114 protein-coding genes and 1 riboswitch (1 of these 115 running past the window's edge) are annotated in these 111,224 nt (G+C 49.4%); of the genes, 106 read left to right on the forward strand and 8 right to left on the reverse strand.

The genetic code is table 11. From position 1 onward, the window contains the following. From HMPREF9334_RS01785 to tadA, 10 genes are all read left to right on the forward strand, one after another. Nucleotides 1–75, forward strand: partial view of a putative manganese-dependent inorganic diphosphatase gene (locus HMPREF9334_RS01785; protein WP_006691797.1) — the 3' end only. Its footprint begins 1,572 nt before the window's first position; 75 of the gene's 1,647 nt are visible here — the last part of the coding sequence; its start codon lies off the left edge, out of view; its stop codon occupies nt 73–75. 79 nt (nt 76–154) lie between these two features. Continuing rightward, nucleotides 155–2,395: a DNA helicase PcrA gene (pcrA, locus tag HMPREF9334_RS01790; protein ID WP_006691798.1), complete on the forward strand. Its 2,241-nt coding sequence runs from the start codon at nt 155–157 to the stop codon at nt 2,393–2,395. A 7-nt stretch (nt 2,396–2,402) separates the two neighbouring features. Beyond that, complete coding sequence (gene ligA / locus HMPREF9334_RS01795) at nt 2,403–4,424, forward strand: NAD-dependent DNA ligase LigA (protein ID WP_006691799.1); 2,022 nt, start codon at nt 2,403–2,405, stop codon at nt 4,422–4,424. Nucleotides 4,425–4,451: 27 nt separating this feature from the next. Beyond that, nucleotides 4,452–5,597, forward strand: coding sequence for an exonuclease SbcCD subunit D (locus HMPREF9334_RS01800; protein ID WP_006691800.1), 1,146 nt, complete (start codon nt 4,452–4,454; stop codon nt 5,595–5,597). Then, entirely contained in the window at nt 5,594–8,674 is a 3,081-nt protein-coding gene (locus HMPREF9334_RS01805; RefSeq protein WP_006691801.1) for an AAA family ATPase, read from the forward strand. Before HMPREF9334_RS01800 ends, HMPREF9334_RS01805 begins: the two co-directional genes overlap by 4 nt. Then, nucleotides 8,671–12,219, forward strand: a complete 3,549-nt coding sequence (locus HMPREF9334_RS01810) for a PD-(D/E)XK nuclease family protein (protein ID WP_006691802.1) — start codon at nt 8,671–8,673, stop codon at nt 12,217–12,219. Before HMPREF9334_RS01805 ends, HMPREF9334_RS01810 begins: the two co-directional genes overlap by 4 nt. Beyond that, nucleotides 12,212–15,988 carry a helicase-exonuclease AddAB subunit AddA gene (gene addA, locus HMPREF9334_RS01815; protein WP_006691803.1) on the forward strand — a complete coding sequence of 1,259 codons (3,777 nt, stop codon included), beginning with the start codon at nt 12,212–12,214 and terminating at the stop codon, nt 15,986–15,988. The genes HMPREF9334_RS01810 and addA overlap by 8 nt, the downstream gene beginning before the upstream one ends. Before the next feature lie 101 nt (nt 15,989–16,089). Beyond that, a complete protein-coding gene (locus HMPREF9334_RS01820; protein ID WP_006691804.1) occupies nt 16,090–16,437 on the forward strand; it encodes a histidine triad nucleotide-binding protein in 348 nt (115 codons plus the stop codon). A gap of 147 nt (nt 16,438–16,584) precedes the next feature. Further along, entirely contained in the window at nt 16,585–16,863 is a 279-nt protein-coding gene (locus tag HMPREF9334_RS01825; protein WP_006691805.1) for a hypothetical protein, read from the forward strand. After that, nucleotides 16,853–17,326 carry a tRNA adenosine(34) deaminase TadA gene (gene tadA / locus HMPREF9334_RS01830; RefSeq protein ID WP_006691806.1) on the forward strand — a complete coding sequence of 158 codons (474 nt, stop codon included), beginning with the start codon at nt 16,853–16,855 and terminating at the stop codon, nt 17,324–17,326. Before HMPREF9334_RS01825 ends, tadA begins: the two co-directional genes overlap by 11 nt. Nucleotides 17,327–17,404: 78 nt before the next feature. Here tadA and HMPREF9334_RS01835 read toward each other — a convergent pair whose 3' ends face one another. Continuing rightward, nucleotides 17,405–18,313: a metal ABC transporter substrate-binding protein gene (locus tag HMPREF9334_RS01835; protein WP_006691807.1), complete on the reverse strand. Its 909-nt coding sequence runs from the start codon at nt 18,311–18,313 to the stop codon at nt 17,405–17,407. A gap of 285 nt (nt 18,314–18,598) precedes the next feature. Here HMPREF9334_RS01835 and rpsU point away from each other — a divergent pair, with 285 nt between their 5' ends. The 5 genes from rpsU (at nt 18,599) to guaA (ending at nt 22,598) form a co-directional block, all read left to right on the forward strand. Then, on the forward strand, nt 18,599–18,781 hold the full coding sequence (rpsU, locus tag HMPREF9334_RS01840) for a 30S ribosomal protein S21 (RefSeq protein WP_005841552.1): 183 nt from the start codon (nt 18,599–18,601) through the stop codon (nt 18,779–18,781). Nucleotides 18,782–18,856: 75 nt separating this feature from the next. Then, a complete protein-coding gene (locus HMPREF9334_RS01845; protein ID WP_006691808.1) occupies nt 18,857–19,300 on the forward strand; it encodes a GatB/YqeY domain-containing protein in 444 nt (147 codons plus the stop codon). Between the two features lie 100 nt (nt 19,301–19,400). Next, nucleotides 19,401–20,534 carry a recombinase RecA gene (gene recA / locus HMPREF9334_RS01850; protein WP_006691809.1) on the forward strand — a complete coding sequence of 378 codons (1,134 nt, stop codon included), beginning with the start codon at nt 19,401–19,403 and terminating at the stop codon, nt 20,532–20,534. After that, entirely contained in the window at nt 20,531–21,022 is a 492-nt protein-coding gene (locus HMPREF9334_RS01855) for a regulatory protein RecX (RefSeq protein ID WP_006691810.1), read from the forward strand. The genes recA and HMPREF9334_RS01855 overlap by 4 nt, the downstream gene beginning before the upstream one ends. A gap of 16 nt (nt 21,023–21,038) precedes the next feature. Beyond that, nucleotides 21,039–22,598, forward strand: coding sequence for a glutamine-hydrolyzing GMP synthase (guaA, locus tag HMPREF9334_RS01860; protein WP_006691811.1), 1,560 nt, complete (start codon nt 21,039–21,041; stop codon nt 22,596–22,598). A gap of 28 nt (nt 22,599–22,626) precedes the next feature. Here the strand turns inward: guaA and HMPREF9334_RS01865 are convergent, their stop codons facing one another. Then, complete coding sequence (locus tag HMPREF9334_RS01865; protein ID WP_245535201.1) at nt 22,627–23,814, reverse strand: site-specific integrase; 1,188 nt, start codon at nt 23,812–23,814, stop codon at nt 22,627–22,629. Between the two features lie 216 nt (nt 23,815–24,030). After that, nucleotides 24,031–24,384, reverse strand: coding sequence for a helix-turn-helix domain-containing protein (locus HMPREF9334_RS11490; RefSeq protein ID WP_039957115.1), 354 nt, complete (start codon nt 24,382–24,384; stop codon nt 24,031–24,033). 161 nt (nt 24,385–24,545) lie between these two features. Here HMPREF9334_RS11490 and HMPREF9334_RS01875 point away from each other — a divergent pair, with 161 nt between their 5' ends. The 5 genes from HMPREF9334_RS01875 (at nt 24,546) to HMPREF9334_RS12855 (ending at nt 26,269) form a co-directional block, all read left to right on the forward strand. Beyond that, nucleotides 24,546–24,773 carry a helix-turn-helix domain-containing protein gene (locus HMPREF9334_RS01875; RefSeq protein ID WP_006691814.1) on the forward strand — a complete coding sequence of 76 codons (228 nt, stop codon included), beginning with the start codon at nt 24,546–24,548 and terminating at the stop codon, nt 24,771–24,773. 13 nt (nt 24,774–24,786) lie between these two features. Next, the gene (locus tag HMPREF9334_RS01880; RefSeq protein WP_006691815.1) at nt 24,787–24,975 is read left to right on the forward strand and encodes a hypothetical protein; all 189 of its coding nucleotides are present in this window, start codon (nt 24,787–24,789) and stop codon (nt 24,973–24,975) included. Nucleotides 24,976–24,995: 20 nt separating this feature from the next. Then, nucleotides 24,996–25,325, forward strand: a complete 330-nt coding sequence (locus tag HMPREF9334_RS01885) for a hypothetical protein (protein WP_039957116.1) — start codon at nt 24,996–24,998, stop codon at nt 25,323–25,325. Between the two features lie 180 nt (nt 25,326–25,505). After that, nucleotides 25,506–26,078: a hypothetical protein gene (locus HMPREF9334_RS01890; protein ID WP_006691816.1), complete on the forward strand. Its 573-nt coding sequence runs from the start codon at nt 25,506–25,508 to the stop codon at nt 26,076–26,078. Next, a complete protein-coding gene (locus tag HMPREF9334_RS12855; protein WP_071985962.1) occupies nt 26,075–26,269 on the forward strand; it encodes a helix-turn-helix domain-containing protein in 195 nt (64 codons plus the stop codon). Before HMPREF9334_RS01890 ends, HMPREF9334_RS12855 begins: the two co-directional genes overlap by 4 nt. Here the strand turns inward: HMPREF9334_RS12855 and HMPREF9334_RS01895 are convergent. Further along, nucleotides 26,266–26,574, reverse strand: coding sequence for a helix-turn-helix domain-containing protein (locus HMPREF9334_RS01895; protein WP_039957117.1), 309 nt, complete (start codon nt 26,572–26,574; stop codon nt 26,266–26,268). The two genes, HMPREF9334_RS12855 and HMPREF9334_RS01895, sit on opposite strands and share 4 nt — an antisense overlap. A 107-nt stretch (nt 26,575–26,681) precedes the next feature. On the opposite strand from HMPREF9334_RS01895, the gene HMPREF9334_RS01900 reads away from it, so the two are divergent. The 22 genes from HMPREF9334_RS01900 (at nt 26,682) to HMPREF9334_RS02000 (ending at nt 40,310) form a co-directional block, all read left to right on the forward strand. Then, nucleotides 26,682–27,302, forward strand: a complete 621-nt coding sequence (locus HMPREF9334_RS01900; RefSeq protein ID WP_039957119.1) for a hypothetical protein — start codon at nt 26,682–26,684, stop codon at nt 27,300–27,302. A gap of 27 nt (nt 27,303–27,329) precedes the next feature. Beyond that, on the forward strand, nt 27,330–27,659 hold the full coding sequence (locus tag HMPREF9334_RS01905) for a DUF4406 domain-containing protein (protein WP_006691818.1): 330 nt from the start codon (nt 27,330–27,332) through the stop codon (nt 27,657–27,659). A 79-nt stretch (nt 27,660–27,738) separates the two neighbouring features. Beyond that, entirely contained in the window at nt 27,739–27,984 is a 246-nt protein-coding gene (locus HMPREF9334_RS01910; RefSeq protein WP_245535202.1) for a hypothetical protein, read from the forward strand. Between the two features lie 137 nt (nt 27,985–28,121). Continuing rightward, a complete protein-coding gene (locus HMPREF9334_RS01915; protein ID WP_245535211.1) occupies nt 28,122–28,856 on the forward strand; it encodes a phosphoadenosine phosphosulfate reductase family protein in 735 nt (244 codons plus the stop codon). A gap of 441 nt (nt 28,857–29,297) precedes the next feature. Further along, a complete protein-coding gene (locus tag HMPREF9334_RS11500; protein WP_083822794.1) occupies nt 29,298–29,468 on the forward strand; it encodes a DUF4406 domain-containing protein in 171 nt (56 codons plus the stop codon). A 42-nt stretch (nt 29,469–29,510) separates the two neighbouring features. Beyond that, entirely contained in the window at nt 29,511–29,762 is a 252-nt protein-coding gene (locus HMPREF9334_RS01925; RefSeq protein WP_006691821.1) for a hypothetical protein, read from the forward strand. Continuing rightward, nucleotides 29,746–30,021, forward strand: coding sequence for a hypothetical protein (locus tag HMPREF9334_RS01930; RefSeq protein WP_039957121.1), 276 nt, complete (start codon nt 29,746–29,748; stop codon nt 30,019–30,021). The genes HMPREF9334_RS01925 and HMPREF9334_RS01930 overlap by 17 nt, the downstream gene beginning before the upstream one ends. A 96-nt stretch (nt 30,022–30,117) precedes the next feature. Continuing rightward, the gene (locus HMPREF9334_RS01935; RefSeq protein ID WP_006691822.1) at nt 30,118–30,573 is read left to right on the forward strand and encodes a M23 family metallopeptidase; all 456 of its coding nucleotides are present in this window, start codon (nt 30,118–30,120) and stop codon (nt 30,571–30,573) included. A gap of 15 nt (nt 30,574–30,588) precedes the next feature. Further along, complete coding sequence (locus HMPREF9334_RS01940; RefSeq protein ID WP_006691823.1) at nt 30,589–31,713, forward strand: hypothetical protein; 1,125 nt, start codon at nt 30,589–30,591, stop codon at nt 31,711–31,713. 18 nt (nt 31,714–31,731) lie between these two features. Beyond that, a complete protein-coding gene (locus HMPREF9334_RS01945; protein WP_006691824.1) occupies nt 31,732–32,127 on the forward strand; it encodes a hypothetical protein in 396 nt (131 codons plus the stop codon). Between the two features lie 34 nt (nt 32,128–32,161). Continuing rightward, on the forward strand, nt 32,162–32,851 hold the full coding sequence (locus HMPREF9334_RS01950) for a hypothetical protein (RefSeq protein ID WP_169311776.1): 690 nt from the start codon (nt 32,162–32,164) through the stop codon (nt 32,849–32,851). 101 nt (nt 32,852–32,952) lie between these two features. Beyond that, the gene (locus tag HMPREF9334_RS01955) at nt 32,953–33,471 is read left to right on the forward strand and encodes a S26 family signal peptidase (RefSeq protein ID WP_006691826.1); all 519 of its coding nucleotides are present in this window, start codon (nt 32,953–32,955) and stop codon (nt 33,469–33,471) included. A 13-nt stretch (nt 33,472–33,484) separates the two neighbouring features. After that, nucleotides 33,485–34,000 (forward strand): hypothetical protein, encoded by a 516-nt coding sequence (locus tag HMPREF9334_RS01960; RefSeq protein ID WP_039957124.1) that lies wholly within the window; start codon nt 33,485–33,487, stop codon nt 33,998–34,000. Between the two features lie 16 nt (nt 34,001–34,016). Further along, nucleotides 34,017–34,325, forward strand: coding sequence for an STAS domain-containing protein (locus tag HMPREF9334_RS01965; RefSeq protein ID WP_006691827.1), 309 nt, complete (start codon nt 34,017–34,019; stop codon nt 34,323–34,325). Further along, nucleotides 34,326–34,802, forward strand: a complete 477-nt coding sequence (locus tag HMPREF9334_RS01970; protein WP_039957126.1) for a hypothetical protein — start codon at nt 34,326–34,328, stop codon at nt 34,800–34,802. 151 nt (nt 34,803–34,953) lie between these two features. Continuing rightward, complete coding sequence (locus HMPREF9334_RS01975; protein ID WP_006691829.1) at nt 34,954–35,286, forward strand: hypothetical protein; 333 nt, start codon at nt 34,954–34,956, stop codon at nt 35,284–35,286. A gap of 13 nt (nt 35,287–35,299) precedes the next feature. After that, the gene (locus tag HMPREF9334_RS12095) at nt 35,300–35,833 is read left to right on the forward strand and encodes a hypothetical protein (RefSeq protein ID WP_156792897.1); all 534 of its coding nucleotides are present in this window, start codon (nt 35,300–35,302) and stop codon (nt 35,831–35,833) included. Between the two features lie 57 nt (nt 35,834–35,890). After that, a complete protein-coding gene (locus HMPREF9334_RS01980) occupies nt 35,891–36,496 on the forward strand; it encodes a hypothetical protein (protein ID WP_039957128.1) in 606 nt (201 codons plus the stop codon). Nucleotides 36,497–36,538: 42 nt separating this feature from the next. Next, nucleotides 36,539–37,300 carry a conjugal transfer protein TrbF gene (gene trbF / locus HMPREF9334_RS01985; RefSeq protein WP_039957130.1) on the forward strand — a complete coding sequence of 254 codons (762 nt, stop codon included), beginning with the start codon at nt 36,539–36,541 and terminating at the stop codon, nt 37,298–37,300. A 19-nt stretch (nt 37,301–37,319) separates the two neighbouring features. Next, nucleotides 37,320–38,450 carry a TrbG/VirB9 family P-type conjugative transfer protein gene (locus HMPREF9334_RS11335; RefSeq protein ID WP_050803390.1) on the forward strand — a complete coding sequence of 377 codons (1,131 nt, stop codon included), beginning with the start codon at nt 37,320–37,322 and terminating at the stop codon, nt 38,448–38,450. A 22-nt stretch (nt 38,451–38,472) separates the two neighbouring features. Then, the gene (locus HMPREF9334_RS01995) at nt 38,473–39,813 is read left to right on the forward strand and encodes a TraB/TrbI/VirB10 family type IV secretion system protein (protein ID WP_039957132.1); all 1,341 of its coding nucleotides are present in this window, start codon (nt 38,473–38,475) and stop codon (nt 39,811–39,813) included. Nucleotides 39,814–39,821: 8 nt separating this feature from the next. Further along, complete coding sequence (locus HMPREF9334_RS02000; protein ID WP_006691833.1) at nt 39,822–40,310, forward strand: hypothetical protein; 489 nt, start codon at nt 39,822–39,824, stop codon at nt 40,308–40,310. 59 nt (nt 40,311–40,369) lie between these two features. Here HMPREF9334_RS02000 and HMPREF9334_RS02005 read toward each other — a convergent pair whose 3' ends face one another. Then, the gene (locus HMPREF9334_RS02005; RefSeq protein WP_039957134.1) at nt 40,370–40,633 is read right to left on the reverse strand and encodes a hypothetical protein; all 264 of its coding nucleotides are present in this window, start codon (nt 40,631–40,633) and stop codon (nt 40,370–40,372) included. Nucleotides 40,634–40,905: 272 nt separating this feature from the next. On the opposite strand from HMPREF9334_RS02005, the gene HMPREF9334_RS02010 reads away from it, so the two are divergent. The 16 genes from HMPREF9334_RS02010 (at nt 40,906) to HMPREF9334_RS02100 (ending at nt 64,082) form a co-directional block, all read left to right on the forward strand. Further along, complete coding sequence (locus HMPREF9334_RS02010) at nt 40,906–43,797, forward strand: type IV secretory system conjugative DNA transfer family protein (protein ID WP_006691834.1); 2,892 nt, start codon at nt 40,906–40,908, stop codon at nt 43,795–43,797. Beyond that, on the forward strand, nt 43,794–44,753 hold the full coding sequence (trbB, locus tag HMPREF9334_RS02015) for a P-type conjugative transfer ATPase TrbB (protein ID WP_006691835.1): 960 nt from the start codon (nt 43,794–43,796) through the stop codon (nt 44,751–44,753). Before HMPREF9334_RS02010 ends, trbB begins: the two co-directional genes overlap by 4 nt. A gap of 103 nt (nt 44,754–44,856) precedes the next feature. Next, a complete protein-coding gene (locus HMPREF9334_RS02020) occupies nt 44,857–45,216 on the forward strand; it encodes a TrbC/VirB2 family protein (protein ID WP_006691836.1) in 360 nt (119 codons plus the stop codon). Between the two features lie 16 nt (nt 45,217–45,232). Further along, complete coding sequence (locus tag HMPREF9334_RS02025) at nt 45,233–45,505, forward strand: VirB3 family type IV secretion system protein (RefSeq protein ID WP_006691837.1); 273 nt, start codon at nt 45,233–45,235, stop codon at nt 45,503–45,505. A gap of 162 nt (nt 45,506–45,667) precedes the next feature. Then, entirely contained in the window at nt 45,668–46,768 is a 1,101-nt protein-coding gene (locus HMPREF9334_RS12100; RefSeq protein ID WP_006691838.1) for a hypothetical protein, read from the forward strand. Then, nucleotides 46,769–49,219, forward strand: coding sequence for a TraG/VirB4 family ATPase (locus HMPREF9334_RS02040; protein WP_006691839.1), 2,451 nt, complete (start codon nt 46,769–46,771; stop codon nt 49,217–49,219). It abuts the gene before it with no gap. A 57-nt stretch (nt 49,220–49,276) separates the two neighbouring features. Continuing rightward, on the forward strand, nt 49,277–49,444 hold the full coding sequence (locus HMPREF9334_RS12250; protein WP_169311777.1) for a hypothetical protein: 168 nt from the start codon (nt 49,277–49,279) through the stop codon (nt 49,442–49,444). After that, nucleotides 49,441–51,150, forward strand: a complete 1,710-nt coding sequence (locus HMPREF9334_RS02050) for a hypothetical protein (RefSeq protein ID WP_006691840.1) — start codon at nt 49,441–49,443, stop codon at nt 51,148–51,150. The genes HMPREF9334_RS12250 and HMPREF9334_RS02050 overlap by 4 nt, the downstream gene beginning before the upstream one ends. A 398-nt stretch (nt 51,151–51,548) precedes the next feature. Continuing rightward, the gene (locus tag HMPREF9334_RS11340; RefSeq protein ID WP_006691841.1) at nt 51,549–58,769 is read left to right on the forward strand and encodes an N-6 DNA methylase; all 7,221 of its coding nucleotides are present in this window, start codon (nt 51,549–51,551) and stop codon (nt 58,767–58,769) included. Nucleotides 58,770–58,784: 15 nt separating this feature from the next. Beyond that, nucleotides 58,785–58,964, forward strand: a complete 180-nt coding sequence (locus HMPREF9334_RS02070; protein ID WP_006691842.1) for a hypothetical protein — start codon at nt 58,785–58,787, stop codon at nt 58,962–58,964. A 43-nt stretch (nt 58,965–59,007) separates the two neighbouring features. After that, nucleotides 59,008–59,967, forward strand: a complete 960-nt coding sequence (locus tag HMPREF9334_RS02075) for a DUF3990 domain-containing protein (protein WP_006691843.1) — start codon at nt 59,008–59,010, stop codon at nt 59,965–59,967. Then, on the forward strand, nt 59,900–60,403 hold the full coding sequence (locus tag HMPREF9334_RS02080) for a hypothetical protein (protein WP_006691844.1): 504 nt from the start codon (nt 59,900–59,902) through the stop codon (nt 60,401–60,403). Before HMPREF9334_RS02075 ends, HMPREF9334_RS02080 begins: the two co-directional genes overlap by 68 nt. Nucleotides 60,404–60,510: 107 nt before the next feature. Then, nucleotides 60,511–61,050 (forward strand): lytic transglycosylase domain-containing protein, encoded by a 540-nt coding sequence (locus HMPREF9334_RS02085; protein WP_006691845.1) that lies wholly within the window; start codon nt 60,511–60,513, stop codon nt 61,048–61,050. Between the two features lie 16 nt (nt 61,051–61,066). Beyond that, on the forward strand, nt 61,067–61,465 hold the full coding sequence (locus HMPREF9334_RS02090) for a hypothetical protein (protein WP_006691846.1): 399 nt from the start codon (nt 61,067–61,069) through the stop codon (nt 61,463–61,465). A gap of 95 nt (nt 61,466–61,560) precedes the next feature. Then, nucleotides 61,561–62,355 carry a hypothetical protein gene (locus HMPREF9334_RS02095; protein WP_006691847.1) on the forward strand — a complete coding sequence of 265 codons (795 nt, stop codon included), beginning with the start codon at nt 61,561–61,563 and terminating at the stop codon, nt 62,353–62,355. 14 nt (nt 62,356–62,369) lie between these two features. Then, entirely contained in the window at nt 62,370–64,082 is a 1,713-nt protein-coding gene (locus HMPREF9334_RS02100) for a type IV secretion system protein (protein WP_245535204.1), read from the forward strand. A gap of 42 nt (nt 64,083–64,124) precedes the next feature. Here the strand turns inward: HMPREF9334_RS02100 and HMPREF9334_RS02105 are convergent, their stop codons facing one another. Both HMPREF9334_RS02105 and HMPREF9334_RS02110 read right to left on the reverse strand, forming a co-directional pair. Then, nucleotides 64,125–64,517, reverse strand: coding sequence for a hypothetical protein (locus HMPREF9334_RS02105; RefSeq protein WP_039957142.1), 393 nt, complete (start codon nt 64,515–64,517; stop codon nt 64,125–64,127). 37 nt (nt 64,518–64,554) lie between these two features. Beyond that, nucleotides 64,555–64,920 (reverse strand): type II toxin-antitoxin system HicB family antitoxin, encoded by a 366-nt coding sequence (locus tag HMPREF9334_RS02110; RefSeq protein WP_006691849.1) that lies wholly within the window; start codon nt 64,918–64,920, stop codon nt 64,555–64,557. 145 nt (nt 64,921–65,065) lie between these two features. On the opposite strand from HMPREF9334_RS02110, the gene HMPREF9334_RS02115 reads away from it, so the two are divergent. The 11 genes from HMPREF9334_RS02115 (at nt 65,066) to HMPREF9334_RS02165 (ending at nt 76,346) form a co-directional block, all read left to right on the forward strand. Further along, on the forward strand, nt 65,066–67,015 hold the full coding sequence (locus HMPREF9334_RS02115; RefSeq protein ID WP_039957235.1) for a peptidoglycan DD-metalloendopeptidase family protein: 1,950 nt from the start codon (nt 65,066–65,068) through the stop codon (nt 67,013–67,015). Nucleotides 67,016–67,031: 16 nt separating this feature from the next. Next, complete coding sequence (locus HMPREF9334_RS02120) at nt 67,032–67,916, forward strand: hypothetical protein (protein WP_006691851.1); 885 nt, start codon at nt 67,032–67,034, stop codon at nt 67,914–67,916. Nucleotides 67,917–67,994: 78 nt separating this feature from the next. Beyond that, nucleotides 67,995–69,905, forward strand: coding sequence for a hypothetical protein (locus HMPREF9334_RS12365; RefSeq protein ID WP_006691852.1), 1,911 nt, complete (start codon nt 67,995–67,997; stop codon nt 69,903–69,905). A gap of 184 nt (nt 69,906–70,089) precedes the next feature. Continuing rightward, complete coding sequence (locus tag HMPREF9334_RS02130; protein ID WP_006691853.1) at nt 70,090–70,809, forward strand: hypothetical protein; 720 nt, start codon at nt 70,090–70,092, stop codon at nt 70,807–70,809. A 112-nt stretch (nt 70,810–70,921) separates the two neighbouring features. After that, nucleotides 70,922–72,004: a hypothetical protein gene (locus HMPREF9334_RS02135; protein ID WP_039957144.1), complete on the forward strand. Its 1,083-nt coding sequence runs from the start codon at nt 70,922–70,924 to the stop codon at nt 72,002–72,004. 212 nt (nt 72,005–72,216) lie between these two features. Beyond that, nucleotides 72,217–73,371 (forward strand): ParM/StbA family protein, encoded by a 1,155-nt coding sequence (locus HMPREF9334_RS02140; protein WP_006691854.1) that lies wholly within the window; start codon nt 72,217–72,219, stop codon nt 73,369–73,371. 5 nt (nt 73,372–73,376) lie between these two features. Continuing rightward, nucleotides 73,377–73,751 (forward strand): hypothetical protein, encoded by a 375-nt coding sequence (locus tag HMPREF9334_RS02145; protein WP_006691855.1) that lies wholly within the window; start codon nt 73,377–73,379, stop codon nt 73,749–73,751. Between the two features lie 117 nt (nt 73,752–73,868). Next, the gene (locus HMPREF9334_RS02150; protein ID WP_006691856.1) at nt 73,869–74,096 is read left to right on the forward strand and encodes a hypothetical protein; all 228 of its coding nucleotides are present in this window, start codon (nt 73,869–73,871) and stop codon (nt 74,094–74,096) included. Continuing rightward, a complete protein-coding gene (locus HMPREF9334_RS02155) occupies nt 74,089–75,009 on the forward strand; it encodes a HipA domain-containing protein (RefSeq protein ID WP_006691857.1) in 921 nt (306 codons plus the stop codon). Before HMPREF9334_RS02150 ends, HMPREF9334_RS02155 begins: the two co-directional genes overlap by 8 nt. A gap of 216 nt (nt 75,010–75,225) precedes the next feature. Continuing rightward, complete coding sequence (locus tag HMPREF9334_RS02160) at nt 75,226–75,831, forward strand: recombinase family protein (protein ID WP_006691858.1); 606 nt, start codon at nt 75,226–75,228, stop codon at nt 75,829–75,831. Continuing rightward, the gene (locus HMPREF9334_RS02165) at nt 75,831–76,346 is read left to right on the forward strand and encodes a hypothetical protein (protein WP_006691859.1); all 516 of its coding nucleotides are present in this window, start codon (nt 75,831–75,833) and stop codon (nt 76,344–76,346) included. Before HMPREF9334_RS02160 ends, HMPREF9334_RS02165 begins: the two co-directional genes overlap by 1 nt. 65 nt (nt 76,347–76,411) lie before the next feature. Here HMPREF9334_RS02165 and HMPREF9334_RS02170 read toward each other — a convergent pair whose 3' ends face one another. Beyond that, nucleotides 76,412–79,651: a MobA/MobL family protein gene (locus HMPREF9334_RS02170; RefSeq protein WP_169311778.1), complete on the reverse strand. Its 3,240-nt coding sequence runs from the start codon at nt 79,649–79,651 to the stop codon at nt 76,412–76,414. 49 nt (nt 79,652–79,700) lie between these two features. On the opposite strand from HMPREF9334_RS02170, the gene HMPREF9334_RS02175 reads away from it, so the two are divergent. The 37 genes from HMPREF9334_RS02175 to HMPREF9334_RS02345 all read left to right on the forward strand — a co-directional run bounded on the left by HMPREF9334_RS02175 (nt 79,701) and on the right by HMPREF9334_RS02345 (nt 111,185). Further along, nucleotides 79,701–80,024, forward strand: coding sequence for a hypothetical protein (locus HMPREF9334_RS02175; protein ID WP_006691861.1), 324 nt, complete (start codon nt 79,701–79,703; stop codon nt 80,022–80,024). Nucleotides 80,025–80,031: 7 nt separating this feature from the next. Continuing rightward, a complete protein-coding gene (locus tag HMPREF9334_RS02180; protein WP_006691862.1) occupies nt 80,032–80,418 on the forward strand; it encodes a hypothetical protein in 387 nt (128 codons plus the stop codon). A 33-nt stretch (nt 80,419–80,451) separates the two neighbouring features. Beyond that, complete coding sequence (locus tag HMPREF9334_RS02185; RefSeq protein ID WP_006691863.1) at nt 80,452–81,369, forward strand: pentapeptide repeat-containing protein; 918 nt, start codon at nt 80,452–80,454, stop codon at nt 81,367–81,369. 14 nt (nt 81,370–81,383) lie between these two features. Next, nucleotides 81,384–81,734 (forward strand): hypothetical protein, encoded by a 351-nt coding sequence (locus HMPREF9334_RS02190; protein ID WP_006691864.1) that lies wholly within the window; start codon nt 81,384–81,386, stop codon nt 81,732–81,734. A 67-nt stretch (nt 81,735–81,801) separates the two neighbouring features. Then, nucleotides 81,802–84,084: a DNA topoisomerase 3 gene (locus tag HMPREF9334_RS02195; RefSeq protein ID WP_006691865.1), complete on the forward strand. Its 2,283-nt coding sequence runs from the start codon at nt 81,802–81,804 to the stop codon at nt 84,082–84,084. A 45-nt stretch (nt 84,085–84,129) separates the two neighbouring features. After that, on the forward strand, nt 84,130–84,213 hold the full coding sequence (locus HMPREF9334_RS12860) for a DUF7129 domain-containing putative zinc-binding protein (RefSeq protein ID WP_425358153.1): 84 nt from the start codon (nt 84,130–84,132) through the stop codon (nt 84,211–84,213). Between the two features lie 184 nt (nt 84,214–84,397). After that, nucleotides 84,398–84,853, forward strand: coding sequence for a single-stranded DNA-binding protein (locus HMPREF9334_RS02200; protein ID WP_006691866.1), 456 nt, complete (start codon nt 84,398–84,400; stop codon nt 84,851–84,853). Between the two features lie 215 nt (nt 84,854–85,068). Beyond that, nucleotides 85,069–85,782: an HAD family hydrolase gene (locus tag HMPREF9334_RS02205; RefSeq protein ID WP_006691867.1), complete on the forward strand. Its 714-nt coding sequence runs from the start codon at nt 85,069–85,071 to the stop codon at nt 85,780–85,782. 235 nt (nt 85,783–86,017) lie between these two features. After that, on the forward strand, nt 86,018–86,329 hold the full coding sequence (rplU, locus tag HMPREF9334_RS02210) for a 50S ribosomal protein L21 (RefSeq protein WP_006691868.1): 312 nt from the start codon (nt 86,018–86,020) through the stop codon (nt 86,327–86,329). Nucleotides 86,330–86,332: 3 nt separating this feature from the next. Beyond that, nucleotides 86,333–86,653 carry a ribosomal-processing cysteine protease Prp gene (locus HMPREF9334_RS02215; RefSeq protein ID WP_006691869.1) on the forward strand — a complete coding sequence of 107 codons (321 nt, stop codon included), beginning with the start codon at nt 86,333–86,335 and terminating at the stop codon, nt 86,651–86,653. After that, complete coding sequence (rpmA, locus tag HMPREF9334_RS02220) at nt 86,650–86,952, forward strand: 50S ribosomal protein L27 (protein WP_006691870.1); 303 nt, start codon at nt 86,650–86,652, stop codon at nt 86,950–86,952. Before HMPREF9334_RS02215 ends, rpmA begins: the two co-directional genes overlap by 4 nt. Nucleotides 86,953–87,063: 111 nt before the next feature. Continuing rightward, on the forward strand, nt 87,064–88,347 hold the full coding sequence (gene obgE, locus HMPREF9334_RS02225) for a GTPase ObgE (protein WP_006691871.1): 1,284 nt from the start codon (nt 87,064–87,066) through the stop codon (nt 88,345–88,347). A 17-nt stretch (nt 88,348–88,364) separates the two neighbouring features. Beyond that, on the forward strand, nt 88,365–88,664 hold the full coding sequence (locus tag HMPREF9334_RS02230; RefSeq protein ID WP_006691872.1) for a YhbY family RNA-binding protein: 300 nt from the start codon (nt 88,365–88,367) through the stop codon (nt 88,662–88,664). Then, nucleotides 88,661–89,785, forward strand: coding sequence for a glutamate 5-kinase (gene proB / locus HMPREF9334_RS02235; protein ID WP_006691873.1), 1,125 nt, complete (start codon nt 88,661–88,663; stop codon nt 89,783–89,785). Before HMPREF9334_RS02230 ends, proB begins: the two co-directional genes overlap by 4 nt. 9 nt (nt 89,786–89,794) lie before the next feature. Continuing rightward, a complete protein-coding gene (locus HMPREF9334_RS02240) occupies nt 89,795–91,048 on the forward strand; it encodes a glutamate-5-semialdehyde dehydrogenase (RefSeq protein ID WP_006691874.1) in 1,254 nt (417 codons plus the stop codon). A gap of 190 nt (nt 91,049–91,238) precedes the next feature. Further along, complete coding sequence (gene nadD / locus HMPREF9334_RS02245) at nt 91,239–91,859, forward strand: nicotinate-nucleotide adenylyltransferase (protein WP_006691876.1); 621 nt, start codon at nt 91,239–91,241, stop codon at nt 91,857–91,859. Next, nucleotides 91,843–92,418, forward strand: a complete 576-nt coding sequence (gene yqeK, locus HMPREF9334_RS02250; protein ID WP_006691877.1) for a bis(5'-nucleosyl)-tetraphosphatase (symmetrical) YqeK — start codon at nt 91,843–91,845, stop codon at nt 92,416–92,418. The genes nadD and yqeK overlap by 17 nt, the downstream gene beginning before the upstream one ends. 34 nt (nt 92,419–92,452) lie before the next feature. After that, complete coding sequence (locus HMPREF9334_RS02255) at nt 92,453–93,502, forward strand: LCP family protein (protein WP_006691878.1); 1,050 nt, start codon at nt 92,453–92,455, stop codon at nt 93,500–93,502. A 14-nt stretch (nt 93,503–93,516) separates the two neighbouring features. Further along, on the forward strand, nt 93,517–93,861 hold the full coding sequence (rsfS, locus tag HMPREF9334_RS02260) for a ribosome silencing factor (protein ID WP_006691879.1): 345 nt from the start codon (nt 93,517–93,519) through the stop codon (nt 93,859–93,861). A 5-nt stretch (nt 93,862–93,866) separates the two neighbouring features. Beyond that, complete coding sequence (locus HMPREF9334_RS02265) at nt 93,867–94,775, forward strand: CvfB family protein (RefSeq protein WP_006691880.1); 909 nt, start codon at nt 93,867–93,869, stop codon at nt 94,773–94,775. 89 nt (nt 94,776–94,864) lie between these two features. Further along, entirely contained in the window at nt 94,865–95,815 is a 951-nt protein-coding gene (locus tag HMPREF9334_RS02270) for a chemotaxis protein (protein ID WP_006691881.1), read from the forward strand. A 104-nt stretch (nt 95,816–95,919) separates the two neighbouring features. Beyond that, nucleotides 95,920–96,408 carry a 5-(carboxyamino)imidazole ribonucleotide mutase gene (purE, locus tag HMPREF9334_RS02275; RefSeq protein ID WP_006691882.1) on the forward strand — a complete coding sequence of 163 codons (489 nt, stop codon included), beginning with the start codon at nt 95,920–95,922 and terminating at the stop codon, nt 96,406–96,408. A gap of 91 nt (nt 96,409–96,499) precedes the next feature. Next, nucleotides 96,500–97,213: a phosphoribosylaminoimidazolesuccinocarboxamide synthase gene (gene purC / locus HMPREF9334_RS02280; RefSeq protein WP_006691883.1), complete on the forward strand. Its 714-nt coding sequence runs from the start codon at nt 96,500–96,502 to the stop codon at nt 97,211–97,213. A gap of 5 nt (nt 97,214–97,218) precedes the next feature. Continuing rightward, entirely contained in the window at nt 97,219–98,670 is a 1,452-nt protein-coding gene (gene purF, locus HMPREF9334_RS02285) for an amidophosphoribosyltransferase (protein WP_006691884.1), read from the forward strand. A gap of 6 nt (nt 98,671–98,676) precedes the next feature. Continuing rightward, the gene (purM, locus tag HMPREF9334_RS02290) at nt 98,677–99,726 is read left to right on the forward strand and encodes a phosphoribosylformylglycinamidine cyclo-ligase (RefSeq protein WP_006691885.1); all 1,050 of its coding nucleotides are present in this window, start codon (nt 98,677–98,679) and stop codon (nt 99,724–99,726) included. Further along, a complete protein-coding gene (gene purN, locus HMPREF9334_RS02295) occupies nt 99,719–100,351 on the forward strand; it encodes a phosphoribosylglycinamide formyltransferase (RefSeq protein WP_006691886.1) in 633 nt (210 codons plus the stop codon). The genes purM and purN overlap by 8 nt, the downstream gene beginning before the upstream one ends. After that, the gene (locus HMPREF9334_RS02300; RefSeq protein WP_006691887.1) at nt 100,348–100,941 is read left to right on the forward strand and encodes an IMP cyclohydrolase; all 594 of its coding nucleotides are present in this window, start codon (nt 100,348–100,350) and stop codon (nt 100,939–100,941) included. Before purN ends, HMPREF9334_RS02300 begins: the two co-directional genes overlap by 4 nt. 10 nt (nt 100,942–100,951) lie before the next feature. Beyond that, nucleotides 100,952–102,214, forward strand: a complete 1,263-nt coding sequence (gene purD / locus HMPREF9334_RS02305) for a phosphoribosylamine--glycine ligase (RefSeq protein WP_006691888.1) — start codon at nt 100,952–100,954, stop codon at nt 102,212–102,214. A 28-nt stretch (nt 102,215–102,242) separates the two neighbouring features. Then, nucleotides 102,243–102,368, forward strand: coding sequence for a secretion protein HlyD (locus tag HMPREF9334_RS12435; protein WP_237142746.1), 126 nt, complete (start codon nt 102,243–102,245; stop codon nt 102,366–102,368). A 171-nt stretch (nt 102,369–102,539) separates the two neighbouring features. Further along, the gene (locus tag HMPREF9334_RS02310) at nt 102,540–103,877 is read left to right on the forward strand and encodes an MATE family efflux transporter (protein WP_039957150.1); all 1,338 of its coding nucleotides are present in this window, start codon (nt 102,540–102,542) and stop codon (nt 103,875–103,877) included. A gap of 124 nt (nt 103,878–104,001) precedes the next feature. After that, nucleotides 104,002–104,226: riboswitch (cobalamin riboswitch) on the forward strand. A 149-nt stretch (nt 104,227–104,375) separates the two neighbouring features. Beyond that, entirely contained in the window at nt 104,376–105,320 is a 945-nt protein-coding gene (nikB, locus tag HMPREF9334_RS02315) for a nickel ABC transporter permease (RefSeq protein WP_172837389.1), read from the forward strand. After that, the gene (nikC, locus tag HMPREF9334_RS02320; protein ID WP_006691891.1) at nt 105,317–106,129 is read left to right on the forward strand and encodes a nickel transporter permease; all 813 of its coding nucleotides are present in this window, start codon (nt 105,317–105,319) and stop codon (nt 106,127–106,129) included. The genes nikB and nikC overlap by 4 nt, the downstream gene beginning before the upstream one ends. Before the next feature lie 11 nt (nt 106,130–106,140). Next, on the forward strand, nt 106,141–107,703 hold the full coding sequence (locus tag HMPREF9334_RS02325) for an ABC transporter substrate-binding protein (RefSeq protein ID WP_006691892.1): 1,563 nt from the start codon (nt 106,141–106,143) through the stop codon (nt 107,701–107,703). Nucleotides 107,704–107,721: 18 nt separating this feature from the next. Continuing rightward, nucleotides 107,722–108,519 (forward strand): ABC transporter ATP-binding protein, encoded by a 798-nt coding sequence (locus HMPREF9334_RS02330; protein ID WP_006691893.1) that lies wholly within the window; start codon nt 107,722–107,724, stop codon nt 108,517–108,519. Continuing rightward, nucleotides 108,500–109,330: an ABC transporter ATP-binding protein gene (locus HMPREF9334_RS02335; RefSeq protein ID WP_006691894.1), complete on the forward strand. Its 831-nt coding sequence runs from the start codon at nt 108,500–108,502 to the stop codon at nt 109,328–109,330. Before HMPREF9334_RS02330 ends, HMPREF9334_RS02335 begins: the two co-directional genes overlap by 20 nt. Nucleotides 109,331–109,567: 237 nt before the next feature. Then, the gene (locus HMPREF9334_RS02340) at nt 109,568–110,194 is read left to right on the forward strand and encodes a DUF47 domain-containing protein (RefSeq protein WP_006691895.1); all 627 of its coding nucleotides are present in this window, start codon (nt 109,568–109,570) and stop codon (nt 110,192–110,194) included. Beyond that, nucleotides 110,187–111,185 carry an inorganic phosphate transporter gene (locus HMPREF9334_RS02345; protein WP_006691896.1) on the forward strand — a complete coding sequence of 333 codons (999 nt, stop codon included), beginning with the start codon at nt 110,187–110,189 and terminating at the stop codon, nt 111,183–111,185. The genes HMPREF9334_RS02340 and HMPREF9334_RS02345 overlap by 8 nt, the downstream gene beginning before the upstream one ends. The last annotated feature ends 39 nt before the right edge of the window (nt 111,186–111,224 follow it).

A 111,224-nucleotide genomic window follows, 5' to 3' on the forward strand; every position in this document is an offset into this window, starting at 1 on the left:
CTGCCCGGCGTCATGTCGCGCAAGAAGCAGATCATCCCGCCGCTCTCGGAGGCGGTCAAGCGCATCAAGACGTAAGGTGCATCCGATATAATAACGGCAGGGGCGGAGTTTGCCATAGCGGCGGCCCCGCCTTTCTTCATTGGAAGGAGTTTTCATGGATTTGTTTCAGGGGCTGAACGAGCCGCAGCAGAGAGCCGTAGCCTGTCTTGAGGGACCTCTCCTCATTGTGGCAGGCGCAGGCTCCGGCAAGACACGCGTGCTGACCTTCCGCATTGCAAACCTCTTGGAGCACGGTGTTCCGCCGTACCGCATTCTTGCCATTACATTTACGAATAAAGCCGCACGCGAAATGCGTGACCGTGTCGACACGTTGATAGGTGAATCTGCGCATGGTGTATGGCTGAGCACATTCCACTCCTTCTGTGCCCGATTCCTCCGCATGGAGATCGAACACCTCGGCACCTATGCGAAAAACTTCGTCATCTATGATGCTTCCGATAGCAAAAGTCTGATCCGCGAGTGCCTCAAGGAGCTGAATATTGACGAGAAACACACGGCTCCGGGGGCTGTGCAGTCGCATATCTCGGACGCAAAAAACCGTTTGCTCGATGTCAAGGCATTCACGGCACAGGCGACAGATTTCTTTGGCGAGCAGGTGGCGAAGATCTATGAGCTCTACCAGTCAAAACTGCGTGCAAACAATGCACTCGATTTCGATGACCTTTTGATGCTGACGGTGGAACTGCTCTCGAACAACGCGGAGATCCGCGAAAAGTACCAGAAGAAATTTCAGTACATCCTCGTGGACGAATATCAGGACACAAACGGTGCACAGTACGCGATCACGAAGCTGCTTGCCGCAGGACATCGCAATATCTGCGTCGTCGGTGACGCGGATCAGTCCATCTACGGCTGGCGCGGTGCGGATATGCGAAATATCCTGAACTTTGAGCGTGACTATCCCGAGGCGACCGTGATCCTGCTCGAACAAAACTACCGCTCAACAAAGAATATCCTTGCTGCGGCAAATGCCGTCATTGAAAACAATCTGACACGCAAGAAAAAAGATCTCTGGACAGATAATCCCACGGGCGATCCAATCACAGTCTATGAAGGCGGTACGGAGAAGAACGAAGCCGCGTTCATCGTGCGTGAGGTGGAGCGTCTGCACACCATGTTCAATACGAAGTATGGCGATATCGCCGTGCTCTATCGGACAAATGCGCAGTCCCGCAACATTGAGGAAGCCTTTTATGCAACGGGCATTCCATATGCTATGGTAGGCTCCGTACGGTTCTATGACCGCCGTGAGATCAAGGATATCATTGCGTATCTGCGCGTGATCTACAATCCGCGCGACACGCTGAGTCTCCTGCGTATCATCAATGTGCCTAAACGCGGGCTCGGACAGACCACGCTCGGACGTATGATGGAGAAAGCGGCAGAATATCGCCTTTCCCTCTTTGAGCTCATTACAGATATGCAGCTGCTCGACACGATTCCAAAGTTGTCGGCAAAGGTGAAATTTGAACTTGAGGATTTTTCCGCGCTTGTATTTACATACATGGGACAGCTGGGAACGCGACCACTGCACGAGATTGTCGAGGATATCATTGAGGAGTCCGGCTATGCCGCAGCTCTTGAGGACGATCCGAAGGAGGACAATCGCGACCGCCTTGAGAATCTGCGCGAGTTTATCAGCGTGGCAAAGAACTTCGAGGACGGTGCAGAGGAAGGGCAGAACGGACTGGAGGACTTCCTCGCCCAGATTTCACTCATCTCCGATGTGGATGAGACAGAGCAGTCTGAGGGAAATGTGACCCTCATGACCTTCCATGCGGCAAAGGGATTGGAGTTCCCGACCGTATTCATGGCGGGCATGGAGGAAGGGCTGTTTCCACATTCGCGTACGCTGCTCGACGATACGGAGATCGAGGAGGAGCGGCGCACCTGCTATGTCGGTATCACGCGTGCCGAACGACGGCTTTATCTGACCTATGCACGTCAGCGGACGATCTACGGACGAACGGAGATGTCGCGTCCATCACGCTTCCTTGCCGAGATCCCGGAGGAGCTACTTGAACGCAAGACAGCAGATGTCTATGCAGAAGCAGGTGTGCGGGGACGTGCCGATGTCTGGGGGCGTGGTTCCTCGGGGGGACGCCGCTCCTATCTGCCGCCGCCGCCACAGCATACGGCAGAGGATGGGAGTGTCATCCGCCCCGATACCGCAGCCAAGTTCACGGCGGGGGATGCCGTGCGCCACAGCAAGTGGGGAGACGGACGCATCGTTGCCATCAGCGGTGAGGGAGAGGATGCAGAGCTCACGATTGCATTCCCGGGGGAAGGAATCAAGAAGTTTGTGCAGAAATATGCACCAATTTTGAAGCTATGAGGGAAACATGAGCGATATCAAGGAAATCAAGAGCGAGCTCACGGAGCTGCGGAAGAAGATCCGCAAGTATTCCAAGCAGTACTATGATGAAAATGCGTCCGACATTTCGGATTATGAGTTCGATCTGCTCATGCAGCGGCTCAAGGCGATCGAGGCAGAGTACCCCGAGCTCATCACAAAGAATTCACCGACGCAGAAGGTGGGTGGAACTGCACAGCGTGAGGTGGGGGTACTCGTTCCGCATGATGTTCCGATGCTTTCGCTCCAAGATGTGTTCAACGAGACGGAGATTCGCGCATTCGTTACAGGTGTGCTTACACAGTTTCCATCGGCAGAGTTTGTCGTGGAAGAAAAAATCGACGGTTTGTCTCTCGCCCTACGGTATGAGAACGGCATCCTTGCGCGCGCGATTACACGCGGCGACGGAGTCGTGCAGGGGGAGGATGTCACGCTGAACGCACGCGCTATTGACGACGTTGTAGAGACTCTGCATGATTCTATTCCATATTTTGAAGTGCGCGGAGAGGTCTATATGGAACGCGCGGCATTCGCAGAGGTCAACGAACGGCAGGAACTGCTTGGTCTGAAAATGTTTGCAAATCCACGCAACTGTGCCGCAGGAACACTGCGTCAGCTGGATGCACGCGTAACAAAGGAGCGAAAGCTCTCGATGTTCGTATTCAACTTGCAGCGTGCAGAGGGGCATACCTTTGTCTCACATACCGATGCCTATGATTTTATGCGTGCACAGGCCATCAAGATCATTGCGAACTATAAGGTCTGCCATACAGCGGATGAAGTCTGGAACGCAATCACCTCAATTGGTGCACGGCGCGGGGAACTACCCTACGACATTGACGGTGCCGTCGTTAAGGTCAACGACTTTGCGCAGCGTGCAGAACTCGGTGCAACGGCAAAGGCGCCGCGCTGGGCGATTGCCTACAAATATCCGCCCGAGGAAAAGGAGACGATTCTCCGCGATATTGAGCTGTCCGTCGGACGGACAGGGCGCATTACGCCGACGGCAGTGTTCGATCCCGTGCAGCTCTGCGGTACACGCGTCGAGCGAGCGACCCTGCACAATCAGGACTATATTGACAGTCTGGATGTACGTCTCGGCGACACGATTCTCGTCTACAAATCGGGGGAGATCATCCCACGCGTCAAAGCAGTGGTGACAGACAAACGTCCGCAGGATGCGCAACCCTATGTGATTTCTGATGTATGCCCTGTCTGTGGCTCTCATGCCGTACGCGAGGCGGATACGGCAGATATGAAGTGTCAGAATCCCGCCTGCCCCGCGCAGGTGGAGAACCACATCCTGAACTTTGTCGGCCGTAACGCAATGGATATCAAGGGATTTGGAGAATCAGCGATCATTGCACTGACACGCGCAGGTTATCTGCATGATGTTGCAGATATATACGCACTGCATTTACATCGGGATGAACTCATCTCATCAGGGCTGATTGGACGGGAAAAGAGTGTCGATAACCGCCTTGCTGCCATTGAGGCAAGCAAGGCAAATACACCGGATCGCCTCCTCACGGGGCTGGGGATCTCGGGCATCGGGCGCGCGGCAGCACTCTCACTCATGCAGGCATTCCCGTCCATTGATGTCTTGCAGGATGCAGCATGCTCAGATCCCGAAAAAATCCGAGCCGTTCCCGACATGGGAGAAATCAGCGTGCTGAAACTCACGGAGTTCTTCACCTCAGAAACGGGGCAGGCATTGCTCGACAAATTCCGTGCTGCGGGCGTGAACTTTGCGAGTACCCCGATGGAACGCGCAGGTGCGGCACTGGACGGCAAATCTTTTGTCATTACGGGTACGCTTCCGACGCTTTCCCGCGAGGAGTGTGCCGCTCTGATTACGTCGCATGGCGGTACGGTAAAAGGTTCTGTATCGAAGAAAACCGACTATCTCGTCGCAGGCGAAGCAGCAGGGAGCAAGCTGCAAAAGGCGGAAGATCTCGGCATTCCGATCTTGGATGAAGATGAACTTAGGTCTATGATTGCGGAAAAGTAAAGGATAATCATGAGATGAGGGGATGTCATGCGGTTCATCCATACGGCAGACTGGCATTTGGGAAAACTCTTCGGACAGCGGCATATGACAGAGGATCAGGCGTATGTATTGGAGGAGCTGCTTGCACTGTGCAAGGATGTGCGCCCCGATGCCCTCGTTATTGCAGGTGATGTCTATGACCGCGCCATTCCACCTCCTGAGGCAGTCGAACTCTTCAACGAAATATTGACACGGCTCGCTGCACAGGGAATCCGCGTGCTCTTTATTGCCGGAAATCATGACAGTGCTGTGCGCCTCGGCTTTGGCGCACAGCTTCTTCGTGCGTCCGGCATCTATCCGGCGGGTATTGTGCGCGCCGAGGAGCCGCCTGTCATCCTCTCAGATGAACATGGGGAGGTCTATTTCTCGCTCATCCCCTATGGAGATCCCCCGCATGTACGCGAGGCATTTGCGCTCGATGAAAACGTATCCTTCGATGGTGCGCTTGCCGTACAAATTGCGGCGGCACGTGCACAGATTCCATCATCGGCTCGCAGTGTGGCAATTGCACACGCCTTTGTCATCGGCGGTCAGACCTCGGAGTCCGAGCACGCGCTCTCCGTCGGCGGCAGCGATCAGGTCAGCGCGGAGCACTTCACTGCATATTCCTATACGGCACTCGGACATCTCCACGCACCCCAGCGGGCGGGTGCGGAGAACGTACGCTACTCCGGCTCATTGCTGAAATACTCCTTTGATGAAGCGCACCAGAAAAAGGGCATCGAGCTCGTCGAACTCGATGCCGTGGGGGCAGCATCTCACACATTCTACCCGCTGACACCGCGCCATGATGTACGCATTGTACGCGGCATGATGGATGAGATCATGGCGGATACATTCGATCCGCTTCCGCATGATGACTATATCTGTGTGGAACTGCTCGATACGGATGCCGTGCTCGCCGCACATGAGAAACTGCGGCGAGTCTATCCGAATCTCTTTACCATCACACGCCCGAACATCAACGTCAACCGACTTTCCTCCACCGAGCGCAGCTATGAACGCGGGAAATCCGACCTGCATCTCTTTTCCGATTTCTTTGCGGAAGTGACCGCCGTGCAGATGACAGAGACAGAACGGGACGAACTCATTCGTATCATTGATTCGATGGAGCAGGGGGAGCGTGCAGAATGAGACCTCTGAAACTTCGCTTACAGGCATTCGGCTCCTATGTCGAGGAGCAGGTACTGGACTTCGAGACGGCACTGGCAAACGCGCCATTTGTTCTCATTCATGGTGCAACGGGGACGGGAAAAACAACCATATTGGATGCGATTGTATTTGCACTGTATGGCGAATCCAGCGGCAACATTCGCGAGGGTACAACACTGCGTTCCTCCACCGCCCCCCCGGAGCGGGTCACGGAAGTAGAGTATGTATTTGCGCTCGGTCGCCGTCGCTTTCGTGTGCTGCGCTCCCCTGCATACGAGCGTATGTCGCGCGGCAAAATGACACGGCGTGCGGCAACAGGACAGCTCTATCGGCTTCCCGATGAGGGAGAAGATGGGGAGGAGACGCTGCTCGATTCAAATGTGACCGAGGTGTCGAAGCGCATCGGCCAGCTCATCGGCTTTGATGCAGATCAATTTCGTCAGGTCGTTCTGCTGCCGCAGGGACAGTTTCAGCGTTTTTTGCTTGCCGAGGTCAAGGATCGCAGTGCCATCATGCAGCGCATTTTTCGCACGGAGCGGTATCAGCGTCTTGAAGAGGCTCTGCTGCAGGAATCCATACGTCTGGAAAATGCGGCAAAAGAGGAACGCGCTCAAATTGACCAGATGCTGCATACAGAAAATCTGAACACAAGCGATGAACTGCGTGCGCGTATTTCCGAGCTGAAAGAAACAATCGACCGCCATGCCGAAGAGCTCAAGAATTTTGAGACGCGTCAAAAGGAAGCGCGTCATGCGCGTGAGCTCGGTGCGTCGGCAGAACAAAAATTACAGGAGCTTGCAGCTGCACAGAAACACCTCGCAGAAAAACAGGCGCAGGAAGAGGATGTGCGGGATTTTCGCATGCGTTTGGAGCGTGCACAACGCGCCCATCCTGTCCTCTATGCGGAACGCGAAGCAATACAGGCAGAGGAGCTGAAAAAGCGTCGGACGGATGAGTTCAATGCGGCAGATGCCCGTTTTATCGCTGCAAAAACAGCATATCAAACAGCGCAGAAAGCACGGAAAGCGGCAGAGGAACGAGAGCCAGAACGCACGAAGAAGGTACAGCGGATGCAGCAGCTTGCGGAATACGCAGAGCGTGCAGCACAGCTCCAAGGATGTCGGAAAATCGTAGAGGAACTTCGCGCCTCCAATGCACGCGCCGAAGAGACGGCAAAAAGCAACGCGCACACAATCGAGAATCTGCGTACGGAGCAAGCCGAGAATGCGGAGCGCATCGCTGCACTTGAAAAAATTTTGGCGACACGCGAAGCCTTTCAGCACGAGCAAGATCTCCTGAAACGCTGTCAGAATACCACTGCTCGCATTGCAGAATGGAATGCGCAAATAGCGGAACTGGGAAAAGGGGAAGAAGCGGCACGGCAGACATGGCAGACTGCCGCCGAGACATTGACCGCCGCAAAGACGAAGCTGCGGCAGATGCAGACGCTCTATAACCTCGGCAGTGCCGCACGTCTCGCCGAGATGCTTGCGGATGGCACACCCTGTCCCGTCTGCGGCTCACTTTCACACCCAACCCCCGCCATCCACACGGAAGATATCCCATCCGAGCAGGTCTTGGAGGAGTGCACAAAATCCGTCGATATTGCAGAGAAGTCCGTGCAGGAATCCGCCCGCAAACTGGAAGATGCCAAAGCGGCTCATGCGAACGCATTGCAGAGCTGTACCCGTGAACAGGAGCTTCTGCGCGAGTATCTTCCCTCCGATACATTGGAAGAGCTTTCACAGCGCGTTGCACGACGCGATGCGGAATTGAACAACGCCGCACAGGAGCATCAGGAACGTGCGGCGCAGTGTGCCGCGCAGAAGACACGCCTTGAAAAATTGCTGACGGATCAAGAAAGGCAGGAAGGGGAGGCACAGGAAAAACGTGACCTCCTGCGCGTGCGCGAGGGAGAGCAGGCTGTGTTGGAGGCACAGCTGCCTGAGGAATACCGTGACCGCGCGCTCCTTGATGCACACATTTCTCGTCTGCAAGAGGAAGTGGAGCGGGAGAAAAAGGCTTATGCGGATGCGCTTCAAAGAGCAAATGAAACATCCGCAGAATATGCACGCACGGAAAATGGAAAGAATACCGCTCAGCGCACTGCAGAAGAAGCATCGCAGAACGCGCAGACGGCACAGACAGCATATGCAGATGCACGTAGATCTGCCGGATTCTCCTCGGAGGAGGAATACCATGCGGCGGTCGAAGGGAAATGGGCGGAAGACGAATTTCTGAAAAAAGTGCATACGCAGCTGAATAAATATGCCGTTGATCGAAAAGCCGCAGAGGACGTATTTCAAAAGGCAAAAGATGCCGCTGACGGCTGCGTCGCGCCCGATATGGAAGCACTGAAGGCCGCAGAGGCGTCCGCCGATCAGGCGGTGCAGGAGGCTGCGCAGGAGCAGGGCAAGCGTACGGAGCGTTGGAATGCGCTGAACCGTATGATGCAGAGCATCGTTGCGCTCGAACAATCCGGCGCAGCGCGTGCACAGCGTTACCGCATCATCGGCAAACTCGCCTCTGTTGCGGCGGCAAAAGCACCCTATCAGGTGCATTTTCAGACCTACGTACTGCGCTCAATCCTGAGCGATGTCATCGAGGCGGCAAATGCACGTCTCATCGTAATGAGCCGTGGACGCTATCGCCTCATCCACGGGGAGGGCGGACACAAAAACAAATGGTGGGGGCTCGAAATTGACGTATTCGATGAGTACACGGGGCTGCCGCGCGTCTCACGCACGCTGTCCGGCGGCGAGACCTTCCTCGCGTCCCTTGCACTGGCACTCGGACTGTCGGATGTGGTGCAGCACTATGCGGGCGGGATGCACCTTGACATGATCTTCATCGACGAGGGGTTTGGTTCGCTCGACAGCGAGACCCTCGACATTGCGATCCGTGCGCTGCTTGAGGTACAGCAGGAGGGCGGGCGTCTTGTCGGCATCATCTCCCATGTGGAGGAACTGCGCGCGCGCATTCCCGTCCATCTGGAGGTGTTGCGTACGGCAAACGGCAGCAGAGCTCGCTTCACACAGGGCGGCTTGGAGGCATTATGACGGCAAAACTCGAGTTCATCATCGGACGCGCAGGAACTGGCAAGACACACACCTGCCTTGTCGCGATGAGACAGGCACTGGAGCGTGAGCCGCTCGGCAGACAGCGCATCCTCCTCGTTCCGGAGCATATGACCTATGCCGCAGAGCACGCACTGGCAAAGACGCTGACGCACAGTGCGGGATTTTTACAGGCCTATGTATTCGGCTTCCGCCGTCTCGCACGGCAGGTACTCCTTGAGACCGGTGGTGCGCACCTGCCGCGCATCAGCGACATCGGCAGACGCATCCTCCTAAAAGACATCCTGCTCAAGCACGAAAAGGAACTATCGGTCTTTGCACGCTCCGTCGGCAAGCGCGGATTTACCGAGACATTGGGACATACCATCGCCGAACTCAAGCGTTACCGCCTGAGTACCGATGTCCTCCGTGCTGCCGCCGATGATGATGCACATACGCAGGGGCGGCTTTCTCAAAAACTCAGGGAGCTCGCCCTCATCATGGATGATCTCTCGGCACGCATGGAGGGACGGCTGACCGATCAGACCGATCGCATGGAGCGCCTTGCCGCCCAGTTGAAGGACGCACCGTTTTTGCGTGGGGCTGAGATCTGGGTGGACGGTTTCGATTTTTTCAATCCGCAGGAAATGGCAGTTTTCGTGGAACTCTTTCACACTGCGGATACGGTTCATATCAGTCTGACAATGGACGGGCAGCGCGAGGGGAGCCGCGTGCGGGTCAATCTCCCCGAGAACACAAGGGATACGGGGCTGTTCGCGCGTTCTTATCAGACCATGCAGGCACTGACGAATCTTCTCGTCGAGATGGACCCGACGGCGGCACCGGAAATACATCTTACGGAGGAGCAGCAGCGTGCACAAAAACCATCGCTTGCAGCGATTGAACGACATCTGTTCGGACACGCACGTCTTGCTCCCATCGCGGACAATGCACTCAAGCTCGTCGAAGCCGCAAACCCGCGCCTCGAGGCGGAGGCGGTCGCGTCAGATATACTGCGCTTGGCACGTGAGGAGGGATATCGCTATCGTGAGATTGCCGTTCTCGTACGCGATATGGATACCTATGCGGATCTCCTGCTGCCGGCATTTGCCGACTGCGGCATCCCATGCCATCTGGATGCAAAGCGTCCGAGCACCCATCATCCTCTCGCAGAGCTTCTGCGCGCCGCCGCACAGACGGCATGGCGCGGCTGGGGGTACGATACCGTATTCCGTGCCCTGCGCACTGGATTTTTTCCTGTTGTGGCAGAGCCAACAGATGATGGTGGCTTTTCCTGCGGCGATTGGCAGGAAGCGGTCGACCGACTGGAAAACTACTGTCTGGCGTTCGGCATCCGCAGCGAAAATCAGTGGACGGCAACGGAGGACTGGGATTTTGTCCGCCGTACGATCTCGGAGGATGCGCAGGAGACTGAGCAAAATGCCATGCGCATTGCCGAGGAGATTGCCCTCGATGACATTCGTCGGCGCATTGCGGCACCGCTCTCACTGCTGACACAGAATCTTCGTCGGGAGGGGGGCTCTGCGCATGAGCGTGCCCATGCACTCTACAAATTCCTCACCAAACTGGAAGCACCACAGACGCTGGAGATGTGGAGAGCGGAAGCAGATGCCGAAGGGCGTCTTGCGGATGCGGCGGCACACCGACAGATCTGGGCTTCCTGCATGACACTCCTGGAGCAGCTGGTCGAGGTCAGCGGCGACGAGAACCTCTCTGCTCGTGACTTTGAGGAGCTGCTGGAGGACGGTCTGGATGCACTCGAAATTGCTCTGATCCCGCCGGGGCTGGATCATGTCACGATTGCCGCCTTCGATGAGAACAGTCTCGCGGGCATTCGTGCCGCCTATATTGTCGGTGCAAATGCAGGGACGATGCCGCGTGTGGGGGCACAGCAGGGCGTGCTGTCGGATGCAGATCGCCTTTCCATCCGCGAGTCGCTCGCACATACGAATCATACGATCTTCGGCGGCGGCCATGAGCAGAGCTTTCTGGAATGCTATCAGCTCTATCGTGGTTTTACCGAGGCACGGGAGTATCTGTGGGTTTCGTATGCGCTCTCCTCTGCCGATGGAGCGGCACTTGCACCGTCGCCCCTAATCGCTCGTCTGCGTACGATTTGTCCGACGGTGCTCTCCATCCCGCTTGCCATGGTGGAGCGTACGGATGATCTTGTGCTCTCCGCGCCCCATCCCGTACTCTCATCGCTGGCAGGGGCTCTGCTCGGACAGAAGGAGCGCGGGAAAATGCTCCCCCTCTGGGGCGATGTCTACAACTGGATGCGCAGCAATGCCGTGATGCATCCGCTGCTTCGTCTAATGGTGCACGGTCTGGTTTCATCGCAGCGTGAGGAGGAGCAGCTGTCTTTGGCGACGGCAAAGCAGCTGTTTGCGCGTGACGGGCGGATCAGCGGCAGCACAACACGTCTTGAGACCTTTCGTCAATGTCCGTTCCGCCACTTTGCAATGTACGGTCTCTGTCTCAAGGAACGCGATGTCTATGAGTTTCAAAGCAATGACTTTGGCACGCTCCTGCATGAGATCCTGCATGAATACGGTGAATGGGTGCGTACGAAACACGCGAACGACTGGTGCGCGGCAGAGCCGGACAGCGCGGCAAAGATCGATGAGCTGATGCACGAGGTCATTCCGCGCATCCGCAGCTCCGTCCTGATGAGCCGCGCCAGCTACCGCCATCGGATCGAACGCATTCGACGCACCGCGCAGCAGGTCATCCGTCACCTGACATCGTGGGCAAAGGCATCGTCATTTCATCCGCTTGGATTTGAGATCAGTTTTGGACGTGGCATGGATGATGTCCGCTTGGAGGAGTTTCAGCTTGCGGGCGGGGCAACACTCTCCCTGCGCGGGCAGATTGATCGCTTTGATGTGACGAAGACGCGTGACTACTACCTCGTCCTCGACTACAAGACGGGAGGAACATCCCTGCTCCTGCCCGAGATTCGCCACGGGCTGAAGATGCAGCTGCTGCTCTATCTCTTTGTCATACGCAGTCTCCTCCATGATACAGACAGTTTTCCGGCGGGGATGCTCTATGCGCCTGTCGTGAATCCCATCATCAAGAGCGATGTGCGTCTGGATGACAGCGACCTTCACAAGATGGTTGCAAAGGACATGGTACTCACGGGGATGCTGATCGACGATCCGGAGATCACACAGAGCATTGACGCGATGGGGGAGCATCTCTGCATCACCTTCAACAAGGATAAGAGCATCTCCAAGGCATCGGCAAGGCACATTCGTTCACGCGAGGAGTTTGAACAGCTGCTTGCCTATCTGCCACAGTTGATCCGCACGACTGCCGAGGAGATCCTACGGGGCAATATACAGGTTGCGCCCTATCGTTTTCGGGATCGCAATGCCTGTACCTTCTGTACCTATCGCTCCATCTGCTCGTTCGATCCGGAGCTTGGGCAGGGGGATCGTTATCGCGATATTGCAGACAATGCACAGGCAGCAATGGAGGAGATTGCACAGATGGTGTGCGGGGAGGTGAAGTCCGATGGCTGAACGGATGCAGTTTACCGCCGATCAAAAAAAGGCGATTGAGACGCGTGGACAGAACATCCTCGTCGCAGCGGCGGCAGGGTCGGGAAAGACACGCGTGCTGGTTGAGCGCATCATCTCGCAGGTACGTGCGGGAACGCTGTCGCTGGATTGCATCCTCGTCCTCACCTTTACCAAGGCTGCTGCATCGGAGATGCGTGAGCGCATTGAGGCAGCACTCAACGCCGAAATTGATGTCATTGTCGAGAACGGCGGGGCACTCGAAGAGGTCGCTGCGCTCGAACGGCAGCGCGTCCTCCTCACGGGGGCGGACATCTCAACATTCCACTCCTTTTGTCAGCGTCTGATCCAGTCGCACATCGATGCGACGGAGATCCCGCCGACCTTTCGCATTGCAAGCGAGCAGGAGATTCGGCTGCTGAAAAACGACGTGTTTGAACAGATGATTGAGAGCGAATACGAGAACGCGGCAGTGGGCGACCCCGAGGGCTTTCTTCCCTTTTCCGATGCCTATGGAGGCGTGAAGGGGGACGACGAGAAACTGCAGGGAGAAATCCTCGCACTGCACGCCTTTTCGCTCAGTCAGCCCTCGCCCGTGACATGGCTTGCGGCACAGGGGAACGAGCGCACCGATACGCCGTATTGGGGGCGTGACGGGTTTCAGACCCTTGCGGATGAGCTCGAATACACTCTTTCAGAGGTCTGCACGAACTATGCGGCAGCAATCGAGCTTCTCAAGAGCGGCGGCAACGACCTACGCACGGCAGCAGCCAAATGTCTTGAAGCACTTGCGCATAACAAGGGAATCTATGAGGATTTGCACGCAGAGCTCAATGGATTTGTGAATGCCAAACAGGACAGCGCATGGGAAGCATTTCTGGCGCAAGCGGCTGCGGCGAAAAAGGCGAAGAAAAATATACCGCGCAAAGCGGTCGAGGACTGTGATCCCGATGTCGGAGCAAAACTCAAGAAGCTGACGGAAAAGATCCATGCCCCGTGGGATGGCTGCATTGCGCGTCTGCCCGCGACAGCACAGGAGCTATGCGATACCGAGAATGCTGCAAATGCCGCCATCCGTCAGTACGTTCGCCTGACAACCGCATTTCACAATACGTTTCAGCAAAAAAAAATCGAGCGCGGCATCCTGGATTTCAGCGACCTTGAACATACGGCACTCGAACTGCTCTGTCGCGATCCGAAGCAGCTGCAGGAGGATCCTACCATTGCCGCACCGACGGAGATTGCCGATGAGCTGCGCGCCCATTACGACGCAATCATGGTGGACGAATACCAAGATACAAACGGACTGCAGGAGGGGATTCTGCGGCAGATTGCACGCGAAAACAACCGCTTCATTGTCGGTGACGTGAAGCAGAGCATCTATCGGTTTCGCCTTGCCGATCCGTCGCTCTTTCAGCATACCTACGAGGTATACCGTGGCGACAGCGCAGAGGGCGAACTCGTGACGATGTCCGAGAACTTCCGCAGCCGCGCCGAGGTGCTTGAGCCCATCAACGAGATCTTCTCACAGATCATGAGCAAAGAAGCGGTCGACATTTCCTATGATGTTCATGCGTGTCTCAATCCGGGACGCGTATTTGCAGAGCCGACAAAGGGAACGTCACTTGCAGGGCCGCTTGAGATCAACCTCCTACGTGCAGACTATTCCGCTGACGCGGAGGAGCAGGGGGAGGAAGAGCGAAAAGCATTTGAAATTGAGGCGCATTTTATTGCACGCCGTATTCAGCAACTCAAATCCGAGGGGTACGTTCTGCACAACGGGGATGCCGTCCAAAACAAGGATATTGTCATTCTCCTGCGTGGCGCGAAGGAGCGTGCTGGGATTCTGCTCGATGCGCTGCGAAAAGAAAACATCCCCGCATATGCGGACGATACTGCCGGCTATTTTGAGGCGAGCGAGATTCGCATGATGCTCTCCCTGCTTGCCGTATTGGACAACGCCCGTCAGGATACGCCGCTTGCCGCCGTACTCGTATCCCCCATGATTGGCATGACAATGGAGGACATGGCGGCACTGCGCATACATACACCACTTGGCGGTATCTATGACATCCTAACAGGTGCAGCAGGGGAAGGACTTTCAGACAGTCTCATAGAAAAGGCGGCAAATGCACTGGAGCGCATCCGACGTTGGCGGCGCTGTGCCCTGGTGCAGAGCGTTCCCGAACTACTCCGCCTGCTCTATCGTGAGACGGGCTACTATGACTACGTCGGTGGACTCCCCGGCGGCATCCTACGACAGGCAAATCTGCGTATGCTCATCGACCGCGCTGCCGATTTCGAGCGGACAAACGAGCGCGGACTATTTCGCTTTCTGCGTTACATCGATGCACTGAAGCGGCGCAGCACAGATCTCTCTGTTGCGCGTACCCTCGGTGAAAGCGAGGATGTCGTGCGCATCATGACGATCCACCGCAGCAAGGGGCTGGAGTTTCCCATCGTCTTTCTTGCGAACATCTCAGGTGCATTCAATACGCAGGATACAAGGGGCGATTTGCTCTACCATGCACACGAGGGCATCGGTCTGCGTGTCTATGAGAACAGCATGACCGGACGGCAGAAATACGATACCATGTCGCGAAGGAAAATCAAAGCCGTCATTCAACGCGAGACGATGGCAGAGGAGATGCGCATTCTCTACGTCGCCATGACACGCGCACAGGAAAAACTCATCCTGACGGGCACGCTGAACATCACGCGTACGGGCAAGGACGCATTGGAGCAGCTCCGCGAGAACTGTCTCAAATATGCACAGACGGAAGACACTGTATTTCCAAAGGAGGCTATTCTTGGCGCGAAATGCTATCTCGACTGGATTGCACTTGCCCTGATGCGCCATCCCGACGGAGCTGTCCTCTTCGACGATGTGGACGAGATTGCTCTCCGCCCGCCAACCAATGAAAAGGCACGTTTTGATCTACGTCTCCCGCATGAGGATGTGCAAGTTCCGCAGGATCTGTCAGAGGAAAGGGAAGACAACGTCCTTTCTGCCGTCCGTGCCGATGAACCCCTCCCGGCGGGCAAGGATGCCGACCGTGTCGCGGCGGTTCTGGGCTGGGTCTATGATTTGCGCGGAACAGCGCAGATCCACGCAAAGACCAGTGTCACAGAGCTTAAGCGGCAGCAGGCAGCTGAGGAGGAGTCGATCGCTCCATTCCTGCCGGCTGTTGCTGATTCAGTAGATACACCCCAAGAATGGGAGGTTCCGCGATTCCTGCGCTCATCGGAACAAGAGCATCTGACACCGATGGAGCGCGGCACGGCAATGCACACCGTCATGCAGCAGCTCGACCTGTCGGATATCCCAAACATCTCCGCCATTGAGCGTCAGCTCGACCAACTCGTCGAAAAGGGGATTCTCACGGAGGCGGAGCGCGGCATCATCGATGTCGGGAACATATGGACATTCGTCTCTTCAAAACTGGGGCGGCGGATGCGTGCGGCAAAGGCAGTCTATCGTGAACTCCCCTTTGGACGTCTCCTTCCGGCACATACCTACTACAAAGAGGCAACGGATGAGGACGATCAGATTTTTTTGCAGGGCATCATCGACGTTCTCTTTGAGGAGGAAAACGGTGACTACATCCTGCTCGACTACAAGACCGACCGTAAAATCTCCGCCGCAGCAGCACGAGCCCGCTATCAGTTCCAGATCGACCTCTACTGCGACGCTGTAGAAACCATCCTTGGCAAGGAGGTCAAAGAGCGTTACTTATTCCTGCTTGATACAGGCAGAGAGGTGAGGCTGTAATAGAACATGTGCGGTAGAGAACGTGTCAGCGCAGGAGGAAAAGCAAGCAGGAATATATCTCTTCTTCACGAATTAGTAAGTCTTGAAAGGAAGTGAATCAAATGGCAGATTGTATTTTTTGCAAGATTGCTCATGGGGAGATTCCCTCGACAAAGGTCTATGAGGACGACACCGTGCTCGCATTTCGTGATCTCGATCCGCAGGCTCCGGAGCACGTTCTCATCATCCCAAAGAAGCATCTTTCGAGTGTACTGGACTTTGGCGCAGAGGATCGGGAGCTGGCAGCACATATTCTGACCGATGTTGTTCCTGCACTTGCGCGTACGTTGGGTATTGACGCGGGCGGTTTTCGTCTCGTGACAAACACAGGAGCGGATGGCGGACAGACGGTCGGACATCTGCATTTTCATCTGCTTGGCGGACGTTCGCTCACATGGCCACCGGGCTGACAAAAGCATCATATTCCAATTAGGGTAGTGTTATGTCACGTTATATTGTGATAAATACTGCCTTTTTTGTTTAAGTTCCCTCACAAGCAAACGATATAATTTATATAAGATAGAATAGTTTGTCAATATAGATAGGAGGTGTCAGCGATGGTAGAACGTGTTGAGCGGGTCATGCGAATCAAGCGCCTCAGGTTCAACAACGACGAGTTGTTCGAGCGGAGAAAAGGCTTTGAAGAGCAGGAGCAGGGAGAGTCGTTTGCTTCTATTTTTGAAGATGAAATAGAGAAGAAGAAAAAACGTCAATCGGACAATGATTCCTCAAACAGCGCGTATCAGCTTGATGTCGGTCGTCCTACGCAGTCCCTTTTTTATCAGGGAAAAGCTGATATTTCAGTGGTGAAGGGAAAGCTGCCCCATGCCGGATGATGTGCATGGAATGCGGCTGGCTCTTGCGGAGGCAGAACGTGCCTATGCACTTGGTGAGGTTCCCATCGGTGCTGTCATATTGGATGAGACGGGAACCGTCATTGCCAGTGGATATAATCTGCGTGAAACACAGCATGATGCAACGGCACATGCCGAGCTGCTCGCCATCCAACGTGCCTGTCAGCATCTCGGCCGCTGGCGTCTCACGGGCATGACAATCTATGTAACCATCGAGCCATGTCCGATGTGTGCCGGTGCCATCGTCATGAGCCGCATCAGCCGCGTGGTCTATGGAAGTACGGATACAAAGGCGGGAGCCTGCGAGTCACTCTTTAACATCACGGAATGCCCTGCACTGAACCATCAGCCCGAAATGCGTTCCGGCGTCTTGGCAGAGGAGTGCTCAGAGATCATCAAGCGTTTTTTTCGCGCACGGCGAAAAAGCAAAGGTGCGCCATCATAGACAAACCGTTCCTCACTTGCTTGCACGATAAAAGCCGTCCACAGCGTTTTGCCGTGGACGGCTTTTACATGGGAAAAGTTACTTGAGTGCTTCCTGCAAGGTCTTCATATTATTTTTCATTGTGTCGATATAGGCATTCTTCGCCGCAGGGGTTGCCTCACCAGTCACAACAGGATCGAGTGTATAGATCTTCGCTCCCGTCTCGCGAGCGATGGTCTCAGCAGCAGCAGGGGAGTACTGGGGCTCCGTAAAGAGAACCTTTGTGGGGAGGGCGTTGACCTGTTCGATGGTCTCCTGCAGCTCCGTCGGAGTCGGCTCTGTGCCGGGCTCACGCTCCACAACACCGATGATGTTCAGATTGAATTCCTTTGCAAAGTAGGGGAACGCCTCGTGAAACGTGACAATGTCCTTGTGCGGAACATTGTCGAGAGCCGCGTGCATTTCACTCTTGAGCGAGGTGAGCTTTTCGATGTATGCGACGGCGTTCTTCTCGTATGCCGCAGCATGCGCGGGATCAGCTTCCTTGAGCTGGTCGGCAATGTTCCGTACCTGCGTAATCGCATCCGTAACACTCAGCCAGACGTGGGGATTGTCCCCCTCCTCGTCATCATGAATGAGTTCGATGCCGCGCGAGGCATCGATGACCTTCAGCTTCTTCTGCTGCTCGGTCACCTTGTCCATGAAGTCCTCCATACCGGCTCCATTGATGACAAAGGCATCCGCCTTTTCGAGCGTCTTCATATCCTCCGTCATGAGCTGATAGTCATGCAGGCAGCCCGTCTGCGGCTTCGTCATATTATATACTTCGACGCCGTCCACACCGTCTGTAATGTTGATTGTCGCAACATACATGGGATAGAACGAGGTAACAATGCGGAACGGCTCTGCCGTTTTCTTTTCTGCGGGCTTGTCCGCGCCGCCGCAGCCGACAAGGGCAACGGAAAGGACAAGGAGCAGGAGAGATAGAATCTTCGTTGTACTACGCATGGGTAACAGATCTCCTTAAAGCAGTTGAACATTATGTGAATTTGGTGAAATTTCACGAGTAGAATAATACCGCACGTTGAGAGGTAATGTCAATATAAAATATAAAAATTTTTTATTGTTGCATACTATGTATAAATAGATGTTCAAACGAACAGTTGATGATATCCTCAGCTGTTTTGTGAAAATTTCATAACACGATTGACACGGATTATCCCTATGGGGTATAATGTCCTTGCATCATTTATTGGTGCAACATTACTCCGCGCGTGGAGGGAGGGGAAATGCATGGCAAATGAAATCAAGGTCGGCAAAAATGAGTCGATCGATAGTGCTCTCCGCCGCTTTAAGCGTATGTCACAGAAGGCCGGCACTCTTGCCGAAGTTCGTAAGCGTGAACATTACGAGAAACCGAGCGTTCGCCGCAAAAAGAAGTCTGAGGCAGCGCGTAAACGCAAATACAGGGGCTGATTGCAAAGAGACATCCGTGGACGCTGTGCCACGGATGTTTTTCTATTTTATGTTTTTACGAAAGGATGGACAACAATGTCATTGATGGAAAAACTGACTGCAGATATGAAGGAAGCCATGAAGCAGGGCGAGAAGGAGCGTCTTTCGGTTATCCGTCTCGTGCGCGGTGCCGTGCGTCAGGCTGAGATCGACGGGAAGAAGACGCTGAGTGACGACGAGATCATCGGTGTGATCACAAAGGAAGTAAAGATGCGCCGTGACTCCATTGAGGAGTTTGAACGCGGCGGGCGCAGTGATCTGGTTGAGAAGACACAGGCAGAAATTGCGATCCTGATGCCGTATCTCCCCGCGCAGCTCAGTCCCGATGAAGTGCGGCAGCTTGTCGAAACTGCCGTTGCCGAGGTCGGCGCAACGACCGCAAAGGATATGGGCAAGGTCATGGGGGTTCTCATGCCGCGTGTAAAGGGGCGTGCCGACGGAAAACTTGTGAATGAAATTGTCCGCGCTCTCTTGAAATAAATGTTCTGATATCGTAAACTCCCCGTACATTCCTTTTGACAAAGGCGCGGGGATTTTCGTATAATTGGAACGAGAATAACATATTAAAGGAGCGGATGATATGGCGGAGAAGGACAAGAAGGACAGCAAACGCGACAAGCCCATGACGCGCGATGAGGCACTGGAAAACGCGCTCAAGCAGATCGAGAAAAATCATGGCAAGGGCGCGATCATGCGTCTTGGCGAAGCCAAGGCAAATATGAATATTGAGGTGATATCGACCGGCATCCTGCCGCTCGATATTGCCCTTGGCGTTGGAGGCATCCCGCGCGGCAGAATTATTGAGGTTTACGGCCCCGAATCCTCCGGTAAGACAACCGTCACCCTCCACATGATTGCAGAGGCACAAAAGGCAGGAGGACTTGCCGCATTTATCGATGCAGAGCACGCGCTCGATCCGGAGTATGCGCGCAAACTGGGTGTCAACACCGAGGATCTCCTCATTTCCCAGCCGGATACGGGCGAGCAGGCACTTGAGATCGTGGATGCGCTTGTACACAGCGGTGCCATCGACATCATCGTGGTAGACTCCGTCGCGGCACTCGTTCCAAAGTCTGAGATTGAGGGCGACATGGGATCGTCCGTCGTCGGTCTCCAGGCACGTCTGATGAGCCAGGCGATGCGCAAACTCACGGGCATCATCAGTAAGACCCGTACCGTTGCCGTCTTCATCAACCAGCTGCGCGAAAAGATCGGCGTCACCTACGGCAATCCGGAAACGACAACAGGCGGCCGCGCACTGAAATTCTACGCCTCCGTGCGTATTGACGTGCGCCGTGCAGACTCCATCAAGCAAGGAACGGAGTCCCTCGGCAACCGTACGCGTGCGAAGATTGTCAAGAACAAGGTCGCACCGCCCTTTAAGACGGCAGAGTTTGACATCATCTATGGCGAGGGTGTCTCGCGTCTTGGCAGCATCATCGACATGGCGGTCGATCTGGATCTCATAAACAAAAGCGGCGCATGGTACTCCTATGAGGGAACACGTCTCGGGCAGGGTAAGGAAAACGCAAAGGCGACCTTGGAGGAAAAACCGGAACTCATTGCTGAGATTGAAGAAAAGATCCGTACCAAACTCCTCGTCGAAGGTGTAACCCCGAAAAAGAAGGGCGGATCAAAAAAATCCTCCGCCGATACAGATCAAGAAACATCGGATCTTCCGGAGGAAGAAGCGATGTCGGAGACGGATGAATGAGCGATGCTCACGATACGGGAGTGAAGCGTTCTCGAAAGTCCGCAGATAAAACGGCTCTGATGACGGCAGTTGACTATCTTGCACGGCAGGCACACAGCGAACAGAAGCTACGTGAAAAACTCACGCGCAAGGGCTTTCCCGAAGAGGAGATCGAGGCCGCCATCACCCGTCTCATCGAGCGTCACTATCTTGACGATACGGATCTCTGCACTCAACAGTTCATGTATCTCTACAACGAAAGTCGGTATTCCGTTCGTCAGATCTGTGCGAAGCTCATGCAGCGCGGCTTCGATCACAACCTTGTATGGAGTGTTGTCCCCGAGGATACCTACGAACGGGAAACAGCAGCTGCCGAGCGCGTGCTTGCAATGAAGTTCAAGCCAACAGACAACTATCAAAAGATGATGGCAAATCTCTATCAGAAGGGGTTTTCCGTCGATGTATCACACGCAGCCGTGCGAAATTTTACGGAAGATGCAGAAGATTAGAGAGAAAGGGACATCTATGATGAACAGACCCGAGACCTCGGAAATGATTTTGGTGCTGGACTTCGGTGGACAGTACAACCAGCTCATTGCGCGCCGTGTGCGGGAGAATCACGTTTACTGTGAAGTACATCCACATACATTGTCCATAGATCGCATTCGAGAACTTGCACCGCGCGGCATTATTCTGACAGGCGGTCCGAACAGCGTCTATGGAGCGGAAGCCATAACGGCACCAAAAGAACTCTTTGCACTTGGGATTCCCATACTCGGCATCTGCTACGGTGCCCAGCTGATGGCACATCTCTGCGGCGGGCGCGTTGAAACGGCTCCCACGAGCGAATACGGGCGGACAGAAGTCGACATCACGGACAAAGCGTCCCGTCTGTTTGACGGGATTCCATCCAAAAACATTTGCTGGATGAGCCACACGGACTATATCAGCGAGCTCCCTGCAGGCTTCCATACAACGGCAAGCACCCCCGTCTGTCCGATTGCTGCGATGGAGAATCCGAGTCAAGGGCTTTATGCTGTGCAGTTCCATCCCGAGGTCATGCACACAGAACACGGCACGGAGATTCTGCGTAATTTCGTCTATCACGTCTGCAAATGTACGGGCACCTGGCGCATGGATTCCTTCGTTCAGAAGACCATCGAGGAACTGCGCGCAAAGATCGGCACAGGACGTGCGCTCTGTGCGCTCTCGGGCGGTGTAGACTCCTCCGTTGCAGCAGTTCTGCTCTCCAAGGCAATCGGCAGCCAGCTCACCTGCGTCTTTGTCGATCACGGTCTCCTGCGAAAGAACGAGGGGGATGAGGTCGAAGCCGTTTTCGGAACATCCGGCACCTACGATGTCAACTTCATCCGCATCAATGCGCGTGACCGCTTCTATGCAAAGCTCAAGGGAGTAACCGAGCCTGAGGCAAAGCGCAAAATCATCGGTGAGGAATTTATCCGCGTATTCGAGGAAGCGGCGCATGAGATCGGTGCAGTGGACTTCCTCGTGCAGGGAACAATCTACCCCGATGTCATTGAGAGCGGACTTGGCAAATCCGCGGTCATCAAATCACATCATAACGTCGGCGGACTTCCCGATCACGTCGACTTCAAGGAGATTGTCGAACCGCTCCGTTTGCTCTTTAAGGATGAGGTGCGTGCAGCCGGGCGTGAGCTCGGAATCCCGGATCATCTTGTCGACCGACAACCGTTCCCGGGACCCGGTCTTGGCATCCGCATCATTGGCGAGGTGACAGCAGAGAAGGTTCAGATCGTGCAGGACGCGGATGCCATCTACCGCGAGGAGATTGTAAAGGCAGGTATTCAAAAGAAGCTTGGACAGTATTTTGCCGCGCTTACCAATATGCGCTCCGTCGGCGTCATGGGCGATGGACGCACCTATGACTATGCTGTTGTGCTGCGTGCCGTCGAGACCAGCGACTTCATGACGGCAGAGGCGGCGCAGCTTCCGTGGGAAATCCTGTCAAAGGTGACCACGCGCATTGTCAACGAGGTACACGGCGTCAACCGTGTCCTCTATGACTGCACAGGAAAACCTCCTGCAACCATCGAACTCGAATAAATAAAAATAGCGCAGAGATCCTTATATATCAAGGTTCTCTGCGCTTATTTATTTTCTGTGACCCCCGATTGACCCCTTTTGTTGCAGGATCACTTTCGATGGTGTCAATGATCATATCGCGCTCCTGCGGATACAGGTGAGCGTAGGTTTGTAGTGTAGTCTCGATTTTTTCATGACCGAGGCGTTGTGAAATCGCTATGATCGGTATTCCTCGGTGAATGAGATAGGAGGCATGAGAGTGTCTAAGATCATGAAGGCGAATTTTCTCTATGCCAACCTGTGCAGCTACACGCCTCATTTCATAAGATAATCCATGTTTACCGGTTTCAAATAATCGTGCGTTTGGATTGATTGAATGCTGCGCTTGGATAAACTGCTGGACTTCATCGACAAGAAATGCAGGGATGCTGACATCTCGGCGGCTCTTTGGTGTCTTAGGCGGGCCGATTATAGTCTTGTTATCTAGCCGTGCGTAGCTTTTGGTTATGTGTATCAAATTTTTGTCAAAATCAAAGTCCTCCAGGGTCAGTGCCAAAAACTCTCCAACACGCATCCCTGTCCAGAAAAGGATTAAAAAAGAAATTCTGTATAGTGGAGTAGTGGTGTGATTGATAAATTTTTGAAAATCATCAACCGTCCAGAATCTCATTGCATCGGCATGACTCTTTCCGATCATCCCTGCTCGTTTTGCTGGGTTAGTTGGTAGACCATAATAATTTACGGCAAAGTTGAAGATGGCTGCAACTTGATTGTTGATAGTACGGAGGTATGTCTCTTGATAATCGCCTTTGACAAGTTCGTTTTGCCACTGCCGTATTTTTGCAGGAGTAATCTGGTCGCAAGGCAAATTTGCGAAGAACGGCAACACCTTTGAGGTGAACATATATTCTTTGCTTCGATATGTTGTAGGTCTTATACGTGGTTTTATGTCCTCCATGTATAGATCATATAACGCTTTGAAGGACATAGAATGTGAACCTTGTTTCTGCCGATGAAAATCCTGCTCAAAAAGCTGAGCGTCTTTTTTCTTTGCGAAACCTCGGCGTGTGGTCTCTTTTTTTTCACCTGTCCAGTCGGTATATTTGATCTTTACGTACCATGTTCCGCGCTTTGTGTCTTTATGAACGGACAAGCGATCATCCCTTTCCGGTTTGAATTCTATAACATACTTTCCACAGCCACGGCTCTCATCAAGTTTGATCTGGCATGAACACACAGAAAAAAGCCCTGGGTCATCACTCCCGAGGCTTTTTCATCGGTATAACGGTGTCTATCTATACGTTCTTGTAGATTATACCGCCTATAGATATATCTTTCATGCCACAGAGAGAGGGTTTCTTTGGATGTGATGCATCGGAATTCCCAGTAATATCCAAAACATCATTTTTTGAAGAGCCTTATGTAAATCCGGAGAGCACGAGACAAAAAGGCACTACTTTTTTTTCGCCACAGCCTCCACAGCTGTCTTTTTTTTATGCTTTAGGTAGTTGATATACTGGCGTATTTCGTTTGCCATTTCTGGAGTAATATCCTCTATATCTCGCAAGACTTCTTCCTGATGGGAAGAAGTCTTTTCTTGTGTGATAGGTGAAGGGTCGTTCGTTCGGCCCAGCAAATAGTCTAGGCTAACATTAAAGAAATCTGCTATTCGGATCAGCATTGTAGTATCTGGATCCCGTTTCTCATTTTCATAAAAATTATATGATTGCCGACTTATGTTCAGTATTTTTGCTAAATCTGTTTGGCTTAGGTTATGTTGCTCACGCAATAGTTTCATTCTGTTCATCTGCAACCCCCTGTTACATTATGTCAACTATTTGTAGCAACTTCAATATGTGCAACATAATATAGCGATCTAAAATAATTAGCTACATTCTGTTGACAATAAGAAAAATATAACGTATTATTTCCTTGTCAACATAATGTAGCAGTTTGGGTGGTGAAAAAATGAAGTGGTTGACAGAAATGCGTATCAAAGGAAATCTATCTCAAATAGAAGTAGCGAAGAAATGTGCTATTAGCCGTCAATATTACAATTTTATCGAAAATGGATTGCGTCGCCCATCTCCTGAAGTGGCCAAGCGCATTGCTGATGTTCTTGGCTTTGGGAGTGAGTGGTATAGGCTGCTTGAGGCTGAGGAATCGGCAAATAAAAAGCCCGCAAGTGCGGGCTGAGAGGATGGTTCGTATGGAAAACAAGAAACCTACGAGTAATTTTATACGTCCAGATGAAGTTGCAGAGATTTGCGCGGTCTCCATGTCCAAAGCGTATAAAATCATTGCTGAACTCAATGCGGAGTTGCGCAAACGCGGGAAATTCACGATTCGCGGAAAAACAAATCGTCGTTTTTTCGAGGAACAATATCTTGAAGTTTGATGAGCGAGGAGGGGATTTCCGTGCTCCGATGGGAAACTCATGATGTCAAGTTTGCTGGAGATCGTCGTACATGCCTTGCACGGCTTGATTACGGGCAAAAATGGATTGTCAGCGACGTGAATATGACGACACGGACATTTCGAGATTTTATACGTAGACTTGCAAAATATGCTAGTGCACAGAGTATCGAGGTTAAATATATGTATGATGGAGAACAACAGACTGAGCGGGACACTGTGTTGTTACGCCTCGAGAATTACCGAGAACAGAGAAACGGCTATGACTTCCAGCGTGTATTGAAAGCCTATGGCATCAACATCAACAGTTTTTGGAACACTGCTCATTCGTAATGTTTTCAAAGAAATATCCGTACCGATGGGACGGTACGGATATGTGAAGCAGAATCTGCGCTATGCTGATATAAGACTATCCACAGTCAATCCTCATTGTGCAAACTCTCTGTTGATTATATCAAATATCAAAAGAGGGGACAAGGGGGCATTATACAAGGGCTTAGAGGGAGGAATATGATGTCAGGCGAAATTGAGAAAAATCCAACGGAGTATATCCACGAACTCGAGGAGAAAATTCGGCAACTAGAATCCCGAGAGCCCAAGCTCGAGCGTATTGTCGAGATTACGCCGGCAGACTATGAGAGTTTGAAGCGTGAGAATCGAAAGATGGAGCAGCAGATACGAAAGTACCGACAGATTTTATCCGTCGGTGGGGTATCGGAACTGTCTCTGCTGATTGATCAGTACATTGAGACGAGCAAGAAACAGCTGAAAAAGATTTCAGGTGAGATCAACATCTCCAATTTTGACAAGATCCATATCCAACAAATTATCCAGCTTACGGATTATATAAATGCCGTGCAGCAGGAGTTTAATGCATTCATTTCGATGCATACAGAGGGGAAATGGGTAGTACATCCGATTTATCGAAAACTCGAGTCAGACATTCGTCAAATTAACGAGATGCTGTCATGTAAAACAAACTTCTATAGGATTGAGGAGTCTCGATTGGAAGAATTTCATCAGACACTGCTCCAGATGATTGAGGTCATTGGCAGCTACTTTGAGGCCGCCAATGAAGAGCAATGACGTTTGGTGAAAAGCTTCGGAACTTGCGAGAGGAACGAGGCTTTTCTCAAACGGATCTTGCGGGAATCACCGGTTTTACACGGCGGTCTGTCTATAACTGGGAAAGAGACAAGAAGCACCCCAAAAATATTGCAACACTTGAGGTATTAAGTCGTGCGCTGGGAGTAGATCTCACATATTGGTGGAACTAGGCATTATCCGTCAAGTATGTAGTGATTAGACGGCGAGTTTCTTCATGTTGGTGCTTTAGCTCTTGACGAAGATCATTGAGTGCTTGTTGTATGGGTATGTCCTTATGTTCTATTCCAAAAAACTCATCTGCTGATATGCCGAATAATGACACCACCTTATAGAGTTCTTCAGCTGGCAATTTTGTGACACCTTGCTCGTAGTTTTGATAGGTTCGTGTTGTTATTCCGAGCTTCTCCGCAATTTCTACTTGCGATAACCCCTGCTGCTTTCGGACGAGCCGCAAACGGTCTGATATTTTTATCATCAACATTCTCCTTTTCGGTCACACGAAAGAACTTGTATCTATTTTACCAATTTTTGTGTGTAAAGGATAGGGAAATATGGTCAAATTACATAAAGGAGTGTACAAAAGTGAACGAGTTCATATCTTGCAGTATTAAAGATCGGAAACCATATCAAAAAATCAAATCAAAAATGTCTGTTCTGTTTCATAAATGGATTGATTTTCTTAATCACTACAACATTTTCTTTGTGCTCCTGTTTGGCCTCTTAGTGCTTATCGTGATCTCTTTTATGCTCTGTTTTATTACATCTTCTCAGATTTTGAGTAGAAATGCAGTTATTGCAAATTTGGGGTGGGTTCGTTCCAACGTAGGAAAGACATTTGTCGGATATGTGCCAGTCACATATGAAAGAGACATACATGTGAAAACTGGCGAATCTCCAAAAGAAATTATCACGACAGGATGTAGTGTTGCAGAGGGCGTAAATCATGCAGAGCGCATATACATACGGGGGATTTATCCGGATAAAGATGAGGCACTTGCCTTTTTGGATAAGCACTCAAAAGGCAGTCGTGTAACAGTATTTTTGGAGGAAGGGGAACTTATCTATCGTGTTCGCGAAGACATGCTCGAGGTTGGATCCTTTCGTGTAAGTGATTCTTACGTTCCCTGGTATGACGCAGAGCCTGTAGAAATACTCGATCATGAGGCGTTTCAGCCCGGACAAGTGGAATCAGGTTCATATTAGAACAACAGATGACAAGGTGGTAATACGATGAAGATCGCTGATAATGTTTTTGGAGGAAAAATTGTTTTTATATCTGGTGCGATCACCGGTGTAGAAGGGTATCGAAAGATATTCGCGGCTGCAGAACAATGGCTGCTTGAGCAGGATTGCACGGTACTCAATCCTGCTGTGCTGCCGCCGAGCGGTCTGGAATGGGAGGCGTACCTGCGCATCACAAAGGCGATGGTACGCGAAGCGGATGCCATCTATGTGCTCCAAAACTGGGAGCACAGCCAAGGCGTTCGAGAGGAGATTGCTCTCGCAGAGAGCCTTGGCAAAGAGATTATCTACGAGCCACGAAAGGCGGTGATCGTATGACACCTATTGATCCGATGGCGATTTTCTGACTTCTTTTCATGATCGTAGCAGGCCATAAATCGAGAAAGCGGTGAACGTTGTGGGAAATGCTCGTGTGCTTTATCCGTATTATCGTATTGGCTTTGGGGCAAGAGACACTGCCATAAAGCAATTCCTCGAAAGTCCTTTTTGGCGTGGTCTTTGTTCTGAAGATGAAGATCTGGCAGAAGAGCATTACACTGAGGAGGCGGCAGAAGAGTTTTTTGTCACCTATCAAGTCTTATTTGACCATGATGGAAAGAACATTCTTTCTCCTCAATGGCTTGTAGATGCAATGAAGGAGTAGCTGCTATTTTGCGCATTGAATCAGGACGTATGAAAATGGTAAATGAAATTTAGGAGTGGGTGAGTGTGCTCAAAGAAAACACTCTTTACGGCGTGGTAGATAAGGTTAAAGTTGCAATTAAGAGATTGCAGCTACATGTGCCTCCCGAGGGGTACTATGTAGCCTTTTCTGGAGGGAAAGATAGCTGCGTCGTATATGACCTCTGTAAGAGAGCAGGGGTCAAATATGATGCTCACTATAATGTGACAGGCGTAGATCCTCCTGAGTTGGTGAAATTCATTCGTCTCTGTTATCCGGAGGCGTGGGAAGGTCGCAATATGCCCATCAGGACAATGTGGCAGCTCATTCCCGAAAAGCGGATGCCGCCCACGCGTATGGTGCGCTATTGCTGTCAGGTTCTCAAGGAGGGCGGCGGCAAAGGTAGATTTGTCGTTACGGGTGTGAGGCACGCCGAATCTACGCGACGTGCCAATCGGAAAATAGTGGAGACGTGCAATCAGCACCGCAATAAACAATATCTGCATCCGATCATTGACTGGTCGGATGCGGATGTATGGGAGTATATACGCTCCCGCAATCTGCCGTATTGCAGCCTCTACGATGAGGGGTACAAACGCCTCGGCTGCATTATGTGCCCGTATCAGGGCAAGGCGGGGATGCTACGCGACGCAGAGCGTTGGTCTGCATATGCGAGAGCATACGAGGAAGCATTTCAACGTATGCTTGATAAGAGACGTGCAGATGGTTTTCCTACACAATGGGAGACTGGTGCGGATGTTATGAAGTGGTGGATCGAACAGGATCATCGTTTGAAAGAAAATGATAAGCAGCTTAGTTTGTTCGGCATGCGGATGGATGAAAACTCTGTGTAAGGAGAAGGGGGGGATATTTGCCGGAAATATGTACTGTTGAAGAGCGCGAAAGTGCATGATTATTAGATTTTGGGGGATATCATGAGCAACATACAAGCATCTAATATGCAGGTGACGGAAGAACGTATCAGACAATATCCCAGAAATGTGCTTGAACACGGTGCTGGAATAGTTGGCACATCTGTCATGCAGGATCCAAACTTACATGTGATTGCAAAGACAATTTACTCTTATCTCTGCGCATATGGCGATACGGATTGTCTCCCCAGAGATCAGATTTGCTATGACCTTAACATCAACAAGAATACCTACGCGAAGTATATGAGGCAGCTAGTGGATTGTGGATATATTACCCGAATTCAAACACGGGACGAGAATAACTATTTTTACCGAAACATCTACGAGATCAATTCTGAGGTGTAGAGTTTCTTGTAGAGTGGTCTGGAATGTGATGCGTATCTTCGCATCACAACGACGATGGTACGCGAAGCGGATGTTGTCTATGTGCTCCAAAACTGGGAGCACAGCAAAGGCGTTCACGAGGAGCTTGCTCCCGCGGCGCGTCTTGGCAAGGAGATCATCTACGAACCACGAAAGGCGGTCATCGTATAAGAAAATTCATGGTTGCAGAAAAGACTAAGAGGAGAGCAAACAATGATGGCTACCTATAACGTGTCATTTGAATACAGTCTTATGGGGAGCGTCTATATCGAGGCAGAGAGCGAAGAAGAGGCAAAAGAAGTGTTCCTGAATAAATATGATGGAAGATGCGAGAAATTGCCGGAAGATTCGAGGGCATCTTTTGAGGATATGGAACTGGAAGTTACGGGTATCGAATTAGAGGATGAAGATGATATAGAGATAATTGAAGTCATGAGAGCAGGGCGTTATGACGATCACCATTGATCCTAGAGCGTTGACTGCAACGGTTTTCATCCTTCTAACATTTTATTTTTTTGTTAGAAGAGATGGCTTACGGCTAATGATTATGACCGTTATGATGTTTTTCGTTAGTTATTTTAATCTGGCGAGAGATCTTCCGAGGGAAGCTGTAATTTCTGCGATGGACGTTTTTCTTGTTTTTCTTGCTGGAGCAGCTGTTGTTGTTCTGTATTCTGTGTATTGTTTCACAAGGAAGGGCAAAGAGGAAAAGCGCATGAAGTGAGGGGAGCATATCGATGGAATCCATTGATTTCCGTGTCATCATAGCGATGCTTGGCGTAATGGGATGGGGACTTGTTTTTCACTATAAGGGGCAGTCATGAACAGAAAACTTTTCTCTGTGGGAGCAGTGCTATTCCTGCTGCTTTTCCCGTTCTGCGTTCATGCAGCCGATCTTCCTGTCACGTCTGCGTTCGGATGGCGTTACCATCCGATCTCAGGAGAGTGGTCTTTTCATGCGGGTGTAGATCTCGGATATGCAGCAGGAACGCCTATTCCTGCGCTCTTTGACGGTGTTGTGATCCAAGCCGGCGACTATGCGGACGGTTATGGTAATCAAGTGCTTCTCTATCATCCGTTATTTGATGGATATACACGCTATGCTCATATGTCCGAGGTTGATGTCAGAGTCGATGAGTATGTGGGACAGGGCACGATTATCGGTCTTGTTGGTGCAACGGGACGCGTGACCGGACCGCATCTGCACCTCGAGTACATTATTCGAGGGGTAGACGGGAATTATATGTATGCTGATCCACTTGTTTTGTGGCAATAGGAAAGGTGAAGAACGATGGCAGCGACAAGCCTTCTGATTTCGGAATCCCCGCTTACCGTTCAGCCGAATCTCGCCGTTCTCATTGGTCTGAATGAGGCGATATTTCTTCAACAACTGCAATACTGGATCAGCCGTGAAGCTGGAATCTGCGACGAGTATGGTCGCCGCTGGATTTATAATACGGTCAAGCAGTGGAATGTTCAATTTCCGTTCTGGTCAGAAAGTACCATTAAACGCACCATCAAGTCTCTTGAAGATCAAGAAGTGATGATTTCGACGGTGATCGGAAATTCGTATAACAAGACGAAGGCCTATACCATTAACTATGAGCTGATCGAAGAACTTAGTAAGAAAATCGTACATAGGCAATTTCAGGCGAGCATAGAAAGTGTTGATCGGCGTATCTCTGCACCTCCACCGATGCGCGAGAAGATGGAATATACCGAAGAAGCCTCTGCTCCAGATCTCATGAAGCAAGAATATGAGGTCACTGATATATCGGAAGATGGCACAGAAGGTCAAAAAATCAAAACTGATGAACCACGCATAAGTGTCAAAATGACACTACATGAGGAGCAAGGTGAACCGTATCGTAGTGTCAAAATGACACCACAAGACAGACCCCAAGAAAACCCAATAACGGCGCGGGATTGCGTGCCTCCCTCGCGCGCGCACGTAACAGAGACTACAACAACAGAGAACACGCATAGAATACATGAAACAACAACAGGCGATGTCCGAAGTCTTTGTGCTGCACTCGGTATATCCAGTCCATCATTGGAGCGGTTTATTCGTCGCTATGGCGAGGAAAAAGTATATGAGAAGGCCCGATTTTTGGAGATTGCCATGCAGACGAAGACCGTCCGGAATCCAACGGGCTGGCTTCATTCTGCCCTCAAGGAAAACTATACATTTTCGCCTAGATCACCACAGGGGGAAGCCCCCTCCGAACAAACAATGCCCGCCCTGTCTTATGTTCCCCCTGCGCCCAGTTCTGTGCTTACAGAGCAGAACAGAACTGTGAAACGTAACCTGCGTGAGGTTTTGGCTCATCAAATTGCCGTTGAGGGGGAGGGCTCTGCGTTTGCCCAGGAGTACCTGCGCAGATACGGAAATGCAGAGGGACGATCCAGTCCTTGAGAGAACGGGGGATGTGGCATGGGAAACATATCTATACCGACGCTCGGAGAGGAAATGGAGCTTTCATTTCGTCGAGAGCTTGCAGTCGTGGTCGGATTGAACGAAGCGATATTTCTCCATCGGCTTGATCAGTTGCTTGCTACAGTGTTGTGTATTCATGAGGATGGGCACAAGTGGGTATGCAAGACAGTCGAAGATTGGCAGCGTGAGGAATTTCCATTTTGGTCAGAAAGCACGATTAAAAGGATCATCGGCTCCCTGATACAGAAAGATTTCGTAATTGCCATCAAAGCCGAAGGAAAAAGTTCGTTCGATCACACAAAGGCATACACCATCGACTATGAACGGCTGGATAAATTTTACCGCAGTCTGGCGTATCGGTTCATAGCACCAAAGCCTTATATCATGAACTAATGGAGGGCATATGCTGTATTACAATAAACCTATTATGGGGATGTACTTGGCAGAGACGATGCTCAACGAACATTACAGAGCTCATAAGAAACGAAAAGAGCTTGCGGAATTAAAACATTTTGCCCGTGAGGCATCTGTCAAAGATTCCAGGTTATGGGGGAAAATACTGTTTCGCATCATGAAGCAGGAAACAAATTATGTCTTGGTTGATATGGTCATTCGCGCTCTCCCGCAAGATTGGCAAATGTTTGTTGATCTCAAATACCGGCGTAAAGAACGAGTTATTAAACAGACGGAGATGCTTCATGTCTCCTCGTCACAGCTTGGTATATGGAATTCTGCAATTAAGCTCAATGTTCTCAATGCTTTGCAGTATCACTTGACGGTCAATGATGTTTTTCTCCGAACAAAAGTCATAAATATGCTGGAAGTTCTGGCGACGGTCATTGCGGCAAAAGAAGAGTTGGATCCTGATTTTGAGATCGTCGATGAGTTTTGGTTCCACTCGCTTGTGCAATATTATGACCAGTACAGCAAGTTGCTTGAGAAGATTGATGACTGTATATCACATCAGGACTGTCGTATGAATATTGCTGTTGCGGCAATGGTGGAGAACCCCTATGAATCCAATATTGTCTTAGCAGATAAATGTGGTATTCACTCGGCTAGTTTTGGTCGTTATGTGCGAACCTTCCAAGAGGAAGTGAAACGCTATATCTTCTGAAAATGTTTTTGGCTCTGCCCAAATGGACAGAGCCTTGTTTGTTCAAAAGACAGGAAAAACCAAGATTTCCCCTGATATACAATGACATCGGAGGAGATCACATGAGTAAAAAAAAGAGGTTCTTTTTCTGGACGGCACTATGGTTCTATGTACTGCTTGTGGTCAATCCGTTCCATCTGCAAATTCCCACATTGATCTATATGAATACAACGGCCAGTCTCCCTGTCGGAATTTATTTTGCGATTCCAGGATTTGGTGTGCGTGATGGGGACATTGTTGCCTATGAACAGGATGAGAAAGTCATGGAGGTCATTCGACGAAACGGTTGGATACCGAATGGAGGTCATCCCGCATTTATCAAATATGCGGCAATCGAGGGCGGGCACTACGAGGTTGATCCAGAAAGTCTCTTGTTCAGGGTCAATGGGAAGCTGATCGGCAATGCCATGACCAGTGATGGAAAGGGACATACAATGATTCCTCGCTGTGGTTCTTTTGAAATCACGCATGGATTCTTCTTGCCATATACATCTGCTTCCAGAAGTTATGATGGAAGATATACTGGAATCGTTTCAACACAACGAATATATAGCCGTGTCATACCATTATTGACAAAATAAACGAGGATATACAATGCAGTATCGTCAATTTGAGTGTATTGGTCTCGACGAATATGCTGACATACAAAAAGAAATCTACGGCATCCTATATCGGTCTTCCTTTTATTATGACTATGCATTCATGCAAGCGATTGAAGAGGCTGTTGTCAATGCGGCACAGTATTCTGCAGATCCTCACAATGCTCATATTTTGATTGCGATGCGTGTTATGACACATAATATTGCCGTGACTATTTCCTCGCCAACACCGCCGTTCGACGCAATTGCATTTCAACAGAGGCTTAAAAATCTGACAAAAGACCCCATAGTGAAAGAAATGGACTGGGGTGAATACATTTGGCGGAGCGATACCGGCGCAGGGATCTGGTATATGCTCACAGGCTGTGAATACCTCTGTATGGATGCTCGGGGACAATCGGTCACATTGTTCGCTCGGCGCTCCATGCCGACGGTCGGTATAACAGAAACCCGTATTGGCTTGCTTGTTCCGAGATTCCTGATAAAGCAAAATGGTGTTGTTTTTTCATAAAAGAACAGGAACAATTATGAAACTTACCCTGATTGACGGTAATGCTGTTACAATTCGCGTCATTGGACGGTATGATTTTCGTCATGTATCAATGATTGCAGATGAGCTTGATGATATGCTCCATACAAATCGTATAAGAAAGGTCACAGTTGACCTCTCACATACTACTTCCGTCTCGGCAGCCGGGGTTCGTCAGCTTGTTGGCATTCAAAAATGTGTTGGTCAAAAATTCTTCCGCATCATTTCTCCTAACACATTGGTTTCATATGCCTTTATTGCGGCAGCTTTGGGGAATGTGTTTGGTCTATCCAAAGGAGATGATTGAGTGATGAATGAAAAGTTGCAGGAATTGAAAACAACCTCAGCTTATCTACTGGTTTTTCTTTTCCTCGAATTATCTGCAGTAATTTATATCTCCACTATTCATCTTTCACCGACGCAGATGTCCGACTACGAACAGGCGAAGCAGGATCTTGTGCAGATGAATCGAGAGGAAGCAAGTATTCAGCTTGCAGAAAAAGAAGACCCTCACGTTCGTCAAGGATTGAATGCGTTGCTCGTGGCAAAGCCGGAAGGGTGTGATTTTCTGGAGCTTTCTGTCGGTGATCTGAATGATGAGAATGGGGAAAGTCACCTATATGCGTATATTACGGTCATGACGGAGAATGATAGAGTACTTCAAGCGTTTCGAGAAAATATCAACAACAATCCTGCGCTTGGAGATGCCTCGATTGACAGTGTATATCAGGATTCCAGTGGGCATAGAATTGTGAGGCTTTCAGTGGGGAGGGCGCAGCCGTGATTCTGAAATTACCAGAAAAGAAAAAGAAAACATACGCTCAGCTCTCTTTTTGTTGTTGCTCATCAGTGGTTTGTGCGTAACAGCCGCACTTTTTCTTAGCCTAGGAAAACTCAGTGCCCTACATCGACAAGCGGATGAGATCCGCGAAACGATGACCGAATGGCAGGAAAAGGCGAAGTTCATCAACGGGAAAGCATATCGACCGGTGCTTGCAGAACAAATAGATGCTGTATCATCGGATATTTTTCATGCTGTCGAAGCGCACCATCTGGAACTGATCGCTTATCAATCGCTGCATCACAGCCAAGAGGAAACAGAATTTCAAACATTTTCATTATCGGTCAAAGGTTCATATGCAAACAGTATTGCTTTTTTAGAGGACTTTCGCGCGAAGGATGCGCTCATTACGATCATGTCTACGACGATGTATCCGCTGGAAGAAAACATACAGACGGACTTGCGCTATCGGGTTTACATAAAATAGGGGAGCGGTATATATGTTGCTGACTCGGACAAGAAAAAAAGTTCTGGGCACAGTGTTGACAACCGGACTGTATGCATGGGTGATGGGAACGGCATACGTTACAGATCAGAACATCCAGGATAGTTTTATACGCTCATCAATGGTTACGGATGTCGAAGGATCTCGTGAAGGTGCTATATTTGATGCCCCGGTTATTACAGTAAATCCATTCGTGCAAATCTTTGTACGCAAAGATGAGAAGAGTATATCACCAGAACGCGTGCTGCCAAGTATTCCCAGCATCAACTATCCGAGACCCAATATACCTGTCATCACGGCTCGTCCGGTAGCACTTCCACAAGAGACCCTGCAGCAGTCAGTTGGAAATCCATCAGTCACGCATGAAGGAACACACGATAGGAGATATTCCGATCCGATTGCCTTCATCCAGTCAGGGAACGAAAGTACAGTGCCATCCGATGGAATCACTTACTACGGCGGTGAGGGCAGCCATTTGTCCTCAGATCCTAAAAGTGTAAAAGACGAACCAATGAGAGTTGATAAATGACAGGATTTTCAGCGACTTTTTTTAGATAAAATAAATTTTGGGTTGGAGGTGTTCTGTGTGATCTGGAAACATCTAGCCGGGGTATTTGCGCTGGATGTCCTGCTGATTTACTTCATGAAGCCGGAAAGTCCTTTGTATACGCTATTGCTCTCGATTCTCTTATGGCGTATCTCATGCGAGGACTTATCCGGTATCAAGACAGATATAAGGCTTCTTTTCCTGTTGTTTCTCGTTGGAGCATTTTCCCATGAAAAAGCGATCCTGACATATCTTGTCCTATGTGTTGTGGGATCGACCTTATTCTGCGCTTTTCAGTATTTCCGTTCTCCAGAACAGAATAAATTCGTGAAGTCGTATATTCCATACGATCTTGCCGGGCTTTCCATTATACTCCTGTACTATCTGCTTGTGCTTCCCATGCCGGATGTACTCTATCGGGCAGCGTTCCTTCCACTGGCAGATCAAACGACATGGATCTTTGGCGTGGAAGCCATATCTGTCGGTATTGGGGCATTGCTGCTAGGCAGCCACTTCCAAGGAGACTACATGCGAAAAGGGATTTTCTATGGCGTGTTGTTCGGCCTTTGCAACCCTCTTGTTTCCCTCAGTTCTATGCTGATCGGTCATTGCCTTCGCTATGGGAAAGACCGCTTTGAGCATTAGCATAAAAATCTTATTGATAAAGGATGTTAGGGAGGTATTTTTTTGAAGATTGAACAAATGTTTCATCGCCCCGAGCATTTCACACCACCGACAAATTCGCAAAGCCCGGCAGAAAAAGCCGGCCGGAAGTGGGATGCTCGTGAGGGTGAGATCATTGAGCAGAATTACAATCTGCGTCGCCTCTTACTGGGGCTTGTCGTCGTCATCGTCGCACTGGCTGGAGCCTTGTGCTACAAAGCGGTTACGGAGAATACTCTCGTCTATGTAGTGGAAACAGACATTAAGACGGGAGAGGTTCGCAACGTCGGAACAGCGAACTCCATGGCGAACTATACGCCAAACGATGAGGTATACAGCTATTTTATTCGTCAGTTTGTGCAGGATATTCGCAGTGTTCCGCTAGATGAGGTCGTTTATAACAAGCAGCTGAATACAGCGTACAGCTTCCTGACAAAAGACGGTGCAAACATCCTCACATCGCGTATGGAGGCGGAAAACCGTGTAGAGAAGTTGCATCGGGCGACCGTACAAGTCACAATCAACAGCGTTATCCCCATGGAGGGCGGTAAAAGCTATCAGGTGCGTTGGTCAGAGGTGGAATATCGTGCCGGTGCCAGCAAGCGTGAAGTTACGCCATATACAGGGATCTTCACAGTTGAGATCATCAAGACAGACGACAAGGAGAAACTTGCCGTCAACCCTCTGGGAATCTATATCAAGGATCTTCGTTGGGAGCGGGACACCGAAACGAAGACCTCTAAGGATCCGAATACACAGCAAACGGCTCAGACGGTCACGCAGTAAAAGAAGAGGAGAATAAAGGATGAAAATGAACAAAGGAAATCTCAAATTGCTTGTCTGCTGCTCACTCGTGTGTTCCGGCATCTTCGCTTCTGGCACGGTCGGAGCAGCATCGCTTTCCGAATTTCGAGCGCGGTATGCGCCCGTAGAGCAGCAGACATCCGATCCGGAGATCAGTAACGCTGCAGAAACTGCAATGCAACATAATGAGCAGCTTCAGGTAGAATTGGATACCCTCACGGAGCAGCTCAAGACGCTGAAAGAGCAGAAAAATGTTGGCAGCGAGGATATGATCCGCGCGATTTCTGTACGACTGGAAAATCTTGAAAAAGAACTGCGGGCACAGTCAGACTTACAAATGGAGTTGATGCAGCTGTTGGAGCACAGGTACAAAGCGTCCTACAGTGACTATGACGATACTTCATCACGGCGGCCGCTCGTCAATCCTGTGCCATATGGCAATACTGTTTCCTATACGCAGGACGCATCCAATGCACAGGGAAACAGTACAATGACCTTTTCTTATGCGCCCGATCAGCTCTATAAAATCTACTGTCGGACGGGGTACCTTACAGACATCGAACTGAAAAAAGGGGAACAGATCTCTTTTATCGGCGGCGGTGATACGAGTTCATGGGCAGTCAATAAAACAATGGTGGCCGATGTACCGCATATATACGTCAAACCAGTCGTACAATCCAGCACAACAAATATGATCATCACGACAAACAAGAGGAGCTATCAGCTCATCCTCACTGTGAGTGATTGGTACAATCCAATGGTACGCTGGAGTTACGGCCTCGAGGATCTTCAGACCACGATCCTGCAAAATGCGAAAGATGAGCAGACCATCACAGCCAATATGAGCGTGACCGGCGTTGATAAATTGAACTTTTCCTACAAGGTATCCGTGAAAGGCAATGACAGCTATAAGCCTGAGATGGTCTTCGATGATGGAGAGAAGACTTTTGTACGAATGAATAAGGGGGTAAAGCGTCTCCCTGCATTATTTATTCGAGAACCAGGGAAAAAAGATCTCAGCTTGGTGAACTTCAAGACAAAGGACAACTGTTATGTCATTGATCGGATTATTGACCGCGCAGAGCTGCGATTCGGTGAAACCGATATTGTCAAAATCGAGCGCAAGAAATAATCCGTGAAAGGAGCTGACTTCATTGAAATTAAAAGAGATCATAGGAAATTTCTCCGAAGTCGCCAGGCGAAAGCTGAACGTAAAAAGGGATGAAGAAGGACTTGCTATCCCCGAGGAAGAGCTTGACAAGGGGATGGATATAAAGACACCGGAAGGAAATAAATCTATGCTCAAAGGAGAGCATGATACGATTTTCGGCCTCTCAAAACCCGTTGTCGTGGGGATTGTGGTGTTCTTCTTCCTTGTCTTTGGCTTGGCGTTCTTCTACGCTGCGAGCGATGACAGCAATGCTCAAACGGAGAAGAAGTCTGCACGCGTCGAGGATATTGCGGATTCTTCGCGTGTTCAGGGTGGTACATCCGCAAAACTCTCCGATGATTACGGGGCACTCGAACGAGCGAATGCCTCGAGAACCCATCAGCACGGGCAACAAGATCCCCATAAAAACATGGATATGCCACAAGATCAGCAGCCGCACGGTGCTGCAGTACAGCCGGTAGAAAGCGTTCAGGCTATTCCACAGCAACCGGGCTATGGGGGATATGCGGAAGTCCCACGAACATCAGTCGTTGTACCTCCTCCAGGCAGTGCATATAGTCAGACGTATGCTCTGCCATCGCAAGATCAAGGAGCCTCTCGTGTTGAAGCAGAGCGCACTGCGGCAGAACGTCTTAAAGAACAATTCAAGTCTGCGATTGCATTTGTTTTTGACGGCGGTGGAAAATCTTCCGGTGCGCCATCAGATCCAGCGGGAGATCCTTCAATAACGGGTGATGGAACGACAAATACGCCTGGAAGAATTGTAAGCACAGCACAGAGAATTTCTTCACCGACATACAGTGAGCCGACAGAGCGCACCGTAATGGCTGGAACGCTTATTCCTGCAATGCTCATGACCGGTATCAATACAGATGCTCCCGGCCCCGTCATAGCGCAGGTAATGGCTGATGTTTATGACGTGAATGGTATCAATCTGATTATCCCGGCGGGCAGCCGAGTGCTTGGAACGATTGGAAAAACAGAAGGGAGCGGCAGTAGAAATTCGGTATCGAGCCGTATTGGCCTTTCGTTTGACACTGTAGTGCTGCCAAACGGTGGTTCATGGAGTATCGGTAATTCTATGATGGCCGTTGACGGTGTTGGTTATTCCGGCGTAAATGGGAAGTTGAATCGTCATACGGGGAGCAACTTCATGAAGGGACTATTCAACAGTGCTTTGACGGCACTTTCCACGGCAGCAGTAGATCGTGTTACATTGGATGCGTCCGCTTTTACAGCACTCACGGAAGCACAAGCACCGACAGCTACGGTCGCTCCTGGCTACACTTTTAGTATCTATGTGACGCAGAACATTGCGTTTTGAGGACGGCTATGATGGATGAAAAAATGGGAAAGGTCACGAAAGCGCGTGAAGCAGTCGCAACTGATCTAAAAGCGGCAGATCCTGCAATGTGGCACAGAATCATTATGTGTATCCTGATCGGGTTTGCAGGAATCGCGCTGATCGGCGGCGTTGTCATGGATTTTGTATTGGAACGCCAAACACAGGAGCTTCGTCATATGCCGGTTATCGGGATCGCCGAAAACGCCGTTTTGCCACAAGACCAATATTTCATCTATCAGGTATATTTCGATGACACGAATCACACACATTATTTGGTCAGCTCGACATCCGGCGGTGTTGTAGTTTCCGTCGCAGCACCGGAGGGAACAGAGGAGCCTGAAGACGTGATGAGTATGATTCACTACGATCCGGCTGCGTATCTGCTTGAAGTTGACCAGAGCGGTCGATGGTCATTTCTATCGACTTCGGTACGAGAGAATATCTTGAAGAAAATACAAGCACCTGTGGCTCCTTGACAGGAATCAGCCCCTTATCCATTGAGACAAGGGGCTATTTTTATGAGATTGGATGTATTTTACTTCCAAAAGCTGTCTGGAACCACAAACTCAATGGTTTCTTCTGTAGGAGTTCTCCTCGATGCGGTTTGATGGTATGCGCAGCGAGACATTGCGCTCAAGAACTTGTTGCGACCGATCTCCTCGATAGCACGTTTGGATGAGATTCTACGGCCGTTCTTGGTGAGCCGTACCACCTGTGTCGCTTCCTCGATTTGCGGCAAGTGCTGTTCTCCGTTGCCGATCCGGATGAGATAGGCTTTGTCTGCTTCTGTGAATTTCATTTCATTACCTCCATTTGATACCTGACCGTGAGGAATCTTACTGCTCTTGTGAGCCGTACTCCCCTGCATTGTCTTTTTTTGACAGCCATCGAATACCGCCGGAGACGAGAAAAGCAAGTGCGCAAAGCGGCCGGAGGCTTTACACTTGCTTTTGGAGTCGCAGGTGGTAGGCTGATGATGGCAAAAAAAGAAATTACGTCAGGTAGATAAAAGACAAGAAAAACCCCAGTTTTTTATGGATATAATGACATAGAAAGGGAAGGTGATTATCCATGATGATTGATGAAGAGATCAATCGTGAGGCGCAAAAGAAAGCGTTTATTTATACTGCGTTCATTTTTGTCATTTTGACATTGATAACGCAATGGTATATTACGCAGGCAGTAGCGGAGGAGTGTAACTATCATCCCTTGCTGGGAAGTTATCTTTCCCTTGGAGACAGTAAAATATATCCTCCATACGATTATTTCCTGTGGTCATACGATGAACATCTCAGCAAGGCGATTCCAGATATTCTGGATGCATATTCTTCGGTTACACAACTGGTTTTGCTGCTCTCCATGGTTTGTATGGTGTTTTTGAAAAAGGCGTTTTTGAAACAAACATCACATGGGAGCGCGTCTTTCGCGTCGAAGAAAGACATTGAAAAATCGGATCTTGGATCTTATGCCTCGAAAAATGGTGGTGTATACGAGTATAAGAAAACGAAGAAGAAACTCCTTGGTCTGATTCCCTACACGAAAAAAGAGAAGATCATCAAAGATTCCGGCGTTGTTGTCGGCATCAATCCTTATACGCATAAACTTATGCTGCATGATGGTGTTGAACATATGCTTCTAATGGCACCAACGCGCAGTGGTAAGGGTGTATGTACAATTATCCCGACAGGTCTGATCTGGAAGCACAGTATCTTCTTTTTCGACCCCAAAGGAGAACTGTGGAGTTTGACAAGCGGCTACCGTAAAAATGTACTCAAGCAAAAGGTGCTCAAGTTTCAGCCGCTTTGTACGGATGGATCTGCAGCGCGATGGAATCCTCTTGCTGAAGTTAATTATCGAACAACAGAGGAACTTTCAGACGTTCAGTCCATTGTCTCCGTTATGGTGCGGCCGGATGGGGAATCGAAAGGCGATGACTTTTGGCCAAATTCGGCAGCAGCTTTGCTGAACGGCGTTATCCTGCACCTGCTTTACAAACATGATCGAGAGGAGCGACCGCTTCCTTGCCCGACGGACATCATGTCATTTCTTTCCAGCCCGGATAAATCAACGGAGGAATTGTTTACAGATATGCGGGATTATCCGCATATCAGCCCAGATGAATTCATGGAAGTAGAAGAAATCGGAGAAGACGGGAAGCCCGTTCTTGATGAAAATGGCGTTGTAAAGCGCAAGAGAAATCCGCTCAAAGAGATTTATGGGGAATACATCAAAGATTTTCGACCGTTTGTTCAGGCACTTGGAATAAAAGTGAAATCCATTGATGAGATTCGTGTTGCCTTGCGACAAAAGATCAAGCAGGGGGAGAAAATCCAGTGGGAAACCATGGATTCCTCGGGACTGCCGACGAATGCGCCATATCATCTGCTGTTATCACATCCGAAGGTGGCTGAGTGTGCAGCCAACATTCTGAACGGTGCGCAGCAGACAACTGCGTCGATTATGCAGACGGCACAAACATCCTTAGCCATTTATCAGGATCCGGTGGTGCAAAATAACACCAGCGTGTCTGATTTCGCCATTCGCGATCTTCTCGATCCACAGCAGGAAGTGTCGCTTTATCTTTGCATGGAGGTCAAAGACATTGCGGCCGTCAAGCCGATCGCACGTCTTTTTATCCAGATGATCTGCTCGAAACTCATTCGAGACATGAAATTTGAGACAGATCCCAACAAACCTGCACCGAAGAAGCAACGCCTCTTGCTTATGTTGGATGAGTTTCCACAGCTGGGCAACATGAAATGTATAGAGCTTGCACTTGCCATCTGTGCGGGCTATGGCATCAAGGTCTGCATTGTCTGTCAGGATGTCAATCAGCTCAACAAAGAATATACAAAGGACAACTCCATTGGCTCAAACTGCCATGTGCATATCTACTTCACACCGAACATTGATTCCGGTGGCGCAACAGCCGAGGTAATTTCAAAAACGCTGGGGAAGCGTACCATATCGACCATCTCTCACAGTGATGGAGGCGGCGGATTTTTCAAGGGGTCAAATTCTACATCACAAACGGGACGAGAACTCATGACACCGGATGAGGTCAGCCAGATGAGCTCAGAAAAAGAACTTATCTTCGTGGCCGGCCATAAGCCGATTTTTGGTGATAAGCTGCGTTATTATGAATATCAGTTTCTCATAAAAAGAACACAGATCAAATCCCCTGCGATGAGTGATACTGTTACTCGTGTCACGAATTTCAAGGAACTGTTCCATGTGCATGAAGCAGATCGGTCAGCAAAAGAGGATGATCGGAAGCGCGTTATCGAAGATCAGGCGAAAAGAGCCGGCTTGTCGTACAGGGATTACGTCCAAAAACTCGAGGCTGAAAAAATGGAATACGAGCGCGAAGTTATTCGACGCATTACAGGGGAAGATCCTGTTGAGGAGGAACTGAATGAGCAAGAAGCTGCTGACACAAGGACTGAGACAGCAGGGGAAGAAAAACCTGTCAGCCAGTCCGAAAATATCAACGGTGAAACAGCCGCCGATCATCGGACATGGGCAGAAAGTCCGAAAAAGGTAGATATGGAGCGCGGCATGTATAGGGGAACGGTCGAAGATGCACGGCAGTCGGCGATTCAACAAGAGATGGAGCTTAAAGAGAAAAGACGAATGAACATTTTACAAGCGACTGAAGACACTGTTGAATCATCGCCGACAGACATCGTATCGCAGCTCATTGACACAGATGTTTCTCTGCTTGCCATTATGGACACCGAAAAAGAAGATGAACAACCGAAAGAAATAACGGCTGAGACATTGCTCTCCAATTTTATTTTTGGAGAGGATGATCTTGATGAGGCCGCGCCGGATGATCTGGATATGGATGATGATTTGTTTGGTGAGGATACAGCGGCAGGAGGGGATTCTCCCAATAGTGATAGTCCCATATCAGGTTTGGATGCCTTTTTAGGCACATTGAACAAGGAGCGTAGGGAATGAATCGCAACAGCGAACGATACAACATAACAATGGATGCACTCATCACCTCGATGAAAGCAATCATGCCGTTTATGCAGGATAAGAATGTCTTTGAAGTATATGTGAACCCGGATGGAAAAATCTGGACAGATAGTCTTGGAAAAGGGCGTTCGTATACCGGAAAAAATATGTCCCCGGAAGACACGAGAGGAATCATAATCGCTGTTGCTGCACTTACGGAGCAGCTGGTAGTATCGGATCGTCCTGCACTTGACGCAGAAATTCCAGCGAATTCGTTTTTTCCGAAATGTCGATTTGAGGGGAATTTGCCCAATATTGTTTCTGCGCCCACCATCAACATTCGTAAGCATCCAGAAAACATATTTACGCTGGAGAACTATGTGGAGCAGGGAACTCTGACGCAGCAGCAATATGACTTTCTGGTGGATGCAATTCATCACAAAAAGAATATTATTGCTGCCGGCGGCACAAAATCTGGGAAGACGACATTTCTCAATGCGATTCTAGCGGAGATCTCGAAGTTGGATGATCGTGTCATCCTGATTGAAGATACGCCTGAACTTCAATGCAGCGCGATTGATTGTGTTCAGATGCGTGCTACGCCATCGTTTTCGATGGAGGATTGCCTTAAACAGGTGCTGCGCATGACACCGGATCGCATTGTTGTCGGTGAAGTTCGCTCTGGCGAGGCACTTGCGCTTCTTGACGCATGGTCAACGGGACATGGAGGAGGGTGCTCCACAGTTCACAGCAATTCTGCTGTTGATACGCTCCTTCGTCTTGAAAATATGACCGCGCGTGTTTCGCGGAATCCGCAACAGGCTACGATTGCACAGGCCGTACACTATATTGTCTATCTAAAATACATTGGGAAAATGAGAAAAGTGCAAGAAATCCTTGAAATCGAACGCTGGGATCCAGCCTCTAAAAAATACGTTTATCATGCGATAAATTGATGAAAAAAGTTGTCGAATGAAAAAACATAGGAAATTCGAGCACTTTTTTTGGAGTAATATAAAGTATGTTTGTAGGGAGTATATCAAGGAGGTATGATTTATCATGGATTTTAAGAAGAAGATTAAGACCGCTGGAAAGTTCGTAAAGGAGAATAAGCTGCTGATGCTTCAGCTTGGTCTCATGGGGGCTGTCCTGGTCAGCAACGAGGTTTCTTTTGCTACTGCTGTACAAGATGATGCCTTTGCAGTTGTAACAAACCCGTTGGAGAAGCTCCAGAAAACAATCACAGGTCCTATTGCTACGGCAATCGGTACGGCCGGTGCCGGCCTTCTCGGCCTTTCTGTCACAATGAACTTCGAGAATCAGATCGCAAAACGCGCCATTCAGGGCGTTGGCGGTGTCGGGCTTGCGCTTGGAGGCGCAACCGTCGTCTCGAAAGTCGGAACGGCGTTTCTTTTTTGAAATAAGTTGATTACTTATGGCAGATAGAGAAACAGAAGTCAGCTCATGGTACGATGCTGCTTTTTTCAGAGGATTGATGGAGCCAGCATTGCTTGCCGGAGTCCCAAAGCCCGTATTGATTTGGAATGCAATGTTTGCCGTCTTTCTGATCCTAAACTTCGGGTTCTTTTACATCCTGATCTTCACGTTTCTTTTGCATTTTTTGGCAATCTATGTCTGCAAAAGCGACGTTCAGTTCTTCGACTGTATCAAGTCCTATATGAACAAGAAGAGATATTACAATACCTGACCGGTACACATGACGGAAGCGGGAAATCCCGTTTCCGTTGTTTTTGTTTATAGAGTCCTGAAAAAAGACAGGAATCCCACGCTGTTTTTTGCTCTATACTCAGATTAACAAGGGAGAAAGGAGCAGACCGCATAAAATAACTATTGTTGCGGCGACGAAAATATGGCATCACTCAATGAATTTGGACTGCAGTCTACTGCAATCGAAGAATGGATTCCGTGGGGCGGCATTGTTCGCCCTTCTGTCATGAAACAAAAAAACGGCTCTATGTTCAGCATCATCACCTATCATCCTTACACAACGGATCTTTCGACAACACTTCCACTTTGGGAGTTCCGGCGTGGTTGGGTCATTTGGAATGAGCACCAGCATTGTGCAGATATGCCAGGGCAAGACTATCTGATCCTTGGCTGGAATCCATTTTATGCGACCGGGAGAACTTACGTTGAAAATGCCCTGCGTCCGAAAATCTCGATCAATGAGACTGTGGACTACTTTGAAAAAGAGGTTCACAGTTTCTTGGCAGATTTTCAAAAAATAACATCGGCCAGACTTTTGGAATATCAGGAGATCATGGATGTCCTTTCCTTTTCTCTCTCGATGGGAGACGATCGCCAGGAACTTCCGGATTGTCCCCTCTACATGGATGCATTGCTCTCGCAGGACATAGATTTCCAATTTGGCGGAAATGATATTTTCATCAATGGTAAGCGTGTATGTGCTGTTTCTTTGCTTGCTCCGTATGAACTTGATGAAGTTTATAGCCGATTGGAGCACATGACCTATCGTCATACACGCAGACTTCTATTGTTCAATGAAAAAGAGGCGAAACGAGATTTCCTCAAATATACAGGGAAGTGGTTTCCTACAAGGTCTGTTCTCAGGCGCATGGCGACGGATGACATCATAAGTTCGTATAACGGCTATTATACGGATACCTTCCTTTTCCATCTGGATCAGGCAAATGACGAACCGTTCCGTGCATTTTTTACAGATGTTTTAGATCGTGCATACCTCCCTTATATCGTGGAGGAATACAACTTGAAGAAAGTGTTTTGGGGAAATCTTCCAGGGCTGTACCTTGCAAATGCAGATCCACCAATCACCGGCTTTCAAGATCTCGCCGAATTCCTTCATGCACATATCGAAGTGCAGAAAGAGAATGAGGATGTTTTGGAGAAGGCGGAGAACAGCCTCATCGACGTGAATGTTGAAGTGCAGGAAGATATCGAAGATCATGCTTATGAAGGAGTGAATGCCTAAATGTATCGCTTGGATCGTTTCCTGATAAAAAGTGAACCTTTGAAATATACGCTGCCGTGGGCAAGGATTATTCCGGGATCGCCGACGATCGTACTGAATAAGGATGGCTCCATCCAGACAACCTTCAGCTATCGAGGTCCGGATCTGGACTCTGCCATCAGGGAGCAGCTGTCCGTCATGACGCAAAAATTAAATTCCGTCTTCATGGCAATGGATACGGGGTGGGTTATGTTTTTCGAGTCTCAACGGATTCCTTCCACAGATTATCCAACGGACGCTTATTTTCCAGATCCGATTACCAAAATCATGGACGATGAGCGCAAGGAGTTCTTCAGCAGTGGAGACTCTCATTTTGAATCGAACTATTATGCCACGCTCTACTGGATGCCGCCAAATGATCACGAAGGTCGGTTACGGTCTTTTGTTGTTGAGGGAAAGAAACAGAAAGGTCTCACGGAAGATGACTATCTTGTTGCCTTCAAAACAGTCGTAGAGGCAGTCTATGAAGCGTTTTTTGCGTGCCAGATCCCCTGTGAGATCCTATCGGCAGATGAGATGGTTTCCTATCTCTATTCGACCGTATCCATGCATCGCCGTAAGTTAAAACTTCCAAAGCATCCGCTGCTTTTGGATCAATTTCTCTGTGATTCTGCACTTTCCGGTGGCTTGGAGCCGCGACTTGGCAGTAAGCACATGCGAATTGTTACGATTATTGGCTACATGGATAACACCATTTTCGGGATCTTCGATAATCTGAATCTGCAAAATTTTTCTTACCGATGGATCTCCCGTTATTACTGCCTTGGGAAATTGGACTCCTTAGATGAAGTCCACAAGAAAACAAGGGAATGGAAAGCCAAATTTAAGGGCGTTATGGATATGGTGCGGGAATTCGCAAGTGGTCAAGAAGATAACAGCAACATCAATCAGACTGCCGTCACTAAATATCAACAGGCAAAAACGGCAGAGATGTGGATCGAATCAGATATTACATCCTACGGCTATTACACATCCTGCATTGTTGTTTTGGCTGATTCGCCGGATGAAGCGGACGTGCGGGCAAAAGCCGTTGTCCAGACGATCAACAACATCGGCTTTAAGGCGAAAGTCGAGGATCTCAACAGTGTGGATGCGTGGATGGGAACACTGCCGGGCAATGTCGGTCGTAATGTACGACGACATTTGGTATCTTGTACAAATCTCATTCACATGATGCCGCTTTCAACAATATGGGCAGGTGCATCACGCAATAAACATTTAGATGGTCCGCCGCTGCTTTATACACAGACATCCGGAAATACGCCGTTCCGATTAAGTCTGCACGTCGGTGATGTTGGTCATACTCTCGTAGTCGGCCCTACTGGCGCGGGGAAATCCGTGTTTTTGAACATGGTGGAGGCATCGTTCCGAAAATACAAAGATGCTCGCGTCTTTGTGTTTGATAAAGGAGCATCCAACTACGTCCTCACACGGGGCGTTGGAGGAACCTTCTTCGACCTCGGTAACGAGGAGTCCGGCGCATTATCGTTTCAGCCACTGGCAATGATTGATGACGACAAAGAGCGTCAGTGGGCGCTTGAATGGATCTGTGACTATGTACGGCAGGAAAATCTTGAAATCACACCGGAGCGCAAGCAGCTGATCTGGGATGCCCTAGAAGCCGTGGCTACATCATACGTTGGGGAAAATAAGCGTCTGCGGCGCATGACGAACCTTGTGAATGCGATCCAGTCAGAAGAGCTTAAAAATGCACTTGCACCACTTTGTTCCGGCGGGCCCTATGGCCGTATCTTTGATTCGGATGTAGATAATCTCCAGCTTGGTTCATGGCAGACCTTCGAGATGGAAAAACTCATGAACACACCGCAGATTGTCGGTACGACGCTTATGTATATCTTCCATCGAATCGAGCAGAGCCTGAAAGGGGAGCCGACCATCATCGTCCTGGACGAATGTTGGGTGTTCTTTGACAATGAGCAGTTTGCGGCCAAGATTCGTGAATGGCTGAAAGTTCTCCGTAAGGCGAATGCTTCTGTTATCTTTGCAACGCAGTCCATTACGGATATTGTCAACAGTCCAATTTTCCATACAGTACTTGACTCCTGCTATAGCCGCATATTTCTCCCCAACAATGATGCGTTGGAAGAAACAATGAAGGAGAATTACGGTCTGTTTGGCCTCAATCGGAGACAGATTGAAATTATCGCATCGGCAACAAAAAAGCTGCATTACTACTATGTATCCTCTTACGGATCACGTCTTTTCCAGTTGGCACTGGATGCATGTCCTGTGTCGCTTGCCTATGTTGCTGTCAATACCGAGGGGGTCATTGCTGCGAAAGAAATCTTTCGGAAGTATGGTTCGGAAGGATTCAATCGCCGCTGGCTGATGCGTTCCAATATTATCGAGGATAAATCGGCTGATCCACCGGAAGAAATTGCTGCTCAGTGATGTTTCGTGTAGAAATGAGGCGTTACTATGTTGTTATACTTCGTACTCTTTCTGTTTGTGAGTATTACGGCTTGGCTGCTCTATCGCATGAACCAAGTAAATATGCATCTTGCAGAAATAGAGGATAATTTACGGATGTCAGAGCAGCATATACAAAGTCTTAGAGCCGGTTTGAAGGAGCTGATGAGATACGACGATCTTTACGGCGAGGAGCGCAGGGGATGAGAAATATTACAGTCGAATACCTTGATCTTCTAGGCAAAATTATCGTTGAGAGAAAAAAGCAGGATTCTGGTATACCTCCTCAAAATCGACAGGCAGAAAACTATGAAAACGACCTGACCGCCTCAATTCGATTGTTGGAGAAGGGATATGATGTGAAGTCAGTCATGTCTGTCATTCGTGACAAGTCCCCAATGACGAAACTTCTTCCGGATGTACGTGCAATGGTTTTGTACACCGGAAAGGTCATGGAGAATGTCAATGATGTATGGACGATGCGTGCGGAGCGTAGCCTTTTAGAGGCCGCGGGAAGCTATCAACGTCGCATTGCAGCACAAAGATCAACATCAGCGATTCGCGGGGATTACCAAGTTGGCATGGCCATGATTTTGAAAGACGGATTCCATTTATCTCTCGTGGAGCAGGTTATTCGGCGTTCTGCGATGAATCGGGATGCGGATGAATCCTATTTCAACACACTTTTTTCTGCCCTTTCAGACGGCCAAAGCCGATATGCTGAAATTTTGGCATATGATGCGGATACCATGCATAGCGAAGTAGACGTGTATCGGAAATTTGCCCGAGAATACATGGATAGGACGCATACCACCATCCTTTCCAGCGACGATGAACAGAACATCATCGAAACGATCTATCGGGATTATATGCAGCGGCTTCAAGAAGAGCAGCCGAATTATCATAGAGATACGCAGCGTATGATGGCTTTATTGGAGGAACAAGTGCAGCCGATTCTTCGTAAGGCAATCATCCTTGCGTCACCTATTTACGTTGAGGCGGGACGCAACAAGAAAGAGTATCTTGCGGGAACTTTTTCTGTGATTCCTGAGAGCCTTGGATTCGACCGACAGAACGAATCGGCTTATACCAATCTTACAAAAGGTCTTGCAGAAGAGAAGACCGACCACAAATATGGCCGCGCAGCAATACAGCTTCTGCGCCGTCATATCCATGCTGAGGACGTAAAACGACATCTTATTACATTGGCAATCGCTGCCGCACTGACCGATCCGAGTGATTATGCTGCTTTGATTTTGGCGCGGGCGCAAGCATTTCTTGCAAGAGAAAATGCAATCAAGGCATTTGATGGACAGAATTCAGACTCGTGCATAAATGACTATATAGGGAATATGCATTGTCAATATATTGAAAAAGGCTTTGTGAATCCCGATATGGATATTGCCGCGATGAAAGAACTACTCCTCAATGGACGGTATGAGCAGGATCAGATCAAAGATGTGATGATGCGTTATTCACCAAACGCTGTATTTGATGGTGTAGATTATCTCTCATACGTTCAAAAACTTGCCGATCATGAAATTGCACGCGAGAATGAAAAACTGAGTCACTACGTTGTCATACCTCGCTCGGATATGAGGGAGAATTACGAAGAAGAGTACCAATATCAGCGGCAAAAGATGGAAGGGCGCATCCGTCTCCCGTATAACATTACGATGGATGCGAAAATCGTAAAGGCACTGTTGAACGCCGGGGTAGAATCCAGAAATCTATCACCGATGCTTTCTCGATACAAGCCAAAGAATTGGGACAAGGATTATCCTGGTGTATCGTATGGCTCTTATGTCATCAAGCAAGCCGAAAAGAATAGTCAGGAGAAGCGGCAGGTTCAAGAACAATTCATTGTTCGCACACGGACAACAACAAACAACACAGATAATACATCTGCCTGAATCGGGGGGTGCAGGGGGCATTGCCCCATGAGGAGGCGGGTGGGGTGGCGGTAGCAGTAGGCATGGTATGGAATACCTTCCATACGATGCTTTCTGCGAAAGCCAGATTATTATGGAACAGTGAATGAGCAGAAGGTTATTTTTTTCTTGAGAGTGCAGCAACGCAGAATGAGCGAATAGCGAATGTAGCAACGCGGAACGAAAAGAAAATGATAACCCTGCGAAATGACTGTTCCTTTCCTTTTCACCTCAATTTGCAACTAAATACAGTTGCAATAAAAATAATGGAATGCTATAATCTACTTGAAAAAGGAATTTCCTCTGTAAAATCATAGGATTTTGAAGCTGTACTTTTGGACTACTATGGAAGCAGTAGAGCTTGCATAGGAGGAAACCGCATGGACGAGAAAGAACAGCTTCAGGTCGAGATACGGAATCATCTTATCGAGGTAGGTGGGAGCACTTATCAATATAAAAATTTCCTTGATACAATCGCAAAGTTTCACAAATACTCTATCATAGAGCAGATCAATCTGCATTATCACGCACCATCTGAGGCAAGTGCCGTTGCTCCGGATTACGTTTGGAAAAATTCTTTCCGAACAACATTGCGTGATGGGGCAGTTGCAATCCCGCTCTTGGTAACACAGGACAATGAGCAATATGATGTGCGGTATGTCTATGATATGCGAGATACTCTCGCATATCAGAATGGCGAAGCTGCTTTGCAGGGGATTCCGTGGAAGTTTTCCCCTGAATACGAAAACCTCGTGAAAAGCGCATTGGATAGTGCGTCTGCACAATCAATAGATGCGGCGATTCGTGCAAAGGTTGTTGAGCTAACCACAGCCCAAAACACGGCACATGATGATTTTATTACGGCAAGTGTTGAGTACATTGTGCGTTCCCGCCTTGGACTCTCGAATCAAACTACATTCCCGGAAGAGATGAGTATACCGCAAGATGTTCATATTGCGGTGATTCTGGGAGAAGTTAATCAAATATCGCGCACGATCCTGGATTCGATTGGCAAGGTAATTACTGTGGCAAATAGAGAAAATGCTGCAAAGAAGGAGGCTGTTTCAAATGAAAATGACCGAAGAAATGATCCTGAAATCTCTTTATGGGACATGGGGCGATATGAGAAGGGAGTACCTGAGAAAGACGCAGCCCGAGGAGTGGCAGCGAATGCTGGAGGACGGAATACTGGATCAGTACCTGCAAGAGTACGAAGAAACGATGTACGAGAGGTCGGAGCAGATGACCGAGGAAATCTGCCGGCGGGACAACGTGACAGAGGAACTCAAGAAGCGCGACGTAATGCAGTGGATCCACAGGTACAACAACGTTCTGGCCGAGGTGCGGGAACGTCTGACGGAAGAGATCATGCCGGCAGTCCAAGAAGCCTCAGTGTAGGGGACTTCTCTATCACGATCCCCGAGACATTGCAGTCAGAATCGGCAAATAAGATTTTTGCAGATCTTCAAACAGCACGAGAGGAAGGGCAGATTACGAGTGCGCAAGCCCGTGGAATCTACCTTTCTTTCGTGCGTGAACTTATGTCTGCCGAGGCTCTTACGACAAAAGAACAGGATGCGTTGATCGGACGTGCATATTATGAGGTCGCTGCGACATATACCAGTCCGATAGTTATTCAACAGTCTGCCCGCAAGGAACAGGTAGAGACTGTGCGCAGCGTTCAAGAGGAGACCATTCCGAAAGAAGCACCTGTCAGCAAAGAAGATACCGCATTATCCATGAATTCCTCAATCAAGACATGGTATCCGGAAAAATATCCGAATGACCAGAGTGGAACATACTTGGAGGATATTACCTTTCAGGAACTTACCGATGCACTTCCAATGGGAAGTGAGCTCTATGCATATGCGGGAATTGATTCCAGCGATGTCCGAGAGCGTTTGTTCATACAGCTTGCAGAGCTATCTGAACGCCCCTACGATGATATTTTAAGTGTTTGGACAGATTCCCCATCAGCCGACCTCGTGAAAGAACAGCTGGAGGAAACGGTCAACGATCCTGAGAATATACCAATGGATTCTTCCACTATTGAAACAGACCCCCCCTCTGAAATTCATGAAATCGAGGAAACGGTACGTCCTGTTTACGAAGCTGAGATAGTTGATCCGCAGACAATTGAAGTTCCTGCGTCGGAAGATCATATCGAAATAAATGTGCCGCCCACCATTGATGCCGAATTTACAGAAGTAGATCTTTCCAAACTGGATTTATCTGCGGATATGTCCACGATGGCAGGGAAAAGAGCTGTGTTTGAGCGAAATATGGCAGCCATTCAAATTGCCAATCATTTGGAACGCACAGGAAATCTCCCAAACGAGCAGGAACTTGAGGTGCTGAGATCCTATTCCGGCTTTGGAGGGATCTCGGAGGCTTTTGATGCACGCAACACCACATGGCACAACGAATACGTGCGGGCAAAAGAAGTAATGACAGAACCTGAATACTTATCAGCACGAACATCTACGCTGGATGCTTTTTACACACCGCCGGAGATTGTTCAGGCAATTTATCAGGGACTTGAAAAAGCAGGTTTTAGGGAAGGGAATATACTTGATCCATCGACCGGCACAGGACGCTTTCTGCACCATATGTCGGAAGACATGAAAGAGCGCAGCCACAGAGTTGGTATTGAGCTTGACACGCTGACGGCGAAGATTGCGCGGTATGCGACGGATGGCGCAGTCATTCTGAATAACGGATTCGAGCGCACCAATTTCCCGCAAAACGCCTTTGATCTTGCGATTTCCAATGTTCCGTTTGGAAATTATATCATCACGGATTCCAATTATGACGGGAACTACTTTGTTCACGACTACTTCCTGAAAAAAATGATGGATCAAGTTCGGCCGGGCGGTCTTGTTGTTGCGATCACAAGTCACGGAACAATGGATAAAAAGGATGACACTCTCCGTAGAGAACTCGCTCAAAAAGGTGAGCTGATTCGTGCTGTCCGACTGCCGAACAAACTATTCGCGGGTGCGGGCACGGATGTCCTGTCGGATCTTCTGATTTTTAGAAAAAGAGAAAAAGAACTGGCTCCGAATGCTGAGATGCCGGCATGGGTAAACGCTGATCTACAGGAATTTGTCTACTTTGACAATGGAAAGCGCGTCGAGGACGGGTATCACCTGAATCGTTACTTTGTAGAGAATCCGACCGACATACTTGGAACACTCTCGGCACGAAACAGGGCATTTGGTGTAGAACCTTACGTTGAAGGTGACGACCGTGGGATAAAGGCACTTGCGGATGAACTGAGTGCTGTTCTTTCTGGCATTCCGACCAATTCGTATCAGCCTCTTCCAGTTGCTCTCCCTGTCCCACAAGAGATTGAAAGGCCATCCAACAATCAGCCTTTCGGCTTTTATGAGCAAAATGGATCCCTCGTCTACTATACGCCACAGGGGAAAATCGAGGCAAAGGGCTTCGACAAAAAGAATGAACAAAAAATACGTTCGGCGATACGCATTCGCGATGTAATCCGTGAGATGTTTGACGCTGAGACGTATGGCTGCAGCGATACAGAGCTTGCTCAATTTCAGGACAAATTGAATCAGCTGTATGAGGAGCATACAAAAAAATACGGGCGTATTCACCAGGATAAATCCTTCCGTCGTGTTTTCTCCATGGACGCATCCTATCCGATCCTGCTTTCATTGGAGATCGTCGAAAATGATGAGTACATCGGACGGTCAGATGTTTTCTCCAAGCGCACCATCCATGCTTATTCAGCTCCAGATCACGCAGAGACACCGGGCGAAGCTCTAATGATCTCCATGCAGGAAAAAGGACGTGTCGATATTCCGTATATGGCGAAACTGACGGGAATGTCTGCCGAAGATGTTGTGCGAGACTTGGAATATACCAGTATTTTCGAGGATATGGAGACAAATTCATATCTTCCGGCCGATGAATATCTGTCCGGGGATGTTCGCGCACGCATGGAGGCTTTGGAAAAACAGATCCAAAAGTGGCAGCAAGAGATGGAGGATGTTGTAAAAGAACAAGCATTTCCTGTACCGAAGGACTTTCCGTATCGGCTGTCCGGGCGTAACTTACCTCTCGAGAAAATGGCGCGATGGAATGCCATTGGATTTCTTTCAGACGAAGATAAGAAAACACTGTTTCGGGGAGAAAACAGAGAGGCGTTTTACTATGTACTGAAACATTCCTCGGAGCAGTTTCAAAAAGAATATCTCCGTTTCTTGGAAGAAAATGCCCCAGAAACGGGGGCTGCTCTGAACGATCCTATGTTTTATTTGGAGTGCCTACGGAACAACGTCATGTTTGATTTCGATGTCAATGAAACACATCGCATATTTTCAAAGACGCTTGCATCGTTGGGACTGGATCATCGGGATCTTACCGAAGAAGCGACAGAAATTAAGATGATGGGCTTTCTTTATCAGACGTTCTCAGATTACCAGAGAGGCGCACATCCAGAAGTCTTGGAGCCACAGCGATTGGTCTCGGCACTTCAGGAACATCTGCGAACGTATGACGAGAAAATCGAAATAACGAGAAACGGTGATGATAATCCGCTCATTTCCTATTTGCGCGATGAGATTCAGCGGGCTGGCAAGAATTTGGAGGCTCTGGAAAAAGTAAAACCGAAGGATCTGACCGCCGATGAGATCAAAATCAATTTAGGCGCAACGTGGATTCCGACGGAGGATATTGAACAATTTATTCGAGACGTACTGGAATATCGCGGGACAAATCGCCTTGTTCAGTATGCTGCCTCCACGGGAGAATGGAAGGTGGAGCATAACAGCGGGGACGCTTATCGCTCGAATCAGGTCAAGATGTATTCGACCTTTGGAACGAAAGATACAAACGCGTTGGCCATACTCGAGGCTGCGCTCAATCACCGGCAGATTCGGATTCGTAATGATAAAGGGGTGGTGCTTGAGGAGGCATCTCTGCTTGTGGCGCAGAAGATGGATAACCTGCGGGACGAGTTCCTCAAATGGGTGTATCGGGATGAAGAACGAAAAATGCGACTGGTGAGCTACTACAACAGGCACTTCAACAATATCGTACCGCGTGAGTTTGATGGATCTCGGCTCACCTTTCCGGGGATGAATCCGGAGATAGAATTGAAAAAGCATCAAAAAGATGCTGTTGCACATACGTTGTATGGTGGAAACACACTCCTTGCCCATGTTGTTGGAGCAGGAAAAACTTTTGAAATGCAGGCCTCTGCAATGGAATCGAAGCGGATCGGCCTCTGTAAAAAATCGCTCATGATTATGCCAGGACATTTGACAGAACAGTTTGGTGCGGAATTCTTGCGGCTTTATCCGAATGCGAAAATTCTAGTTGCGACACCCAAAGATTTCCAGAAAGATAAGCGTGCTGAGTTTTGTGCCAAAATTACGGGGCAGGACTGGGATGCCGTCGTCATGAGCTACGAGCAGTTCGGGAAAATCCCGCTTTCATTGGAGCGGCAGGAGCAGTTTCTAAAGCGCGAAATCCAAGAACTGACGGATTCTCTCGAAGCGCTTAAAATAGCGAAAGAGGGGAGAGGCTTCTCTGTGAAACAGATGGAGAAGCAAATCAAGAAGCTGAAAAAGCAGTATGAAAGCGTCATGGAGGCGTATCAGAGCCGTCAGGATGCGACAATTACATTTGAGCAGCTTGGAATTGATCGACTGTACGTCGATGAAGCTCATTTTTACAAGAATTTGTCGTTTACGACCAAAATTCAGGGATTGAATGCCACGGGCGCAGAAAAATCGACGGATCTGCTTGCCAAAATTCAATATCTGAACGAGATCACAAATGAGCGCGGTGTTGTTTTTGCGACAGGAACACCTCTCTCAAACTCTATGGCTGAACTTTATACCCTTCAACGGTATCTGCGGCCTAGCCGCTTGGAGAAGCAGGGACTCTATCACTTTGATGCTTGGGCAAGTGCTTTCGGGCAGGAAACCACGACCATGGAAATCGACCCGGCCGGCAAAGGCTTCCGCGCCAAGACGCGCTTTGCACGATTCAACAACATACCGGAGCTGATGAGTATGTTCAAGGAGTTTGCGGACGTGAGAACAGCCGAGAGTTTGAAGTTGCCTGTGCCGGAATATGACATCAACATCATAAAGGCAGAGGCCTCTCCTCTGCAGAAGGAGCTTGTTGATCGCCTTGCCGAACGCGCAAAACGCATCCGGCAGCGCAAGCCGATCCGACTGCGTGAGGATGCTGATGAATCCAGCGGAAAAGGCATGGATAATATGCTGGTCGTCGTCAAAGAAGGACAGTCTGCTGCGCTGGATCCCCGCATTATTGATCCAAGTTATCCGGATAATCCAGCCGGGAAGGTTAATCTGTGCGTCAACAATGTATATGACATATACAAGGAGACAATGGATAAGAAGTCAACGCAGGTGATTTTCTGTGATCAGTCTACGCCAAACGCAAAAGCTCCATTCACTGTTTATGGGGATATTCGGGATAAACTCATGGGAAAAGGTGTGCCGAAAGACCAGATCGCCTTCATCCATGATTATGATACACCGGAAAAGAAGGAGGCGCTTTTTACGCGCGTTCGGAAGGGCGAAGTGCGGATTCTTTTGGGATCCTCAGATAAACTCGGCGTTGGAACAAACATCCAGGATAAGTTGATCGCTTCGCATGATTTGGACTGCCCATGGAAGCCGAGCCAGATCGAGCAGCGGTTTGGACGTATCGTTCGTCGAGGAAACGAAAATGAGAAGGTCAAGGTCTTCCGTTATGTAACAGATGCGACCTTTGATTCGTATATGTGGCAGACGAATGAAACCAAACAGAGGTTCATCTCACAGGTCATGACGAATCGGACACCAGTGCGCGAAGCAGACGATGTGGATGAATTTACAATGACCTATGCGCAGCTGAAAGCCGCTTGCACGGGGAATCCTCTCTACAAGGAGCAGTTCGAGTTGCGTAGCGACCTACAAAAACTAGGTGCAGAGCGTGCGCAGTATTTGGAAGACCAATCCAGGCTGAACAATCGCCTGAATGTCGGACTTCCAGCGTATATCAAGACGGCCGAGGGATTCCTTCAGAATATGCGGAAGGATATTGATACGCTGAATCAGAACGTAGATGATAAGTCACTCGTTTTGGGCGGTGTAACATATAAGACCCCGAAGGAAATCGGAGAGGTGCTGGCCGATTGTGCGCGTGCGATTTATGATGGTAAATTCAAGGAAACTCCGCGCGGCCGCTATCGCGGTATGAAAATCTCGATTGTGCAGAATGAGCAGCACAAGATCGATGTCATTATGTCCGGCATGACTACAACGAGCTTCCGCATCGGTGCTACGACCCCAGAGGAAAATGCAACACGCCTGGAAGATGCTCCGCGTACCGTTTTTGAGAAACTCCCATCGGCAGAAGCAGAAGTGAAGCGGCTGTACCAAGAAGTCGAGGACTGCAAAGAGGGGCTTGGCAAGCCATTCCCGAAAGAGGAAGAGTACCAAGAAAAAACACTGCGGTTTAACGAGGTCAATTTGCTGATCGAAGAACAAAACAAGCAAGAAGATCAGCAGGTAACAAAGACTCTCGAAGCAAAACAGGAGGAAGCGGTCGCTCGCTGAAAGGGGGAGTTGTTCATGTTGTCATGGATTCTTTGTATTGTTGTCGGTGTCGGCATTGGGCTGTCTATTGCAGCCCTTGCCAAGAAGGATAAGGAAAAGGATTACACTGCGATCTTCACGCAGGAAAATCCTCACCTGGAAAGGAAAATCGACACGCTTTTTGATGGTGTCAAAAGCCGCTTTTCTCGGAGATAATGTGGTATAATGTCATGAGAAGATAAAGGCTGAGAGGTATATGATGTCCCACGAGAATTTACAGGATGTCTATGCGGCAGAGCAAATGCCACAGGAGATACAAAAGCAAATAGCCGTGCTCGAATCCACGTCACAGGCGGTTCTGATCCAACAGGCACAAAATGACCTGCAGCAATGTATCGAACAAGCCTATGACAGGGGAAGCATCTCAGAGGGGACACGCACCTATCTGAGCGCACATTATCTTCACGATGCGTTCCTGCCGGAGCAGCTTTCGCAACGGAAGATCGCCCTCTTTCATGGCTCGCTGGATGCCGTCGGCTGGCCACAGCTCTCGAAATGTCGTGCGGCAAACGATTTCGGCAAGTGCTTTTATTGCACCGAGGAGATGGATCTGGCAAAAGAATGGTCTTGCCAATACGGAAAAGCCGGTGTTGTTTCGGGCTATATCCTCAAAATGGACGGCCTGAACATAGTCAACCTGAACTCAGAGCAGTATCATACACTCAACTGGATCGGCACACTGCTCGAGCATCGGCAGCCGAACAATTTGGACGATGACAGCAAAGAGGCACGGGACTACCTGATTCAGAACTTCGCCGTTGATCTTTCACGGGCAGATGTCATTGTCGGCTATCGCGCCGACGATTCATATTTCCAGTATGCAACGGACTTCCTGCGGAATCGCATCAGTCTTGACAAACTCAGTGAAGCGATGCGGTTGGGCAAACTGGGAGAGCAGGTAGCCATTAAATCCGAGCGAGCATTCAAGAGACTTGAGTTCAAACGAGCCTATCCGACGGCACAGAAATATATTGGTCTCTATATGCAGCGTGATACGCGTGCGCGAGAGACCTATCGGAAATCCCTCAGAGGGCAAATTCGCATCCCGAACAAACTCACCATCGAGCGCATCATCCAGGAGGGGATAAAGAATGATGACGAGATCCTACTCAGACCTCTATATCGAGGACGCACAAGAGAATCTTGGCAACATGTTTGATTATGCCGTAAACACCTGCCATATCCCCATCGAGGAAACAGCAGCCTACTTTATGGATTCCGGTGTTGCGGATCAATTCGGCAAGGGAAACCCACGCTACGTTGCGGGGCGAACCGGCTGTGAGCTCTTGTGGGACTGCCTTTGGGAACTAAATATTGAGCAGCCTCCTCAACCTCCTGCGCTCTATGCAGAAAAATCCCCTGAATATTGGGCAGGATGGGCGCTTGCCTACTATCAATGGTTGAAAAACATCCCATTTGAGACCATACTTGAAGCCGTACCCATGAAAAAAATTGTGCGCAGCTATTATCCGCTGCACGAAGCCGACATTCGGAAATTCGTCGAAGTCATGGATGCATGGATGGCTGAAAAAAATGTCCATACACCACGCAGTCGGCAATCATGGACACCTAAAAATATGGAATATGCACGCTAAGCTCACGAGCCTGCCGGAGACGGCAGGTTCTTTTTGTTAAAAGAGTGGATTTTTCTGTGGTTGCGTTCGTATATACTGGGAGGAAAGCATGGAAAGGAGAGACCCATATGCCTTATATCAAATTGTTCCTTGCGTGCGCAACCTCATGGCTGCTTTTGCTCCCACTAAGAGCAGAGGCTGCCGACGTATACAGTGTGATCTACTCCGATGCGAGTTACTATAACGGTAATCCCGTGGAGTGCGACTGGATCGCGAATGCTGTACTTTACGCATCGGCAAGCTACAACGTCGATCCACTTCTCATTACGGCGGTAATGGAAACGGAATCGCATTTTTACATGGGAGCCGGAAGTCGTGCCGGTGCAATCGGCCTCATGCAGCTCATGCCGAATACGGCGGCCGGTATTGGTGTGAATCCCTATGATCCACTCGGCAATGTGATCGGCGGTACAATCTACCTGCGTACACAGCTCGATAATTTCGGCAGTTGGGGTGAGTATGGCGTAACCACAGCCGTCGCAGCATATAATGCGGGGCCGGGGGCAGTCTATCAATACGGCGGCATTCCTCCCTATGCAGAAACGCGGGATTATGTCGTTAAAGTTCATCGGGCATACATGAATCTATACAACATGTGCCAGTATTAGAAAAGGAGGCGAGGGGATGGATCTGACACAAACGGCAGGATTTTCACTGCTCTGTTTCATTCTGTGGAGTTTGCTCTATATGTACTGTACTCCTTCGACGGGCAGACTGCGGGTTTATGCGAAGATCTTTCTTACGGGAAACGCATTGCTTCTGTTTATTTCGTTGAATCTGTATTTTTCGGCGAAAAATGCGATTGAAGTCAAGCGGGTCATCGAGAAATACAGCGTAGAATCCACGGTAGATTTGCTGAAAATCATGCACGAGCCAGGACATACTGCAGAGATGCAGGAAAACCGCTTGTTCATTGACCAGGGGACGGATCATGAACGTATTTTCGTCCTGATGCGTGAGCCATTTTTCTACATCATTGACCAAGGGAGAATGGTGCAGATGACAAAAGAACTGCCAAATTAAGGTAAAAATGAAAAAACATCGGAATCCAGAGCCTGTTTTTTTCGGTAGGATATACATTAGGGGAGACTAGATTAAAGAAGGAGTGTGTTTGACCTATGAAATCCAAGAAAATTGCTGTGACTGTCGGCGTTGCATTCGGTATTGCCGCCTCGTTTCTTGCAATGATTCCATCCAGTCATCGCTCGGAAGCTGCGATTGCGGTCATTGACCAAAAGAATATCGAGGAAGCAATCAAGACGGCAATCGAGACGGCGAAGATCCTGACGACGCAGGAAAAGGAGCTTGCTCTGATGGTTCTCAATGCCAAGAAAATTGGTCCGGCGGAGATTCAGAAAATCGTCGATACGCAGCTTGGCCACCAGAAAAAGATGCTGGATGAAAAAATGGGGCAAAACGGTGTCCTCGGACGTATATGGCGTACTGCAACAAACAGCCCCGATGCCGATCCACTGGATGTTGCATGGCGCGACCGTATCGGTGATCTCCAATCCATCATCAACGGCAATACAACTGTGTACGACGGTATCATGAACGAGCGTCGTCGGCAGGAGACTCTCACAGAGACCTTCAAGGATGCGGCAAAATCGGCACAAAGTACGCAGCAGACGAATATGGACATTGCCAAGTCTACACAACAGGCTCTCGAAAACTCCAACAAAGCAGAGGGAACCATGCAGGTCATGCAGGCAGGAAATGCAATCAACGCAAACAGCGTGATGGCACTGCTTCAGATGACTAAGATGTATAGTAACGCCGTTGCAGCCGAAGCATCGCACTATCAGGCAGAGAACATTCGCCGTGCCACGGTGGAAGCGAATCAGCAGAAATCGGCAGAGCGTAACATTGCAGCAGGACAGGCTGCTCTTGAAAGCATCAAGTCAAAAAAATGATGGGAGCATGAATGATGAAGCAAAAAATCCAAGCGTTATATCCTCACATACCGCTCGGAATGGCACTCATGCTGGTTATCGTTCTATTTGCGGATAGCAGTGTGGCATCTGCCGCAGGATTCAGCTCAGATATTGGTCTCAAAGCCGGAGACGGATCCTTTCAGAACAATCTTACGACCATTACCAACGGGATGTTTACGGCGGCGCGAATTATATCAACCATCATGATCGCACTCGCAGGGCTTATGATCGTATTCAATGTCGAGTCTGCGAATAAGACGACATGGAATATTATCCTCGGCATCGGTCTTGCGCTGAACTTTGGTACCGTCCTCATGGGGGTATACGGTGGATACGTTGGAGCCGGCGGTGATCAGGCGGCATTTGAGTATAAAATGCATGTCGATGCTGATAAGAACAGCAAATGGTATGACTTCCTGCAGCCCTTTACACGGACATATATTGATTATACAAAATCCGGGGCTGTTGCCATCATACCGGTTGCAGGAAAGCTGCTCATCGTATTGACCGCGATCTCTGCATCCATCAAAGTTTCGCTGGATCTCATCAGCGGAGATAAGATGAAATTCCTTGTCCAGACACTCCTCGAGACAGGGTTCTATCTCTTCCTCATCCTGAACTGGTATGGGCATGGAATTGACATCATGGGCAGCCTCTGCAACGGGTTTGAATCCATCGGCTATCATGCGGGAGGGTATACATCGGCAGATGGGGCACGCGGCAATTCTCTCATCGAGAATGCTGTCGCAATGTTCTCTACCGGCTATGGTGCTGCAGAAAAGGCATTTTCCATTTGGTCTCCCATTTCTTCACTTGTGACAATACTTTGCCTGGTGGTCATGTTCATCCTGCTCCTTCTCGCCGGCCTAGAACTTCTCATGGCGAAGATCGAGTTTTTCACCATGGCGATGATCACCATTCCTCTGATTCCGTTCGTTGCACTTCCGCAGACGAAGTTCCTCTTTGAGAGGGCATTAGGGGCAATGTTCAACCTTGCCATCAAAGTCTCAGTCATTTCATTTCTCGCGGCAATGTCCAGTAAAATCCTTACGGACTACTGCGAGGAGTTCGCGAAGATCGCAACAGATGAAAGCTCCGGTGGAATTATCGGCAATATGCCGGTACTTATCCAGATGGTGGTCGTGAGCTTCCTACTGTATCTTCTCATCAAGAAGATTCCGGAACTCGTACAGGGGCTTCTCAGCGGTTCTCCATCGCTTTCCAGTGCAAGCATGACGCAGACGGCAAAGAATGTGACATCGACCGCAGTTGCCGCCGGTGCTGCAGTCGCATCCGGAGGCGCAAGCGTCGCAGGAAATATGGCACAAGCTGCTGCAAGCAGCTATGGCGCAGGTGGTGCTGCTGGTGGAGGTGGTATTGCCGGCCTTGCCCGCGCTGGAATGAGTGCCATGAATACTGGGGCAGGTATGATGATGTCTGCCGCTGGACAAGGGCTATCTGAATCTATGGGAAAAAGCACTGTAGGGCGAGCTGTCAATGCAGGAAGAGCAGCTGCTCAACGCTATTTTGGAGCAGGCGGAAATCAGCAAGCCCCCACAGCAACTGGTCTTGCAATGACTGGCGCACAAAGCATCAAAGCAGGTGCACAAAGCGTAGGTAAAAATATAGCAACGGGAGTTCGTGGTGCAGCGTCTGTTGCAAGTGACGTCGTAAAAGATATTGCAAAATACTCACCAATCAAGTAAAACAAGGCTTCTCAATCCACCAACCGGATTGAGAAGCCTTATTTATCTTGCTAGAGCTGATTTCTTTGCGATTTCTGCAATGAGCTCATTCTGCTTTTCATATTCTTTTTTGAGTTCATCATATCGCTCTTTAAGCTCTTCATATCGCCCTTCCAGCTCATGTAATTTAGAGGTGTCTTCTTGGTGAAGGTATATTGAGCCTAGCATTGTTGTCAATTTAGGTGCATATTGACTCATAATGCGATCAATATCTGTTGTTGCAAAGAACTTTATTAGATTGGAAAAATCGACTGTACCAGAGTCTCCTTTTTCAATATAATCGCGGATTTCTTTTTCTTTTTTTTGTCGGCGTTTTTCGGCCTCTTGCTGTTCAATGATCTTCCCGCGCTCATTACACTCATCATTCCACTGTTTCAAACTGGAAAAGATACCCATGTGAATCACTCTCCTTGTATGTGGCATTCATATAATCTCAAGATAACACGTCATTTTGGGGGGAATAGAGCGGCTCGTAGGCTGTGAGGATATGCTCAACAAGTCGGTTGAGATTCACACCTGTTTGTATTGCGTGGATTGCCAGTGCCCGATGTAGTGCAGGGGTGATACGGATGTTGAAGCTGCCCTTATACGGAGTTTCCGGGGTAACGTGATTGATGCTGCATTGTTCAAGATACTGATCGACCGCTTGATGAAAGTTTTTGACCAGCTCGTCAGCACTGACCGCCTGATAGGTGACTTTTTCCTGTATGCCGAGAACCCGTCCGTAGAGCACACCGTCTGTCTCCGAGATCTCTAGGGAGCCGATGTATTCCTTATATCGTAGAATATTCTTCATCATTTACCTCCATCCTTTTTTATTTTACAAGATTCCTCTGGAGAACGCAACTATATATAGTTGCTCATGTTAAATGAAAAATGATAGGAATTTTAAGCAGCCGTTTCGCGGTAGGATAGAAGCATATAATTACGAGAGGATTGCAGATATGAGATCAAAGTACGTTTTGTTGTTGATCGTCCTTGTTATACAGATGGTTGCGGCAGTTGGAAGTGCGGCAGGTTTATCACCTATGGACGCGCCTCTACACGGGCATGAAATTGAAGTGACAAGTGGGTTCACTCCACGCCGTGTGCACCCCCTTTCAGGAGAGGTACGTCAACACAACGGAATAGATATTGGTGGAGATGCACATGAAGCCGTTTATGCTGTGGCAGATGGAACGGTAATCTTAGCGAGATATGAGTCCAGTTTTGATGGATGGGTCATCATTGAGCATACGGCATCAGACGGCAGTAAATATCAAACATGGTACGGCGATCTTGACCCAAATGACGGGTATCTTCCTGCCAATACCATTATGAACAGCGTCGAAAATCATGTGCGAAAGGGGCAGTTGATCGGATATTTAGCGTGGGGAAAAACAGCTGTCTCAACGGGTCCTCATTTGCATTTTGAGGTACGCATAAATGATACACCAATCAGCCCCGCGCTCTATCATCCCTATGCTCCGTGGCTTCCTGCCAACGCGACGGATGAAGGTCTTGATATGAGTCAGAAAAGCAGAGGAATGGTCTGGGATGCTGCATTTGCGTTTATGGATCCCGTAAAGAAAGCGATTGATACAGTCGCACTGGCCTGTACGAAAGCGGTGGATCTTCTCAAAGGTATTATCAAATATACGATTGCAATTCTGATGACCATAGACCTTGCAATAACGTATATTCTGCTTTCTGTAGATCGGGACAAGGGACAGGAGCCGAATTTCAGCATATTCAAGTTGCTGGCACTCAAAATGCTGCTGTATTTGCTACTCTTCTATGTCATTACCTCATGGGGAGCTTTCGTCATCAATTCATCGAGAGACCTATTTGTCGGTTTTGGGGCATCGACCAGCGGTCTTGATATAACGCAAGCAAAACAACTGTTGGTGGATCCGACCTCACTGGTCACGAAAGGTGCGCAGATTATTGAACCGATCTTTACCGTCTTAAATGAAACCGATGCGGGAGGTCTGGACTGGCTGGCCAAAATTGCATCAGGCGCAGTGGCAGTCATTTTCCTCATCATTATTTTTGGATCGTTCCTTCTTTTTGCCTTTGAGATCATCATGGCGTACCTCGAGTTTTACCTCATTGCCGTATTTGGCTTGGCCAACTTTGTTTTTGCCGGCGTTAAATGGTCACGGCGATTTGCAGAAAATGGTATGAATGGAATTTTCAGTGCCTCTATCAAGTTGTTTTTCTTCTGCTTCTTTGCTGCTATGCTGCAATCCGTAATGACAACAATGGTCGTAGATGATCTGATCCGAATCAAGACCGTACCGATTCAGGAGGCTGTTGGGAATCCAAATGGAAACTTCGGCGGCCGTGAAGGGATTGACATGGTTGTTGAGGCGATTCGGCGTGTAGAGACAGGGGGACAAGATCATCCATTTCAAACGCCATCACAAGACGGTTGGGGCTACGGAGCGTATCAGATCAGTTACGAATACTGGGATGTATGGTGTCAACGTGCCGGTTTTGAACCACCGCCGATGCCGTGGGGGGATGATTCTGAGGCTTGGTCTAGTCCAGGGTATCAGTCCAAACCCTACAGTGGATCGTGGGAGGATAAGTTTCCTCCAGCGACAACACCGTGGCCGGAAAATGTTCAGACAGCCGTGGCAAAACATCATTTGCTCGAACTTTATGATGCAAATGGAAGCTGGGAAAAGGCGGCCGGCGCATGGAATGGTGATCGTAGCGGCGGTTACTGGCGAAAGGTTGTCACTGCCTCAGATTCGATTCAAAAAACACAACACACACTCCAGATCATCATACTGTTAAAGCTCGCTATGATCTGCATCCTGTTCGTATTTATGGGAGATAAGCTGTCACAGCTGATTATCAAGCAGTTCGGTATAAGCAATGGCTTCAAGTTCTTACCAGGCACATGAGAAAGGAGATTTTTGTATGAAACGCTTTTCCAACACTTCAAAGAAAGCCGTGGTGGTCTTGTGCGTTCTTTCCTTTGGATTTGCTGCGCCATCACTTAGGGTCGCCTATGCATGGTCGATTCCCGGGGTTACAGAACCCTTTGATCCTCCGAATTATTACAGCCCAACAAGTATTTCGTGGCCGGACAGTGCACCGTCCCCATTCGCATTGAAAGATCTGGCTGCGCAAGGCGGCTTGGTATATGACTATACTCGTCATATCAAGAGCATCCTGTACGGGACAAAGTTCGTTGCGTGGCTCGAAAAGCTGTTGGCCAAACTTGGGATAGAGGAGACACAGGCCAAACATCTATCCAACGAACAGAAACAGCAGAGTATGGGGGACATCCAAGGTCTGCAAACTTCCGTACAGAAAAACCAGGAAAAAATTGACTTGAACCCTCCAGCCTTTGACCGGAAATACGATGATGGTATTCCTGGCAAAAAACTGGATTACAGGGAAGTGTCTAAGTTTTTGTCGGATACATTTGCAACAGCCACACAGCATACAGTCAATCGCTATCGCAACATGGACAACATCATGCAAACTCTGCAAACAGCATTACAGAACTCCAATCATGCTGTGGGTGAAACACAGGCACTGCAATCCGCTGCAGTTATTGAGTCAATCAAGCAAGCGGCCATCGCGGATCTGAGTACCGCAATAAGCGATCAGATACAGATACGCAATGTTCGGCATATGCAGGAAAATGCCGATACGCAGCAGCAAGCAGAGCAACAGCTAAACGGAACATATCATCTTCTCAACCCTGGTGATCCAAATGACTTGGTCATGCTGCAATCCTATGAAGCAGATACAGGCTATCAGTCCTATAAATCAAAACCAATGCCTGATTTTTAAGTCATTGTCTATGATTGCTAAATCATAGGATTTCAGAATGCATTATCTCGCTATACTGATAAAAAAGGAGGCGATGATATGCCGGATGAAGCAAACAATATAGTTCAACTGGATAAAAATGTTCAATACGATCTTCGGAATGACACGCTGCGGATCGAGCGACAGTATCTCCATTGCGTCCAGGTTGTCTTGCGGAGCGATTCTCTAGGCGAAAGAGAACGCCCCCAGGCAAAGAGCGCGTTCATCGGCGGTGCTGTCATGGAACTGGATCTTCGCCCCGAAGGGAACAAGGCGATCCTCCGTACCGCACAAGGGGAGAAAACGATCTCCATTATTGGCAGCAAGATTGAACCAAATCGTACACTGATCGGGAAAAAGAGAAATATAATTGAAATTGGGGAAATCCTTAGAAACCACTTGGTGGGCAAGGAAGCTCTACGGACATTTCTTCGTTCTCCGCCGCAGGAGAGAGATTCGCTCATCGTTTCCTATCTGGACAGTATTGTCCACAGACTTGCCCAGGAAGCCCGCCTTCTTCAACCGGAGTCAAGTGTCACGGAAGAAATGAAGATGCTGCAGCAGCGGGAGGATTTTGCCTACGGAAAGGATTATACCAGCCTGTATGATCCTGTCATATATGTGCCCCAGAAAGAGCAGGGGCTCGATGTTGAGGCGCACACAGAGAAGGAAATGCGCCCATCCGCGCGTGCGCAAAGGAGGAGCAACATGAAGAGTGAGTGGTTTGTATCAAGCAACCCGATCGACCCTGTCGCGGGTGTAATGATATATCAGGCACAACGTAAGAAGGACGTGGATGCCGTCGACTACAGTGGAAACCGCGAAGAAGCGGGTCAGTGGTTTAAGGACAAAGCGAAAGCGCAGGAAATCGTCGACAAGTTGAACGCGGCAGAGCAGGAACGCGGTGAGGCGCTTACGGCAAAGGAAGCACAGGCAATCGCCAACAGTCTTAACACGGAGGAACAGCGCAAGGAAGCCGGCAAAGAGGCACCACAGGCAACGGAAGCGCAGGGAGAAAAGAAGCAGCCGGAAAAGAAGACGACAAAAGAGCTGGTCAGTGAGGCAAGCAAAGATTTCAGTGCCCTTATGGAAAAGGCACACGCAGATGGCAAGGCTGTTTGGCAAATGACCAGCGAAGATCGGAGCCATCTTCGCGCTCCTGTTCTTGTGTATAAGGACAAAGAGGGAAACGACAAGTCGTTCTACCCGCCGGTCGCCAATATGCTTCCAGCCGTCCAGCATCAGTTGGAAATTGGGAGCAAAGATCCTCGCTGGATCCCGGCAAAAGAGGCGGGGGCGAATCCGGATATTGCCATCCGTAAGGGGGCAAAAGCTGTGACCTTTGTCCTTTTCACAAAGGATAAAGAGCCGTATACAAAAAAATTCTTCAATATGGCAGATCTATCCGGGAAAGGCGTTCCCGCGCTTTCTCCTTCCCCCGATCTGCGTCGTGATGTATATCTGCATGATATGATCGACTATCTCGCCCGTCGGGCAGAGCGCGGTACATTCAAAGACAGCAACTACTTCATGATGTTTATGGACGCAAAGGAAGCAGCGAACAAGAGCTATCAAGCAAAAAAAGAAGTCTATGATTTCTCCAATCTGGATTACGAAACCTATATGAAGGCTCGTCTCGAAGCTCATCGGCGTTTGGATGCCATCTTGAAGGCAGATATTCAGACACCTGTGCCGGAAAAAGACTATGAGAAGACGTTTATTCAGCTGCTTGCCAAGGAGGTTCGTCAGCCCTCCAAGACAACAAACTATGTCATCCGGGCGGCGAGGAAGGCTCTGAATGAATTGAAGTGGCAGGAGAGCCACGTCAAGGCCGCAATCAAATCCTTTGTGCCGGAGGCTGCATTTGACAGCTTGGCGCGAAATGGCAAAGCACCATCCAATACATTGCTGATCGTCGCTGTGAAGGGGATCGAACCTCAGAAAAAACAGGAACAGGCAACTGTGCGCTGAAAGGAGATGAAGTCATGGCACCGATGACAGATGAAGAAATCTACGCCGTAATCTGTGGCGACATTGATGACCTTCCGGCAGATGATGACTTGCCGAAAGACTGAAATTACAAGACAAAACGATGAAGCCTGCACAATGCGGGCTTTTTCTATCGGTCTATGTATTTCGTGGGGAGGAGAGTACATTGGAATACATTATTACAAACGAAACCATGGATCTGTCGAACAATGAAGCGTATATGCTCATGACCTGCCTCACAAGGCGTAATATTGTCGCAAAGATGTACTATGGCGTTTGTTGCCGACAAAGTAACGAAAAGACATATTCTTTCGCTTGTATTAGAAAACTTTCCTTTTTTGATGATTTTTCTATACGAGTTGCCCGTCTCATGTTTTTAGAGCTGTTGGAAGATGTCGGCGCAGACTTTATCTTTGATAAAGAGCGGCTTGATCCGCAGGAAAAAGAAACCCTTCAAACGGTTGGCTACCCAGTTATCGAAGATGTAGTTATGGATGTATTATGTGATGCTTACGATACACGCACGGCAATCTCTCATATGATGTTTGATATGCGTATGAATGGGGCAGATCATCAGGAAGATCAAAGACAGGCAATGAATCACTTGATAGAGCTGTCTCAGACATTTAACGGAATCGGGCACGTCATCTCTTATCGCATCACACCAACTGCTCCGCAGTCAGCAAGAGCTGGCTATCGGAATGCACTGCAATCGTTTGAAGAACTGCACAACCGTGAAATGAAATCCTATGTCTTCGGCCTGGATTCCAAATCAGATGACACCCCGTTTACTCTTTCATGGCTTGCACCTATTCATGATGTGCTAAACCAGGCAGAGAATGAACTTCATCGACGATTATCAAATATCAAAGACATGGATGTATAGGAAGTATGGTGAAAGTTTTATCTGTCTGTTTATGCAAAAAGACAAGAAATATCACACGATTGAGGAAGTATACTATTTTATGTGAAATAACATTCTCAAAGGAGTGCTTCCCATGGGGCAGTATTCACTCAATCTTTTACGCATAGAATTTCGGATGAAAAATAGGTTCGGGAAATGGAAGGAATTTCAGACCTTCGAAGATGCAAACCGTTTTTTGCACATCTACAATACACGGATTGAAATGACGACGTATGAATACATCTGTTACCATGTAGTATGGGAAGATGGACATAATTTTTCCGGAACACTGCGATTTCCTTTTTCGTGTGATGAGGAACTGCTGCTGCAAAATATCATTCGTGATATTCTGTATGATCGTCTCTATCTGGTATTTCCTTCATGCTCCCTTCAATGGTTGCCAGAGTATTTTCTTCGTAGTCGAGCAGGTCATCGTGAATATGATACCATCCTATCCCATGCCGAGGGATTTGACCACGATCACTACAAACATATTTGTTTCACGGCCAAGAACTACATGGAAGGTTTGTATCAAACATATCCTGGGCTATGCCGCATATATAAAAAGGCGCGGCGATTTTCCTCCTTTATTACCAGCATCCCATATCGCTCTATGGCATACAAGCGACATCTTCTGCAGTTGGCCAGAAAGTATATACGCATAGCTCTTGATATGTGTGTTCGCGGACACCGAAAGGCGGCCAGAGCGTATACGCATAAACTCTCACGCCTTTCGCAAGAGGTTTACGCTGAACGTCTGATTAAGGATGAACGGTTCACCAAGCAGGGACTGCTTCTCTATGGAATATTTCCAGGAGAAAATCTTGGGAACAAGGCTTTGTCCGAAGCAGAGCTTCTTGATTTCTCCTGCCGAATGAATTCCGTAAAAGCGGTTCATTCATATCATAGATCCACGTCATATGAACATGATCTCTTTTACCTTGTTTATTCTGAGGTGCTTGATCATATACTGCAGGAGGAAGATTGTTGTTGCATATACGACCAAACTTCGGTAGAAGTTATTCGGAGACTTATATCGAAGAACATTCCTATATGCCGTGCGATTGAATTCATAAATCGGTATGATCCGTTTGCTGTCGGTCATCCAAATTATGGGAGAGACATCTTCCATAAGATTCATCCGCATTCCGTTATTAAGCCTTTGACAGCCGTATAGGAATCCTTATGACTTGTTTATGAACCGCTTCATTCATTATTATGATGCTTTTCGTGAAGCATGTATATAAATTTCATAATCTACCTTGACATCTTTATGAACGAGATGTATATTTACGGTATACGAAATAATTAGTTAGTTATATGCTAATTATTTCGTATACCGATTTTTTGTAACTCACGATTGTCCACGAAAATGAAGGAGGATTTTCTATGCAGTTCATGGTGGCGAATGACAACGGGAATTCTGAGCAGGATCTGATAATCAACGGGCAGAGGATCAGCTCGCCGAATGTCTTTGCGCGTGTCGGGAAACTCACGAACTTAGACGAACTCAATCCGGAGTATATCCTGAAACATATCCACGACAATCTTATTGTCTCTGTGGATGGTGCGCTCTACTATGTCGGGGCGTATGCAATGAGCAGCGGTCAACGCTGCCGGTCAATCACCGTTGGTGTCGATAATGACAAGGTGTCCAGCGATATTGTCTATGTAAACACGCTTGCGCATATCGCTGGGGAAGTAGTTGCAACCGCATTCAAGGAAAAGGGGCAGCTACCGGAGGAGGGCGAGGCTCTCAAAGCGCGTATCGACATGGCAACTGCGATTCCCGTATCTTATTACACCAAGGCAAAAGCCGCAGAGTTTGCGGAAAAGTTCATGCGAAAGCAGCATACCGTTACGGTGTATGTAGGAGCAAGGGAGTACGTTGTATTCCTTTCTTTTGACTTTGTGAAAGCTATTCCGGAAGGGGTCACAGCTGCACACGCTTTCATGGATCGGCCGGAACTGATTCACCAAGTCAAGAATCTATCGGCCAAGAAGTTTGAGACCCTGCGTATCTTGCACATTGCGATCGGCGAGGGGACGACGGAGTTCCCAATCACCACAGGCATTGCCTTTAAGCCGGATTTCATCACAGGAACATTCAACGGCAATGGCCATGCAATCACAAGAGTGCTGGAAAGCTTCAAAAAGGACTTCGGGCTTCAAAGCGTGACCCGTCAGGACTTCTCGCGCTATGTGCGCGATACCGGACACAAGTATCATGATGCGGCCATGTCATATTTTATACCGGCACTCGAAGATGAAGCAGAGGATATTTTGAATATGGCCGAGCAGGTTCTTTCAAGAGCGAACAATGAGGTAGATATTGTGGCCGTATATGGAGGCGGCTCAATCCTCATGCGCGATGCATTGGAGAAACGGCTTTCTGCGTTCTGCAAGAGGGCAAAGATCCGCCTCGTATACATTGATGATCCAGAGGACGCAGTGTTTATCGAAGCTGATGGACTCAACGCATTCCTGAGCAGTAAGTTGTTTCAGGTTCTCAAGAACAATGCGATGAGCGGTGAGAAAGGATAAGAGCGATGGCCAACGAAAAGAGCGTGATTGTCAAGTCCGTCTCTCTGGAGCGGACGGAGGAGTTTGAGCGGTTTGTTGCGCGTCAGAAGAATTTCAGCCGGTCGATTCGTGTCCTGATCCAGCAAGCGATTTTTCAGCGCAATGGGGCAATCGTCGATATTTGGGAAGAGTACGAAAAAGCCGTGCGGGACAGTGTTTTCCGGAATCAGATGAACTCTGCTCCCTATGTAGAAGAAAAATCTGATCAGAGAGGAGGCTCTCCGGAGGAAGCGGCAATCCTTGACGAATCTTACCATGAGGAACCGTCAACAAGCCGCAGCCTGTCCAGGAGCGATGAGAAAACGGACAACGATAACGGCATTCCAGAAGGGTATCAATGAATCCGCGCGGGGGCTGTCTGCCTAAAGGCAGCAGCCCTCTTTTACCGCCTGGAAGGTAGGCATCAGATTAGTTGCTCCTTTGCCTTGTTCGCGTTATAATTGGAATAGGAGGCGAGGATGATGGAGAAGATAACATATAAATATAATCCGTCGGATTATGACGAGATGCTTTGTGAATATATGACTGCGTTTTATCGGGCGTATGAGGAGAAGAACCGCGTTTTTATGATTTCTGAAATGGGGCATCTCTTTTCCGAAACGAAATATGCCATGAAAGAAGGGGATATTTCGTCAAGCGATCGTGAGGAAATGCTGACGTATTTTGGGGAGCTGCTTTATGCTTGATCTGCGTGATGTGAAATGGTTGCCGAACCGCTTCGGTGGCTCTGAGAGTAAATGGACAATGGAGTATGAGGGAAAACTCTACATGGTGAAGTTTCCCGATCCGAACCGTGCGCCGAAGCATACGGCGCTGAGTTATATCAACAATCATTATTCGGAGTACATCGGCTGTCACATCTTTCAAATGCTTGGGATGCCATCGCAAAATACCTTTTTGGGGCGTGGAACGCCGCCCAACAGCAAGAGAGAAAAGACTGTTGTTGCCTGTGAGGTGTTCTGTCAGGATAAGCCCGGCTGCCTGATCGAGTTCAGCAAGTTTTTTCTGCATGAAACAGACAGTGAAAAGCGCAAAAAGACAACGCTTGAAGATGTGATGAAGGTCATTGACGAGGATGTGACTATCAAAAACAAGGCGCAGATAAAAAATTTCTTCTGGGATATGTTTGTCGTAGATGCGCTGCTTGGAAATGGTGACCGACACCTGGATAATTGGGGGCTGATACAGTCGGAGGACGGTTCACTGTCCCCTGCGCCTGTATATGATTGTGGGTCAGCTCTTTCCCCTTTGTATTCTGACGAGCAAAAAATAACCCTTTTGGAAGACGCTGCGGGTTTTAAGAACACGGAATTCAATCTGTGTTCCGCATATCGCTATCAGGGGCGGCGCGTTCATTATCATGAGTTTTTCAAGAATCCGCCGGAAGACCTGCGCCAGGCCATCCAGCGCATTGTGCCTCGGATCAAAACGGCTGCTGCGCAGATCGACAACTTCATCGACCGCACAGAAGGGCTGTCGGATGTATCAAAAGCGTACATGAAAAAGTCGCTCATGATGAGAAGGGAGCTGATCCTCCTTCCGGCACTCAAGTGCTGCAACGAAAAAGGTCATGCGTTTGTACGTGGAGGGGGCAGATAATTCCATATCGGCCAATTATATAGATGAAAATCACCGTGTCCTATCGTAGAACATGGTGATTTTTCTTTCAAAACCTATACTTTTTAGGAGTTTGTAGATCGCCAATAAAATATGCTTCAAAAAGTCCTATCTACACTTTTGAAGCATTCCAAAAGTGCAATGGAGTTTTTGAAACAAATATGATAAAATTCTAAGCAAAGGAGGGGAACTTGCAAAATGAAGATTGGATACATCCGCGTTTCTGATAAAAAACAAAATCCTGATCGGCAGATTGAAAAGATGCTGGCCATCGGAATCGAAGAACGCTTCATTTTTGTCGATCGGCAAAGCGGGAAAGATTTTGCACGACCATCATACCAGTTGATGAAGCAGGTTCTCCGTGAGGGGGATCTGCTGTATTTGGACGCGCTAGATCGGCTCGGACGAGATTATGACGGGATCATTGAGGAATGGAAGGATATGACACGCAATATCGGCGTTGATATTGTGGTACTGGAGCAGGAATCCTTATTTGACAGTAGGCGATTTCGGGAAATGGGGGAATTGGGGAAACTGATGGAAGATCAGTTTCTCAGTCTTTTGAGTTACGTTGCAGAACAGGAGCGCAACAAAATCCGGATGCGGCAACGTGAAGGAATCAATATTGCCCAGCGGAAAGGGGTTCGGTTCGGGCGACCGCGCGTCGAGATTACGAGGGAATTTCAAGATGTTGTAAAACAATGGCGAAACGGGGAGATTACCACAAAAGAGGCGATGCGTATATCCAACATGAAGCCGTCTACATTCTATCGACGGATAGGAGACTTAAAGGAGGAACTGTGATGAAGAAGATCGTTTTGTTGTTGTTTTGTATGCTTATCTATATGCCGGCGACGTTTGCCTCAACATGGCAGGAGGATGTGGATGCCGTTACCAACGATCCCCAGAAGATCTATGAGGTATATCGCGGAATGCCTTACGCAGACTTTGAAAAGGCATGGACAGATGTGCCAAATTGGAAGCGTAAGGAAATAAAGCCTCGTTGGCAGTTGTTTGAGAAGATCCTTGAAGGAAAGAAATCTCTACGGGAAGAGTTCCAAGTGATGGGAGACAAGACGAATGTGATCAGCATAGAAGTCGCATTCTTCACCAACGACAAGAAACTGTTGGATGAAATTTTCGATTATACGCGTTCCCGTCTCGCTCAAAAACTCGGCAACGATGGCCAGGTTGAAGGCTGTAACATTGATGATGCCGGATACGCAACCCTCATTACATGGCCAGGGACACATATTATGCTGACGCGCAGCCCTGACGAAAAAGGTGGGAAAACTTACAATACGCGCATACGGTTCTAAATTTCGCTTGCTGCTTGATGCAAAGAAGCCCTCTCACATAGAAAGGGCTTCTTTTTGTATGTTGGTTATAGATCACGGTAGATTTGTTTGTTTGCTTCTTCTGCCTTGGCGGCCTCGGACATGAGCGTCCATGTTTTGAGCGCAGAGTTATCCTCCCGCATGGTTGCAACCAAACTCGCATAATGTGAGTTTCCGGAGACCGCTTCGGCGATGATAGCCGGTTTGTCTTTGGCTTTTACAGGGGCAGATACCTTATACTGTTGCGCGTTTTGCTTATCGCCCTGCACGGCTTTTGCGAGTGCCTCCATTTGCAGTTTTGCGCGGTTCATTTTTTCTGTCGCACGTTCCAGGCGCCTCTGCAACGCATCGCATTGTTCTTGATAAGGGGCGTTTTTCTTTATGATCCCAAGAGCAATATCTTTGATTTTCGCCTTTCCCTGCGGTGAGTCAATCTGTGTTGCCAGCCTCTTTTTCTGTTGCTCCAATTCGATCTTGCGGTTTGCTAAATCACGGATTCTTTGATTCAGGTCATCACGACGAGAAGCGAGTGCGCGGTATCGTTCCTGATATTCTGTGTATCGGTCGCGATCCGCAGATGCCGGAACTGGCAGTTTCCGAAATTCTGCAATATCTTGCTCCAATTTTGCTTGATCGTTCTGCAGATAGCCTTCCTGCTTTTTCAATTCTCGGAGATCCTCGCGCAATTTTTTCAGCCCGCCCTTCGTATAGATATTGCTTGCCATCTGCAATGCACGATCCATAGACAGGACTTTCTTTTTCGCAGCTTCCAGCTGTTTTTGCAATCGCTCCGTTTCTTTCTTGTAGCCATAAAATCGTTTTCGTATGATGGAATAGAGCTGATGCGTTGTGTAGGTATCCTGCTGATTTTCTGCGTGCGTTTCTGCGAATAATCCTTGCTCCAATGCCCGCATAGATATTTCCAAGTTCTGCTCGGCTTTTGTGAGTTTTTTGCGAATCTGCGCATTAGCTTGCAACGTCTTGTGCGTAATTAGTTGAATCTGTTTCTGTATGTCCGTATTCTTCAATCGGATTTCTAAAGCGTCTATTTTATCTTGGAGCAGGTATTTATCATGTTGAAGGTTTGATAGCTTTTCATCGAGTGCCGGCAAGAGCTGTCGATAGGCGGCCAGTTCTTCATCTGTCGGATTTTTAGGCTCTTCCAGATTTTCTTTGAATTCCGTCCATCGCTGGATGTCCGACAGGATTTTTTTATACGTCTGATACGCATCTTTCTCCTCCTCCGTCATATACTCGATTTTCGCATTTTCTTGTGCATCAGCAACGGATATAAGCATCCGCTGCAGGTGCTCATGGGCATGTACGGCCTCAACGAAACTATCCCGCAGTTCGCCAATGTGTGAGGTTGCGTCATTTTCGCTCTCGATGAACTCATTTGATGATACGACTGCTTTGATGTTTTTCTTGAGCCGCCCTGTCTTCTCTTTTCGCTCATCTTCCTCCATTCCATGTGCAACAAGCTCGGCAGCAAAAAGCAAGTCTTGATATTCTTTCTTGTGGACACGATACTGCTTGATGCGCTGCACCTGCGGATTGCTGTCCTCGAGCACGCCATGCTTACTGATGTGCTCCTCCGGAATACGGTTCAAAAGATTTGCCAGTACAAGATCTCCGTTCATGCGGGCTTCCTGTTCCTGGGCTTTGAGGCTGCGATGGTCAACTCTTGCGCTGTGTCCGTACTTCTCCAATACACTGTTTACGATTTCTTCATAGGAAGCCCGTAAATGTGGGACATAGGTACGGTCTGCCCATTTGCGATCTATGGGTGCTCCATGGCTGCGCATCGCTTCTTCCGTTTTGTTTTTTACGTTCTCACGCAGCGGATAGCGAAAGTAAGCGGATCGCTTCCGCTCTTTCTTTTTTTCGACCTCATCGACCAGCCGCGTGGAGAATACCAGGTGAACGTGAAGATTATGCGTCCCATCGGACATTGCGCCAATTTTATCATGTACGGCGAGTGAGTAGTAGTGATCGGGCAGGTTCTCTTGGATGAATCTGTTGACGATCTCTAAATTCTGCTCAAGGGTCAATTCATTCTGTAATGCAAATTCCAGATCTTTATAACGAGCTGCGTTTTTAGGAGAGTAGCGGTCTGCTGCTCGAAAAAAGACGCTGGGCGAATCCTTCGCCCATTTTGGAAGATGGTGCTGCTTATAGACGCAATCTCCGCGCTCTGAATACGCCTTTTCACGGTTGATATACTCAACATGACGTTGTGCGTATATCGTATCCATGTTGCTTTCGATGTTATCTAGGATTCGCCTTGCGGTTCCTCGAGCATACTGTTTTCGTCCGTCAGATAAATCCCATCGCATAAAGGTATTGTGTGTGGCTCCGTCGTGTCCCAACTGACCACTCTCATCGCTTGACACCAACAGCGCAGCGTCCTCTGATCGAGTGCCATCCACAGAGAGTTTGGGCAGTTGACGCATTGTGGGTAGGGTTCCGATGGAAGCAGCTTTGGCATTTCCACGCTGATTTTCGTCAATGTCGGGCTTTGGAATGTTCTTGCGGACGACAACTCGTCCACCTTGTTCTCTAAATCGTTCTCGTTCATCCTGTTTCTCCTTTCGCTTCTTTTCAAGGATGCTCTGCATATTCGCATCTTTGAAAGTGACTGGCAGATCGGACAAAAGAGCAGCATGGATACATTTTGCTTTGAAGGCCAGACTGCCGTTCACTATCAAAGGCTCTGTCATGGTTTCTTTTGCGACCATGAGAGCAGTGGCGATTGTGTCATAGGATGGATCATCCGTGACGACAATCCCTTTTTCTGTATTGGTGATTTTTCCGTAGGGACTTGAATAAAGCAGAACAGTCCGGCCATCAATCGCGTCTTTTTTTCGAGTTGATGAGATGACGTTATCCATGCTCTGAGGTTGGCGTTCATCTATGTTCTTAAACTTTCCTTCACGGTTGATATAGTCCGAGTGTTCGACGGCTGAAATCTGCGTTTTCGTCTTTGGGCGCTTGTCATTCTTGACGGTAAAATGGTATAAAGCCATGCTGCTTTTATTCTCCCCGGCAGGTCGTGAAAATCTTCGGAGCGGAGCGACGATAAGCGATAGCGCCAAGCTGCCAACGGCAGGTTCAGGGAGCGTAGGCGACCGACAAAAAAATTCGCCCGCGAAGCGGCGTAAGAATTGGGTCGAACGGCGTTTCAGCGTGCTGAAATGCATAAGTGAGCTTAGAGTAACTTCAGTTACTCCCATTCTATCAAAACAGGCACAATAAAGTGGGAAACAAACGGGAAACTTGATTCCCATTTTGAAAAAAATGGGAGCGTGCATGGTATACTCTGATTGAATCGTAACATTGGCGGCGGAGGATGTGGCGGCAGTGGAGAGCAATCAGCAGAAACTGGCACGCTTGAAGCGGCAGCTGGTTGAGACCAAAAAGCAGATGGATGTGGTTTCGGCAGATATGGATAAAGAGCGCAAAAGAATTCGATACGAAAAGCTTTTGCGTGTCGGTCTCATTGCGGAGGAAGCCGGTATTCTGGATTCCTACAATGAGAACGATCTATATCTGCTGTTTGTTATGAACCGCGACTATTTGTGCCAGCATGGGAAAATGGCTGCGTCCGGTGGATTTGCCTCCATGCATAATTTAGGGCAATCAGAGACGGAAAGGAAATGATTCTACAATGGCAAAAAAGAATGCGATGGATCGTCTTGCAAAAAAACAAGAGCAGTTGGAGGATTTGCTGACAAAGAAAAAGGATACCGAGGAACGTATTGAAAAAATACGAAAAGAAATGAGTGAGATCAACAACGCACAGAATAAAAAATGGACAGACGCGCTGCAAGCTGCCCTGAACAAAAACAGAAGTTCGATTGATCTCGCACGCATACCCGTTGAGGATGTAGTTGCATGGCTGCAATCGCGCTCCAGTGAATTACCGCCGTTGCCATCGCAAGAAGCATCCGCAGAAGAATCCTCGGAAGCTTTTCCCGAGGAGAATCCTTCTGTGGGCGACTCTTCGCCATCTCCGCAGGAGAATGTTTATGCGTCCGAAAATACGATGCAGTAGCTTTTGACAAAAATGCGGCGAGGGTGATAATATATGGAAAAACGGCAGGTATCTCCAGACGAGGTGCGCCAGATTCTAAGCGATCATGATCTGTGGGTGAAAACGAATCACGAATCCGGCCAACAAGCAGATTTTACAAATTGCGATTTGCGTGGATTTGATTTTTGCTCCCCCAATGAAATTCATCCGTTTCACTCCATAATTTTTCGTGGAGCCGACCTATCGGGCGTTTCCATGGAACGGCTGCATTTTAAGGATTGTGATTTTACAGGTGCGAAGATGAATCAAGCTGCAATTCTCAAAGTATGCTTTGAGAATTGTGATCTGTCTAAGGCAAACCTGTCTCTTGCACGCATATCCACTACTTTAATGCTTGATAATCAATTTTATGAAACGCGCTTTAGTAAATCCAAATTTATAGCCTGTGAATTCGAGGGAAACGCATTTCATAAAGCAAGCCTTGATAATATCGACACTGTAAAACAATGTAAAATGTCGGGGAATCGTTTTTTCGATATGAATCCCGTGTATGCAAATCTTTCTGATACCGAGTTTTTTGATAACAAGTTTTCGCATGTAGCCTTTATGCAATGTGTTTTTGATCATTCGCGTTTTAAGAGATGTCAATTCATACAAAGCGGCTTTCTTGATAGTTATGTTGAAAAATGTCGATTTGAACAAACAGAGATGCAAAATCGGTTTATGCAGGTTCAGATCATGCCTCCCCAAAGAGATACCGTTCATATTACTTGTGATTTGGGGTTGCGCACAATTATGAGTCGGGATCTATTTAAGGACGAAAAGGTTTCTATGCGACTGGATGATTTTATCAAAGGTATTTCGGCAGAACGTGATATGGATCGAGCAGTCAAAGAGTTCCTGATTACATTGGGAAAAACATTTCAAGAAGCATGTAACAATTACAAAAAGAACAATGATCATATAAGGTGATAGGAGGCGTTGATATGCAGTACTGGGTGAATGCAAAAAAGCTAAATGATTTTATCAAAATGCGCGGGCTTACCATTGAGCAGGTAGAAGCCGAATGCTATGTGAAAAAAGGACACGAACATTTTACGAAACTTGTGACCGAGGGCGGACCGACACGTGAATTTTTTTTGCTGGGATATATCGAACGAGCTATTGATGTACCAATGACAGAATTTGTTAAATCTCATATAGGTGAAGAGGGCGACGATTCCAATGACGTTCATGTCTTTGAAGCGCAAAAATCATGGCCACTTGACTATGACGAGAGTCATTACATCGACCAAAGCATGGGGTTGGAGAAGTTGAAGGAATATAACTTGATCTGACTTTGAAAAATGATAGGATTTTCAAGCCCCTTTTTGGGATATACTTATCCTGAAAGGGGCTTTGTATATGCGACTGTTTATTGCCGAAAAGCCAAGTCTAGGCCGAGCGATTGCAGAAAATCTTGGAAAGGGAGTTTTCAAAGACGGCTGCATCGAGATAAACAACGGTCAAGACATTGTTACCTGGTGTTTTGGTCATATTTTGGAGCAATACGATCCAGGCGAATATGACGAACGCTATAAAAAATGGGTGATGGATGATCTTCCCATCGTTCCCGAGAAATGGAAGCTGAAAGTCAAAAAAGAGGCTGCAAAGCAATTTAAGATTATCAAGGAGCTTACAAAAAAAGCGGACTACATCATCAATGCCGGGGATCCTGATCGTGAGGGGCAGCTGCTGATTGATGAGGTTTTGCTCCATATCGGAAACAAGAAGCCAGTGAAACGAATTCTTCTGAACGCACTGGATCAGAAAAGCGTGGTACAGGCGCTTGGAGACTTGCGCGACAACAAGGATTATATCGGTCTCCGCGACAGTGCCCTCGCTCGCAGCCAGGCAGATTGGCTCGTCGGCATGAATCTTTCACGCGCCTATACGATCAAGAGCCGAGATGCTGGGTATGATTCCGTTGTTCATGTTGGTCGCGTCCAAACGCCGACGCTTGCTCTCGTTGTACGCAGGGAAGAAGAAATACAACATTTTAAGCCGACAACACACTATGCGCTGCAGGTGATCTGGCAGCATGAAAACGGTCAGATTCCAACCATGTGGAAGTTCAAGCCGGATATGGAAGGGCTTGATTCGGAGAATCGGCTGCTTTCAAAAGATATTGCGGATGGTCTTCTTTCAAAAATCCAGTCAGCGGCGAACCATGGAGATGGTGCGCAGATTGTTGTTGTCGAGCAAAAGAAAAAGCAGGAGGGACAGCGCCTTCCATACAGTTTGTCCACGCTGCAGGTGGAAGCAGGTCGGAAATACGGTCTGACACCGCAGCAGGTACTTGACACAATGCAGTCACTCTATGAGATGAAGCTGACAACATATCCGCGATCAGATTGCGAATATCTTCCGACCAATCAGATGGGCGATGCATCCGTTATTCTAAAAAACATGGGGAACATCGAAGAAGATCATCTGGCCGAGTTTTCTCAGCGTGCTGATCCACAGATTGTATCTCGTGCATGGAATGATGCGAAGATCTCTGCGCATCACGCTTTAATCCCCACTACTGTTCCTGTGGACATGGCAAAACTGTCCGATGAGCAAAAGAAACTCTACCTTCTTGTGGCCAGAGCTTACCTTGCACAGTTCTATCCAATCCATATCTACCAAGCAACAAAAGTTGTGATCTCTTGTGCGGACGAGGAATTTGCAGGAAACGGAAAAACAATCCTGGCAATGGGCTGGAAGGAAATCTACCAGAAGGAAAAAAAAGATTCGGATGACAATGATGAGGAGGCTCCTGTCCTTCCAGCCGTTGCAGAAGGTGATGTTGTACGTTATGAACAGGGGACAGTCAAGGAGAAAATTACAACACCGCCGAAGCGTTTCACAGATGCTACGCTACTTCAGGCAATGAAGGAGATCCATAAATACGTCAAGGATAAGGAGTTGGCAGCAAGCCTAAAGGAGTGTAAAGGGATCGGCACAGAGGCAACGCGTGCTGGAATTATTGAGGGACTGAAGAAAGCCCGTTTTGTCACAACAGAGAAAAAATTTCTCGTCCCTACTGACATGGGGCGCATGGTCATATCCATATTGCCGGACAAAATTACATATCCAGATACAACGGCATTATGGGAGGCCGATCTGGATCGCATCGCAGATGGATCTATTCCTCTGAATTCTTTTTTGACGAAGCAAGTCGATATTCTCAATTCATTGCTTACTGATGCGAAGAATGTGCAGATGCAGACCAACAAGGATCTTCCAATATGTCCAAACTGTGGAAAGACAATGCGTCTTCGTAAAGGAAAGTTGGGTAATTTTTGGGGGTGCTCTGGCTACCCGGACTGTAAAACGACGGCACCAGATAAAAAAGGAAAGCCTGATTTCACCGTCAAGAAAGAAGAACGGCATACAGATAAATGCCCATCCTGTGGAAAGAAATTACGTCAAATCAAAGGAAAATTCGGGACGTTCTGGTCATGTGAGGATCGGGAGGGCTGCAATGCTACATTTGCAGACCATAAGGATAAGCCTGTGATTGTGAAGTGTCCTGGATGTGGAAAGGGGTATTTAAGAAGAGCTGAGAGTAAGAAGAAAAAAGGTGCGTATTTCTGGTATTGCTCTGATCGCTGCGGAGCAGCCCCAATCTGGGATAAAAGTGGTCTTCCGGATCTTCCATGACGGAGACATGGAACAGAAGGGAGGAGGTGAGATATAATGGTGCATATGGCTATATATGAATGCCCAAACTGCGGGCATCGTCAGGATCATTCCGGCGCGTGCGACAAATGTGGCGCACAGACGAAATGAGGAAGCTGTTCTCATAACCTGTTAGGAGAAAATCTGAAAACCATCAGACGGTTTCCTAATAGGTTATGAAAATGTCATAAGCGCATCACAATTCATACTAAAACCTTCATATACATACATCAAATCTGTTTTCAGTTCGTAAAAGTATCACAATAATTCTTAAACTATTCATAGGAGGAGCATCATGAATATAGTTGCATTAAGCGGTCGTCTCGGAGCGGAAATCAGCGAACACATTACGCAGAGTGGCAAATACGTTATTCATTTTCCGCTTGCTGTTCGTAAGAGCTTCAAAAAAGATGAAAAGGGAAATTATCCCGTCAACTATTTCCAGATCGAGGTATGGGGAGCGTTGGCAAAAACTTGCAAGGAGCACTTATCCAAGGGACAGCTTGTCAGTGTATCCGGTCGGTTGGACGCAAAGTCTTATGACGATAAAAATGGACAAAAGAGATACGCAACGATGGTTGTTGCAGCTACAGTGGACTTCCTGACACCGAAACAGGCATCTATGGTTGATGCAAATGCACTCAATTCTATGGCAACGGATCCAGATGAGCTGATCCAGGAGGAGGAGCTGGGGGATGAATCTCTCTTCCGGCAAGTCATGTCTTCCGATGACGACGATATTCCATTTTGACAACAGATCCCCTGACCCTCATTTGACCCCGAAAAACTCGAAAAAGATGAAGAATATGGAGAATCCGTAGAATAGAAAGAATGAAAAAGGCTGAAATACAGGGGTTACAAAACAATGTTAATATGGTATAGTTGAACTCGAATGAACTGAGGGAATCTCAGATAAATTCAGACGCACCATCTTTTGATGCATCTATTGTATGAAATGAGGACATTATGAACATACGAGGTGTAGTATTTGATGTTGACGACACGCTGTACGATATGGCGCAGCCTTTCTATGCAGCTATGAGAAGGCTTTATGGGGAGCGCGCCGAGTTCGACCTGCCCGCACTTTTTCTGTCATTTCGTCAATACAGCGATGAGCGGTTTGAGGAATCGCAGACCGGAAAAATCAGTATGGATGAGTTCTACATCTATCGCATCCGTATGACACTCCAGGAGGCCGATGTTCAGACGACGGATGCGCAGGCACTTGCATTTCAGCGTGTCTACATGGGGCTTCAGTATCAGATTAAACTGTCGCCGATCATGATGCGGCTGTTGACCGATCTCCGCACACGCGTGAAGCTCGGTATCATCACCAATGGTGAGTCCGCCCATCAGCGAAAAAAAATCGCCTCCCTCGGCATCTCCAAATGGATGAAGGAGGAGACGATCATCATCTCAGGCGATCATAAATTCCACAAACCGGATCAGCGCATTTTTCAGCTGATGGCGGAGCGTATGGAGGTGGATGGGGCACAGCTTCTCTATGTCGGCGACGCTTTTGATCTGGATGTCGCAGGTGCTGTAGAAGCAGGATGGAATGCGGTCTGGTTCAACCGACGCGGCCGGAGTGTACCACAAACCGCAGCAGGGCTTTCTTTTTCCGAAGTTCCCTCAGAGGAAAAACTGCTCTCGGTGGTTATGAAGGCGGTACGCGGGTAGACAATCAATTCGTCGGAATACATGCAAGGGGCTGCTGCATGAGTTATGTGCTGTGTCAATTTACATGAAAGCACCGTGGATCAAGGGTTGACAGCATTACACGAATATGCTATTATCCACTAACGTAGGCGTATAGCCTGGTTGGGCGTGAGCCCATCCCCAACCGCACGACGAGGTCATCGAATCGGTCTTACCGAACCGTAGTCGGCGAGTAACCATATAGGGAGGTGTTTTCATGTATGCAATCGTAAAGACGGGCGGCAAGCAGTACAAGGTCGCTGAGGGTGATACCATTTTTGTGGAGAAGCTTGAGGCGGGCGAGGGCGAGGCTGTCGTTTTCGATCAGGTTCTCACTGTTGTGAGCGACGGCAGCGTCAAGGTCGGACGTCCGATGGTGGACGGCGCGAAGGTGACGGCTAAAGTTGTGGCACACGGCAAGGGCAAGAAGATCCTGGTCTTCAAGTACAAGGCAAAGTCCAATTACCGCAAGCGTCAGGGTCATCGTCAGCCGTTCACGAAGGTCGTTATCGAGAAGATCGAGGCGTAATGCGTGATTTCGGTTGAAATCCTCACGAATGAAAATGGATTGATAACGGGGTATCGTGTCACCGGACACAGCGGCACGGCGAAGCACGGACAGGATATTGTCTGTGCCGGCGTATCTGCTCTAACCCAATCTGCGCTTCTTGGCATCATGGAGCATCTGCATCGCACCGTCAACTATGACATTGCGAGTGGAAATCTCGAAATGCGGCTCGTCGAGTCACCGAATGATTGTACCGAAGCGATTCTGCGGACCATGTATATGGGTCTTGCAGAGATTGAAAAGATCAGTCCAAAGGGTATTCAAATTCAGGAAGTAAAGGGGTGAACAGATTGTTCTCGTTTGATTTGCAGCTTTTTGCACATAAAAAAGGGGTCAGCTCGACCCGCAATGGTCGCGACAGCCACTCCAAGCGTCTTGGCGTGAAGGAGCAGGCAGGCACGCACGTGACAGCAGGCAGCATCATCGTTCGTCAGCGTGGCACGCATTTCCATCCGGGGCACAATGTCGGCATCGGCAAGGACGATACGATCTTTGCAAAGATCGACGGCAAGGTTGCCTTTGAGCGCAAAGGGCGTCATCAGCGCCAGATCAGTGTGTATCCGCTTGCGGAGGCCGCTGTATAACTTTGTCATATGTGGATGCCTGTGCCCGTGATGGGTACAGGCTCTTTTAGAAGCTGTTTTCACAAGTGAAATGCTGCACTTGCGAAAGCAGCTTCTTATGTAGGGGGACGTATGCAGTTCATAGACCGCGCACAGATCACGGTGAAGGCAGGAGACGGCGGACATGGAAAGTCCGCGTTCCGCCATGAAAAATTTATGCCAAAGGGCGGTCCGTCGGGCGGAGACGGCGGACGCGGTGGGGATGTCATCTTCCGCGCCGACCGCAACCTGAATACGCTCCTCTCGTTTCGTTTTCATCGTAAGTTTAACGCGAAGAACGGTGAAAACGGCGAACATAAGAACCAGTTTGGCAGAAACGCCCAGCATCTCTATGTCGATGTCCCGCCCGGTACGATTGTGATGGATGATGCGACGGGGGAGGTACTTGCCGATCTCACTGAGGTCGGCATGGAGGCTGTAATTGCACGCGGTGGACGCGGCGGACGCGGCAATGCGAAGTTTGCAAACTCTGCAAACCGTGCACCGTCGTTTGCCGAGTTCGGCGAGCCGGGCGAAAGCCGCAAGCTGCGGCTGGAACTAAAACTGCTCGCCGATGTCGGTCTTGTCGGCTATCCGAGCGTCGGCAAGTCGAGCCTCGTTGCATCCTGCTCTGCCGCACGCCCTGAGATTGCGGACTACCATTTTACGACATTGACGCCCGTGCTCGGCGTTGTGCAGACGGACTATGAAAAGAGCTTCGTCATGGCAGACATCCCGGGGCTCATTGAGGGAGCCGCAGATGGCGTTGGTCTTGGGCACGATTTCCTGCGTCATGTGGAACGCACGCGCCTGATTCTGCACATTGTCGATGCCTCCGGCATTGAGGGGCGCGATCCCGTCGAGGATTATTACAAGATCAACAAGGAACTTGCGCGCTACAGTGAGAAGATCGCAAAACGCACACAGATCCTCGTCGCAAATAAGATTGACCTGCCTTCTGCCGAGGAGCATTTGCCGCGTCTGAAGGAGCTTGCTGAGCGCAAGGGGATAGAGTTCTTTGCAATTTCTGCCGCAACACGCACAGGAGTACAGGAGCTCATCGATCACGTTGGTACATGGCTGGATGCCTATGTGCCCGAACCCGAAGCAGAGGAAGATGATGTTGCCGTATTCGATCAAAATGCCGAAGATGACGAGAAGGTAACGATCTCACGCAATGATGCGGGAGACTTCATCGTGTCCGGCAAGGCACTTGAAAAGCTCGTTGCTATGACAAACTTCAACAACGATGAAGCCGTTCGTCGCTTTCAGTATATCTGGCGTCTCAAAGGCTTGGACGAAAAGCTGCGTGCACGCGGTATCAAAGAGGGCATGACGGTTCGTATCGGGGATATGGAATTCGACTATCAAGACTGAGAAATGGAGGAAAGGATTTGCTGCGAAACACGCTGACCAGTAAGCAGATTCGAAAACTGCGCTCACTCGGCATGACGGAGGAAGCCATCGTCATGATCGGCAAGGAAGGTGTGACACCGACGGTCGTCGCCTCGGCGCGTGAGGCCATCAAAAAACGCGAGCTCATCAAGGTTCGTGTCCTGCAAAATGCACCGGACGAACCGGAGGATGCGATCACCATGCTTGCAGAGCGGGCAGACGCGAACCTCGTGCAGGTCATCGGCAGAAACGGTCTTCTCTTCCGACGCAACTTTGATAAGCCAAGGATCGAACTATGAATGCAAGAGCGCGTCTGCGTGAGGCAAAGCGCATTGTTGTCAAGGTGGGGACGAGTACCCTCACACATCCATCGGGCGGGATGAATCTTCATCGCATGGAGCATCTCGTACGCGAACTCATCGATGAAGCAAATCAAGGGAAGGATATCCTGCTCGTTTCCTCCGGCGCAATTGCCGCAGGGATGAACACGCTCGGTCTCAAAGAGCGTCCCGCAAACATTCCCGCGCGACAGGCACTTGCCGCAATCGGGCAGGGGACACTTTTGCACATCTATGAGAAGTTCTTCCATGAGTACGGACGGACAATGGCACAGATTCTCCTCACAAAGGAGAATGCTGCACGCCACCACCAGTATATGAACTCACGCAATGCGCTCCTCGCACTCCTCGGGATGAATGTCATCCCCGTCATCAACGAAAACGATGCTGTTGCCGTCGACGAGATCAAGATCGGGGACAATGATAATCTGTCGGCTGTCGTCGCCGCGCTTGTTGATGCGGATGCGCTCATCATCCTTTCGGATATTGACGGTGTCTATACGGCGAACCCGCGCACAGATGCGTCAGCACAGCTCATCTCCGAGATTCCGGAGATCACGCCGGAGATCGAGCGGATTGCCGGCGGTGCCGGCTCTGCGCAGGGAACGGGCGGTATGCAGACCAAGATCGAAGCTGCAAGGATTGCCCAAAACGCCGGGGTAACAATGGTGATTGCACGCGGCGATGAGGACGGTATCATCCGTTCCATCCTATGCGGGGAAGAGATCGGAACCCTGTTTCCCGCGCGCGAGGCGCACCTCAAGACCCGCAAGAGCTGGCTTGCATTCGGAAAGCGTCTCACGGGTGAGATTCTCGTGGATGAGGGCTGTATTGCCGCCATGCGGCGCGGGGCAAGCCTGCTGGCGGTCGGTGTGACAGCGGTATACGGCAACTTCTCGGCAGGTGAGACGGTGCGCGTCCTCAGTCCCGCAGGACAGGAGATCGCACGCGGCATTGCAGCCTATAATGCCGCAGATGTGATGCGTCTGATGGGACACAGAACAACGGATTTTCATGAGCTCGTAGCAGACGATGCACATGAGGAGATCATTCATCGGGACAATATGGTTCTGATGGTATAAGGAGTGTTCATGGTGATAGAGCAGGAGATTCGCGCGCAGGCAGAGGCAGCAAAGGCAGCCTCCTATCGCCTCGCAGCACTTCGGACGGACGCACGCAACAAAGCACTCTGTGCCATGGCGGATGCCCTGATGGCACACAGAGACAAAATCCTCCATGAAAACGCAGCAGATGTGGAGGATGCCAAAACATCCGGAATGCGTGCGTCCTATCTGGATCGTCTGCGTCTTGACGAGGCGCGTATCGCCTCTATGGCAGAAGGACTTCGTTTGACCGCAGCCCTCCCAGATCCGCTGGGAAGAGAGGACTATTCGGTGCGCCGTCCGAACGGGCTTGAGATCCGTCGTATGCACGTGCCGCTTGGTGTCGTCGGTATGATCTACGAAGCTCGTCCGAACGTGACGGCAGATGCGATCGGCCTCTGTCTGAAAGCCGGGAACGCCGTTCTCCTGCGCGGCGGTTCCGATGCGCTGCGCTCGAATCTTGCCATCGCAGAGGTGCTTTCGCGCGCCGCCTATGCGGCGGGGATTCCGCAGGGAGCAATCCAGCTGCTTGCGATGAAGGAACGCGCCGCCGTCGATGTCATGACACATCTGACAGGACTGCTCGATGTCATCATTCCGCGCGGCGGGGCTGGTCTGATTCGCCGCATTGTCGAGAGCAGTACCGTCCCTGTCATAGAGACGGGAGCCGGCGTCTGTCATATCTATGTGGATCGTGCGGCAGATATCCCGATGGCACTCCGCATTGTGGAAAACGCAAAGGTTTCGAGACCTTCTGTCTGCAATGCCGCAGAGACCCTTCTGGTACACGAGAAGATTGCGGAGGATTTCCTTCCGCAAATGGCGCAGCTCCTCCATGCAGATGGTGTAGAACTGCGCGGCTGCCCGAAAACGTGTGCAATTCTCTCGGACATTGCGGCGGCAAGTGAGGAGGATTGGTCTGCGGAATATGGCGACCTCATCCTGTCGATTCGTATGGTTACAGATATGGAGGCGGCAATCGCACATATCAATCGATACAATACGGGGCACTCCGAGACCATCGTCACCAATGACATTCGTGCGGCACATGATTTCCAGCAGCGTGTCGATGCCTCGACGATCTATGTGAATGCCTCCACACGCTTTACGGATGGCTTTGAATTCGGCTTTGGCGCAGAGATCGGCATTAGTACGCAGAAGCTCCATGTACGGGGCCCGATGGGACTTGAAGCCCTGACGAGTACAAAGTATCTTGTCTACGGTGAGGGACAGGTACGCTGACGATGTTTGCTGTGACAACGAGGACGTGCCACAAATGTACCGCCTGATTGGATATCTTCGGACACTGTGTCAGTATACGGCAACGGCAAAGGGACGACATGATATTCTCGACTATCTGTATGCGGTTGTCACGTTTTTCATCATCACCGCTTTGGTACTCGTGATTCTTCAATTTGTGAGGTGAACAGAGGTGGGAAGCCGCATTGGAATTATGGGCGGAACATTTGACCCCATTCATATGGGACATCTCATCACAGCAGAGATGGTGCGCTCGGCAGCCTGCCTGGACAGGGTTCTCTTTATCCCGTCTGCGCGTCCGCCGCATAAGGATGGAACGCGCGCAGCGTCCCCCGAAGATCGGCTTGCCATGACGGAGTGTGCCATACAGGAAAACCCGCGTTTTTCGGTATCGGATATCGAACTGCGCCGTGAAGGGCCTTCCTATACGGTGGATACCATTGCGGAGCTCCAACATCGACTGGACGGCGCGGAGCTGTTCTTTATCACCGGAGCGGACGCAATGAACGATCTCTATCATTGGCATGAACCAAAACGCCTGCTGTGTTCCTGTCAGTTCATCGTGGCGACGCGGCAGGGCGTTCCACTCGATGAGCTCCTGCTCGCAGAAAAATTTACGGCAGAGGAGCGCAGTCACATTCAGGTGCTGCCAACGCCGCATTTGGAAATCTCCTCAAGTGCGATTCGCACACGCATCCGTGCAGGGCTTTCCATTCGGCATCTGGTGCCGCGTGCGGTAGAGGAATATATTGAAGACAGGGGGCTGTATCGTGAGCATGACAAAGAGCTATGAGGAGATGCGTGCCATTCTTGAGCAGCAGCTCACCCCAAGCCGTTACAAGCACTCTCTGGGGGTTGCCGAGACAGCGGCGACAATGGCGCGCCGTTTTGGCATGAACGAAGAACGCGCACGTGTGGCGGGCCTCCTGCATGACTGCGGTCGTGTCTATGAGACATCTGAACTGCCAAAAGAGGCACGTCGTCGCGGAATTCCCATCGGAAAAATCGAATCCGCCATGCCGCTTTTGCTCCACGCCTATGTGGGGGCTTATCTGATCTACGAGGTCTACGGCATTAACGATGCCGTGATTGCACAGGCGGTCTGGCGACATACCGTCGGCGGCACGAACATGACGGCACTGGATAAGATCATCTACTATGCCGATATGATCGAGCCATCACGCACCTATCCCAAAGTCGAGCATCTGCGTGAACTCGCGCGTACAGCCTCGCTGGATGAAATGATGCTGGTCGGACTGACGGAGTCCATTCTCTTTGTTGCACAGAAGGGTGGGCTCATTCATCCGGATACCGTTACGGCACGAAATGAACTTCTTCTTGAGCGACGCTGAATGATTCTATTGCATGGACAGAGAGGGGGGGATGATGTCGGAATACGACGCAGAGGAACTTGCTGCTCAATTACAAAGTGAAAACTCACGTGAAAATATCAACAAGCGCCGCAGTCAGCGAAAACGCAAACGCCGTATGGCATTTCTGCGCGGCATCATTCGCCTCATCTGCACTATTATCCTCCTTGCAGCACTCAGTATCGGAGGATACTACGTCATCGGATGGGGGGTACAGGCGTACCGTGACGTGCGGGATATGTATGAGGCATACTTGATCCGTCAGGAAGCAAATCGTGGAGAGGTTGACGTTCGTTTTGACGGCTATACGAATGTACTGGTACTCGGTCTGGATGATGCGGTCAATATGGATAACGACGAGGAAAAACGAGCCGATGCTATTCTCCTCATCAGCATGGAAAATGCAACGGGCAAAGTGCGTATCCTCAACATCCCGCGCGATACATGGGTGGTCATGGCGCAAGACAAAGGCGAAACCAGACTTTCCAATGTTTACGCCGTCGGCGGAGCTCCCCTGATGGTGCGGACGATCAACCAAATGTTTGACATCTCCATTCATCAGTACGTTATCATCGATCTTGCGACATTCGCACAGATCGTGGACACGGTCGGCGGTATCGACCTCTATATCGAGCAGAACATGGACTATGACGATCCCGAGGCGCAGCTTTCGATCCATATGCGGCAGGGGTATCGCCATCTGGACGGAAAGAGCGCAGAGCACTATCTGCGCTATCGGAGCGACGACCTCGGCGATCTCGGGCGGACACAGCGGCAGCAGAAATTTGTCAAGGCATTCTATGCCAAGCTCCTGCGCGTCGATACACTGCCAAAGATCCCGACCATCGCAGATATCCTGAAACAAAATGTCACAACCAGTGCGGAGCTCTTTGACTCCGTGCACATTGGCAATGTCATTCGGAAACTGAGCAGCGATCCGCCGCGCACAATCATGCTGCCCGGTGATTTCTCACGGAGCGATGATACCGTCTGGATCATGGATCGCGCGGCAACGGATGAAATTATTCATGAACTTTTCCCGCCGGAGACGACGGGTGCGGAGTAACAGGAGGGAACAGCTTGACAGAGCAGGAAAAATGCCGTGTGATTTGCGCGGCGGCGGATGAAAAAAAAGCACGCGATATCGTGCAGATGGACATGATCGGTCTGACGTCAACGAATGACTATTTTGTCATCTGCTCGGCGAATACCGCAACACAGGTGCGCGCAATTGCAGATAACATTGAAGAAAAAATGGAGGAAGCGGGCATTTCCTTCCTCCACAAGGAAGGCTATCGTGAAGGAGAGTGGGTTCTGCTCGACTACGGCGATACCGTCGCGCACATCTTCCAGCAGGATGCACGCGAATACTACGCGCTGGAACGCCTGTGGGGCGATGCAAAGCTGACGCCATACGAGGAATAGGAAAGATGCAGGAAAGAACGCGAAAAACGGAGCATAACCAACGCCCATGCAAATACGGTCCGAGTCAGGTCGCCGAACTCACCGCTGTACGTGAGAGTGAACTTGGCGTATTTTTGGACGCAGAGACCGGGAACACCAGTGACGACATCCTGCTGCACCATGTTCAGCAGACAGCGCCCGTCAAGATTGGTGATCGCGTTCGCGTCTTCCTTTACCTCGATCCAAAACGCCGCCTCACTGCGAGCATGCGGACGCCCCGCATGAAGGAGGGGCAGGTCGCTCGTCTGCGCGTCATCAACGTCACAAAGGAAGGTGCGTTTCTCGATGTCGGGGCTGAGCGCGGTATCTTTCTCCCCTTCGCAGGGATGCGAGGCCGTCCGCAAGTCGGTGAGACCGTCTGGGCAAAGCTCTATACCGACAAATCAGGACGCCTTGCCGTAACCATGGAGGTCGAGGATGAGCTGCGCCGCGCCTCACGTCCCGCCGAAGGCGTGCGTGTAGGAGACCGCCTGAAAGGTTCCGTCTACAATATTACGGAACGCGGTGCATTTCTCTTTACCGAAGAACGCTATATTGTCTTTATCGACCACCGCGAGATTCCCAAACGGCCGCGTGTCGGCGAAACCGTCGAAATGCGTGTGACTTACCTGCGCGAGGACGGACGACTGAATGCCTCCCTGCGCCCACCAAAGGAAACGGCACAACAGGAAGACGCAGATCGGCTCCTCGCTCTCCTGAACGAACATAACGGCAGGATGCCATACACTGATGCAACATCGCCGGAGGTCATTCAGGATCGCTTTCATATCAGTAAAGCAGCATTCAAGCGCGCACTTGGTCGCTTGCTAAAGGAGGGGCTCATTGAGCAGCGTGATGGATGGACGTATTTATCCGAGAAAAACAAAAAGTCCTAGATTTTTATCAAAACAGGCAGGATTTTTTTTCTAAAGGGCGAATAGAGAGCATAGCAAACAATGTTTACAAGCATGGGGGAGAGAGATAAATGGCAGATACGGTTGCAGAAGAGAGAAAAGGCATCCTGCTTGAGACAGGAACGAACGAATTTGAGATTGTCGAGTTCAGCATTGGGAAGGTGAACTACGGCATCAACGTCGCAAAGGTCCGTGAGGTCATTACGCGTACCCCGGTCACAGCAATGCCTGAGGCACATCCCTATGTTGACGGACTGTTTACGCTCCGCGGCAAGGCAATCCCGCTCGTCAATATGGCGCGGTGCCTGAATCTCCAGACGGCAGATGAGCTCCAGAACATCATCGTTACGGAGATCAACAACTACGATATTGGCTTCCTCGTCGGCAGTGTCTACCGCATTCACCGCATTTCGTGGAAGAATATGGAGCCGGCACCGAATGTCGGTGAGGGGTCGCGTGTCGTCGGTATCATCAAGATGGAGGATCGCATTGTTCTCCTGCTTGACTTTGAAACCATCATTGCTGAGATCAACCCGGAGATCAACCAGAAACTCACAACGGTCACGGAGGCAACACAGGATGCCAAGACTCGCCGCGGAACAGCGCATATCGTGGTCGCAGAGGACTCCAAGATGCTGCGTGACCTCCTTGTGAACACATTACACGAGTCGGGATACAAGTTCATCCGCGACTTCGGCAATGGGCAGGATGCATGGGATTACTTGCAGGATCTTGCACGCAAGAATGGTCCGATCGAAAACCATGTGCGCATCATTATCTCCGATGTCGAGATGCCAAAAATGGATGGACATCGTCTGCTCAAGCTCGTACGCGAGGATGACCGTCTGGGCGAGGTTCCGCTCGTTCTCTTCTCCTCCCTCATCAGTGAGGAAATGAAGCGCAAGGGCGAAAGCCTCGGCGCATCCGGACAGGTGTCGAAGCCGGAGATCAACCAGCTTATCGATCTGTTGGATACGCTCATCTTTGGCGAGCCGCTTCACGATACCATCGACGAACACTAAGTTCGGATAATATAAGGACTGCTGTACTTCTGTACGGCAGTCCTTTTCGTTCTATTGACATGACTCTAAAATCTCGTTATCATAGAGATCAAGGAGATGGTAAAATGAAGGTAGCAGTCCTCATGGGAAGCGACTCCGACTGGCCAATCTTAAAGCCGGCGGTGGAGCTCCTGAAACAATTCGGCATCGAACCGGTGGTCAAGGTTGCCTCGGCACATCGCACGCCCTCTATTGTGCGTGATTTTGTCATGGAAGCCGATCACAACAAGGAGTTTGCGGCATTTATTGTGGCAGCGGGAGCTGCGGCACATCTTGCAGGTGTTGTAGCAAGCTACACAATCAAACCCGTCATCGGTATCCCCGTCAATGCGACACCGCTGAACGGTATGGATGCGCTGCTCAGCACAGTGCAGATGCCGTCGGGGGTTCCCGTTGCGTCCATGGCGATCAACGGTGCAAAGAATGCCGCGATCTTTGTCGCGGAAATTCTTGCCGTGTACGACACCTCGATCGCAGAAGCACTGATGGACTATCGGGAAAAGATGGTACTTGAGGTGGAAGCGAAAGCAGATCGGGTTGCAGCACAGCTGTAAACACCAATACACATAGGATAATGTCCTGTATTTAGGGAAGCACTGATAAATTCAGTGATTTCTTAGGAGAAATGGAAAGGCAGGCCGAATAATGGAGCGCAAAGAGGCTCTTTACGAGGGTAAGGCAAAGATTATCTATGCAACGGATCATTCCGATGAATACCTCGTATACTATAAGGATGATGCAACTGCCGGCAACGGTGCAAAGAAGGGGACGATTGCCGACAAGGGGGTCATGAACAACAAGATGACGGCGTTCTTCTTCGATCTTCTTGCAAAGGAAGGAATCCCTCATCACTATATCTCCATGCCGAGTGACCGTGAGATGATTGTCAAGAAACTTACGATCATCCCACTCGAGGTCATCATCCGTAATGTTGCCGCAGGTTCACTTGCTCAGCGTCTCGGACTTGAGGAAGGCGTTCCGATGCCGTTTCCGATCATTGAATACTGCTACAAGAACGACGATCTCGGCGACCCCATGCTCAACCGCTACCATATCCGTGCGATGAAGATTGCAACGGATGCTGAGCTGGACGAGATTGAGCGCATGTCGCTGAAGATCAACGATATCCTTACGAAGTTCCTCAAGACCAAGCGCGTCGATCTCATCGACTTCAAACTCGAATTTGGCAAAGATGCAAACGGAAATATCATCCTTGCTGACGAGATTTCTCCGGACAACTGCCGTTTCTGGGACAGCGATACGAAGGAGAAGCTGGACAAGGATCGTTTCCGCCGTGATCTCGGCAATGTAGAGAATGCCTATAAGGAGATGCTCCACAGGCTGACGGGAGAAGCATAAGAGAGATGTACGAAAAAGTGCCAAAGTGGAAGGAAGAATGCGGCATCTACGGTGTGTACTCCCATGGGGAGGACGTGTCCGAAATGACGTATCTTGGTCTCTTTGCGCTCCAGCACCGCGGACAGGAGAGCGCTGGCATTGCACTCACGGATGGTTATTGGATCGATGTCAAAAAGGGCATGGGTCTGGTCAGCGAGGTATTCCGTGAGCAGCTTCCTCATCTCGATCATGCTAAAATTGCCATTGGACACGTCCGCTATGCAACGACGGGCTTCAGTCTTGCTGCAAACGCACAACCTCTGCGCGTCAACTACGCAGGTGGAGCCCTTGCCCTTGCCCACAACGGTGACCTTACGAATGCTGCGCTGATTCGCCGCGATCTTGAAAGCAAAGGAACGGTCTTTCAGACAACAATTGATTCCGAGGTGTTTGTTCATCTCATCGCACGCTCACAGAAGACTTCCATCGAGGAGCGCATCCTCGAGGCAGTCAGTGTGGTACGCGGTGCTTTCTGTCTTTCGATCATGACAGAAGACAAGCTGATCGGCGTGCGTGACCCGCAGGGGTTCCGCCCCCTCTGCATCGGACGGACACCGGATGGCGGATGGGTTCTGTCCTCAGAGACCTGCGCCCTTGATGTCAACGGTGCTGCATTCGTGCGCGATGTATTGCCAGGTGAAATGGTCGTCATCGACAGCGATGGGCTCAAGTCCTATCGCTTTTCCAATGGGGAAGATGTTGCTTCCTGCATCTTCGAATACATCTATTTTGCGCGCCCGGATTCCATCATTGATGGGCAGTCCGTCCATACAGCGCGCTTTGAGATGGGACGCGTTCTCGCACGCGAATCCGGTTTTCGCGGCGATGTCGTCATCTCTGTCCCGGATTCCGGCACAACTGCAGCGACCGGTTTTGCCTATGAGGCAGGTATTCCATTTGCCGAAGGGTTGATCAAGAATCGCTACATTGGACGCACATTCATCCAGCCGACGCAAAAGCAGCGCGATGCAGCAGTCAAACTGAAATTGAGCCCCGTACGTTCCGTCGTAGCGGGGAAGTCGGTCATCATGGTGGACGATTCCATCGTACGCGGTACGACGAGCGGAAAGATCGTGCGGCTGCTGCGAAACGCCGGAGCGCGTGAAATTCACGTCTGCATCAGCAGTCCGCCGATTACCGATCCGTGCTACTATGGCATTGATACATCCATCCGCAAAGAACTGATCTCCGCGACCAAGAGTGTGGAGGAGATCTGCGACTTCATCGGGGCTGATTCACTCCATTTCATCTCAATCGAAGGGCTGCGTCAATGTGTTCCGGCACTCAATCCGGATCACATGTGCTACGCCTGCTTTAACAACAACTATCCTGTTCCTGAAGAGGATGCGACACTCGACGAGGATGATAAGCTCATACTCGAGCGGAGGCGGATTGCACAGCGTGAAAGGGGGCTTTGAGAACCGATGGAGAGAATGACCTACCGTGATGCGGGCGTTGATATCGATGCAGGAAACGAGTCTGTATCTCTGATTAAGGACGCCGTCCGTGCAACCTACCGCTCAGAGGTGATGGGGGATCTCGGTGGCTTTGGTGGGCTGTTTGCCCTGAATACCAAGGACTATAAAGAGCCGGTTCTCGTATCGGGAACGGACGGTGTCGGAACGAAGCTGCGTCTCGCTTTCCTACTGAACAAACACGATACGATTGGGCAGGACGCAGTAGCGATGTGCGTCAACGATATTCTCGTGCAGGGAGCAGAACCTCTTTTCTTCCTCGACTATCTTGCCGTCGGCAAACTCGAGCCGATGCAGGTTTCCGAGGTCGTTACAGGTGTTGCGCGTGCCTGCAAGGAATCCGGCTGTGCACTGATCGGCGGCGAAACAGCGGAGATGGCGGGGTTTTATCCCATAGGAGAATACGATATTGCAGGGTTCTCTGTGGGCGTTGCAGAACGCTCCAAGCTCATTACCCCCGCCCGTGTAAAAGCAGGCGATGTCCTGCTCGGTCTGCCGTCGTCGGGGGTACACTCAAACGGATACTCCCTCGTACGCAAAATTGTCTTTGAGCGCAAGGGCTTCAAAGGCGATGAGTATATAGAGGAACTCGGTCAAACCATTGGCGAGGAACTGCTGACTCCGACGCGCCTCTATCCGCGCATCTGTCTGCCGCTCATTCGAGAGTTTGATATTCACGGCATGGTGCATATCACAGGCGGCGGTTTCTACGAAAATATCCCACGCGCCCTGCCTGATCATATGGGGGCAGAGGTAAACGGTGCGGCATGGACGATCCCGCCGGTCTTCCGTCTGCTACAGGAGTGGGGGAATGTTGACTGGACGGAAATGTACCGCACATTCAACATGGGCATCGGTATGGTACTCATTGTTTCATCGGACGAAGCAAATCGTATCACAGCTCGGTTGAATGCGCAGAATGAAACAGTGTACCACATCGGTCATGTAACAGAAGGGACGCATGAGGTCGTCATCAAGGGCGGTGTCTTTGATGCGTGAGGAAAAGCTTGGCATACTCTGCTCGGGACGAGGTTCCAATCTAGCATCGATTATCGAGGCAATTGAGCGTGAAGAGATCCCTGCTGAAATTGCGGTCGTCATTGCAGACAAGCGCGATGCCTATGCACTCGAACGCGCGCGGGCGAAGGGGATTCCCACCGTTGCCGTCGTCTATCGGGACTATGCGGAGCGCGCAGACTTCGAGCGCGCCATGCTGGATGAGATGCATGCCCACGGTGTAACCCTCGTAGTTCTTGCAGGATTCATGCGGATGCTCTCTCCCGTTTTCGTCCATGCGTATACGGGTCGTATCTTGAACATCCACCCTGCACTCCTTCCGAGCTTTCCGGGGGCACATGCCCATCGTGATGCACTTGCTTATGGCGTGAAGGTCAGCGGCTGCACCGTTCACTTCGTGGATGAAGGAATGGACTCCGGCCCCATCATACTACAGGCATCTGTTCCTGTGATGGAAGACGATACCGAGGAAACACTTGCGGCGCGCGTTCTGGAACAGGAACATCGGATATTCCCGGAGGCAATCAAACTCTATGTGGAAGACAGACTGCGTACAGATGGGCGACGGGTTCACATCCTGCCCGCCGCTGAAGGAGGATCATTATGAAGATAAAACGTGCTCTGATCAGTGTATCCGACAAGACGGGTGTGGTGGAATTTGCACGCGTACTGCATAAAGCAGGAGTTGAGATTGTCTCCACGGGCGGAACAATGAAGGCACTCCGTGAGGCGGGTATCCCGGTCATCTATGTCAGCGATGTGACGGGCTTCCCCGAGATCATGGACGGACGCGTCAAGACGCTGCATCCATTTGTGCATGGCGGTATTCTTGCTGTGCGCGGCAATCAGACACATGAGAAGGCATTGCGCGAGCTGAAAATTACACCGATCGATCTCGTTGCGGTCAATCTCTATCCCTTTAAGGAAACGGTTGCAAATCCGAATGTCACACTTGCTGAGGCAGTTGAGCAGATTGACATCGGCGGTCCTGCGATGATTCGCGCTGCAGCGAAAAACTTCAAATTTGTCACCGTCATTACAAATCCCACACGCTATGCGGAGATTGCGGAGAAGATCGAAAAGGACGGAGCGGTCGACGGCATGACACGGATGCGGCTTGCGCATGAAGCATTTGCCCATACCGCTGACTATGACAGCGCGATCAACGCATATCTTTCCGGGCAGTTAGAAAAATGAGGAAGACGACGTGAACATTCTTGTAATCGGGTCAGGCGGTCGCGAGCACGCGCTTTTCTGGAAGCTCAAAGAGAGTCCGTTGACGGACAGCATCTATGCCCTGCCCGGAAACCCGGGAATGGGGGAGCAGATCGACATCTCTGCGACGGACAACGAAGCAATCCTGAAATTTGCCAAGGAGAAAGAAATCGGACTTGTGGTCGTCGGTCCCGAGATTCCTCTCACAAATGGGCTTGTGAACGAGCTCGAGAGTGCAGGGATTCGTGCATTTGGACCGCGCGCAAATGCGGCAGAGCTTGAGAGTTCAAAATCCTTCGCAAAAGATCTCATGAAGAAGTATGGGATTCCAACGGCGCGTTATGAAGTCTTTACTGAGGCAGAACCCGCACGCGCATATATTCGCAAAGAGGGCGCGCCAATCGTCGTCAAGGCGGACGGCCTTGCCGCAGGGAAGGGCGTCATTGTTGCCATGTCGGAGCAGGAGGCACTCGATGCCATAGATGCGATCATGGAGGATAATACCTTCGGGGAGGCGGGAACACGCGTCGTTATCGAAGAGTTTATGGAGGGGGAGGAAGCGTCGCTGCTTGCCTTCACCGACGGGAAGATCATCCGTCCCATGATCAGCGCACAGGATCATAAGCGCGCTCTGGACGGAGACAAGGGTCCGAACACGGGTGGAATGGGCACCTATGCGCCTGCCCCTGTCATGACACCGGAGATGACGGAACGTGCAACAGAGGAGATTCTAAAGCCGACAATTGCCGCCATGGCAAAAGAGGGCAGAGTCTATCGCGGCTGTCTTTATCTCGGTCTGATGATTACAAAGGACGGACCAAAGGTCGTCGAGTTCAACGCACGCTTTGGTGATCCCGAGACACAAGTGGTTCTCCCTTTGCTCGATGGTGATCTCGTCCGGATCATGTGCGCCTGTTCTGATGGAACACTCGCAGATGTGCCTATACACTGGAAAAGCGGGGCAGCCGTCTGTGTCGTCTTGGCGGCAGACGGATATCCTGCATCCTATGAAAAGGGGCATGAGATTCGTGGCATCAGAGCTGCAGAGGACACGGGCGCGCTTGTGTTCCATGCAGGAACTGCGAAGCAGAACGGCAAGATCATCACGAACGGTGGGCGCGTACTTGGAGTTGTCGGTATGGGGGAAGACATCGCATCTGCGGTGAAAAAATCCTACGCTGCCGTCGAGAAAATATCCTTTAAGGATGCCTATTATCGTAAGGACATTGCACATCGTGCATTAAGGAATCGCTGATAAAATGAAGTCAGTCAGATTGGTGTAGATTTTTTGTTCGATCAAGGAGACAAACCGGACGCATAGCCGAAGCTATGTGGAGGATTTGTCGACGAAGAGAGGGCGAAAAAGATGCGCCAAGATGACATGGCTGAATTTATCAGTGCTTCCTTAAATCGCTAGTTATAAAAAAGTTGGGGTCGCCGTTATTTTTCGGTGACCCTTATTTTTATGCAAACTTTATCAGCGATTCCCTAGATTCATATTCATAAATTGTTGACAAGTATTATCATTCTGTGATAGTTTTGTTGAATTGGAATATGGGGATAAACAGGGAGATGGTAGCGTGCTGACATCCTATGACAAAAATTATCTGAGAATAGGCCTTCCTGCCGCACTGGAAGGTGTCCTGATGATCTTTCTGAGCAATGCAGACATCATTATGGTTGGCAGTCTGGGAACGGGTGCCATTGCTGCCGTCAGTATCTTTTCACAGCCACGCATGATGCTCCTGACGGTCGCACGTTCGGTAGCGGCAGCCGTCACCATACTGATTGCGGAACGATTTGGCCGCGATCAGCATGATGCCTATGGTGATATTCTCAAAAAAACAATCGTTCTTGTTTTTGTTGTCCTTGGACTCGCACATATCGGGTTCTTCATCTATCTCGATGCAATTCTCCTGTGGATGGGAGCACAGCAAGACTATCTCTCCGACGCAATGATCTACGGTCTCTGGACGCTGCCCGCTGTCTTCATTACCTCCATGACGACGCTCATGCAGGCGGTCATGTTTGGACGCGGGGAGTCCATGCGTGTCCTCTCAATCAACATACAGGGAAATGTCGTCAACGTCATCCTCAATGCACTCCTGATCTTTGGTCTTGGACCATTCCCACAGCTCGGTGTTCTTGGTGCTGCACTTGGAACAATCGGCGGAACAGTTTGGTCATTCTACCTCACCCTGCGTGTACTCTATGCATGGGGCATCTTTGCACAGGGAAATTATTGTCTGACGCGCGCCTATCTGCGTGAATTTCTCAGCGTATTTGGTGGTATCTTCAGTGAGCAGGGATTTGAACGCATCGGCATGGTCGTCTATACCCGCATGGTTGCGGAACTTGGGACGATTCCGTATGCAATCCATGCAATTGCAATGAACTTCTGTGATTTCTACTACAACTTCTGCAATGGAATGGGGAAGTCGAGCACGGTTCTCGCGGGACACAATAAGGATCAGCAGAAAAGAAATGAATGGCGCCGCTACCTTTGGACGGGTATGCGGTGGAGTCTGATTTTTTCTACCGTCGCATTCCTCGTGACCTATGTACTGCGTGAGCAAATCTTCGGTGTCTATGCGCATGATCCGGAACTTCTGCCTCTTGGCAGCCTCATTATTGCATATGTTGCCGTTGTCAGCTTTCCCGAGGCATATCAAATGGTCTGTGCGGGTATTCTGCGCGCCAGTGGGAAAACAACGCAGGTGGCAGCATACTCCTTTATCAGCATCACCATTGTGCGCCCGATCATCACCTATATCTTGCTCTATGAGTTCCATATGGGACTAGAGGGAGCATGGCTGTCACTGGCACTCGATCAGAGTATGCGCGCCATCTGTGCAGCCATACTCCTGCGCAAGGTATATCATGAAAGAAATTCCAAGCATGCATTGAATCCATGTTAAGAAAGAATTAAGATAAAGTACAAGGGACTTTCTGACTATCCAAATACAACAATCTGAAATAGGTGTCTTGACAAGTATATCTAATATGGATATACTATGTTTGAATTTATGTTGAAAACCGAATACATAACGTTGCGAGTGTCGACGGATGAGTATTACTTTGTACGCATTCTGTTGAGCGATGAGAGGAAAATGGGTGGAATGCCCATGCTGTCCCGCAGCCGTAAATAGGGAGTGTTCTTCCACAGGCGCAGAGCCTGTGCCTGTAAAGTCACTGGGATAACCCCGGGAAGGCGGAAGAATGCAGCGATCTATGAGCCGGAAAGCCTGCTCGCAATAAGATTCATTGATGGACTCACGAGAGATGAGGAGATGAATGCTGCGATTTTCAGTGCTTGGGGGAGACCTGCACAATCGCTGTGTTTTGCGTTCTACTAACGCCTGTCTCAAAAGAGGCAGGCGTTTTTTATTTTGTCATTATAAAAAGGAGTTGGGGAGTTGAGTGCAAAAGCAATCCTGATGCGTTTGGTGCAGATGGTCTTTACCTTGCTGGGCGTTAGTTTCTTAACATTCAGCCTGACCTTTATTGCGCCGGGCGATCCTGTGGATGCAATTCTCGAGACAGGCGATACGATTGTCTCACAGGAGACAATTGAGCAGACCCGCCACGAGCTGGGGCTGGATCGACCGTTCCACGAACAGTATCTCAGTTGGCTGAACGGTGTGGTACACGGAGATATGGGGCGTTCCTACTCGGCAAAAATTCCGGTACAGGATAAACTCTTGCAGAATCTGCCGGGAACACTTTTTCTTGCGGGAACGGCAATCGTGATGATGCTGATCATCTCACTTCCGGCAGGAGTTATCTCAGCACTCTATCGTAATCGGTGGCCGGATCAAGTCATACGATTCTTCACCTTTCTCGGTGTCTCCATGCCGAGCTTCTGGGTGGGACTTATTCTGCTCTATGTATTTGGTCTGAAGCTTGGACTTTTCCCGATTGCAGGCGGCGAGGTCAGCCTTGATCGTATGATTCTCCCTGCCTTTACACTTGCCATCCTGCTGTCGTCGAAGTATACGCGGCAAGTACGTACAGCGGTACTTGAGGAGCTCGGGCAGGACTACGTCACGGGTCTCAAGGCACGCGGCATGTCGATGACACGCATCCTCCTTCGTCACGTTCTGCCGAATGCGTTCTTGCCGCTCATCACACTGCTCGGCCTTGCCATTGGCTGGCTGCTCGGCGGTGTCGCCGTTATCGAGATCGTATTCTCGTGGCCGGGCATCGGACGCGTTGCGGTGCGTGCGATCGAAGCGCGCGACTATCCGCTCCTCCAGGGCTTTGTCCTCTGGATTGCAACGCTCTATATGTTTGTGAACCTCATCGTTGATATATCCTATGCGTATCTTGATCCGAGACTCAGGAAGGGGGCGAAAGCATGATGCGGGATCAACTGCTGTTTCGTATCTATACAGGCATCATCCTGTTGATTGTGCTTGTCGCCATCTGTGCGCCGCTGATCTCGTCATACGATCCGTATGAGTCGCAGATTCAGAATTCGCTCCTGCCGCCATCCGCTGAGCATTACTTTGGCACAGATAAGCTCGGGCGCGATATCTTTACGCGTATTCTGTACGGTGCGCGCATCTCGATTACGATGGCGCTCACAGTTGTCATCATCTCGTCAGGACTTGGCACACTGATTGGTGTCATCTCCGCCTATATTGGCGGCAAGGTCGACAATGCCATCATGCGTCTGACCGACGTGTTCCTTGCATTTCCGGGCATCGTGCTTGCCATTGCGATTGCAGGCGTGCTCGGCGGGAGTGCAGTCAACGCAGTTCTTGCCGTTGTTATTGTAGGCTGGACAAAGTATGCGCGTCTTGCACGCAGTATGACGCTGAAGGTTAAGCAGCAGGATTTCCTAGCTGCTGCAATTACAAATGGTACACGACCGATTGCGATGATTCGTCGGCATATCCTGCCGAATATTATACCGATTATCATTGTGACTGCCGCACTCGACATCGGCGCACTCATGATGGAGCTTGCTGGGCTCTCCTTCCTCGGATTTGGCGCACAGCCGCCGACACCGGAATGGGGACTCATGCTGAATGAGGGCCGCCAGCTGATTCAGACGGCACCCTGGCTTATGATTTTCCCAGGACTTGCAATTGCTTCTGTGGTTGCAATCTTTAATCTATGGGGAGATAGTCTGCGGGATATTATGGACCCGCGCAAGGCAAATTAAAGGAGGAACATATGGGAAAGAAAAAACGATGGCTGACAGCACTGCTGACAGGCTGCATGGCAGCTGCACTGCTGACGGGATGCGGCGGCGGTCAGTCGGCAGGGGACAAGACGACGCTGAAGGTCGGTGTGACGAACTTTGCAGACTCGCTCGAACCGACGGAAAATGCCTTCGGATGGGTCGTCATGCGCTACGGCATGGGCGAGACACTAACTCAGTTTGATGAGAAAATGAATATCCAGCCGTGGCTTGCTGAGAGCTGGGAAATCAGCGATGACAAGCTGACGTGGACATTTAAGATTCGCGATGTCAAATTCTCGAACGGGCGCCCACTTACGGCAGAGGCGGTCAAAGCATCACTTGAGCGTGCGTTTGCAAAGAATACACGCGCAGCAACATTCTTCACGTATACAAATATGACTGCAGACGGGCAGATACTCAAGATTACAACGGATAAACCTGCACCGAGCATGCTCGGCTACCTTGCAGATCCGCTTTTTCTCATTGTCGACGTTGAGAGTGAGAAGGAGCGCAACTTCGCAACGCAGGGTCCCATCTGCACGGGGCCCTATGTATGCGAGTCCTTCGTGAAGGAAAAGGCCGTCATGAAGAAGAACCCGAACTATTGGGGTGGCGAAGTGCCTTATGAGACGGTCGAGATCCCGTCGATCGACGATCCGAACACGCGCGCAATGGCACTCCAGTCGGGAGAAGTCGATATGGCGGTCAACATCGCTGCAGGTGATCTTGGCCTCTTTAATGATACGTCGAAGTTCCATGTAGATCGTATCGCATCGCTGCGTACGGTTCTCGCACGCATTAATCAGAAGGGGATTCTCGGCGATCCGAAGGTACGCGCTGCATTTATCTCAATGACAGATCGCAAGGCATACAATGAGGTAATCCTGAAGGGAACGTTCATCCCGGGCAAGGCTCCGGTTCCGCCCTCTCTCGACTATGGCTTCGATCAGCTCACCGACCCGAATGCATACAATGTCGACCGTGCAAAGCAGCTTCTCGACGAGGCAGGCTGGAAGGATACGGATGGCGATGGCATCCGTGATAAGGACGGCAAACCGCTGTCTGTGGACTTTATCATCTACAACAGCCGTGCAGAGCTGCCGATCTATGCAGAGGCAGTACAGGCAGATGCCAAGAAGGTCGGTATCGACGTAAAGGTAAAGTCTGTCGATTACAATTTGCTCGACAAAATTGGGATCAATGGCGAGTACGATCTTCTGATTTCCAACATCACCACAGCGAATACAGGCGATCCTGAGATCTATCTCAATTGGTACTGGCGCACAAACGTGAACGGCAACAACCCGCAGAACGGCTCAGGATACAGCAACCCAGAATATGATGCACTTTGCGCACAGCTTGCTGTTGAGTTTGACCGTGCAAAGCGCCGTCAACTGATGATCGATATGCAACAGATTCTGCTGAATGATGGAGCTGCATTGTTCCTCGGCTACCCAGAGACAAACATCGTCAGTTCGACAAAGATCACGGGTGCGATTATGCATCCGGCGGATTACTACTGGATCACGAGCAAGATCAAACCTGCAAAGTAATAAGGAGGAGAAGCCCGAATGTTGATTGAGGTGCGAGGACTAAAAATCGCATACGAAGGCACGGAAATGGTGCACGGTGTGGACTTCACCCTCAAGGACGGGGAAGTGCTGACCATTGTCGGCGAAAGCGGCAGCGGAAAGACCACCGTCATTCGGGCGATGCTCGGCTGTCTGCCGCATGTCGGCAGAGTAACGGCGGGCGAGATCCTCTATGACGGGAAGGATATGACAAAGTGCAGCGCGGAGGAGTGGCGTCACGTAAGCGGAAAGACTGCTGCGATGATCTTCCAGGACAGTGGCAGCATGATGGATCCGATTCGTACCATCGGCGAGCAGTTTGTGGAGTATATTCAGACTCATGAGTCCATTGGTGCGAAGGAGGCAGCTGCACAGGCACAGGATATGCTTGCACGTATGCATCTGTCCAATCCCGCGAATGTAATGAAGAGCTTTCCGTTTGAACTTTCAGGCGGCATGCGTCAGCGTGTTGGTGTTGCAATGGCGATGTTCTTCAAGCCGGCACTCCTGCTGGCTGACGAACCAACGTCTGCGTTGGACGTGACCACACAGGCACAGGTCGTCAATGAGATGATGGATATCTGCCAGAAGGATGGCACATCCATTGTCCTTGTGACGCACAACCTCGGTGTCGCGGCCTATATGTCGGATCAGATCATGGTCATGCAGAACGGCAATGTCATCGAGCATGGCACTGCCGAAGAAATTATTGAACACGCGCAGAAGGACTACACCAAGGAACTCCTGCGTGCCGTACCACAGATTGGAGGAAAGCGTTATGACGCAGTCGGAGCGTGAGATCATCCTGCGCATCGAGCATATCACCAAACGCTTCCCCCTTGAGGGCGGCAAAGTTCTTACGGCATGTGACGATGTGACATTTCCCGTATATCGTGGAGAAATCCTCGGTATTGTCGGTGAAAGCGGCTGTGGAAAAAGTACGCTTGTGCGCACGCTGATGCAGCTTCATGCACCATCCGAAGGACAAATCTTCTTCAGAGACAAGGAAATTACGGGGCTGAAGGGCGAGGATGCCCGCAATATGCGGCGCAATATCCAGATGGTCTTTCAGGATCCTACAACCTCCTTCAATCCGAAGATGAAGATCAAGGACATCATCTGTGAACCGTTGCGGAACTTTGGACTCCTCAAAGGGAGCGCACATGACAAGGCAGCCGAGCTGCTGCGTCTTGTCGATCTACCCGAGGACTTTGCCGAACGCTATCCCGCAAATATGAGCGGGGGACAGCGCCAGCGCGTAGGAATTGCGCGCGCACTGGCATTGGAGCCGGAGATTCTGGTCTGTGACGAGGCAACAAGTGCGCTTGATGTTTCTGTGCAGGAGACGATTGTTGAACTGCTTGTCCGTATTCAACGGGAACGAAATCTAACAATCCTGTTCATCTGTCATGACCTTGCACTTGTGTCACGTTTATGCACGCGCGTTGTCGTCATGTACTTTGGAAAGGTTGTGGAGCAGCTGGATGGACAGGATCTTGCTCATGCAAAGCATCCCTACACCCAAAAGCTCCTCTCGTCCGTATTTACACTCCTGCCGAAAGGGAAAGCTCCGCGCATCGTCGTTCCGAATGTGGAGATTTCTGCATAGATGTCATTTCATATGAAGTGGATAAATTTAGCGCTTCTCATACTTACCCTAAAAGAGCAGTGATCTTTCACTGCTCTTTTATAATTCCATATAATAAACCTTGTATAAACATTGAATTGCGAGAAGGAAGCTTTTCAAATTTTATCTTGCTGTCAATCTGAAATAATGATATTATTGTGTTGTGAGTTTTGGTGCATCCCTCCGACTTTACATCTTCTTAGGGAGGAATCTGGATTTATGTTTAATTTCAAGCAGAAAGATGACGAATTCTTCGACTTGTTCCTGGAAAGCGCAAAGTTTTTTCAAAAAGGAGCATTTGTCTTAGATGAAGTCATGAAGGATTATACCTCCGCAACTGCAAAGGTAGAGGAAATCAACCGTATTGAACATGAAGCAGATGCCATCAATGACCGTATCATTGATAAGCTAAATCTCACCTTCATCACACCGATTGACCGTGAAGATATCTATGCTCTAGCAAACAATCTGGACGATGGTGTCGATCTCTTGCAGGGGATACTGCAGCGATATGAAATGTACCGCATGGGAAAACCAATGCCAGGCGCAGTCAATCTGACAAAGCTTCTGATCTCAGCGACTGAGGAAATTGTACGTGCAGTCTCCTTGCTTGGAAACATACGCAAAAATCAGGTACAGATCCTAGATGCCTCACACAAGATTGAACGATATGAGAGCGAAGGAGATCTCATCTATCGGAGTGAAGTTGCCTATCTGTTCGATAATGAAAAAGATCCCATTGAGCTCATCCGATGGAAGGATGTGTTAGAACAGTTGGAGGATACGCTGGATCATTGTGAACTCATTGCGGATATGCTGCGGGGAGTGGTAATGAAATATGCCTGACTTCCAGCTTTTAATCTTCCTGGTCATACTTTTGGCACTTGTATTTGATTTCATTAATGGGTTTCATGATACAGCAAATGCAATTGCAACCTCTGTTTCAACAAGAGCCATTCATCCACAGCATGCAATTATCATGGCGGCCGTACTCAACTTTTTGGGAGCTATGTATAGCACGGGGGTTGCAAAAACCATTGGATCGGATATTGTCAAATCGGCATCCCATGTAGATGAACATATACTGATTGCGGCACTCTTCGGTTCCATTGTATGGAACATCATTACGTGGCGGATCGGATTGCCGTCCAGCAGTTCCCATGCACTCATCGGAGGGCTGGTCGGTGCAGTACTCATGTCAACCGCAGGAATAGATGGGCTTAATTTCTACGGTATCGGTAAGATTATTCTCTCTCTGATTCTGTCGCCACTCGTTGGCATGGTATTGGGATGCATCATCATGCTTCTCTTGTTCCGTTTCTTTGGCCGCTTCCGTCCTACTGCGATCAATGGGAAATTCAAGAAAATGCAGATTTTAACCGCAGCTACGATGGCATTTTCTCACGGATCAAACGATGCCCAAAAATCCATGGGTATTATGACACTGGCACTCCTTGCGGGTGGATATATCGATGTGTTTGAGGTTCCAACCTATGTCAAGGTACTTGCAGCAACCGCCATGGCGTGCGGAACGGCTGTCGGTGGTTGGCGTATCATCAAGACGATTGGGGGAAAGATATTCAAGCTTCAGCCGATTTCCGGATTTGCGGCAGATCTGAATTCCTCCATTATCATATTCGGTGCAACGCTCTTACATCTCCCCGTAAGCACGACACATGTCGTTTCCGGCTCTATCATGGGCGTAGGGGCGGCAAAACGCATCAACGCAGTTCGTTGGGGCGTTGCTCAACAGATGGTTGTAGCATGGGTGATGACAATTCCGTGCACAGCGATCATGGGCGCTCTTACATATCAATTTGTAACATTATTTATTTAAGGAAAAGTATATAAAAATCCTGCTCGCTTGGAGAGCAGG

Source organism: Centipeda infelix ATCC 43532 (genome assembly GCF_000234095.1).
Classification (GTDB): Bacteria; Bacillota; Negativicutes; order Selenomonadales; family Selenomonadaceae; genus Centipeda; species Centipeda infelix.

What these genes read in the sequence shown, in the direction of transcription:
- pcrA (WP_006691798.1), top strand. Translation starts at nt 155, where the DNA reads ATGGATTTGTTTCAGGGGCTGAACGAGCCGCAGCAGAGAGCCGTAGCC.
- ligA (WP_006691799.1), top strand. Translation starts at nt 2,403, where the DNA reads ATGAGCGATATCAAGGAAATCAAGAGCGAGCTCACGGAGCTGCGGAAG.
- HMPREF9334_RS01800 (WP_006691800.1), top strand. Translation starts at nt 4,452, where the DNA reads ATGCGGTTCATCCATACGGCAGACTGGCATTTGGGAAAACTCTTCGGA.
- HMPREF9334_RS01805 (WP_006691801.1), top strand. Translation starts at nt 5,594, where the DNA reads ATGAGACCTCTGAAACTTCGCTTACAGGCATTCGGCTCCTATGTCGAG.
- HMPREF9334_RS01810 (WP_006691802.1), top strand. Translation starts at nt 8,671, where the DNA reads ATGACGGCAAAACTCGAGTTCATCATCGGACGCGCAGGAACTGGCAAG.
- addA (WP_006691803.1), top strand. Translation starts at nt 12,212, where the DNA reads ATGGCTGAACGGATGCAGTTTACCGCCGATCAAAAAAAGGCGATTGAG.
- HMPREF9334_RS01820 (WP_006691804.1), top strand. Translation starts at nt 16,090, where the DNA reads ATGGCAGATTGTATTTTTTGCAAGATTGCTCATGGGGAGATTCCCTCG.
- HMPREF9334_RS01825 (WP_006691805.1), top strand. Translation starts at nt 16,585, where the DNA reads ATGGTAGAACGTGTTGAGCGGGTCATGCGAATCAAGCGCCTCAGGTTC.
- tadA (WP_006691806.1), top strand. Translation starts at nt 16,853, where the DNA reads ATGCCGGATGATGTGCATGGAATGCGGCTGGCTCTTGCGGAGGCAGAA.
- HMPREF9334_RS01835 (WP_006691807.1), bottom strand. Translation starts at nt 18,313, where the DNA reads ATGCGTAGTACAACGAAGATTCTATCTCTCCTGCTCCTTGTCCTTTCC.
- rpsU (WP_005841552.1), top strand. Translation starts at nt 18,599, where the DNA reads ATGGCAAATGAAATCAAGGTCGGCAAAAATGAGTCGATCGATAGTGCT.
- HMPREF9334_RS01845 (WP_006691808.1), top strand. Translation starts at nt 18,857, where the DNA reads ATGTCATTGATGGAAAAACTGACTGCAGATATGAAGGAAGCCATGAAG.
- recA (WP_006691809.1), top strand. Translation starts at nt 19,401, where the DNA reads ATGGCGGAGAAGGACAAGAAGGACAGCAAACGCGACAAGCCCATGACG.
- HMPREF9334_RS01855 (WP_006691810.1), top strand. Translation starts at nt 20,531, where the DNA reads ATGAGCGATGCTCACGATACGGGAGTGAAGCGTTCTCGAAAGTCCGCA.
- guaA (WP_006691811.1), top strand. Translation starts at nt 21,039, where the DNA reads ATGATGAACAGACCCGAGACCTCGGAAATGATTTTGGTGCTGGACTTC.
- HMPREF9334_RS11490 (WP_039957115.1), bottom strand. Translation starts at nt 24,384, where the DNA reads ATGAACAGAATGAAACTATTGCGTGAGCAACATAACCTAAGCCAAACA.
- HMPREF9334_RS01875 (WP_006691814.1), top strand. Translation starts at nt 24,546, where the DNA reads ATGAAGTGGTTGACAGAAATGCGTATCAAAGGAAATCTATCTCAAATA.
- HMPREF9334_RS01880 (WP_006691815.1), top strand. Translation starts at nt 24,787, where the DNA reads ATGGAAAACAAGAAACCTACGAGTAATTTTATACGTCCAGATGAAGTT.
- HMPREF9334_RS01890 (WP_006691816.1), top strand. Translation starts at nt 25,506, where the DNA reads ATGTCAGGCGAAATTGAGAAAAATCCAACGGAGTATATCCACGAACTC.
- HMPREF9334_RS12855 (WP_071985962.1), top strand. Translation starts at nt 26,075, where the DNA reads ATGACGTTTGGTGAAAAGCTTCGGAACTTGCGAGAGGAACGAGGCTTT.
- HMPREF9334_RS01895 (WP_039957117.1), bottom strand. Translation starts at nt 26,574, where the DNA reads ATGATAAAAATATCAGACCGTTTGCGGCTCGTCCGAAAGCAGCAGGGG.
- HMPREF9334_RS01905 (WP_006691818.1), top strand. Translation starts at nt 27,330, where the DNA reads ATGAAGATCGCTGATAATGTTTTTGGAGGAAAAATTGTTTTTATATCT.
- HMPREF9334_RS01925 (WP_006691821.1), top strand. Translation starts at nt 29,511, where the DNA reads ATGATGGCTACCTATAACGTGTCATTTGAATACAGTCTTATGGGGAGC.
- HMPREF9334_RS01930 (WP_039957121.1), top strand. Translation starts at nt 29,746, where the DNA reads ATGACGATCACCATTGATCCTAGAGCGTTGACTGCAACGGTTTTCATC.
- HMPREF9334_RS01935 (WP_006691822.1), top strand. Translation starts at nt 30,118, where the DNA reads ATGAACAGAAAACTTTTCTCTGTGGGAGCAGTGCTATTCCTGCTGCTT.
- HMPREF9334_RS01940 (WP_006691823.1), top strand. Translation starts at nt 30,589, where the DNA reads ATGGCAGCGACAAGCCTTCTGATTTCGGAATCCCCGCTTACCGTTCAG.
- HMPREF9334_RS01945 (WP_006691824.1), top strand. Translation starts at nt 31,732, where the DNA reads ATGGGAAACATATCTATACCGACGCTCGGAGAGGAAATGGAGCTTTCA.
- HMPREF9334_RS01950 (WP_169311776.1), top strand. Translation starts at nt 32,162, where the DNA reads ATGGGGATGTACTTGGCAGAGACGATGCTCAACGAACATTACAGAGCT.
- HMPREF9334_RS01955 (WP_006691826.1), top strand. Translation starts at nt 32,953, where the DNA reads ATGAGTAAAAAAAAGAGGTTCTTTTTCTGGACGGCACTATGGTTCTAT.
- HMPREF9334_RS01960 (WP_039957124.1), top strand. Translation starts at nt 33,485, where the DNA reads ATGCAGTATCGTCAATTTGAGTGTATTGGTCTCGACGAATATGCTGAC.
- HMPREF9334_RS01965 (WP_006691827.1), top strand. Translation starts at nt 34,017, where the DNA reads ATGAAACTTACCCTGATTGACGGTAATGCTGTTACAATTCGCGTCATT.
- HMPREF9334_RS01975 (WP_006691829.1), top strand. Translation starts at nt 34,954, where the DNA reads ATGACCGAATGGCAGGAAAAGGCGAAGTTCATCAACGGGAAAGCATAT.
- HMPREF9334_RS12095 (WP_156792897.1), top strand. Translation starts at nt 35,300, where the DNA reads ATGTTGCTGACTCGGACAAGAAAAAAAGTTCTGGGCACAGTGTTGACA.
- HMPREF9334_RS11335 (WP_050803390.1), top strand. Translation starts at nt 37,320, where the DNA reads ATGAAAATGAACAAAGGAAATCTCAAATTGCTTGTCTGCTGCTCACTC.
- HMPREF9334_RS02000 (WP_006691833.1), top strand. Translation starts at nt 39,822, where the DNA reads ATGATGGATGAAAAAATGGGAAAGGTCACGAAAGCGCGTGAAGCAGTC.
- HMPREF9334_RS02005 (WP_039957134.1), bottom strand. Translation starts at nt 40,633, where the DNA reads ATGAAATTCACAGAAGCAGACAAAGCCTATCTCATCCGGATCGGCAAC.
- HMPREF9334_RS02010 (WP_006691834.1), top strand. Translation starts at nt 40,906, where the DNA reads ATGATGATTGATGAAGAGATCAATCGTGAGGCGCAAAAGAAAGCGTTT.
- trbB (WP_006691835.1), top strand. Translation starts at nt 43,794, where the DNA reads ATGAATCGCAACAGCGAACGATACAACATAACAATGGATGCACTCATC.
- HMPREF9334_RS02020 (WP_006691836.1), top strand. Translation starts at nt 44,857, where the DNA reads ATGGATTTTAAGAAGAAGATTAAGACCGCTGGAAAGTTCGTAAAGGAG.
- HMPREF9334_RS02025 (WP_006691837.1), top strand. Translation starts at nt 45,233, where the DNA reads ATGGCAGATAGAGAAACAGAAGTCAGCTCATGGTACGATGCTGCTTTT.
- HMPREF9334_RS12100 (WP_006691838.1), top strand. Translation starts at nt 45,668, where the DNA reads ATGGCATCACTCAATGAATTTGGACTGCAGTCTACTGCAATCGAAGAA.
- HMPREF9334_RS02040 (WP_006691839.1), top strand. Translation starts at nt 46,769, where the DNA reads ATGTATCGCTTGGATCGTTTCCTGATAAAAAGTGAACCTTTGAAATAT.
- HMPREF9334_RS02050 (WP_006691840.1), top strand. Translation starts at nt 49,441, where the DNA reads ATGAGAAATATTACAGTCGAATACCTTGATCTTCTAGGCAAAATTATC.
- HMPREF9334_RS11340 (WP_006691841.1), top strand. Translation starts at nt 51,549, where the DNA reads ATGGACGAGAAAGAACAGCTTCAGGTCGAGATACGGAATCATCTTATC.
- HMPREF9334_RS02070 (WP_006691842.1), top strand. Translation starts at nt 58,785, where the DNA reads ATGTTGTCATGGATTCTTTGTATTGTTGTCGGTGTCGGCATTGGGCTG.
- HMPREF9334_RS02075 (WP_006691843.1), top strand. Translation starts at nt 59,008, where the DNA reads ATGTCCCACGAGAATTTACAGGATGTCTATGCGGCAGAGCAAATGCCA.
- HMPREF9334_RS02080 (WP_006691844.1), top strand. Translation starts at nt 59,900, where the DNA reads ATGATGACGAGATCCTACTCAGACCTCTATATCGAGGACGCACAAGAG.
- HMPREF9334_RS02085 (WP_006691845.1), top strand. Translation starts at nt 60,511, where the DNA reads ATGCCTTATATCAAATTGTTCCTTGCGTGCGCAACCTCATGGCTGCTT.
- HMPREF9334_RS02090 (WP_006691846.1), top strand. Translation starts at nt 61,067, where the DNA reads ATGGATCTGACACAAACGGCAGGATTTTCACTGCTCTGTTTCATTCTG.
- HMPREF9334_RS02095 (WP_006691847.1), top strand. Translation starts at nt 61,561, where the DNA reads ATGAAATCCAAGAAAATTGCTGTGACTGTCGGCGTTGCATTCGGTATT.
- HMPREF9334_RS02100 (WP_245535204.1), top strand. Translation starts at nt 62,370, where the DNA reads ATGAAGCAAAAAATCCAAGCGTTATATCCTCACATACCGCTCGGAATG.
- HMPREF9334_RS02105 (WP_039957142.1), bottom strand. Translation starts at nt 64,517, where the DNA reads ATGGGTATCTTTTCCAGTTTGAAACAGTGGAATGATGAGTGTAATGAG.
- HMPREF9334_RS02110 (WP_006691849.1), bottom strand. Translation starts at nt 64,920, where the DNA reads ATGATGAAGAATATTCTACGATATAAGGAATACATCGGCTCCCTAGAG.
- HMPREF9334_RS02115 (WP_039957235.1), top strand. Translation starts at nt 65,066, where the DNA reads ATGAGATCAAAGTACGTTTTGTTGTTGATCGTCCTTGTTATACAGATG.
- HMPREF9334_RS02120 (WP_006691851.1), top strand. Translation starts at nt 67,032, where the DNA reads ATGAAACGCTTTTCCAACACTTCAAAGAAAGCCGTGGTGGTCTTGTGC.
- HMPREF9334_RS12365 (WP_006691852.1), top strand. Translation starts at nt 67,995, where the DNA reads ATGCCGGATGAAGCAAACAATATAGTTCAACTGGATAAAAATGTTCAA.
- HMPREF9334_RS02135 (WP_039957144.1), top strand. Translation starts at nt 70,922, where the DNA reads ATGGGGCAGTATTCACTCAATCTTTTACGCATAGAATTTCGGATGAAA.
- HMPREF9334_RS02140 (WP_006691854.1), top strand. Translation starts at nt 72,217, where the DNA reads ATGCAGTTCATGGTGGCGAATGACAACGGGAATTCTGAGCAGGATCTG.
- HMPREF9334_RS02145 (WP_006691855.1), top strand. Translation starts at nt 73,377, where the DNA reads ATGGCCAACGAAAAGAGCGTGATTGTCAAGTCCGTCTCTCTGGAGCGG.
- HMPREF9334_RS02150 (WP_006691856.1), top strand. Translation starts at nt 73,869, where the DNA reads ATGATGGAGAAGATAACATATAAATATAATCCGTCGGATTATGACGAG.
- HMPREF9334_RS02155 (WP_006691857.1), top strand. Translation starts at nt 74,089, where the DNA reads ATGCTTGATCTGCGTGATGTGAAATGGTTGCCGAACCGCTTCGGTGGC.
- HMPREF9334_RS02160 (WP_006691858.1), top strand. Translation starts at nt 75,226, where the DNA reads ATGAAGATTGGATACATCCGCGTTTCTGATAAAAAACAAAATCCTGAT.
- HMPREF9334_RS02165 (WP_006691859.1), top strand. Translation starts at nt 75,831, where the DNA reads ATGAAGAAGATCGTTTTGTTGTTGTTTTGTATGCTTATCTATATGCCG.
- HMPREF9334_RS02170 (WP_169311778.1), bottom strand. Translation starts at nt 79,651, where the DNA reads ATGGGAATCAAGTTTCCCGTTTGTTTCCCACTTTATTGTGCCTGTTTT.
- HMPREF9334_RS02180 (WP_006691862.1), top strand. Translation starts at nt 80,032, where the DNA reads ATGGCAAAAAAGAATGCGATGGATCGTCTTGCAAAAAAACAAGAGCAG.
- HMPREF9334_RS02185 (WP_006691863.1), top strand. Translation starts at nt 80,452, where the DNA reads ATGGAAAAACGGCAGGTATCTCCAGACGAGGTGCGCCAGATTCTAAGC.
- HMPREF9334_RS02190 (WP_006691864.1), top strand. Translation starts at nt 81,384, where the DNA reads ATGCAGTACTGGGTGAATGCAAAAAAGCTAAATGATTTTATCAAAATG.
- HMPREF9334_RS02195 (WP_006691865.1), top strand. Translation starts at nt 81,802, where the DNA reads ATGCGACTGTTTATTGCCGAAAAGCCAAGTCTAGGCCGAGCGATTGCA.
- HMPREF9334_RS12860 (WP_425358153.1), top strand. Translation starts at nt 84,130, where the DNA reads ATGGCTATATATGAATGCCCAAACTGCGGGCATCGTCAGGATCATTCC.
- HMPREF9334_RS02200 (WP_006691866.1), top strand. Translation starts at nt 84,398, where the DNA reads ATGAATATAGTTGCATTAAGCGGTCGTCTCGGAGCGGAAATCAGCGAA.
- HMPREF9334_RS02205 (WP_006691867.1), top strand. Translation starts at nt 85,069, where the DNA reads ATGAACATACGAGGTGTAGTATTTGATGTTGACGACACGCTGTACGAT.
- rplU (WP_006691868.1), top strand. Translation starts at nt 86,018, where the DNA reads ATGTATGCAATCGTAAAGACGGGCGGCAAGCAGTACAAGGTCGCTGAG.
- obgE (WP_006691871.1), top strand. Translation starts at nt 87,064, where the DNA reads ATGCAGTTCATAGACCGCGCACAGATCACGGTGAAGGCAGGAGACGGC.
- proB (WP_006691873.1), top strand. Translation starts at nt 88,661, where the DNA reads ATGAATGCAAGAGCGCGTCTGCGTGAGGCAAAGCGCATTGTTGTCAAG.
- HMPREF9334_RS02240 (WP_006691874.1), top strand. Translation starts at nt 89,795, where the DNA reads ATGGTGATAGAGCAGGAGATTCGCGCGCAGGCAGAGGCAGCAAAGGCA.
- yqeK (WP_006691877.1), top strand. Translation starts at nt 91,843, where the DNA reads ATGACAAAGAGCTATGAGGAGATGCGTGCCATTCTTGAGCAGCAGCTC.
- HMPREF9334_RS02255 (WP_006691878.1), top strand. Translation starts at nt 92,453, where the DNA reads ATGTCGGAATACGACGCAGAGGAACTTGCTGCTCAATTACAAAGTGAA.
- HMPREF9334_RS02265 (WP_006691880.1), top strand. Translation starts at nt 93,867, where the DNA reads ATGCAGGAAAGAACGCGAAAAACGGAGCATAACCAACGCCCATGCAAA.
- HMPREF9334_RS02270 (WP_006691881.1), top strand. Translation starts at nt 94,865, where the DNA reads ATGGCAGATACGGTTGCAGAAGAGAGAAAAGGCATCCTGCTTGAGACA.
- purE (WP_006691882.1), top strand. Translation starts at nt 95,920, where the DNA reads ATGAAGGTAGCAGTCCTCATGGGAAGCGACTCCGACTGGCCAATCTTA.
- purC (WP_006691883.1), top strand. Translation starts at nt 96,500, where the DNA reads ATGGAGCGCAAAGAGGCTCTTTACGAGGGTAAGGCAAAGATTATCTAT.
- purF (WP_006691884.1), top strand. Translation starts at nt 97,219, where the DNA reads ATGTACGAAAAAGTGCCAAAGTGGAAGGAAGAATGCGGCATCTACGGT.
- purM (WP_006691885.1), top strand. Translation starts at nt 98,677, where the DNA reads ATGGAGAGAATGACCTACCGTGATGCGGGCGTTGATATCGATGCAGGA.
- purN (WP_006691886.1), top strand. Translation starts at nt 99,719, where the DNA reads ATGCGTGAGGAAAAGCTTGGCATACTCTGCTCGGGACGAGGTTCCAAT.
- HMPREF9334_RS02300 (WP_006691887.1), top strand. Translation starts at nt 100,348, where the DNA reads ATGAAGATAAAACGTGCTCTGATCAGTGTATCCGACAAGACGGGTGTG.
- nikC (WP_006691891.1), top strand. Translation starts at nt 105,317, where the DNA reads ATGATGCGGGATCAACTGCTGTTTCGTATCTATACAGGCATCATCCTG.
- HMPREF9334_RS02325 (WP_006691892.1), top strand. Translation starts at nt 106,141, where the DNA reads ATGGGAAAGAAAAAACGATGGCTGACAGCACTGCTGACAGGCTGCATG.
- HMPREF9334_RS02330 (WP_006691893.1), top strand. Translation starts at nt 107,722, where the DNA reads ATGTTGATTGAGGTGCGAGGACTAAAAATCGCATACGAAGGCACGGAA.
- HMPREF9334_RS02335 (WP_006691894.1), top strand. Translation starts at nt 108,500, where the DNA reads ATGACGCAGTCGGAGCGTGAGATCATCCTGCGCATCGAGCATATCACC.
- HMPREF9334_RS02340 (WP_006691895.1), top strand. Translation starts at nt 109,568, where the DNA reads ATGTTTAATTTCAAGCAGAAAGATGACGAATTCTTCGACTTGTTCCTG.
- HMPREF9334_RS02345 (WP_006691896.1), top strand. Translation starts at nt 110,187, where the DNA reads ATGCCTGACTTCCAGCTTTTAATCTTCCTGGTCATACTTTTGGCACTT.